This is a genomic window from Nonomuraea sp. NPDC003214 (assembly GCF_053590035.1).
Genome location: NZ_JBSFSX010000007.1, coordinates 1 through 113667, shown reverse-complemented (window position 1 = coordinate 113667; position 113667 = coordinate 1). Strand labels below are relative to the sequence as shown.

General features: G+C 72.9%; 100 protein-coding genes, 2 pseudogenes and 1 riboswitch (1 of these 103 only partly in view). Of the genes and pseudogenes, 45 read left to right on the top strand and 57 right to left on the bottom strand.

The features are described from left to right. The 3 genes from ACWDXC_RS22500 to ACWDXC_RS22490 form a co-directional block, all read left to right on the top strand. Positions 1 to 1777 carry the 3' portion of a hypothetical protein gene (locus ACWDXC_RS22500; protein ID WP_449984976.1) on the top strand. Its footprint begins 239 nt before the window's first position, so the window shows 1777 of its 2016 coding nt (coding positions 240–2016); its start codon lies off the left edge, out of view; the stop codon is at positions 1775 to 1777. Between the two features lie 69 nt (positions 1778 to 1846). After that, positions 1847 to 3343 carry an alkaline phosphatase D family protein gene (locus ACWDXC_RS22495; protein ID WP_449984973.1) on the top strand — a complete coding sequence of 499 codons (1497 nt, stop codon included), beginning with the start codon at positions 1847 to 1849 and terminating at the stop codon, positions 3341 to 3343. A gap of 129 nt (positions 3344 to 3472) precedes the next feature. After that, positions 3473 to 4954, top strand: coding sequence for a sensor histidine kinase (locus ACWDXC_RS22490; protein ID WP_449984971.1), 1482 nt, complete (start codon positions 3473 to 3475; stop codon positions 4952 to 4954). Here the strand turns inward: ACWDXC_RS22490 and ACWDXC_RS22485 are convergent. After that, positions 4939 to 6303: an FG-GAP and VCBS repeat-containing protein gene (locus ACWDXC_RS22485; protein WP_449984968.1), complete on the bottom strand. Its 1365-nt coding sequence runs from the start codon at positions 6301 to 6303 to the stop codon at positions 4939 to 4941. The genes ACWDXC_RS22490 and ACWDXC_RS22485 overlap by 16 nt on opposite strands. 67 nt (positions 6304 to 6370) lie before the next feature. Here ACWDXC_RS22485 and ACWDXC_RS22480 point away from each other — a divergent pair, with 67 nt between their 5' ends. Beyond that, the gene (locus ACWDXC_RS22480; RefSeq protein WP_308126103.1) at positions 6371 to 7600 is read left to right on the top strand and encodes a cytochrome P450; all 1230 of its coding nucleotides are present in this window, start codon (positions 6371 to 6373) and stop codon (positions 7598 to 7600) included. Here ACWDXC_RS22480 and ACWDXC_RS22475 read toward each other — a convergent pair. The 5 genes and pseudogenes from ACWDXC_RS22475 to ACWDXC_RS22455 all read right to left on the bottom strand — a co-directional run bounded on the left by ACWDXC_RS22475 (position 7590) and on the right by ACWDXC_RS22455 (position 12961). Then, positions 7590 to 8966 (bottom strand): MFS transporter, encoded by a 1377-nt coding sequence (locus ACWDXC_RS22475; RefSeq protein ID WP_449984965.1) that lies wholly within the window; start codon positions 8964 to 8966, stop codon positions 7590 to 7592. The two genes, ACWDXC_RS22480 and ACWDXC_RS22475, sit on opposite strands and share 11 nt — an antisense overlap. Continuing rightward, a complete protein-coding gene (locus ACWDXC_RS22470; RefSeq protein ID WP_449984963.1) occupies positions 8963 to 9562 on the bottom strand; it encodes a TetR/AcrR family transcriptional regulator in 600 nt (199 codons plus the stop codon). The genes ACWDXC_RS22475 and ACWDXC_RS22470 overlap by 4 nt, the downstream gene beginning before the upstream one ends. A 21-nt stretch (positions 9563 to 9583) precedes the next feature. Continuing rightward, positions 9584 to 10228, bottom strand: a complete 645-nt coding sequence (locus ACWDXC_RS22465) for a biliverdin-producing heme oxygenase (protein ID WP_449984960.1) — start codon at positions 10226 to 10228, stop codon at positions 9584 to 9586. 829 nt (positions 10229 to 11057) lie between these two features. Next, positions 11058 to 11711: pseudogene (locus tag ACWDXC_RS22460) on the bottom strand (response regulator); the annotation flags it as partial. Further along, positions 11708 to 12961 (bottom strand): sensor histidine kinase, encoded by a 1254-nt coding sequence (locus ACWDXC_RS22455; RefSeq protein ID WP_449984957.1) that lies wholly within the window; start codon positions 12959 to 12961, stop codon positions 11708 to 11710. The pseudogene ACWDXC_RS22460 and the gene ACWDXC_RS22455, both read right to left, overlap by 4 nt. 175 nt (positions 12962 to 13136) lie before the next feature. Between ACWDXC_RS22455 and lon the strand changes: the two genes are divergently transcribed. The 7 genes from lon to ACWDXC_RS22420 all read left to right on the top strand — a co-directional run bounded on the left by lon (position 13137) and on the right by ACWDXC_RS22420 (position 21895). Continuing rightward, positions 13137 to 15497: an endopeptidase La gene (gene lon, locus ACWDXC_RS22450; RefSeq protein WP_449984954.1), complete on the top strand. Its 2361-nt coding sequence runs from the start codon at positions 13137 to 13139 to the stop codon at positions 15495 to 15497. 134 nt (positions 15498 to 15631) lie between these two features. Next, complete coding sequence (locus tag ACWDXC_RS22445) at positions 15632 to 16759, top strand: Fic family protein (RefSeq protein ID WP_449984951.1); 1128 nt, start codon at positions 15632 to 15634, stop codon at positions 16757 to 16759. Positions 16760 to 17060: 301 nt separating this feature from the next. Then, positions 17061 to 18011 (top strand): methionine ABC transporter ATP-binding protein, encoded by a 951-nt coding sequence (locus ACWDXC_RS22440; protein ID WP_219519041.1) that lies wholly within the window; start codon positions 17061 to 17063, stop codon positions 18009 to 18011. Between the two features lie 79 nt (positions 18012 to 18090). Next, complete coding sequence (locus tag ACWDXC_RS22435; RefSeq protein WP_219519039.1) at positions 18091 to 18747, top strand: methionine ABC transporter permease; 657 nt, start codon at positions 18091 to 18093, stop codon at positions 18745 to 18747. 11 nt (positions 18748 to 18758) lie between these two features. After that, positions 18759 to 19598 carry a MetQ/NlpA family ABC transporter substrate-binding protein gene (locus ACWDXC_RS22430; protein WP_219519036.1) on the top strand — a complete coding sequence of 280 codons (840 nt, stop codon included), beginning with the start codon at positions 18759 to 18761 and terminating at the stop codon, positions 19596 to 19598. Between the two features lie 104 nt (positions 19599 to 19702). Further along, entirely contained in the window at positions 19703 to 20266 is a 564-nt protein-coding gene (locus ACWDXC_RS22425; RefSeq protein ID WP_449984946.1) for a hypothetical protein, read from the top strand. Positions 20267 to 20359: 93 nt separating this feature from the next. After that, entirely contained in the window at positions 20360 to 21895 is a 1536-nt protein-coding gene (locus ACWDXC_RS22420; RefSeq protein ID WP_375073417.1) for an AMP-binding protein, read from the top strand. A gap of 39 nt (positions 21896 to 21934) precedes the next feature. On the opposite strand, the gene ACWDXC_RS22415 is transcribed toward ACWDXC_RS22420, so the two are convergent. Further along, positions 21935 to 22411 (bottom strand): VOC family protein, encoded by a 477-nt coding sequence (locus ACWDXC_RS22415; protein ID WP_449984944.1) that lies wholly within the window; start codon positions 22409 to 22411, stop codon positions 21935 to 21937. Between the two features lie 244 nt (positions 22412 to 22655). Here ACWDXC_RS22415 and ACWDXC_RS22410 point away from each other — a divergent pair, with 244 nt between their 5' ends. Continuing rightward, positions 22656 to 23897: a S1C family serine protease gene (locus ACWDXC_RS22410; protein ID WP_219509385.1), complete on the top strand. Its 1242-nt coding sequence runs from the start codon at positions 22656 to 22658 to the stop codon at positions 23895 to 23897. Positions 23898 to 23978: 81 nt separating this feature from the next. On the opposite strand, the gene ACWDXC_RS22405 is transcribed toward ACWDXC_RS22410, so the two are convergent. From ACWDXC_RS22405 to ACWDXC_RS22370, 8 genes are all read right to left on the bottom strand, one after another. Continuing rightward, complete coding sequence (locus tag ACWDXC_RS22405) at positions 23979 to 24719, bottom strand: ABC transporter permease (RefSeq protein ID WP_449984941.1); 741 nt, start codon at positions 24717 to 24719, stop codon at positions 23979 to 23981. Next, positions 24712 to 25593 carry an ABC transporter ATP-binding protein gene (locus ACWDXC_RS22400; protein WP_219509387.1) on the bottom strand — a complete coding sequence of 294 codons (882 nt, stop codon included), beginning with the start codon at positions 25591 to 25593 and terminating at the stop codon, positions 24712 to 24714. The genes ACWDXC_RS22405 and ACWDXC_RS22400 overlap by 8 nt, the downstream gene beginning before the upstream one ends. Beyond that, a complete protein-coding gene (locus ACWDXC_RS22395; protein WP_364181988.1) occupies positions 25590 to 25919 on the bottom strand; it encodes a transcriptional regulator in 330 nt (109 codons plus the stop codon). The genes ACWDXC_RS22400 and ACWDXC_RS22395 overlap by 4 nt, the downstream gene beginning before the upstream one ends. Beyond that, positions 25904 to 26527, bottom strand: a complete 624-nt coding sequence (locus ACWDXC_RS22390) for a hypothetical protein (RefSeq protein WP_449984938.1) — start codon at positions 26525 to 26527, stop codon at positions 25904 to 25906. Before ACWDXC_RS22390 ends, ACWDXC_RS22395 begins: the two co-directional genes overlap by 16 nt. An 81-nt stretch (positions 26528 to 26608) precedes the next feature. Further along, positions 26609 to 28288, bottom strand: a complete 1680-nt coding sequence (cydC, locus tag ACWDXC_RS22385) for a thiol reductant ABC exporter subunit CydC (RefSeq protein WP_449984935.1) — start codon at positions 28286 to 28288, stop codon at positions 26609 to 26611. Continuing rightward, positions 28285 to 30324, bottom strand: a complete 2040-nt coding sequence (gene cydD / locus ACWDXC_RS22380; RefSeq protein ID WP_449984933.1) for a thiol reductant ABC exporter subunit CydD — start codon at positions 30322 to 30324, stop codon at positions 28285 to 28287. The genes cydC and cydD overlap by 4 nt, the downstream gene beginning before the upstream one ends. A gap of 15 nt (positions 30325 to 30339) precedes the next feature. After that, positions 30340 to 31104 carry a cytochrome d ubiquinol oxidase subunit II gene (locus ACWDXC_RS22375; RefSeq protein WP_449984930.1) on the bottom strand — a complete coding sequence of 255 codons (765 nt, stop codon included), beginning with the start codon at positions 31102 to 31104 and terminating at the stop codon, positions 30340 to 30342. Positions 31105 to 31114: 10 nt separating this feature from the next. Further along, positions 31115 to 32284, bottom strand: coding sequence for a cytochrome ubiquinol oxidase subunit I (locus ACWDXC_RS22370; RefSeq protein ID WP_449984927.1), 1170 nt, complete (start codon positions 32282 to 32284; stop codon positions 31115 to 31117). A gap of 88 nt (positions 32285 to 32372) precedes the next feature. On the opposite strand from ACWDXC_RS22370, the gene ACWDXC_RS22365 reads away from it, so the two are divergent. After that, positions 32373 to 32708 (top strand): PadR family transcriptional regulator, encoded by a 336-nt coding sequence (locus ACWDXC_RS22365; protein ID WP_449984924.1) that lies wholly within the window; start codon positions 32373 to 32375, stop codon positions 32706 to 32708. Here ACWDXC_RS22365 and ACWDXC_RS22360 read toward each other — a convergent pair. Further along, entirely contained in the window at positions 32680 to 33336 is a 657-nt protein-coding gene (locus ACWDXC_RS22360; RefSeq protein ID WP_449984921.1) for a permease prefix domain 1-containing protein, read from the bottom strand. The genes ACWDXC_RS22365 and ACWDXC_RS22360 overlap by 29 nt on opposite strands. A 95-nt stretch (positions 33337 to 33431) precedes the next feature. On the opposite strand from ACWDXC_RS22360, the gene ACWDXC_RS22355 reads away from it, so the two are divergent. From ACWDXC_RS22355 to ACWDXC_RS22345, 3 genes are read left to right on the top strand one after another with little or no spacing between them, the layout of a single operon-like run. Further along, complete coding sequence (locus ACWDXC_RS22355; protein ID WP_449984918.1) at positions 33432 to 33785, top strand: VOC family protein; 354 nt, start codon at positions 33432 to 33434, stop codon at positions 33783 to 33785. Beyond that, the gene (locus tag ACWDXC_RS22350; protein ID WP_219509394.1) at positions 33782 to 34108 is read left to right on the top strand and encodes an ArsR/SmtB family transcription factor; all 327 of its coding nucleotides are present in this window, start codon (positions 33782 to 33784) and stop codon (positions 34106 to 34108) included. The genes ACWDXC_RS22355 and ACWDXC_RS22350 overlap by 4 nt, the downstream gene beginning before the upstream one ends. Next, entirely contained in the window at positions 34101 to 34523 is a 423-nt protein-coding gene (locus ACWDXC_RS22345; protein WP_219509395.1) for an SRPBCC family protein, read from the top strand. The genes ACWDXC_RS22350 and ACWDXC_RS22345 overlap by 8 nt, the downstream gene beginning before the upstream one ends. On the opposite strand, the gene ACWDXC_RS22340 is transcribed toward ACWDXC_RS22345, so the two are convergent. Then, positions 34489 to 35526 carry a pentapeptide repeat-containing protein gene (locus ACWDXC_RS22340; protein WP_449984915.1) on the bottom strand — a complete coding sequence of 346 codons (1038 nt, stop codon included), beginning with the start codon at positions 35524 to 35526 and terminating at the stop codon, positions 34489 to 34491. The two genes, ACWDXC_RS22345 and ACWDXC_RS22340, sit on opposite strands and share 35 nt — an antisense overlap. A gap of 106 nt (positions 35527 to 35632) precedes the next feature. On the opposite strand from ACWDXC_RS22340, the gene ACWDXC_RS22335 reads away from it, so the two are divergent. Beyond that, positions 35633 to 37342 carry an ExeM/NucH family extracellular endonuclease gene (locus ACWDXC_RS22335; protein WP_449984913.1) on the top strand — a complete coding sequence of 570 codons (1710 nt, stop codon included), beginning with the start codon at positions 35633 to 35635 and terminating at the stop codon, positions 37340 to 37342. Between the two features lie 89 nt (positions 37343 to 37431). Further along, positions 37432 to 37809 (top strand): thioredoxin, encoded by a 378-nt coding sequence (gene trxA / locus ACWDXC_RS22330; RefSeq protein WP_219509398.1) that lies wholly within the window; start codon positions 37432 to 37434, stop codon positions 37807 to 37809. 93 nt (positions 37810 to 37902) lie between these two features. On the opposite strand, the gene ACWDXC_RS22325 is transcribed toward trxA, so the two are convergent. From ACWDXC_RS22325 to ACWDXC_RS22315, 3 genes are all read right to left on the bottom strand, one after another. After that, on the bottom strand, positions 37903 to 38676 hold the full coding sequence (locus tag ACWDXC_RS22325) for an SAM-dependent methyltransferase (RefSeq protein ID WP_449984910.1): 774 nt from the start codon (positions 38674 to 38676) through the stop codon (positions 37903 to 37905). 91 nt (positions 38677 to 38767) lie between these two features. Then, positions 38768 to 40111 (bottom strand): class II 3-deoxy-7-phosphoheptulonate synthase, encoded by a 1344-nt coding sequence (locus ACWDXC_RS22320; RefSeq protein WP_449984907.1) that lies wholly within the window; start codon positions 40109 to 40111, stop codon positions 38768 to 38770. Further along, entirely contained in the window at positions 40108 to 41382 is a 1275-nt protein-coding gene (locus ACWDXC_RS22315; protein WP_449984905.1) for an FAD-dependent oxidoreductase, read from the bottom strand. The genes ACWDXC_RS22320 and ACWDXC_RS22315 overlap by 4 nt, the downstream gene beginning before the upstream one ends. A 112-nt stretch (positions 41383 to 41494) precedes the next feature. Here ACWDXC_RS22315 and ACWDXC_RS22310 point away from each other — a divergent pair, with 112 nt between their 5' ends. After that, positions 41495 to 41830, top strand: a complete 336-nt coding sequence (locus ACWDXC_RS22310) for an RskA family anti-sigma factor (RefSeq protein WP_449984902.1) — start codon at positions 41495 to 41497, stop codon at positions 41828 to 41830. Positions 41831 to 41883: 53 nt separating this feature from the next. Here the strand turns inward: ACWDXC_RS22310 and ACWDXC_RS22305 are convergent, their stop codons facing one another. Continuing rightward, positions 41884 to 42813, bottom strand: coding sequence for a LysR family transcriptional regulator (locus ACWDXC_RS22305; protein WP_364181954.1), 930 nt, complete (start codon positions 42811 to 42813; stop codon positions 41884 to 41886). Positions 42814 to 42890: 77 nt separating this feature from the next. Here ACWDXC_RS22305 and ACWDXC_RS22300 point away from each other — a divergent pair, with 77 nt between their 5' ends. Further along, positions 42891 to 45161 carry a M64 family metallopeptidase gene (locus ACWDXC_RS22300; protein WP_449984898.1) on the top strand — a complete coding sequence of 757 codons (2271 nt, stop codon included), beginning with the start codon at positions 42891 to 42893 and terminating at the stop codon, positions 45159 to 45161. On the opposite strand, the gene ACWDXC_RS22295 is transcribed toward ACWDXC_RS22300, so the two are convergent. The 12 genes from ACWDXC_RS22295 to ACWDXC_RS22240 form a co-directional block, all read right to left on the bottom strand. Then, on the bottom strand, positions 45105 to 46100 hold the full coding sequence (locus ACWDXC_RS22295) for a phosphotransferase family protein (protein ID WP_219509404.1): 996 nt from the start codon (positions 46098 to 46100) through the stop codon (positions 45105 to 45107). The genes ACWDXC_RS22300 and ACWDXC_RS22295 overlap by 57 nt on opposite strands. 16 nt (positions 46101 to 46116) lie before the next feature. Continuing rightward, the gene (locus tag ACWDXC_RS22290; protein WP_219509405.1) at positions 46117 to 46944 is read right to left on the bottom strand and encodes an aldose 1-epimerase family protein; all 828 of its coding nucleotides are present in this window, start codon (positions 46942 to 46944) and stop codon (positions 46117 to 46119) included. Between the two features lie 52 nt (positions 46945 to 46996). Then, positions 46997 to 47998 carry a LacI family DNA-binding transcriptional regulator gene (locus tag ACWDXC_RS22285; RefSeq protein ID WP_357590598.1) on the bottom strand — a complete coding sequence of 334 codons (1002 nt, stop codon included), beginning with the start codon at positions 47996 to 47998 and terminating at the stop codon, positions 46997 to 46999. Next, a complete protein-coding gene (locus tag ACWDXC_RS22280) occupies positions 47979 to 49388 on the bottom strand; it encodes a GH1 family beta-glucosidase (RefSeq protein WP_219509407.1) in 1410 nt (469 codons plus the stop codon). The genes ACWDXC_RS22285 and ACWDXC_RS22280 overlap by 20 nt, the downstream gene beginning before the upstream one ends. Then, positions 49385 to 50236 carry a carbohydrate ABC transporter permease gene (locus tag ACWDXC_RS22275; RefSeq protein WP_219509408.1) on the bottom strand — a complete coding sequence of 284 codons (852 nt, stop codon included), beginning with the start codon at positions 50234 to 50236 and terminating at the stop codon, positions 49385 to 49387. Before ACWDXC_RS22275 ends, ACWDXC_RS22280 begins: the two co-directional genes overlap by 4 nt. After that, on the bottom strand, positions 50233 to 51186 hold the full coding sequence (locus ACWDXC_RS22270) for a carbohydrate ABC transporter permease (RefSeq protein WP_364181942.1): 954 nt from the start codon (positions 51184 to 51186) through the stop codon (positions 50233 to 50235). The genes ACWDXC_RS22275 and ACWDXC_RS22270 overlap by 4 nt, the downstream gene beginning before the upstream one ends. Before the next feature lie 81 nt (positions 51187 to 51267). Beyond that, positions 51268 to 52602: an ABC transporter substrate-binding protein gene (locus ACWDXC_RS22265; protein WP_449984892.1), complete on the bottom strand. Its 1335-nt coding sequence runs from the start codon at positions 52600 to 52602 to the stop codon at positions 51268 to 51270. A gap of 268 nt (positions 52603 to 52870) precedes the next feature. After that, positions 52871 to 54181 carry an RNA polymerase sigma factor gene (locus ACWDXC_RS22260; RefSeq protein ID WP_449984889.1) on the bottom strand — a complete coding sequence of 437 codons (1311 nt, stop codon included), beginning with the start codon at positions 54179 to 54181 and terminating at the stop codon, positions 52871 to 52873. A gap of 785 nt (positions 54182 to 54966) precedes the next feature. Next, a complete protein-coding gene (locus tag ACWDXC_RS22255) occupies positions 54967 to 55404 on the bottom strand; it encodes a YciI family protein (protein WP_364181933.1) in 438 nt (145 codons plus the stop codon). A gap of 153 nt (positions 55405 to 55557) precedes the next feature. Continuing rightward, positions 55558 to 56265 (bottom strand): CHAP domain-containing protein, encoded by a 708-nt coding sequence (locus ACWDXC_RS22250; RefSeq protein WP_449984886.1) that lies wholly within the window; start codon positions 56263 to 56265, stop codon positions 55558 to 55560. Between the two features lie 12 nt (positions 56266 to 56277). Next, positions 56278 to 56415: riboswitch (cyclic di-AMP (ydaO/yuaA leader) on the bottom strand. A 114-nt stretch (positions 56416 to 56529) separates the two neighbouring features. Further along, positions 56530 to 57483 (bottom strand): Gfo/Idh/MocA family protein, encoded by a 954-nt coding sequence (locus ACWDXC_RS22245; RefSeq protein WP_449984884.1) that lies wholly within the window; start codon positions 57481 to 57483, stop codon positions 56530 to 56532. Between the two features lie 52 nt (positions 57484 to 57535). Further along, positions 57536 to 58351, bottom strand: a complete 816-nt coding sequence (locus ACWDXC_RS22240) for an aldo/keto reductase (protein ID WP_449984882.1) — start codon at positions 58349 to 58351, stop codon at positions 57536 to 57538. Between the two features lie 97 nt (positions 58352 to 58448). Here ACWDXC_RS22240 and ACWDXC_RS22235 point away from each other — a divergent pair, with 97 nt between their 5' ends. Further along, positions 58449 to 59402 (top strand): hypothetical protein, encoded by a 954-nt coding sequence (locus tag ACWDXC_RS22235; protein WP_449984879.1) that lies wholly within the window; start codon positions 58449 to 58451, stop codon positions 59400 to 59402. After that, positions 59399 to 60565, top strand: coding sequence for a DUF6716 putative glycosyltransferase (locus ACWDXC_RS22230; RefSeq protein WP_449984877.1), 1167 nt, complete (start codon positions 59399 to 59401; stop codon positions 60563 to 60565). Before ACWDXC_RS22235 ends, ACWDXC_RS22230 begins: the two co-directional genes overlap by 4 nt. On the opposite strand, the gene ACWDXC_RS22225 is transcribed toward ACWDXC_RS22230, so the two are convergent. The 5 genes from ACWDXC_RS22225 to ACWDXC_RS22205 form a co-directional block, all read right to left on the bottom strand. Further along, complete coding sequence (locus ACWDXC_RS22225) at positions 60544 to 61791, bottom strand: alpha-2,8-polysialyltransferase family protein (protein WP_449984874.1); 1248 nt, start codon at positions 61789 to 61791, stop codon at positions 60544 to 60546. The genes ACWDXC_RS22230 and ACWDXC_RS22225 overlap by 22 nt on opposite strands. Further along, positions 61788 to 62762, bottom strand: a complete 975-nt coding sequence (locus tag ACWDXC_RS22220) for a glycosyltransferase family 2 protein (RefSeq protein WP_449984871.1) — start codon at positions 62760 to 62762, stop codon at positions 61788 to 61790. The genes ACWDXC_RS22225 and ACWDXC_RS22220 overlap by 4 nt, the downstream gene beginning before the upstream one ends. Before the next feature lie 45 nt (positions 62763 to 62807). Beyond that, the gene (locus ACWDXC_RS22215; protein WP_219509419.1) at positions 62808 to 64847 is read right to left on the bottom strand and encodes an N-acetylneuraminate synthase family protein; all 2040 of its coding nucleotides are present in this window, start codon (positions 64845 to 64847) and stop codon (positions 62808 to 62810) included. An 89-nt stretch (positions 64848 to 64936) separates the two neighbouring features. Further along, complete coding sequence (locus ACWDXC_RS22210) at positions 64937 to 66277, bottom strand: HAMP domain-containing sensor histidine kinase (RefSeq protein ID WP_449984869.1); 1341 nt, start codon at positions 66275 to 66277, stop codon at positions 64937 to 64939. 56 nt (positions 66278 to 66333) lie between these two features. Next, positions 66334 to 67839 (bottom strand): glycoside hydrolase family 13 protein, encoded by a 1506-nt coding sequence (locus ACWDXC_RS22205; RefSeq protein WP_449984867.1) that lies wholly within the window; start codon positions 67837 to 67839, stop codon positions 66334 to 66336. A 285-nt stretch (positions 67840 to 68124) separates the two neighbouring features. Here ACWDXC_RS22205 and ACWDXC_RS22200 point away from each other — a divergent pair, with 285 nt between their 5' ends. Genes ACWDXC_RS22200 through ACWDXC_RS22180 form a run of 5 tightly spaced genes read left to right on the top strand, consistent with a single transcriptional unit; the run spans position 68125 to position 74906 of the window. Beyond that, positions 68125 to 69405 carry a sugar ABC transporter substrate-binding protein gene (locus ACWDXC_RS22200; RefSeq protein ID WP_449984864.1) on the top strand — a complete coding sequence of 427 codons (1281 nt, stop codon included), beginning with the start codon at positions 68125 to 68127 and terminating at the stop codon, positions 69403 to 69405. A gap of 4 nt (positions 69406 to 69409) precedes the next feature. After that, positions 69410 to 70972 (top strand): ABC transporter permease subunit, encoded by a 1563-nt coding sequence (locus ACWDXC_RS22195; RefSeq protein ID WP_449984861.1) that lies wholly within the window; start codon positions 69410 to 69412, stop codon positions 70970 to 70972. Positions 70973 to 70974: 2 nt separating this feature from the next. Next, positions 70975 to 71808: a sugar ABC transporter permease gene (locus tag ACWDXC_RS22190; RefSeq protein WP_219509438.1), complete on the top strand. Its 834-nt coding sequence runs from the start codon at positions 70975 to 70977 to the stop codon at positions 71806 to 71808. Positions 71809 to 71815: 7 nt separating this feature from the next. Beyond that, entirely contained in the window at positions 71816 to 73609 is a 1794-nt protein-coding gene (locus ACWDXC_RS22185) for a glycoside hydrolase family 13 protein (protein ID WP_449984859.1), read from the top strand. Positions 73610 to 73655: 46 nt separating this feature from the next. Continuing rightward, positions 73656 to 74906, top strand: coding sequence for a right-handed parallel beta-helix repeat-containing protein (locus tag ACWDXC_RS22180; RefSeq protein WP_364181910.1), 1251 nt, complete (start codon positions 73656 to 73658; stop codon positions 74904 to 74906). Positions 74907 to 74922: 16 nt separating this feature from the next. Here ACWDXC_RS22180 and ACWDXC_RS22175 read toward each other — a convergent pair whose 3' ends face one another. Then, a complete protein-coding gene (locus ACWDXC_RS22175) occupies positions 74923 to 75453 on the bottom strand; it encodes a hypothetical protein (RefSeq protein ID WP_219509425.1) in 531 nt (176 codons plus the stop codon). A 245-nt stretch (positions 75454 to 75698) separates the two neighbouring features. After that, positions 75699 to 76250 carry a TetR/AcrR family transcriptional regulator gene (locus ACWDXC_RS22170; RefSeq protein WP_449984855.1) on the bottom strand — a complete coding sequence of 184 codons (552 nt, stop codon included), beginning with the start codon at positions 76248 to 76250 and terminating at the stop codon, positions 75699 to 75701. 53 nt (positions 76251 to 76303) lie between these two features. On the opposite strand from ACWDXC_RS22170, the gene ACWDXC_RS22165 reads away from it, so the two are divergent. The 5 genes from ACWDXC_RS22165 to ACWDXC_RS22145 all read left to right on the top strand — a co-directional run bounded on the left by ACWDXC_RS22165 (position 76304) and on the right by ACWDXC_RS22145 (position 83194). Then, the gene (locus ACWDXC_RS22165) at positions 76304 to 79438 is read left to right on the top strand and encodes a bifunctional cytochrome P450/NADPH--P450 reductase (protein WP_449984853.1); all 3135 of its coding nucleotides are present in this window, start codon (positions 76304 to 76306) and stop codon (positions 79436 to 79438) included. A 132-nt stretch (positions 79439 to 79570) separates the two neighbouring features. Beyond that, positions 79571 to 80173: an ACT domain-containing protein gene (locus tag ACWDXC_RS22160; RefSeq protein WP_449984851.1), complete on the top strand. Its 603-nt coding sequence runs from the start codon at positions 79571 to 79573 to the stop codon at positions 80171 to 80173. A gap of 39 nt (positions 80174 to 80212) precedes the next feature. Continuing rightward, the gene (locus tag ACWDXC_RS22155) at positions 80213 to 80731 is read left to right on the top strand and encodes a MaoC family dehydratase (RefSeq protein WP_219509429.1); all 519 of its coding nucleotides are present in this window, start codon (positions 80213 to 80215) and stop codon (positions 80729 to 80731) included. Between the two features lie 3 nt (positions 80732 to 80734). Next, the gene (locus ACWDXC_RS22150) at positions 80735 to 81895 is read left to right on the top strand and encodes an acyl-CoA dehydrogenase family protein (protein WP_364181900.1); all 1161 of its coding nucleotides are present in this window, start codon (positions 80735 to 80737) and stop codon (positions 81893 to 81895) included. 99 nt (positions 81896 to 81994) lie between these two features. Beyond that, entirely contained in the window at positions 81995 to 83194 is a 1200-nt protein-coding gene (locus ACWDXC_RS22145; protein ID WP_219509431.1) for an acyltransferase family protein, read from the top strand. Here the strand turns inward: ACWDXC_RS22145 and ACWDXC_RS22140 are convergent. Further along, on the bottom strand, positions 83109 to 83606 hold the full coding sequence (locus ACWDXC_RS22140) for a hypothetical protein (protein WP_449984848.1): 498 nt from the start codon (positions 83604 to 83606) through the stop codon (positions 83109 to 83111). The genes ACWDXC_RS22145 and ACWDXC_RS22140 overlap by 86 nt on opposite strands. Positions 83607 to 83726: 120 nt before the next feature. Between ACWDXC_RS22140 and ACWDXC_RS22135 the strand changes: the two genes are divergently transcribed. Next, complete coding sequence (locus ACWDXC_RS22135; RefSeq protein ID WP_449984845.1) at positions 83727 to 85001, top strand: hypothetical protein; 1275 nt, start codon at positions 83727 to 83729, stop codon at positions 84999 to 85001. A 13-nt stretch (positions 85002 to 85014) separates the two neighbouring features. On the opposite strand, the gene ACWDXC_RS22130 is transcribed toward ACWDXC_RS22135, so the two are convergent. Continuing rightward, positions 85015 to 86301: an ABC transporter ATP-binding protein gene (locus ACWDXC_RS22130; protein WP_219517397.1), complete on the bottom strand. Its 1287-nt coding sequence runs from the start codon at positions 86299 to 86301 to the stop codon at positions 85015 to 85017. A gap of 230 nt (positions 86302 to 86531) precedes the next feature. Between ACWDXC_RS22130 and ACWDXC_RS22125 the strand changes: the two genes are divergently transcribed. From ACWDXC_RS22125 to ACWDXC_RS22110, 4 genes are read left to right on the top strand one after another with little or no spacing between them, the layout of a single operon-like run. Beyond that, a complete protein-coding gene (locus ACWDXC_RS22125; RefSeq protein ID WP_449984842.1) occupies positions 86532 to 87992 on the top strand; it encodes a glycoside hydrolase family 13 protein in 1461 nt (486 codons plus the stop codon). A gap of 5 nt (positions 87993 to 87997) precedes the next feature. Beyond that, positions 87998 to 89023, top strand: coding sequence for a LacI family DNA-binding transcriptional regulator (locus ACWDXC_RS22120; RefSeq protein WP_219517393.1), 1026 nt, complete (start codon positions 87998 to 88000; stop codon positions 89021 to 89023). Continuing rightward, the gene (locus tag ACWDXC_RS22115; RefSeq protein ID WP_449984839.1) at positions 89020 to 89889 is read left to right on the top strand and encodes a carbohydrate kinase family protein; all 870 of its coding nucleotides are present in this window, start codon (positions 89020 to 89022) and stop codon (positions 89887 to 89889) included. Before ACWDXC_RS22120 ends, ACWDXC_RS22115 begins: the two co-directional genes overlap by 4 nt. Before the next feature lie 44 nt (positions 89890 to 89933). Beyond that, positions 89934 to 91268 carry a hypothetical protein gene (locus ACWDXC_RS22110; RefSeq protein ID WP_449984837.1) on the top strand — a complete coding sequence of 445 codons (1335 nt, stop codon included), beginning with the start codon at positions 89934 to 89936 and terminating at the stop codon, positions 91266 to 91268. On the opposite strand, the gene ACWDXC_RS22105 is transcribed toward ACWDXC_RS22110, so the two are convergent. The 7 genes from ACWDXC_RS22105 to zwf form a co-directional block, all read right to left on the bottom strand. Next, complete coding sequence (locus ACWDXC_RS22105; protein ID WP_449984834.1) at positions 91265 to 93208, bottom strand: protein kinase domain-containing protein; 1944 nt, start codon at positions 93206 to 93208, stop codon at positions 91265 to 91267. The two genes, ACWDXC_RS22110 and ACWDXC_RS22105, sit on opposite strands and share 4 nt — an antisense overlap. Before the next feature lie 576 nt (positions 93209 to 93784). Further along, positions 93785 to 94138 (bottom strand): NACHT N-terminal Helical domain 1-containing protein, encoded by a 354-nt coding sequence (locus ACWDXC_RS22100; RefSeq protein WP_449984831.1) that lies wholly within the window; start codon positions 94136 to 94138, stop codon positions 93785 to 93787. Between the two features lie 27 nt (positions 94139 to 94165). Continuing rightward, positions 94166 to 94843 (bottom strand): class I SAM-dependent methyltransferase, encoded by a 678-nt coding sequence (locus tag ACWDXC_RS22095; RefSeq protein WP_449984828.1) that lies wholly within the window; start codon positions 94841 to 94843, stop codon positions 94166 to 94168. Between the two features lie 43 nt (positions 94844 to 94886). Next, positions 94887 to 95498, bottom strand: a complete 612-nt coding sequence (gene eda, locus ACWDXC_RS22090) for a bifunctional 4-hydroxy-2-oxoglutarate aldolase/2-dehydro-3-deoxy-phosphogluconate aldolase (RefSeq protein WP_375073448.1) — start codon at positions 95496 to 95498, stop codon at positions 94887 to 94889. Positions 95499 to 95562: 64 nt separating this feature from the next. Further along, a complete protein-coding gene (gene glk, locus ACWDXC_RS22085; protein ID WP_449984824.1) occupies positions 95563 to 96528 on the bottom strand; it encodes a glucokinase in 966 nt (321 codons plus the stop codon). Continuing rightward, the gene (gene edd, locus ACWDXC_RS22080; RefSeq protein WP_449984821.1) at positions 96525 to 98459 is read right to left on the bottom strand and encodes a phosphogluconate dehydratase; all 1935 of its coding nucleotides are present in this window, start codon (positions 98457 to 98459) and stop codon (positions 96525 to 96527) included. Before edd ends, glk begins: the two co-directional genes overlap by 4 nt. Beyond that, positions 98456 to 99940 carry a glucose-6-phosphate dehydrogenase gene (gene zwf, locus ACWDXC_RS22075; protein ID WP_449984819.1) on the bottom strand — a complete coding sequence of 495 codons (1485 nt, stop codon included), beginning with the start codon at positions 99938 to 99940 and terminating at the stop codon, positions 98456 to 98458. Before zwf ends, edd begins: the two co-directional genes overlap by 4 nt. A 142-nt stretch (positions 99941 to 100082) precedes the next feature. Here zwf and ACWDXC_RS22070 point away from each other — a divergent pair, with 142 nt between their 5' ends. Next, positions 100083 to 101258, top strand: coding sequence for an ROK family transcriptional regulator (locus ACWDXC_RS22070; protein ID WP_364179816.1), 1176 nt, complete (start codon positions 100083 to 100085; stop codon positions 101256 to 101258). Positions 101259 to 101294: 36 nt separating this feature from the next. Here ACWDXC_RS22070 and ACWDXC_RS22065 read toward each other — a convergent pair whose 3' ends face one another. After that, complete coding sequence (locus tag ACWDXC_RS22065; RefSeq protein ID WP_449984816.1) at positions 101295 to 101834, bottom strand: hypothetical protein; 540 nt, start codon at positions 101832 to 101834, stop codon at positions 101295 to 101297. A 73-nt stretch (positions 101835 to 101907) separates the two neighbouring features. Beyond that, a complete protein-coding gene (locus ACWDXC_RS22060; RefSeq protein WP_364179812.1) occupies positions 101908 to 102609 on the bottom strand; it encodes a DUF2470 domain-containing protein in 702 nt (233 codons plus the stop codon). Between the two features lie 77 nt (positions 102610 to 102686). On the opposite strand from ACWDXC_RS22060, the gene rpsD reads away from it, so the two are divergent. Beyond that, entirely contained in the window at positions 102687 to 103301 is a 615-nt protein-coding gene (gene rpsD, locus ACWDXC_RS22055; protein WP_449985801.1) for a 30S ribosomal protein S4, read from the top strand. A 23-nt stretch (positions 103302 to 103324) separates the two neighbouring features. Here rpsD and ACWDXC_RS22050 read toward each other — a convergent pair whose 3' ends face one another. Both ACWDXC_RS22050 and ACWDXC_RS22045 read right to left on the bottom strand, forming a co-directional pair. After that, positions 103325 to 104122 carry an ion transporter gene (locus tag ACWDXC_RS22050; protein WP_219517303.1) on the bottom strand — a complete coding sequence of 266 codons (798 nt, stop codon included), beginning with the start codon at positions 104120 to 104122 and terminating at the stop codon, positions 103325 to 103327. Between the two features lie 55 nt (positions 104123 to 104177). Then, positions 104178 to 104642: a nitroreductase family deazaflavin-dependent oxidoreductase gene (locus ACWDXC_RS22045; RefSeq protein ID WP_449984813.1), complete on the bottom strand. Its 465-nt coding sequence runs from the start codon at positions 104640 to 104642 to the stop codon at positions 104178 to 104180. An 86-nt stretch (positions 104643 to 104728) separates the two neighbouring features. Between ACWDXC_RS22045 and ACWDXC_RS22040 the strand changes: the two genes are divergently transcribed. After that, on the top strand, positions 104729 to 105052 hold the full coding sequence (locus ACWDXC_RS22040; RefSeq protein WP_219517301.1) for a DUF4190 domain-containing protein: 324 nt from the start codon (positions 104729 to 104731) through the stop codon (positions 105050 to 105052). On the opposite strand, the gene ACWDXC_RS22035 is transcribed toward ACWDXC_RS22040, so the two are convergent. Continuing rightward, complete coding sequence (locus ACWDXC_RS22035) at positions 105049 to 105651, bottom strand: TetR/AcrR family transcriptional regulator (protein WP_219517300.1); 603 nt, start codon at positions 105649 to 105651, stop codon at positions 105049 to 105051. The two genes, ACWDXC_RS22040 and ACWDXC_RS22035, sit on opposite strands and share 4 nt — an antisense overlap. Before the next feature lie 66 nt (positions 105652 to 105717). On the opposite strand from ACWDXC_RS22035, the gene ACWDXC_RS22030 reads away from it, so the two are divergent. Together ACWDXC_RS22030 and ACWDXC_RS22025 are read left to right on the top strand one after the other, a co-directional pair. Continuing rightward, positions 105718 to 106458 carry an ABC transporter ATP-binding protein gene (locus ACWDXC_RS22030; RefSeq protein ID WP_449984810.1) on the top strand — a complete coding sequence of 247 codons (741 nt, stop codon included), beginning with the start codon at positions 105718 to 105720 and terminating at the stop codon, positions 106456 to 106458. Beyond that, a complete protein-coding gene (locus ACWDXC_RS22025; RefSeq protein ID WP_219517298.1) occupies positions 106458 to 107180 on the top strand; it encodes an ABC transporter permease in 723 nt (240 codons plus the stop codon). Before ACWDXC_RS22030 ends, ACWDXC_RS22025 begins: the two co-directional genes overlap by 1 nt. Positions 107181 to 107187: 7 nt before the next feature. On the opposite strand, the gene ACWDXC_RS22020 is transcribed toward ACWDXC_RS22025, so the two are convergent. Continuing rightward, positions 107188 to 108546, bottom strand: coding sequence for a S8 family serine peptidase (locus tag ACWDXC_RS22020; RefSeq protein ID WP_364179800.1), 1359 nt, complete (start codon positions 108544 to 108546; stop codon positions 107188 to 107190). 176 nt (positions 108547 to 108722) lie between these two features. On the opposite strand from ACWDXC_RS22020, the gene ACWDXC_RS22015 reads away from it, so the two are divergent. After that, positions 108723 to 110759, top strand: coding sequence for a spermidine synthase (locus ACWDXC_RS22015; RefSeq protein WP_449984805.1), 2037 nt, complete (start codon positions 108723 to 108725; stop codon positions 110757 to 110759). 267 nt (positions 110760 to 111026) lie between these two features. Beyond that, a complete protein-coding gene (locus ACWDXC_RS22010) occupies positions 111027 to 111719 on the top strand; it encodes a glycoside hydrolase family 25 protein (protein WP_449984803.1) in 693 nt (230 codons plus the stop codon). 120 nt (positions 111720 to 111839) lie between these two features. On the opposite strand, the gene ACWDXC_RS22005 is transcribed toward ACWDXC_RS22010, so the two are convergent. After that, positions 111840 to 112415 (bottom strand): TetR/AcrR family transcriptional regulator, encoded by a 576-nt coding sequence (locus ACWDXC_RS22005; protein WP_449984800.1) that lies wholly within the window; start codon positions 112413 to 112415, stop codon positions 111840 to 111842. A gap of 55 nt (positions 112416 to 112470) precedes the next feature. Here ACWDXC_RS22005 and ACWDXC_RS22000 point away from each other — a divergent pair, with 55 nt between their 5' ends. Then, on the top strand, positions 112471 to 113394 hold the full coding sequence (locus ACWDXC_RS22000) for an alpha/beta fold hydrolase (RefSeq protein ID WP_449984798.1): 924 nt from the start codon (positions 112471 to 112473) through the stop codon (positions 113392 to 113394). Between the two features lie 145 nt (positions 113395 to 113539). Here ACWDXC_RS22000 and ACWDXC_RS21995 read toward each other — a convergent pair. Then, positions 113540 to 113667: pseudogene (locus tag ACWDXC_RS21995) on the bottom strand (IS630 family transposase); the annotation flags it as partial.

Below are 113667 nucleotides of genomic sequence, written 5' to 3'. Positions count from 1 at the left end.
CCACTGGGAGACCCGCGAACTGCTCTGGCACTTCAAATGGATCATCGCCGACATGCGGCGCTTCCCCGAGATCCCGCTGCGCCGCGCCCTCGACGCCATCGACGACATGGAACGCCGCTACCGCCAGGCCGGCGACCTGCTGCACGCCGTGCACGCCAAGCGCTGCTTCATCGCCCTGCACCTCGGCGACGACGACGCCACCCGCGAATGGTTCCACCGCTGGCGCACCACGCCCCGCGACAGCCTGTCCGACTGCGAGGCGTGCGACACCGACTCCACCGCCGCCGCCCTCGTCCACCTCGGCCGCGACGAGGACGCCATCGCCGCCGCCCAGCCCATCCTTCAGGGCGAGACCACCTGCGAGGTGCAGCCCCAGGGCATCCTCACCACGCTGATGCTGCCCTACGTGCGCACCGGCCGCCACCGCGAGGCCGTCCAGGCGCACCGGCGCGCCTACAGGCTCGTCCAGGGCAACATCGCCTACCTGGACGACTTCGGCGACCACATGGAGTTCTGCGCGCTCACCGGCAACGAGGCGCGCGGGCTGGAGATCCTGCAACGCGAACTCCCGCTGCTGGAGCGGCCGCCGTCCCCCTCCGACGCGCGGCGCTTCATGGGCTGCGCCGCGCTGCTGCTGCGCCGCCTGGAGGAGACCGGCCACGGCCACCTCACCGTCCACCGCGCCGGCCGCGACGTCCCCGTCCCCGAACTGCGCGCCACGATGGAGGCCGGGGCCCGCGAGATCGCCGCCCGCTTCGACGCCCGCAACGGCAACGACACCTCCACCCGGCGCCTGGAGGCCCTGCTCGCCGCCACCCCGCTGGTCGGCCACCTCCCCCTCGTCCCCCACCACCGCCCCGCCACCACGGGCTCCCCGCACACCCACTGGCGCCGCGGCGCCGCCCTCCTCCCCACCCCCACCGCCTTCTCCACCTCCACCCCACCCCCAGCGGAAACCGCACCCCTGGAGGAGGCACCCACTCCGGCGGGTGAGCCGTCCCCGGAGAGCGGCGCGGGTGGCCCCTCTTCGGGGGAGGGGGCCGGCGGTGTGGTCTCCGTACCGGATGCCGCCCCTGAGGGCAGCTCGGCTTCGGGGGTGGAGGCGGCCGTGGGGGAGCTGGCGGAGGCGGTCGCGGGGTTCGCGGGGCTGGGGGACCGGGGGCGGGCGGCGCTGGCCAGGGTGGACCTGGCGCGGGCGTACCTGCTCACGGGCCGGGCGCTGGACGCGGCGGAGACGGCCGAGGAGGCCGTGGCGGCGCTCCCGGACGGCGAGCAGCGGGACGCGGCCCGCAGGACGCTGGCCGCGGCGCTGCGCGAGCTGGGGGAGGCCGAGCGGGAGCTGGAGACGCTGAAGCTGCTGCACGACCCGGCGTCGCTGACGGAGCTGGCCGACCGCCTGGCCGAGCGGGACGACGACCGGGAGGCGGCCCGCGCCTACGCCGAGGCGGCGGCGCTGCACCGGGCGGCGGGCGATCCGCTGGCGGCGGGCCGGTCGCTGGCGAGGGCCGCGAGGTGCGTCTACTACTCGACCAGCGACCTCGCGACCTCGCTGCGCGCGTACGCGGAGGCCCGGGAGGCGCTGTCGGCCGCCGATCCGGCGGAGGCGGCCCGCGACCTGGCCGAGCTGGCGTACGACGAGGCGACGGTCCTGGACTGGTACGAGGAGGCGGCCCGAGCCGCGGAGCTGTGCGAGGAGGCCGTCCGGCGTTTCGCCGAGCTGGAGGACGAGGACGGCGTGGAGCGGGCCCGCGACCTGCTCGCATCGCTGTCCGACTGACCGGCGCTGTTCACCTGCCCGTGACGCCGCTGTCACGGCGGGGTCAGCGTTGCCGGACATACCTGGATCGTGGACCGCAGATCCTTCCTCGCGGCGGTGCCCGCGACCTTCCTCGCATCTCCCTCCAGAACTCTCAAAGCCGACCCGTTCACGCTCGGCGTCGCGTCCGGTGACCCGGGCGCGGACGGGTTCGTGCTGTGGACCCGCCTGGCTCTCGACCCGCTCGGCGGCGCGGGGCTGGGCGGCATGCCCGCGCGGGACGTGGACGTCGACTGGCAGGTGGCCGCCGACGAGCGGTTCACCCGGATCGTCCGCTCCGGCACCGCCACGGCCCGCCGGTCGGCCGCCCACAGCGTGCACGTCGAGCTGACCGGCCTGGAACCGGGGCGCGAGTACTTCTACCGGTTCCGCAGCGAGGGCAGGCTGTCGCCCGAGGGCCGCACCAGGACCACGCCCGCCGAGGGCGCGGAGACGCCGCTCGCGTTCGCGGTGGCGGCGTGCGCCCACTACGAGCACGGCTACTACACCGCCTACCGCCGCCTGGCCGAGCAGGAGCCCGACCTGGTGCTGTTCCTCGGCGACTACCTGTACGAGTACGGTCCCAGCGGCTACACCGCGCTGGCCGGGCGGGTCCGCTCGCACACGCCGGGCAAGTGCGCCACGCTCGCCGACTACCGGCTGCGGCACGCCCAGTACAAGAGCGACCGCGACCTCCAAGCCGCCCACGCGGCCGCGCCGTGGCTGGTGGCCTTCGACGACCACGAGGTGGAGAACAACTGGGCGGGGCCGGTCTCCAGCACCGGCGCCCCGGCCTTCGCCCGCCGCCGCGCCGACGCCTTCCGCGCCTACTACGAGAACATGCCGCTGCGCCGCGCCAGCCTCGACGGCGCCCGCCTGCGCGTCAACCGCCGCGTCTCCTGGGGGCGCCTGGCCCGCTTCCACCTGCTCGACACCCGGCAGTTCCGCGACGACCAGGCGTGCCAGGACGGCGTACGGGCCGGCTGCGACGAGCGGCTGTCGCCGGAGCGCACCCTGCTCGGCGACGGCCAGTGGCGCTGGCTGGAGGAGGGCCTGCGCGGCTCGCCCGCCCGCTGGAACCTGCTCGGCCAGCAGATCCTCATGACCCACCGCGACTACCGGACGGGCCCCGGCCGCGAGGTCAACCTGGACTCCTGGGACGGCTACGCCCCCGAGCGCACCCGCCTGCTGACCTCGCTCGCCCGCACCTCCAACCCGGTCGTGCTGACCGGCGACGCCCACATGCACCACCTGGCCGACCTCAAGGCCGACTTCGACGACCCCGACTCGCCCGTCGTCGCCCGCGAGCTCGTCACGACCTCGATCGCCAGCGACGGAGACGGCTACCGCGACTCCGCGTGGATCGCCGAGTCGCTGGCCGAGAACCCGCACATCGCCTACATCGACCAGCGGCGCGGCTACATCATGGCCCGCCTCACCCGCGACGGCCTCGACGCCGACTTCCGCACGCTCGACCGGGTCTCGCGCCGGGGGGCCCGCGCCCGTACCTCTCACCAGGTCACGATCCCGGCGGACCCCGGCGCCTGAACGTCCGCTGTCAACGCCCCGAACCGTGGGAAAGCGGGAGAAATGGACGGTATACCTGGGTGACATGGACGGTCCCCCAGCCACGGTCACCCCCACCCCCAGGACCGGCGTCGCGCGCCCGCCGCGGGGATGAGGCGGCACCTGGCCCGCGCCCCGCTGTGGCTGCGGCTCGTCTCCGTCACGCTGCTCCTGGTCACGGTGGCCGTCACGGCGACAGGACTGTTCGCGGTGCGGCTGCTGCGCGGCTACCTGGTCGAGCGGGTGGACCACCAGCTGCGCGCGGCCGGAGGCGCGTGGCGGGCGCTGCCGCCCGCGCCCGACCCGCAGCCGCAGGCCCGGCCGCAGCGCTTCTACGGCCTGTTCCACCAGGTGCTCGTCGACCCCGGCGGCACGGTCACGCGCACGCTGGCCGAGTCGACCGAGAGCCACCTGCCCGACCTGCCGCCGCTCACCACGGCCGAGGTCGCCCGCCGGGCGGGCCGCCCGTTCACCGTCCCGTCGCGCGGCGCGGACGGCCCCGGCTGGCGGGTGGTGGCCGTGCCCCGGCGCGACGGCGGCAGCCGGGTGATCGCGATCAGCCTGGGCGACGTGGACGCCACCGTCTCGCAGCTCGGCGTCATCGTCGCGGCGGGCGGCGGCGGGACGCTGCTGGTGCTCGGGTTCGCCTGCCACTGGCTGGTGCGCCGCAGCCTGCGCCCGCTCGGCGAGATCGAGCGTACGGCCGGCGACATCGCGGGCGGCGACCTGTCGCGCCGGGTGCCGCAGTGGGCCGGCACCACCGAGGTCGGCAAGCTCGGCCGGGCGCTCAACGGCATGCTCGGCCAGATCGAGCGCGCCGCCCGCGAGCGCGAGGCCGCCGCCGAGTCGGCCCGCGAGTCGGCCACCGCCGCGCGCCGCTCGGAGGAGCTGATGCGCCGCTTCATGGCCGACGCCTCGCACGAGCTGCGCACGCCGCTCACCTCCATCAGGGGGTTCGCCGAGCTGTACCGCCTGGGCGAGGACAAGGACCTGGGGGAGGCGGTGCGGCTGCTGGAGCGGATCGAGGGGCAGGCCGCCCGGATGGGGCTGCTGCTGGAGGACATGCTGCTGCTGGCCCGGCTCGACCAGCGGCGCGCGCTCGCCCGGCGGCCGGTCGACCTGCTCAGTCTGGCCGCCACGGCGGTGATCGACGCGCGGACGCTGACGCCGGACCGCGACGTCGAGCTGGTCCGGCTGGACGACGGCGACGGCCCGGTGCTCGTCACCGGCGACGAGTCACGGCTCGGCCAGGTGGCCGGCAACCTCGTGGGGAACGTGCTCGCGCACACCCCGGACGGGACGCCGTTCCGGATCGGGGTGGGCGTCCGCGACGGCCTGGCGGTGCTGGAGGTCGCCGACGAGGGGCCCGGGTTCGCGCCGGAGGTGGCCGAGCGGGTGTTCGAGCGCTTCTACCGCGCCGACCCGGCGCGCAGCAGCGGCGGCTCCGGGCTGGGCCTGGCGATCGCGGCCACGCTCGTGGAGGCGCACGGCGGCACGATCGCGGCGGCGGGGGAGCCGGGCAAGGGCGCCGTCTTCACGGTCACGCTGCCCCACCGGCCGGACCGGCAGCCCGGGCCTCAGCCGATCGCGTAACCGTACAGGCCCTCGCCGGAGCCCAGCTCGCGCGCCCGGCCCGGGCGCAGGCCGCGCTCGCGCGCGCCCGGCACGTACGTCACCACGCCCCGGTCGGGCGCGGCCACCACCAGCCCGTCCAGCGGCGGGCGATCGGCCAGGGCGCGCAGCCCGCCGGTGGCCGGCAGCGCCGACACCGACCAGCCCTTCCCCTTGATCAGCACGTCGCCGTGCCGGGCGAGGCCCCCGCGCGGCCCCCCGGCCAGCACCTGCACCGCGTTCTCGCCCGGCACGCCGACGGCCAGCTCGTCGTCGCCGTCACCGTCGAAGTCCCCGGCCGCCAGCGACGCGCCGAACCGGTCGAAGTAGCGCGGCGTGCCCTTGAGCAGCGTCTGCGTCCACATCTCCGACCGGGCGCCCCGCAGCCCGGCGCGCGTCCCGTACAGCACATGCAGCGCGCCGTCGCCGTAGTCCATCGCCCGCTGGTTCGCCGTCAGCCCCTCGCCCGGCACGCCCACCGCCAGGTCGGCGCGGCCGTCGGCGTCGAAGTCGCCGGTCGCCAGCGCCGCCCCGAACCCGTCCCACTTCTCCGCGCTCCCCTTGATCCCCGGCGAGCTCTGCGTGATCCGCAGCGCCCGCTGCCGCCGCACGTCCAGCACCGTCACCGACCCCTGCCCGTCCCGGGTCACGCTGTCGGACGGCGCGCCGGCCACCAGCTCGTCGCGGCCGTCGCCGTCGAAGTCGCCCGTCGCCAGCGACTCGCCCCACTGGTCGGTCGCGCGCGCCGCCTGCCGCACCCACCCCGTCCGCTGACTGATCAGGTACGGCTTGCGGCCCTTCATCCAGTAGACGGTGACGCCGCCCCCGCCACGCAGGCCAGGAGCGCCCACCGCCAGCTCGTCGCGCCCGTCCCCGTCCAAATCCCCGGCGGCCAGCGACGCCCCGAACCGGTCGCTCGACGGCCGGGCCGGGGCCAGCTCCTCGCCGGGCCGCAGCCCGCCGGGGGAGCCGTGATAGAGCTGCACGACGCCGTTGCCGTCGGCGCCGGGCACCCGCTCGCCCGCGAACTCCTCCGACACCCCCACCGCCAGGTCCGCGCACCCGTCGCCGTCGAAGTCGCCCGTCGCCAGCGCCGACCCGAACGCGTCACCCGGCTCCGCGCCGTCCTGGACGAGCTTCACCCGCTCGCCCGACCCGTACAGGATCGTCACGGATCCGGCCCTGCGGTCGTCGTACGGGGCCGCCACCGCCACGTCCGGGCGGCCGTCGGCGTCGAAGTCCGACGGCGTCCCGGAACACCGCGCCACCTGGGCGGGGGCCGTACCGGCGGCGAGGGGGAGGAGCAGGCAGGCGGCCAGCAGAGCGTTCATACCTCTAGGAATGTCCGCACCAGCCGAACCCGGTCTTAACTCCACGGGAACGTGCCAGGATAGGCATGTGGACATCGACCTCGCCGATCTCGACTTCTGGCGCAAGCCACTCAAAGAACGACACGAGGCGTTCGCCCGGCTCCGCGATCTGGACCGGCCGGTGTTCTTCCCGGAGAAGAAGGTGCCGTTCCTGCGGTCCGGCAAGGGTTTCTACGCCCTGGTCCGCCACGCCGACGTGGTCGAGGCCAGCCGCAACGCCAAGCTGTTCTCCAGCGAGCCGGCCGTGACCAACCCCGAGCCGCCCGGCTGGGTCAAGCAGGTGTTCGGCGAGTCCATGGTCAACATGGACGACCCCCGGCACGCCCGGCTGCGCCGCATCGTCACCCGGTCGTTCAGCCCGCGCATGCTCGCCGGGCTGCAGTCCGGCATCGAGGCCGCGTGCGCCCGCATCGTCGACGACGCCGTCAAGGAGGGGCCGCGCGACTTCGTCTCCCAGATCGCCGCCCGGCTCCCCATCCACGTCATCTGCGACATGCTCGACATCCCCGCCGAGCTGCGGGCCAAGGTCCACCAGCACGTCGACGTCTCCACCGCCTACACCGGCGTCCGGCCCAGCCTGGCCCGCAGCGTCCAGCTCGCCGGGCAGAACATGCTGGCCCTGCTCGCCCTCCAGCGCATGGTGATCAAGCTCGGGCACGAGCGCGCCGCCGACCCCAAGGGCGACCTGATCTCCCTGCTCGTCACCGCCAACCCCGACGGCGAGAAGCTCACCGACCGCGAGCTCGGCTCGTTCTTCGCGCTGCTGCTCGTGGCCGGCAACGAGACCGCACGCAACACCATGGCCCACGGCATCAAGCTCCTCACCGACAACCCGGCCCAGCGCGAGCTGCTGATGAGCGACTTCGACGCGCACATCGCCGGCGCCGTCGAGGAGATGGTCCGCTACGTCTCACCGATCATGCAGTTCCGCCGCACCGTCACCGAGGACTGCGCGCTGCGCGACCTGGAGCTGAAGAAGGGCGACAAGGTCGTGCTCTTCTACGGCTCCGCCAACCGGGACGAGTCGGTCTTCCCGGATGCCGACCGGTTCGACATCACCCGCGACACCAAGCCGCACGTCGGCTTCGGCGGCCCCGGCCCGCACTTCTGCCTCGGCGCCAACCTGGCCCGCCAGGAGATGCGCACGATGTTCCGCGAGCTGCTGACCCGGCTGCCGGAGATCCGCTCCGTCGGCGAGCCCGAGCTGCTGGTGTCCAACTTCGACAACAGCGTCCGCAGGCAGGCGTTCACGTTCTGAGCACGTTCTCCCGGATCGAGACCGCGGTGATCAGCGCGGCCACCGCCATCATCCCCGCGCTGATCAGCATCGCCTGCCGGAACCCGGCGTCGAACACCGGCGCGTTCTGGAACGCGTCGCCGACCAGGCCCACCAGCGGCGGCACCGCCGCCACCGCGAGCAGCCCGCCGGTGCGCGCCACCGCGTTGTTGATCCCGCTCGCCGTGCCCGCGTAGCGGTCGTCGACCGTGGCCAGCACGGTCGCCGTCAGCGGCGCCACCGCCGCCGACAGGCCGAGCCCGAACACGGTGACCGCCGGCAGCACCTGGAGCACGTACGAGGCCCCGGGACCGATCGTGCTCATCCACACGAACCCCACGCCCGCCAGCGCGATGCCGCACGTCATCGGCAGCCGCGGCCCGACGCGCTTGGCCAGGTCGCCCGCCCGCGGCGACAGCACCAGCATCAGCGCCGTGACCGGCAGCAGCGCCGAGGCCGCCGCCACCGGCGTGAACCCCGACACCACGATGAGCTGCACCGCCAGCAGGAAGAACACCACGCCCATCGCGCCGTACATGATCAGCGTCACGACGTTCACCGCGCTGAACACCCGGCTGCGGAACAGCCCCACCGGCACCAGCGCGTCAGGCGACCGGCGCCGCTCCAGCCACACGAACGCCACGCCCAGCGCCACGCCCGCGCCCAGCACCGCCGGCGCGCCCAGCTCGATCAGCCCGTACGTGATCCCCGCCAGCGCGAGCGCGGCCAGCGCCGCCCCCAGCACGTCGAAACGGCCCGTGGCGGACTCGTCGCGGCTCTCGGGCACGTGCCGCGCCGTCACCAGCACCACCAGCGCCGCGAACGGCAGATTGATCAGGAACGCCCACCGCCAGCCCACGGTCTGCACCATCAGCCCGCCCAGCAGCGGCCCCACCGCGCTCGCCACCCCGCCGAGCCCCGACCAGACGCCGATCGCGCGCGGCCGGTCGGCGCGGTCGAACGACGCCTGGATGATCGCCAGCGAGCCCGGCGTGAGCAGCGCCCCGCCCACCCCCTGCAACGCACGGGCCGCCACCAGGAACTCGATGTTCGGCGCCAGCCCGCACAGCGCCGACGCCAGCGCGAACCAGACCGTGCCGACGAGGAACACCCGCCGCCGGCCGTAACGGTCGCCCAGCGAGCCGCCCAGCAAAATCAGCCCCGCCAGCGTCAGCGTGTAGGCGTTGACCGTCCACTGCAGCCCCGCCATGCCCGTGCGCAGCTCCGCGCCCAGATACGGCAGCGCCACGTTGACCACCGTGCTGTCGAGCATCGCCAGGCCCGAGCCGAGCACCGTGGCGGCGAGCACCCAGCGGCCCTGCGCCGACCTGATCGCCAGATGGCTCATCGCCGCGCCGCCAGCGCACGCAGCACGAACCCGGAGACCACCTCGGCCGCCTGGTCCACCGTGACCGTGCCGCTGATCAGCGGAACCCGCTCGGCGCCGACCACCGCGAGGATCATGCGGCTCGTCGCCGCCCGGTCGGCCACCTGGAAGTCACCCGAGGCGACGCCGCCGTCGAGGATGTCCAGCAGCACCCGCTGCATCGGCGCCACGTGCTCGGCCAGCCGCTGGTAGGCGTCCGGCCCCAGCGCCGCGCCCAGATCGGCCGCCCCCGGATGCGGGTGCGCCAGCAGCCCTTCGAGCTGCAGCCGCACGAACGCCCGCAGCCGGTCGGCCGGCGAGGCGTCCTCCGGCAGGCCGCGCTCGTAGCTGTCGATGAAGTAACTCGTCACCCGCTCGGCGAACGCCAGCAGCAGCGCCGCCTTGTCCGGGTAGTAGTTGTAGAGCACGGTGCGGGTGATGCCGGCCTCGCCCGCCACGTCCGTCATCGAGATGGCGTCGATGCCCTGCACCCTCGACAGGCGCGAGACGGCCTGCAGGATCCGGTCGCGCGTCTGGGCACGGTGCTCGCCGATGGTGGCGGCGGAGATGCGGGGCATAGGGCCATCGTAGGCTTTCGCTCAGGCGGCGGCCCGTAGCGCGTGCATGAGTTCGGCCAGGACCTCGGTGTTGAGCTGGTACGCCAGCCGCACCTCGCGGATGATCCGCTGCCGCTCCCGCTCGTCGAGCTCCAGCGCGTCCAGCCGCGCCCGATACTCGTCCTTGAACCGGGGCAGGCTGCCCACCTCGTCGAACACGTAGAAGTCGGCGCCCCCGCCGCCCCTGCGGTAGCCGTAGATCTTCTCCAGCTCCATCCGGATGAACTGCCCGCCGGACAGGTCGCCGAGATAGCGGGTGTAGTGGTGGGCGATGTAGCCGCCCGGCCAGTCGGCCACCTGCTCGATCCGCGCGACCAGCGTGCGCGTCGCCTTCGACGGCGCGATCCGCTCCCGCCAGCCCGGCCCGTACACCGTCGCCAGGTCCCGCTCCAGCGCCGCCTCCCGGTAGAGCTCCGGGAAGACGAACCGGCCCGCCACCGGGTGCCCGCTCAGCCCGCGTGACACCGAGTCGAGGGCGACGTAGGCGAAGTAGTGCTGGGCGACCATCTCGCCGTACTCGGGCTCGCTCAGGCGGCCGCCCATCAGCTCCTTGAGATAGCTCTCCCCCTCGGCCGACTCGTGGTCGCCCCAGGTGGCGGCTCTCAGGGTCTCGGAGAACGAGGTCACGGCTCACCCCAACATGTGCACGGCTCTTTCATGACACAGTGTCACAAACCCTGGGTGTGGCGGTCAAGTGGATGACGACACCATGTCACCAACCTTACGTACCCACCGTCACCACCTCCGACCCCCACCCAATACCCCACCACCCCGACCCCCCACCTACACCAGCCCCGACCTCGAACTCCGACCCGCCCCAGCCCCCAGCCCCCCAGGCCCCTGGCGCCGCCCCGAGGCCCCCGGCCTCGGCCCTGCGACCCCCGCCCCTCGGCCCTCTGACCCGGCCCCCGACCGTCTGGACTCGGCCCCGGACCTCGAGGTGCCCGCCCCCTGGCACCCGGGCCCCGCCTCCTGGCTTGCGACCCAGGCCCAAGGCCCCAGGCCCCGGCCCCAGGCCTCCGGGCCTCCGGGGCTCCGGGCCCCGGGCCCCGGGCCTCTGGACCCGGCCGCCCCGGACACCGAGGTGCCCGGCCCCCTGGCACTCGGCCCCGGCCCCGGACCGGGACCCGGACCCATTGGCTCCTGCCCGCCGGGCACCCGGACCCCGCCTCCTGGCTCGCGACCCCGGCCCCCAGGCCTCGGGCCCCGGCCCTGGCCAGGGCCGTTTGTGCTGGGGCCGGGCGCTCGTGTGGTCGCCCGCCACTCCCTACGGTGGTGGGGTGGGCACGGCTGCGCGGGCGCATCGGCGGGCCGGAGGGGCCCCCGGCGTTTCGGCGGCCCTGCAGAGCGCACCCGGGCGTGTCGGCAGGGTGGGCAGGCTGCGCCGTACATCGGCCCTCCGGCGGGCCAGGCGCCCCAGGTGTGGCGATGCCGTGCGGTGTGCGGCTACTCGCCTGGGGCGTACGAGGCCGGTTTCGTAGGCGTAGACGATGGCCTGGGCGCGGTCGCGGAGGCCGAGCTTCATCAGGACGCGCCCCACGTGGGTCTTGACCGTCTGCTCCGCCAGCACGAGCTTGTCGGCGATCTCCTGGTTGGACAGTGCCTGGGCGATGAGCGTGAGGACTTCGGTCTCGCGGTCGGTGAGCTCGCCGAGGCGGCTGTCGGCGGGGGAGGAGGCGCGGGGGCGGGGCAGTTTGGCGAACTCGTGGATGAGCCGCCTGGTGATCGCCGGGGCGATGAGGGCGTCACCGGCGGCGACGACGCGCACGGCTTCGGCGAGCTGGGCGGCGGAGGCGTCCTTGAGGAGGAATCCGCTGGCCCCGGCCCGCAGCGCCTCGTAGACGTAGTCGTCGAGGTCGAACGTCGTCAGGATGAGCACCTTGGACCGCGCGCCGGAGGCCAGCAGGCGGCGGGTGGCCTCCAGGCCGTCCATGACGGGCATGCGCACGTCCATGAGCACCACGTCGGGGGCCAGCTCGGCGGCGCGCTCGATCGCCTCCCGGCCGTCGGCGGCCTCGCCCACGACCTGGATGTCCGGTTGCGCGCTCAGGAACACGGTGAACCCCGTGCGCACCATGCCCTGGTCGTCGGCGATCAGCACCCGGATCACCCGGCCCCCCGTTCGTCGATCGGCAGTGTCGCGGTCACCTGGAAACCTCCCACGGGCACCGGGCCGGCGTCGAGCGTGCCGCCGAGCAACGCGGCCCGTTCGCGCATGCCGACGAGGCCCTGCCCGGCGCCGGGCTCGCCGGCGGGGGAGGAGCCGGGCCCGTTGGTGACGTGCAGCCGCAGCCCGCTGTCGTCGCGGCCGATGTCGAGCATGACGGTGGCGCCGGGGGCGTGGCGCATGGCGTTGCTGAGCGACTCCTGGATGATCCGGTAGGCCGACAGGCCCACCGCCGGCGGCAGCCCGTCGACCGATTCGGGCCGTTTGACCAGCACGGACAGCCCGGTGGCGCGGGCGTTGGCGATGAGCTCGTCGATGCGGTCGAGGCCGGGCTGGGGCGCGGTGTCGGTGCGGCCCTCCTGGTCGCGCAGCACGCCGAGCACCTGGCGCAGCTGGGCGATCGCCTCCAGGGACAGGCCGCGGATCTCGGCCAGGCCGGCTTCCAGCTGGGCCGGATCGCCCGCCGCCCGCAGCGGCACGGCCTCGGCCTGGATGGCGATCACCGACATGTGGTGCGCGACGACGTCGTGCAGCTCGCGGGCGATGCGGGCGCGCTCCTCCAGCACGGCCTGGGCGCCCTCGGCCTCCTGGGTGCGCCGCTCCTCGGCGAGCAGCCGGGCGGTGGCGTTGCGCCGCACCCGCACGTTGTAGCCGAACAGGACGGCGATCGTCACCATGGTGAGCGCGATGGCCACCGAGTTGGGATGGAAGAGCCAGGCCGCCAGCGCGGTCAGCGCCCAGACCGCGACCGTGATCCGCCGGTCGCAGCGCACCGCGACCGCGTAGGTCACCAGCAGGTAGCAGATGATCGCCGGCGCCGTGTAGGGCAGCGCGTCGTCGGAGGGACGCTCGCGCATCCAGATCGTGAGGGGGATCAGCCCGGCGGCGATCCGCCAGGCGACCAGCGGGTGGCGTCCGCGCAGCGCCAGGGGCAGGGAGAAGGCGAAGGCCGCCACGTACGGCAGGAACTGGCCCAGGGCGCCGCCCCCGCGCAGGCCCGCCCGCTCGGAGGCCGTGGTGACGAAGAAGAGGGCGGCCAGCGCCAGATCGCCGGCCTGCACGAGGTCGATCCGGCGGAACGGCAGCAGGCCGAGCCAGCGCGGCACGCGCACGGTGAGGCGGCGGGGCGGCGGCGGGTCGGCGTCGCCCCGATAGAGCGCGAGCCTGAGCGGCTCCAGCACTGCCGAGAACACCCCCGAAGCCTACGAGCCACAAGGTCCTGGCCGCGTCGGACCAAGGGTTGATCCGCCCTCACCCTCAGGTATGGCTTACAACATTACGATCGCTGTGAGCGAACATCGGCAGAGAAGGGAACAACGATGGGCTCCAATGAATTGAGTCGATGTAACTCAACCCTTTGGAGTTCGCATGAGTGAGAGCTTGATCCTCCCGGTCCTGCCGCTGGACGACGAGGTCGTCCTGCCGGGCATGGTGGTTCCGCTGGACCTGTCCGACTCCGAGGTGCGCTCCGCCATAGACGCGGCACAGGCATCCGGTGGCAACAAGCCACGGGTCCTCCTCGTTCCCCGGATCGACGGCCGTTACGGCGCCGTGGGCGTACAGGCCGTGGTCGAGCAGGTCGGGAGGCTGCCGGGCGGCGAGCCCGCCGCCGTCGTCCGCGGTGTCAACCGGGTGCGGGTGGGCACCGGCACGACCGGCCCCGGCGCCGCGCTGTGGGTCGAGGCCATCACGATCGACAAGGTCGCCGCCGGGGAGCGCGCCCAGGAGCTGGCCAAGGAGTACAAGGCCCTGGCCACCACGATCCTGCAGAAGCGCGGCGCCTGGCAGGTCGTCGACCAGGTCAACCAGATCGACGACCCGTCGGTGCTGGCCGACAGCTCCGGCTACACGCCCTGGCTGACCACCGCCCAGAAGGTCGAGCTGCTGGAGGCGGCCGACCCCGCCGACCGGCTGGCCAAGCTCGTCGAGTGGTCCCGCGAGCACCTCGCCGAGCTGGACGTGGCCGAGACGATCCGCAAGGACGTCCAGGAGGGCATGGAGAAGCAGCAGCGCGAGTTCCTGCTGCGCCAGCAGCTCGCCGCCGTCCGCAAGGAGCTCAAGGAGCTCAACGGCGACTCGGCCGAGACCGAGGAGGAGGACTACCGCGCCCGCGTCGAGGCCGCCGACCTGCCGCAGAAGGTGCGCGAGGCCGCGCTCAAGGAGGTCGACAAGCTGGAGCGGACCTCCGAGCAGTCCCCGGAGACCGGCTGGATCCGCACCTGGCTCGACACCGTCCTCGACATCCCGTGGAACGAGCGCACCGAGGACAACTACGACATCACCGGCGCCCGCGCCGTGCTGGACGCCGACCACACCGGCCTGGCCGACGTCAAGGACCGCATCATCGAGCACCTGGCCGTGCGCAAGCGCCGCCAGGACAAGGGGCTCGGCGTCGTGAGCGGCCGCCGCAGCGGCGCCGTCCTCGCCCTGTCGGGCCCGCCCGGGGTCGGCAAGACCTCGCTCGGCGAGTCCGTGGCCCGCGCGATGGGCCGCAAGTTCGTCCGCGTGGCGCTCGGCGGCGTCCGCGACGAGGCGGAGATCCGCGGCCACCGGCGCACGTACGTCGGCGCGCTGCCCGGCCGCATCGTCCGCGCGATCCGCGAGGCCGGCTCGATGAACCCGGTCGTCCTGCTCGACGAGATCGACAAGGTCGGCGCCGACTACCGGGGCGACCCCACGGCCGCGCTGCTGGAGGTGCTCGACCCGGCGCAGAACCACACGTTCCGCGACCACTACCTGGAGGTCGAGCTCGACCTGAGCGACGTGCTGTTCCTGGCGACGGCCAACGTCCTGGAGGCGATCCCCGGGCCGCTGCTCGACCGCATGGAGGTCGTCACGCTCGACGGCTACACCGAGGACGAGAAGGTCGCGATCGCCCGCGACCACCTGCTGCCCCGCCAGCTCGACCTGGCCGGCCTGACCGCCGACGAGGTCACCGTCCAGGACGACGCGCTGCGCAGGCTCGCCGCCGAGTACACCCGCGAGGCCGGCGTCCGCTCCCTGGAGCGCTCGGTCGCCCGCATCCTGCGCAAGGTCGCGGCCAACGACGAGCTGCCCGTCACGGTCGGCGCCGACGACCTGGTCGGCTACCTGGGACGGCCCAAGTTCGTGCCGGAGTCGTCGCTGCCGGAGGCCACCCAGCGCACCTCGGTGCCCGGCGTCGCCACGGGCCTGGCCGTCACCGGCGCGGGCGGCGACGTCCTGTACGTGGAGGCGTCGCTGGCCGACCCCGAGACCGGCGAGACCGGCCTCACGCTGACCGGCCAGCTCGGCGACGTGATGAAGGAGTCGGCCCGCATCGCGATGTCCTACCTGCGCTCCCACGGCGCGGAGCTGGAGCTGCCGGTCACCGCGCTGAAGGACCGTTCGGTGCACGTCCACTTCCCGGCGGGCGCCGTGCCCAAGGACGGCCCCTCCGCGGGCGTGACGCTGACGACCGCGCTGGCCTCGCTGCTGTCGGGCCGCCTGGTCCGCGGCGACGTGGCCATGACCGGCGAGATCTCGCTGACCGGGCGGGTCCTGCCGATCGGCGGCGTCAAGCAGAAGCTGCTCGCGGCGCACCGGGCGGGCATCACGACCGTCCTGATCCCGGCCCGCAACGAGCCGGACCTGGACGACGTGCCCCAGGAGGTCCGCGACGAGCTCACCATCCACGCGGTGAGCGACGTGCGCGAGGTCCTCGACATCGCCCTCGCCCCGGCCCAGGTCGCCACCACGGTCGCGGCCTGACGCCCGTCCGCTGACGCCCCGCCGTGTCCCCACACGGCGGGGCGTCGGCATTCCGTACGGCGGGGCGTCGGGAATAGATGGATAAATCATCCCGCCGTTTGACTGAATGTTTCGTGCCTGCTTGCCTGCCTCCCATGCTGTACGGCACCCCCGCGCTCGACCCCGCAGACAAGGCCGTCCTCGTGGAGATCGAGGAGATGCGGCGCGATCTCAGGCACCGCCTCGCCGAGCCGCACCGCTGGGACGGGCAGCTCCGCCGCCAGCTCCAGGCCAGGGCCATCCAGGGGTCCAACTCCATCGAGGGCTACCGGGCCAGCGTGGAGGACGTGGAGTCCATCATGGCGGGGGAGGAGCCGCTGGAGGCGTCGCCCGTGGTGAGCCGGGAGATCGCCGGCTACCAGCAGGCGCTCACCTACGTCCGGCACCTGTCGCGCGCCACGTCGTTCCGCTACGACGTGGGCACGCTGCACGCGCTCAACTTCATGATGATCGGGCATCACCGTCACAAGGACCCGGGGGTGGTGCGGCCAGGCGGCGTCTACATCCGCGACGGGGAGACCCGCGAGGTCGTCTACGAGGGACCGGACGCCGAGCTGGTGCCTGGCCTGCTCGACGAGCTCGTCCAGTGGCTCAACGAGGGCGATCTCGACGTGCCGAGCTACGTGCGGGCGGCCATGGCGCACCTCAACCTCGTCAAGATCCATCCCTGGCGGGACGGCAACGGGCGCATGTCCAGGGCGCTGCAGACGCTCGTCCTCGGCCGCGACCGCATCACCACGCCCGAGTTCTGCTCCATCGAGGAGTGGCTGGGGCGGCCCAGCGTGACGCTCGGCTACTACGACGCGCTCAACGGCGCGGGCGGGCGCCGGTGGGATCCGCCCGGTGACACCTCGGCCTGGGTGCGGTTCTGCCTGCGGGCCCACCACCTGCAGGCGCAGCGGGTCGCGCAGCGCCTGGCGCAGGCGTCGGAGATCTGGGTGCTGCTGGAGGAGGAGGCGCGCGGCGACGGGATCAACGGCCGCTGCGTATCGGCGCTCTACGAGGCGTTCGTGAGCAGGCGGCTGCGCCGCAGCCGTTATCAGGCGGATGAGGGGCTGAGTCAGGGGCAGGCGGCGCGGGATCTGCGGGATCTGGCCGCGCGCAAGTGGTTGCAGCCGTACGGGGAGACGAAGGGGCGCTTCTACGAGCCGGGCCCTCGGATGCTGGCGATCAGGGCGGAGTTCGCGGGGCGGGTGCGGCCGTTGCGGGACCCGTACCGGTAAGTGATGCAGATCACCCGGCAAGTCCGGAATATCGGGCGGCACGCAGGCCGTTGACCACGGCGTGAACGAGGCATACGCGGACCGCCGGAGCGCCATGGGCCCCCGGTGTTGTCGCATGTGCACGGGGCGAATGCCTACCCCCCGCACCCGCTGACGATCCGCCGTCTCCTCGAAGGTCACCATGATCACTCCGCACTTCGTGCTGCGCAGGCTGAGCCACCTGCCGTACCACCCCGGGACCGCGTAGCCCCCACCTTTCGCGTACCGACGTTTGTTCGTTCCAGATCTGTGGGGAATTGTTGTGATCCAGGCTTCCGGCCTGCGCAAGTCGTACGGCGGCACCGTCGCGCTGGACGGCGTCGACCTGCACGTGCGCCAGGGTGAGATCTACGGCGTGGTGGGCCAGAGCGGCGCGGGCAAGAGCACGCTGCTGCGCTGCGTCAACCTGCTCGAACGCCCTGACGCGGGCACCGTCACGGTCGACGGGCAGGAGCTGACCGCGCTGAGCGGCAAGGAGCTGAACCTGGCCCGCCGCCGCATCGGCATGATCCACCAGCATTTCGCGCTGCTGTCCTCGCGCACCGTCGCGGGGAACGTGGCCTTCCCCCTGGAGGTCATGGGCGTCCCGGCGGCCGAGCGCCGCCGCCGCGTCGGCGAGCTGCTGGAGCTGGTCGGGCTCGGCGGGCGCGGCGGCGACCGGCCGAACCAGCTCTCCGGCGGGCAGAAGCAGCGCGTGGGCATCGCCCGCGCGCTGGCCGGCAACCCGTCGGTGCTGCTGTCGGACGAGGCCACGTCCGCGCTGGACCCGGCCACCACGCAGTCGATCCTGGCCCTGCTCAAGCGGCTCAACACCGAGCTCGGCCTGACGATCCTGCTCATCACCCACGAGATGGACGTGATCAAGAGCGTCTGCGACTCTGCCGCCATCATGGCCGGCGGCCGGGTCGAGGAGTCCGGCGCCATCGCGGACCTGATCAGGACGCCCGGGTCGCGGCTGACCCGGGAGATCTTCCCGCTGCCCGAGCCCGCGCCCGCGGGGTCGGTCACGCTCACCTTCACCGGCGACCCGCGCCAGCCGGTGGTGTCGGAGGTCGTGCGGAAGTTCGACGTGGACCTGAGCATCCTGGGCGGCTCCATCGAGGAGCTGACGGCCGGCCCGGTCGGCCGCCTGCGCGTCGCCCTCACGGGCGACGAGGCCGCCCCCGCGCTGGACTACCTGCGCGAGCGCGGCCTGCTGGTGGAGACGGCGTGAGCACGGGCGTCAGTACGCGTGCGAGCGCGCGTGTGAGTGCACGTGTGAGCGCGCGTGTGAGTGCACGGAGGGGGAAGCGATGACCTGGGACGAGATGGTTCCGCTGCTGGGCGAGGCCACCTGGCAGACGGCGCTGATGGTGGCCTGGTCGACGCTGTTCACGGTGCTGCTCGGGCTGCCGCTCGGGGTGGCGCTGGTGGTGTTCGACCGGGGCGGGCTGCGGCCGATGCCGGTGCTCAAGTCGGCGCTCGGCATGGTCGTGAACGTCGGACGGTCGCTGCCGTTCATCGTGCTGATGATCGCCATCATCCCGTTCACCCGGCTGGTCGTGGGCACCACGATCGGCACGGCGGCGGTGGTCGTGCCGCTCACGGTGGGCGCGGTGCCGTTCTTCGCCCGGCTGGTCGAGACGGCGCTGCGCGAGGTCGACCGGGACGTGGTGCAGGCCGCGCAGGCGATGGGCGCCGGGCGGACCACGATCGTGCGCAAGGTGCTGCTGCCGGAGGCGCTGCCGGGGATCGTCGCGGGCGTGACCGTGACCGTGGTGGCGCTCATCGGCTACACGGCCATGGCGGGCACGATCGGCGGCGGCGGCCTGGGCGACCTGGCGGTGCGCTACGGATACATGCGCTTCGAGACCGAAATCATGATCGCGACGGTGGTGGTGCTCGTCGTGATCGTGCAGATCATGCAAAGCCTGGGCGATCTCGTCGCTCGGCGTCTTTCACATAAATAAAAGGAAAAATCATGAAAATTCGTAGCATCGTAGGCGCGGCCGCCCTCTCCCTGTTGCTCACCGCATGCGGCTCGACACAGTCCGCCACCACGGACGCCGGCGCGGCCAGCCCGGCCGAGTCGGCCGACACCGTGCTGAAGGTGGGCGCCAGCCCCGTCCCGCACGGCGAGATCCTCGCCTACGTGAAGGACAACCTGGCCCCGGCCGCCGGGCTGAAGCTGGAGATCGTCGAGTTCACCGACTACGTCCAGCCGAACATCCAGCTCAGCGAGGGCCAGCTGGCCGCCAACTTCTTCCAGCACAAGCCGTACCTGGACGACTTCAACGCCTCCAAGGGCACCGAGCTGAGCTTCGTCACCCCGGTGCACCTGGAGCCGCTCGGCCTGTACTCGAAGAAGGCGACGGACCTGGCCGCGCTGCCCTCCGGCGCCACGGTCGCCGTGCCGAACGACGCCACCAACCTGGGCCGCGCGCTCAAGCTGCTGGCCGACAACGGCACGATCACCCTCAAGGAGGGCGCCGGCACCGCCGCCACCGAGCGCGACGTCACCGGCAACCCGAAGAATCTGCAGTTCAAGCCGCTGGAGGCGGCGCAGCTCCCGCGCTCGCTCGACGACGTGGACGCGGCGGTCATCAACGGCAACTACGCGATCGAGGCCGGGCTCAAGCCCGCCACCGAGGCCCTGGTGCTGGAGAAGACCGAGGGGAACCCGTACGTGAACGGCCTGGTCGTGGCCAAGGGCCACGAGAAGGACGCGAGCATCGTCACGCTCGGCAAGCTCCTCCAGGACCAGAAGGTCAAGGACTTCATCGCGCAGAAGTACCAGGGCTCGGTCATCGCGGCCGGCTGAAACGGAATTGCTGGACCATTTCAAGCCGGATGAAAGCCGCGGGCAATGGGGGCGGCGTACGAATACGGGGACAGAAGAACTCACCTCTCCCGAGGAGTCCCCGAATGCGATTCGTCAGCCGGATCCTGATCGGCGTCGCCGCCGCCACCGCGGTCGCGATCGCCGCCCCCGCCGCGGCCTCGGCCACCACGCCGGCCTCCTACGAGGCCGGCTGGGGAGCCTATTTCTCCACCGACCACGACGCCAAGGCCCAGGGCCACGTGAGCGTGGACCAGAAGAAGTACAAGGACTGGTACTGGAAGACGTACTGGGTGAAGAAGCGCGTCTGCTGGAAGGACGCCGACGGCCACAAGAAGTGCAAGTGGGTCACCCAGAAGGTCAAGAAGCACAAGTGGGAATGGAAGTACGAGGACGTCTTCACCGTGCGCAGCAAGCTCACCAACGACAAGTGGTGGGGCAGGAACAGGTGCGCGTGGGAGGTCTTCAAGGTCGTGACCGTCGAGGGCGACACGTACGTCAAGCGGTTCAAGAACTGCGGCGAGTCCCCGAAGCACTTCTCCTTCTCCGGTGCGGACGCCGCCCACATCTACGTGGACGTCAGCCGGGGCCGCGCCTGGGGCCCCACCGGCAAGCACTCGGGCTGGAAGGACGTCTACCACGCCGCGTGACCCACGCCGAGCCGCGGTTCCCGGGAGGGGGGCCGCGGCTCCGCCGTGTCCGGGTCCTGGCGCGGGGCGAATCGGCAGAATAGTGTTCGGTTCATGCACCCGGGAGCCATCGCAGCCGTCACCCCCGACAAGCCCGCTGTGATCATGGCGGGCTCCGGGGAGGTCGTCACCTACCGCCGGCTCGACGAGGAGTCGAACCGCCTGGCCCACCTGTTCCGCGCCGCCGGCCTCCAGCCGGGGGACCACGTCGCCTTCATGCTCTCCAACCATCCGCTCTTCCTGGCCGTCGCCTGGGCGGCGCACCGCTCCGGCCTCTACTACACGGCGATCAGCTCGCGGCTGCAGAGCGACGAGCTCGCCTACATCGTCGGCAACTGCGGCGCCCGGGTGTTCATCGCGAGCGCCGACCTGGCCGCCGTCGCCACCTCCGTCACCGACGCCACCCCCGGGGTGGAGCTGCGCCTGATGCTCGACGGCGTCGCCGAGGGCTTCACCTCGTACGAGGAGGCCGTGGCGGCGCACCCGGCCACCCCGATCCCCGACGAGTGCCAGGGCGCCGACATGCTCTACTCCTCGGGCACCACCGGCAGGCCCAAGGGCGTCAAGCCCGCCCTGTCCAAGGCGCCGCTGGCCGAGCCGAACGTGCTGCTCAAGCTCATCGAGGGCCTGTTCGCGCCCACGGCCGACAGCGTCTACCTGTCGCCGGCGCCGCTCTACCACGCCGCGCCGCTGCGCTACTGCATGTCGTTCCAGCGGCTCGGCGCGACCGTCGTCGTCATGGAGCGCTTCGACCCCGAGCAGTACCTGGCCCTGGTGGAGAAGCACCGGGTCACGCACTCGCAGCTCGTGCCGACGATGTTCGTCAAGATGCTCAAGCTGCCCGAGGAGACGCGCAACCGCTACGACCTGTCGTCGCTGACGTGCGCCGTCCACGCCGCCGCGCCCTGCCCGGTCCCGGTCAAGGAGCGGATGATCGAGTGGTGGGGGCCCATCGTGCACGAGTACTACGCGGGCACCGAGGGCAACGGCTTCCTGTACGCGAACGCGCACGACTGGCTGGAGCACCGGGGCACGGTGGGGCGTTCGCTGCTCGGCCCCGTGCACGTGTGCGACGAGGAGGGCGAGGAGCTGCCGCCGGGCGAGCACGGCACGGTCTACTTCGAGAGCGCCGCGTTCGAGTATCACGGCGACCCGGACAAGACCCGTTCCGTGCAGGATCCGAAGGGCAGGGGCTGGACGACCCTCGGCGACATCGGCTACCTGGACGACGACGGGTTTCTCTATCTCACCGACCGCCGCTCGTACATGATCATCTCTGGCGGGGTGAACATCTACCCGCAGGAGGCCGAGAACGTGCTGTGCCTGCACCCGCGCGTCGCCGACGTGGCCGTGCTCGGCGTGCCGGACGAGGAGATGGGCGAGCAGGTCAAGGCCGTGGTCGAGCCGGTGTCGATGGACGAGGCCGGGCCGGAGCTGGAGGCGGAGCTGATCGCGTACTGCCGCGAGCGGCTGGCGCACTACAAGTGCCCCAAGTCGGTCGACTTCCGCGCGGAGCTGCCGAGGCATCCGACGGGGAAGCTGTACAAACGCCTGCTGAAGGACGAGTACCGGGCCCGCTACCAGCAGTGACAGGCGCCTCCCGGGCTCCGGCCGAACCGCGGACTGCTCCTAGTCGCCCGAGCGGCCGGCGTCCGTGCCGAAGCCGTCGTGCGACGCGCGCTCCTCAAGGGTGCTCAGCTCCTGGAAGACCGTGATGTGCAGGCCGCCGGGCGCGTCGAGCCGGGCGTTCAGCGACTCCCACGGGGTGACCGTGGGCGGCGCCACCTCCTCCGCGCCCGCGGCGACCAGCCGCCCGGTGGTCTCGCGAGCGTCGTCCACCTCGAACGCCACCCGGAACTTGGGCGCCACCTGCCGTCCGACCTCGACCTCGTCGATCATCTTCTTCTGCGCCGGGTTGGCGATCTCGAGCGTGGCCCGTCCGGCGTCCAGGATCGCCACCCGCGCCCCGTCGCCGCCGCTGAAGGCCGCCTGTTCGGGCAGGCCGAGAACGTCGCGGTAGAAGGCCACGGCGGCCTCGTAGTCCTCCGCCTCCACCACCAGCCTGAGCTGGCGGACGGCCGGGCTGCTCTCCTGGGGGGCGCTCATGGGAGACTCCTTCGGGTACGCGGGGTTCTGTGTCCCTGTGCCCAACCCCCGGCCGCATCCGTTCATTCCGATCGCGTGGAACGGCGCGGCATCGATTTCCGCGCGATCCGAGCTGCGTAACCGGGCCCCCACCAGCAGTGATAAGCGCCACGTCAGCGCTCTCAGGCTTCTCTGATCAATGCCTTAACCGGCGCTTACGCTGCTCTTGGCACCCTTGAGTCATCGGGACTTGAGGAGATGTGAGATGAACGCGAACGAGCCTCACGAGCAGGGCGCCGGAGGGTGGAGCCAGTTCGGTGACACGCCGCCCTCCGCCGGGGGCTTCCCCCGGCGCGACGACACCCGGGCGATGGCCCAGCCGGTGCCGCCGCCCCCGCCGCCACCGGCGGGGAAGCCGGGCTTCTCCGCCCGGCAGAAGGCGGTCGCCGGGCTGGCGATGGCGGCCATGGCCATCGTCGGCGGCGTCGTGGGCGGCGCGGTCGTCACCTCCTTCCAGCAGCCGTCCGTCGCCGCGGTGAGCGCGCCGAGCCCGACGTTCAAGCAGGCCTCCAACCCGCTCTCCGTGGCCGAGGTCGCCCGGCGCACGCAGCCGTCCGTGGTGATGATCCAGGGCGCCTCCGGCGAGGGCTCGGGTGTCGTGCTGTCGGCCGACGGGCTGATCCTCACCAACAACCACGTCGTGGTCGGCGCCGCGCAGGGCGGCCAGATGTCGGTCAAGTTCAGCGACGGCAAGACGGCCAAGGCCACCGTGGTCGGCACCGACCCGGCCACCGATCTGGCCGTCATCAGGGCCGAGGGCGTCTCCGGGCTCACCGCGGCGCAGCTCGGCGACAGCGGCCGGCTCCAGGTCGGCGACTCGGTGCTGGCGATGGGCAGCCCGCTCGGCCTCGACGGCTCGGTCACCATGGGCATCATCAGCGCCCTGGACCGCACGCTGACGGTCGGCGGCGGCGGGCAGGAGCAGCTTCCCCCGGGCTGGGGGCGCGAGCAGGGCCAGTCGGGCCAGCCGACGACGATCGGCGGCGCCATCCAGACCGACGCCGCCATCAACCCCGGCAACTCCGGCGGCGCGCTCGTCAACGCCTCCGGCCAGGTCGTCGGCATCAACACCGCGATCGCCACGGCCGGCAGCAACGGCAGCATCGGCGTCGGCTTCGCCATCCCGATCAACACCGCCAAGCACGTGTCCGAGCAGCTCATCAGCACCGGCAAGGTCAGGCACGCGTTCCTCGGCGTGAGCGTCACCGACGCCACCGGCGACGTGGCCGGCGCCCTGGTCAGCCAGGTGAACGCCGGAAGCCCGGCGGAGAAGGCCGGGCTGAAGCAGGGAGACCTGATCACCAAGATCGGCGACAAGCCGGTCGACGGCTCCGAGAACGTTGTCGGGCAGGTCAGAGGTTTCAAACCGGGCCAACAGGTTCAGATCACTTATATGAGGGACGGTCGCCAGAGCACCGCCACCGTGACCCTCGAAGAGAAGAAATAACAGAAGCCCCCTCCCGGACGGGTGTGCCGTTGAGATCGCTGCGGACTCGGCGGCACACCCCCCGTACGCGGGGCCCGTACGTCAGGAGTAGCGGCGGCCCTCGTCGCGCCGGTACGCCCACGCCGCGACCGCCCCGGCCACGACCGTCCACACGGCCATCGCCACCAGCGGCAGCACGTCCGGCGCCACGCCCGTGGTCGCCCACCACACCAGCTCGCCCGCGCCCCGGCTGGGCACGAACTGCGAGATCGTCTTGACCAGTTCCGGCATGATGTCCAGCGGCATGAACAGCCCGCCCAGGATGGCGAACGGGAAGAACAGCAGCTGCGACACGCCGATCGCCGCCTTCGACGGCAGCAGGAAGCCCAGCACCAGGCCGATCAGCATGAACGGCAGCGACGAGACGATCACCGCGCCCACCCCGAGCAGCAGCCGCGGCGGCGTCACCGTCGCCGCGGTGAACAGCGCCGCGATCAGCAGCACCGGGATCATCGAGACCAGCATCACCGCCGTCGTGGTGATGATGCGGCCCGCGAAGCGGGGCAGCGGCCCGGCGGGCAGCGTGCGCAGGTAGGGATCCCAGGGCTGCTCCCGGTCCTGCGCCACCGTGATCGACAGCCCCATCAGCGCCGCCGACATGGCGCCGACCAGCGTCATCGACCCGGTCGACACCGTGGAGGCCAGCGGGTCGTCGCCGACGAACGGCACCGCGAACGCCAGCATCGCGATGGCCGGGAACAGGCTGCTGGCCAGCAGGCCGATCGGCACCCGGATCTGCTCCAGCATCTGGTGCCGGGTGTGGGCCAGGACGAGGCTAGACATGCGCGCTCTCCTTCTCGGTGATGGCGAGGAAGGCCTCCTCGAGCGAACTGGGCCGGATCTCCAGGCCGGAGAACGGCACCCCGCTGCGCACCAGCTCGACGACCAGCTCGTCGGAGTCGGACGTCAGCAGGTGGAAGCGGCCGTCCTCACGGTCGCTGGAGATGAGCCCGGGCAGCTCGGGCAGCCGGTCGGCGACGAGCGAGACCCGTCGCACGCCCACCATGTCGCGCACGGCGCGGACCGTGTCGTCGGCGAGCACCCGGCCCCGGCCGACGACCACGACCCGCTCCGCCAGGGCCTCGATCTCCTCCAGGTAGTGGCTGGTCAGCAGGACGGTGCCGCCGGACTCGTGGTAGGCCTTGACGCCGTCCCACAGCGCGCGCCTGGCCTCGACGTCGAGCCCGGTGGTCGGCTCGTCCAGGAACACCATCCGCGGGTTGCCCGCGAACGCCAGCGCCACGGCCAGCCGCCGCTTCTGCCCGCCGGACAGCCCGCCGATCTGCCGCTTGGCCAGGTCCTCCAGCCCGAACCTGGCCAGCAGCTCCGCCTTGCCCGCCGCGTCGGGGAAGTGCGCCGACACCAGGTCCACGATCTCGCCCACCCGCAGCGCCTCGGGCAGGCCGGTCTCCTGCGGCGTGACGCCGATGCCGCGCCGCACCAGCGGGTCGGCGGGGGAGCCGCCGAGCAGCTCCACCAGCCCCGACGACGGGCGGCGCAGCCCCACGAACAGGTTGATCAGCGTCGACTTGCCGGCCCCGTTGGGACCCAGGAGGCCGACGATCTCGCCCGCGCGGATCTCCAGCGACACCCGGTCGAGCGCCACCACCTCGCCGTAGCGGCGGGTGGCCTCGACGGCTCTGGCCAGGACGGTCATGCGGTGCCTCCCGCGGTGTCGAGCAGGGCGCGGATCGCCCTGGTGTAGTCCTCCAGGGCCGCCCGGCCCCGTTTCGTCATGGCGACGTACGTGACGGGCGTGCGGCCCTTGTGGGTCTTGACGATGCGCACGTACTCCGCCTCCTCCAGCTTGGACAGGTGCACGGACAGGTTCCCGGCGGTCATGCCGAGCAGGTCCTTGAGGGACGGGAAGGCCATCTCGTCGCCTTCCGGCAGCGTGTTGAGCGTGACCATCACCCGCAGCCGGGCCTGGGCGTGGATGACCGGGTCGAGCTCCGGGGCGGCGTCGGTCACGAGCGCCGCCACAGCCACAGCCCCACGGCGATCTGGCCGCCGCCGAGCAGGACCGCCGTCAGCAGCGCGTGCCAGCCCGCCCCGAGCACCACGCCGACCCCGTTGACGGCGGCGATCCAGACGCCGAGGAAGAACATCGGCCACTGCAGCCAGAGCGCGCCGCCCGCCATGTAGAGGATCGCCACCACGGTCAGCGTGCCGCCCGCCCACAGCAGGCCGGACAGGTCCGGAGGCAACAGCGGGGAGACGCGCAACGCGATCAGGACCATCAGCACCATGCCGGCGAACCACGTGTAGCCGTACATGGTGCCCCTGGCCTGGTTGTCGCCGCGGGTGTGGCCGCTCATCCGGACGATCTCGTACGCCGCCACCGACCCGGCCACGATCTGGGCGACCATCAGCACGGTCAGCGCCTGCATCTGGCCGATCGGCGCGTACGACTCGCCGTGCAGGCCGTAGTGCAGGAAGAACGCGGTGAAGCCGACGAGCCAGGCCACGCCCCACGGCACGTACATCCGCAGCGGGTTGGGCTGCAGCGCCCGCGCCGTGGCGGCGCGCTGCTGCTCGATGACCCGCAGCGTCTCCTCGGGGCTCGGGATCCGCTCGCCGTCTTCTGTCATCCCAACTCCTCTTGGCCTCAAACTGGTTTGTACTTTAAACTAGCTTGCCATGCCAACGCAAGGTGAGGGGATTCCGGCGCCTCACCGCCGGGTCAGGACCTCCGACTCCCACAGGTCGCGGTAGTAGCCGGGCGAGCGCACCAGCTCGTCATGGCGGCCGCGCTGCGTCACGCGGCCCTCCTCCAGCACCACGATCTCGTCGACCGACTCCAGGCCCCGCAGCCGGTGCGTGACCAGCAGCGTCGTACGGCCGCGCGTCACGTCCAGCAGATCCGCCATCAGCGCGTCGGCCGTCTCCTCGTCCAGCGCCTCAGCGGGCTCGTCCAGCAGCATCACCGGCGGGTCGTGCAGCAGCGCCCGGGCCAGGGCCAGCCGCTGCAACTGGCCGCCCGACACCGTCCGGCCGTCCTCGCCCAGCTCGGCGTCCCACCCCGTGCGATCGGCCCACTCCTCCAGCCGCGCGTCCCGTACGGCCCGCCGCAGCTCCTCCTCGCCCGCCTCCGGCCCCGCCAGCCGCAGGTTGTCGCGGAACGTCGTCTGGAAGATGTACGGGTCCTGCGTCAGGCCCGTCATCATCGCCCGCACGTCATCGGAGTCCATCGCGCGGATGTCGGTCCCGTTCACCGTCACGCCGCCCGACTCCGGCTCCACCAGCCGCATCAACGCCGACAGCACCGTGCTCTTCCCGGCGCCGCTCGGCCCCACCAGCGCCACCCGCCTGCCCGGCGTCAGCGTCAGCGACACCCCGGCCACGGCCGGACGGTCCGCGCCCGGATGGCGTACCACCAGATCGGCGACCTCCACCGTCAGCGGCGCCGACGGCGGCGCCACCGGAGCGGCCGGGTCCGTCACGGCCGGGGGAGCGTCACGCACGGCGCGCAGCCGGCGCAGCGCCGCCAGCACGCCCGCCAGCCGCTCACCCGCCGCCGCCAGCGGCAGCACCGGCTCGAACGACACCAGCGCCGTCAGCGCCAGCACCGCCGTCGCCACCGTGCCCGCGCCCGCCCCCTGCGCGATCAGCACGATCGCCGCCACCGTCAGCCCCTGCACCAGCGTGCCCCCGGCCAGCGCAGCCGCGTGCACCCGCGCCTGACGCCGCTCCAGCGACGCCAGCGCCTCGTCCGCCGCCCGCGCGTCGCCCAGCGCCCGCCCCGCCGCGCCGTACGCGGCCAGGTCCGCCGAACCGTGCACCAGATCCGCCACCCGGCCCGCCAGCTCCGCCCGGGCCGGCGCGATCCTGGCCGCCCAGCGCCGCGCCGCCGCCGCCGTGCCCGCCGGCAGCAGCACCCCCGCCACCACCAGGCCCGCCACCAGTACCAGCGCCGTCACCGGCAGCACGAACAGGCCCACCGTCACCGCCGCCAGCCCCGCCAGCGCCGCCGCCGCGGCCGGCAGCAGGCAGCGCACCAGCAGATCCTGCACCGCCTCCGTGTCGTCCACCATCCGGCTCAGCAGATCCGCGCCGCCCAGCCCGTCACGGCGCGGCGGGATCAGCGACTCGTACAGCCGCTCCCGCGTCCCCGCCTGCGCGCGCAACGCCACGTCGTGACCCGTCAGCCGCTCGGCGTAACGGAACACGCCCCGGCTCGTCGCGAACGCCCGCGTCGCCACGATCGCCACGCTCAACGCCGCCAGCGGCGGCTGCTCGGCCGCCCTCGTGATCAGCCACGCGGCGGCCGCGATCAGGCCCACGCCGGCCAGATCGGCCGCCCCGCCGGCCAGCACCGCCCCGGCCAGCCGCCATCCCATGCGCCGCCTCACAACGCCCCCTCGACCCGAGCCGCGAACCCCTGACCAGAACCCGCTCCACCAGCGGCACTACCGTGAGACGCCGCACCGGTGGGCACCCCACCGGCGGGAGGACCCTCCCCGGAAGGCGCGCCGCTGCGGGGCACGCCACCGCGCGGTGCGCCGCTGCTGGGGGGCGTCCCGCCGTCGGCAGAAGGCGCGCCTGCGGTGGGGGCCGCGTCATCGGGAGCGCCCGCGCCGCCCACGGCGGGTTCCGCGCCGTCGGGGCGTGCCGCGCCACGGTGAGGCGTCGCGCCGTCGGCGGTCGTCTCGCCGCCCGAGCGGGCGTCGCCGTCCCCGGAGGGCGCGCCACTGCGGGGTGGCTCGCCGCCGTACGGGGCGTCGCCGTCCACGGGAGGGGAGTCGGGGAGGAGGCGGCCGTCGTGCAGGCGGATGACGCGGTCGGCGAGGTCGATCATGGCGGGCCGGTGGGCGACGACGATGGCGGTGCGGTCCTGGCAGAGGGCGGCGGTGGCGGCCACGACGGCGGCCTCGCTGCGCCCGTCGAGGCGGGCCGTGGGCTCGTCCAGCAGGAGCACCGACGCCGAGGGGCGGCAGAAGGCGCGGGCGAGGGCGACGCGCTGGCGCTGCCCGGCCGACAGGTTGGCGCCCCGCTCGCCGACCGGCGTCTCGTAGCCCTGGGGGAGCGCGTCGATGAACGCGTCGGCCTGGGCGGCCCGGGCGGCGCGGCGTACGTCGTCGAGGGACGCGGTGGGGTCCCCGAGGCGGATGTTGCCCGCGACGGACGTGGTGAACAGGTGGGGCCGCTGCGGGACGAACGCCAGCCGGGCCCGCCACGCCTCCAGGTCGAGCTCACGCAGGTCGGTGCCGTCGACGAGCACCCGGCCGGCGGCCGGCTGGACGAAGCCGAGCACGAGCCCGAGCACGGTGCTCTTGCCGCCTCCGCTCTCGCCGACGAGGGCGACCCGTTCGCCGGGTTCGATGGTGAGGGTGACGTCGCGCAGGGCGGGGTCGTCTCGGCCGGGGTAGCGGACGGTGACGTTCTCGAGCTGGATCCGCGGGGCGGCGCCGCCGCCGGGGGGCGCGGTGCGGGCGCCGGGGGCGGGCCGTTCGCCGGGCTCCTGGTCGAGGACGGCGAAGGCGGCGTCGGCTGCGGCGACGCCCTCCATCGAGGCGTGGAAGCGGGTGCCCATGGCGCGCAGCGGCAGGTACGCCTCGGGCGCGAGCAGCAGCACCAGCAGCGCGGTCGTCAGGTCGAGGCTGCCGCCGAGCAGGCGCAGCCCGATGGGCACGGCCACGAGGGCCAGCGAGAGCGACGCGCACAGCTCCAGCACGAGCGACGACAGGAAGGCCACGCGCAGCGTGCGCATGGTGGCGGCGCGGTGGGCGTCGGCGACCTGCCGGATGACGGTGGCCTGGTAGCGGGCGCGGCCGAAGGCGCGCAGGGTGGGCAGGCCGCGCACCACGTCGAGGAAGTGGCCGCCGAGCCGCGACAGCGCGTGGAACTGCTTCTCGGTGACCGCCTTGGTGGTCAGCCCGACGAGGGCCCCGAAGATCGGGATGAGCGGCAGCGTGACGAGGACGATGACGGCGCTGGCCAGGTCGGCGGCGAGCAGCCGGACGAGCACGGCGACGGGCACGACGGCGGCGACGGCGATGGAGGGCAGGTAGCCGGTCAGGTAGGCGTCGAGGCCGTCGAGCCCGCGCCCGGTGAGGGTGACGAGCTCGCCGGAGCGGTGGCCGGTGAGGCGGGCGGGCCCGAGCTCCTGCAGCCGGGCCAGCAGCCGGTGGCGCAGCGCCGACTTGACGCCGGTGGCGGTGCGCCCGGCGAACACGCCCTGCGTCCAGCCGAGCAGCGCCCGCAGGGCGACCACGCCCGCCACCCCGGCCAGCGCCACGGCGGTGAACCGGCCGGACAGCACGCCGGCCAGCAGCTCGGCCTGGACCAGGACGAGCAGCCCGGCGACCGTGGCCGCGGCGAAGGTGACGGCGAGGTGGCGGCGGACGGCCCGCTCGGCCCGCATGAGCCGCAGAAGATCTTTGTGCACGGTGCCTCGGGTGCCTCAGAAGAACGATGGGATCCGGTCGGCGCCCTTGCCCGGTCGGAAAGTGCGCCATACCCATACTTGCGCGGCGACCATGAGGGGTGCGAACGGGAGCACCATGAGACTGAGCACATTCAGCGTGGCCGGGGGCGCGCTGTGGTCGAGCAGGTAGCCCATGGCGCCCGCGAGCAGGCCGAGCGCGGGCAGCGCGGCGACGGCTCCGGTGAGGGCGAGCACGCGTCCGGACCGGGCGGCGCCGGTGAGCGCGGGGTCGCGCCAGCCGAGGAACGTCCAGCCGTGGAAGGCGAACAGCAGCGTGACCACGACGCCCAGCAGCAGCCCCACGGGGTGCATGGGGGACGCGGTGAACCCGGTGGCGGCCCCGTACAGGGCCATGCCCCAGCCGGCCGACAGCCACAGCGAGCCGAGGGCGATGAGGGCGTCCCAGAAGCGGCGCCAGCCGGGGCCGCCCACGCGGCGGCGGAACCACAGCCCGGCGTCGCGCACGACCCACGCCAGCAGCATGGCCACGACCAGCGGGTAGAGACCGAACAGCACCTCGCCTTCGAGCATCGGGTAGACGCCGAACAGCGTCCCGGCGACGGCGACCAGCCACACCTCGTTGGCGAGCACGAACGGCGCGATGGCGGCGACCATCCGGTCGCGGCGTTCGACGGTCCGGCCGAGGACGGGCAGCAGCAGCCCCACGCCCAGGTCGAACCCTTCAAGGGCGAAATATCCGGCAAGCAGCACGGCGAAGAGGGCGAACCACAGCAGTTCCATGTGCGACTCCCTAGTACGTCAGCGCGGGGGCACGCCGCTCGCCGGCGGCGCCGAGGGACAGGTCGTTGCCGGGCCCGCGCCGGATGATCCGCGCGATGAGCACGTAGTCGACGACCGCGAGCAGCCCGAGCACCGCGGTGAACCCGGCGAGCGAGGCGGTGACCATGCCCGAGGTGAGCCCGGGCGTCAGGGCGTCGGCGACGGTGAGCCGCTCCCAGATCATCCACGGCTGCCGCCCGATCTCCCTGGCCAGCCAGCCGAGAACGGCCAGCACGAACGGCAGCGGCGTCAGCGCGATCAGCAGCGGGTGCGCCCACCGCCAGCGGGGCAGCAGGCGGATGCACGGCAGCATGAAGAACAGCACGATCAGCGAGAACAGGTGCCCGCCCTCGACCATGAAGCCGAGCGGCACGGCGGCGGCCGCGTTGCCGGAGAACTTCCCGGGCTGGACGCCGGTGGCGAACTGCGCGTAGCCGAACATCACGGTCACCGTGATGCCGATCGCGGCGGTGATCACCCCGGTCTTCATCGACCGGGTGAAGAACTCCACCTCGGCGGTGCGGCGCCGCAACTGGTAGGCGCTGGCGCCGACGAGCACCATCCCTCCGGTGAACAGCCCGGCGCCCAGCACGTGCGGGAACGCGTACACCAGGGCGTCGTTGGTGAGCAGCGCGCCGAAGTCGGTCAGCTCCAGCCGCCCGCCGGACAGCACCGCGCCCGCCGGGTTCTGCAGGAACGCGTTCGCGGTCAGGATGAAGAACGCGCTGCCGTACGCGGTGGCGGTGACCATCCAGATGCACGCCACGTGCGCCCACTTGGGCAGCCGCCCCCAGCCGAAGATCCACAGCCCGAGGAAGGTGGATTCGAGGAAGAACGCCACCAGGGTCTCCATGGCCAGCGGCGCGCCGAACACGTCGCCCGCGTAGTGCGACAGCCCGCTCCACGCCAGCCCGAACTGGAACTCCATCACCAGGCCGGTCACGATGCCGAGGGCGTAGTTGATCAGGTAGATCTGCCCCCAGAAACGCGTCATCCGCTCGTGCAGCGGCAGGCCGGTGCGCGCCCAGCGGGTGTGCATGATCGCCACCAGCGGCGCGAGACCCAGGGTGAGCAGCACGAACAGGAAGTGCAGGCTTCCCGTCACGGCGAACTGGGTGCGCGCCAGGTCGAGTACGTCCAAGGTTCCGCTCCGTCGTTGTGTCTGTCTACATATAGAGAGCCTACATGTAGGCTGCCTACATGAAGAACGGATGCCTAGGATCGATGACATGAATCCAGACGCGCTCCGCGGCCACATGGACGCGCTGCTGCTGTCCGTGCTGGAGCGCGAGCCCCTGCACGGCTACGCCATCATCGAGGCCCTGCAGGAGCGCAGCGAGGGCGCGCTCTCCGTGCCGACCGGCACGGTCTACCCGGCGCTGCGCCGGCTGGAGCGCACCGGCTGCCTGGCCAGCGAGTGGGCCACGGTCGGCGGGCGCAGGCGGCGCACCTACCGGCTGACCGACGCGGGGCGCAAGCAGCTCGCCGCCGAGCGGTCGGCCTGGCGGGAGTTCGCCGGCGTGATCGGCAGCGTGCTCAGGCCCGAGCCCGGACCGGCCGGCTGACCCGCAGGCACCGGGTGGCGCAGTAGAGCTGCATGCCCCAGAACGCCCAGGTCACCAGGTTGGCCAGCACCGCCGGCAGGAAGAGCGCGACCCCGGCGGGGGAGGTCTGCGCGAGCACCAGGCTCAGCACCCCGGTGACCGGCAGCATCACCCACACGATCACGCCCAGCGACCGGGTGACCAGGCCGGGCCGCACCAGGCCCCGGGCCAGCGCCAGCAGCGCGGCCCCGCCGTACAGGCCGGTGCCGAGCTGGAGCACGTCGAGCAGCCGCGAGGCGAACACGTGCCAGTCGGCGCGCGGCCCGTAGCCCGCGAAGGAGCCCGGGTGGAAGCGCCAGACCACCGACCACATGACCACGGTCACCGGCACGCTGACGAACAGCAGCAGCCCCAGCCGCCGCCCCGCGACCGCGGTGAGCTCCGCCTGGAAGCCGGGCGCGATGTCGCGGACCGGGCCGAACTCCTCGATCGCCAGCCGCTCGGCCTCCTCCCGCCCGGCCCCGCCCGCCTCGTAGGCGTCGGCGGCGTCGACCAGGCTGTCGCGGGCCTCGACGACCATGTCCCGCTTCGGCCCGGACGGCCCGGACAGGGCGCGGCCGAGGTCGGTGACGTAGTCGTCGATGCGCATGCGCACCAGTGTACGAACGGTCCCGCCGGGAGCCCATCAGGGTTTTCCCTGATTCGGGTTGTTATGTAGGAAAAAACCTACGTATAGTGGCCGACATGCTCATCTCACACATCGTGACCGTGACCGTGCCCGTCTCCGACCAGGGCGGGGCGCACGCCTTCTACACCGGCGTCCTCGGCTTCGAGGTCCGCACCGACAACCCGTTCCCGATGGGCCGCTGGCTCACCGTCGCGCCCAAGGGGGCCGAGAGCACGCTGCTGCTCGCCTCCTGGTTCCCGTCGATGGCGCCGATCGGCGGCCTGGTCCTCTCCTCGCCCGACGTCGACGCCCTCGCCGAGCGGCTGCGCGAGCACGGCGTGGCCGCCGAAGGGCCCACCGACGAGCCGTGGGGCAAGCAGCTGCTGTTCTCCGACCCGTTCGGCAACGGCTTCGTGGTCAGCCAGGAATGACCGCCGACCACGTCTTCACCGCGCTGGCCAGCCCGGCCAGGCGCGAGCTGCTGAGGCTGCTGCGCGAGGAGGGCTCGCAGCCCGCCGGCCGGCTGGCCGACCGCTTCGACATGAGCCGGCCCAGCGTCTCCGAGCATCTCAAGGTGCTCAGGGACGCCGGGCTGGTGGCCGAGACCCGCAAGGGCCGCGAGAGGCACTACCGGCTGGAGGCGGCGCCGCTCATGGAGATCCGCGACTGGCTGACCCCGTACGAGCGCTTCTGGCGCCAGAAGCTGACCGATCTCACCGACCTGCTGGACGACCTGGAGGACGACGATGCCTGACGACAGGAGGGCGATCCGGCTGGACCAGTTCATCGGCCACCCGCCCGCCAAGGTGTGGCGGGCGCTCACCGATCCCGGCCTGGTGACCCGCTGGCTCATGCCCGGCGACTACCGGGCCGAGGTGGGGCACCGGTTCACCTTCACCACGACGCCCAGGCCCGACGTCGGCTTCGACGGCGTGGTGCCCTGCGAGGTGCTGGAGGTCGAGCCGGAGAAGCTGGTCAAGCTGGCCTGGGGCCGCGAGGGCTGGATCGTCACCTGGCGGCTCGAACCGGAGGGCCACGGCACCCGGTTCTTCCTCGACCACGAGGGCTTCGACCCGGACGACCCGGCCCAGCAGCTCTCGCGCCGGATCATGGGCGGCGGCTGGCCGCGCATCGTCACCCTGATCGGGCGGATCGCCGGCGAGCTGTGAGCCAGCGCAGCATCGGCCAGAGCGTCCCGCGCCGGCCGAGCGCCAGCGTGCACTCCGTGAGCCGCAGCCCCGACGGGTGGGCCAGCCCGGCGAACCGGCAGGACGACAGGTCCAGCCCGGCCAGCGCCAGGCTGGCCGCGTCCACCTGGCGCAGCGACGTCAGCGTGGCCCGGCCGCGCCCGGTCACCGTCGCCGGGCCGCGCAGCACCGCGCCCTCCAGGTCGGCCTGCGAATCGGTCAGCCGCAGCGTGGTCGCGCCCGCCACCCGCACCTGGCGCAGGTCCACCCCGCAGCCGCGCACGGCCACGTCCAGCGTCGCGTCGGCCCGCGCGCGGGCGGCCGACAGCCGGCCGGTCGCCGACAGGTAGGCGTCGGCGGCGAAGTGCGCGGCGTCGAACCAGGCGCTGCCGGCCACCTTGCGGAACGACAGCGTGCGCCCGAACCGCGCGCCCCGGAAGCACGCCGCCTCGCCCAGCCGGGCGCCGTCGAACGTCGCGTACCCGTCGAACCTGGCGCTCTCGCACGACAGCCCGTGCTCGAAGACGGCCTGGCTGAACAGCGCGTCGCGCGACATCACCGCCCGGTCCAGCGACACGTGCCCGCGCGCCCGCACCCCGTGGAAGGACAGCTCCCTGGCGAACCAGGCCCCGGCCAGCGACACGTTGCCGTCGAAGCGGGCGCCGAAGAACGACGCCAGCCGCTCGAACCTGGCCCCGTCGAGCGACACGTCCCCCTGGAAGGCCACGCCCGACAGCCGCACGTCGCCGGTGAACCTGGCCCGGTCCAGCCGCGCCCGGCCCGGCCGGTCGCCCGCCGCCGCCAGCACCCGGCGCAGCAGGTCGCCGCCCACGGTGGTGCCGCGCAGGTCCAGCAGGCGGCCCGGGGCCAGGGCGGCGAGGGCGGCCGACAGCTCCTCGTGAGGCAGATGGGCCAGGCAGCGCCCGGACGGTGGGCGGGCGACTCCGGTGCAGGCGGCCGAGTGCGCGCAGGTGACCCAGTCCATGCAGGGGTCATACCCGGGGCGGGTGCATGTCAAGGTTCGGAGATTTCATGTTCCAGCCTTGTCTACGGAGGAAGACGCGGCGGGGAGTGCCTCTAAAGTGCGGATTATGCGTGCTTTACCGCTTGCCGCGCTCACCGTGGCAGCCACCCTCACCGCCACTCTCACCGCCACCCTCACTGCCGGGGCCGTACCCGCCTCCGCGGCCCCGGCCGGGCCCTGTGACATCCCGGCGGACCGGCAGATCGCCGAGGTCCAGGGCCCCGGCGCCGCCACCCCGCTCGCCGGGCGGAGCGTCCGGGTGGAGGGCGTCGTCACCGGCGACTTCCAGCGCGGCGACCAGCTCAGCGGCTTCTTCCTCCAGGACCCGACGCCGGACGGCGACCCGGCCACCTCCGACGGCCTGTTCGCCTTCGCCCGCGACACCTTCAAGGACGTCAAGGTCGGCGACCGCGTCCTGGTCACGGGCCGGGCGATCGAGTACAACGGCTGGACCGAGCTGTCACCGGTCACCGCCGTCGACGTGTGCGGCACCGGCTCCGTCGCGCCCCTGCGCCAGAGCCTGCCCGCCGACGGGCTGGAGTCCGTGGAGAACGTGCTGCTCACCTTCCCGCAGCCGCTGACCGTCAGCGACCACTACGACCTGGGCCGCTTCGGCGAGGTGACGCTCTCCTCCGGCGGCCGGCTGTTCCAGCCGACCGACCGGCCCGGCGTCGACCCGGCACTCAACCAGCGGCGCTCCCTGCTGCTCGACGACGGCTCCTCCCGCCAGAACCCCGCCACCCTCCCGCCCCTGGCCCGCGCCGGCGACACCGTCACCGGCCTCACCGGCGTCCTCGGGTACGGGTTCGGCGCCTACCGCCTGCAGCCCACCGAGCCCGTCGCCTACCGTGCGGCCAACCCGCGCCCGGCCAGGCCCGCCCGGGTGGGCGGCAACGTCAAGGTGGCCTCGTTCAACACGCTCAACTGGTTCACCACGCTCGGCTCGCGCGGCGCCACCGACGCCGCCGAGCAGCAGCGGCAGCTCGCCAAGCTGGTGGCCGCGCTCAAGGGCCTCGACGCCGACGCCGTCGGCCTCATGGAGGTCGAGAACAACGGCCGGACCGCACTCCAGGCGCTGGTCGACGCCGTCAACGCCGAGGTGGGCGCGGGCACGTACGCCGCCCTGACCCACCCGTACCCGGGCACCGACGCCATCCAGGTCGGCCTCATCTACAAGCCCGCCAAGCTCAAGCCGGTCGGCGAGCCCGCGGCGTCGCGCGACCCGGTCTTCAGCCGGCCGCCGCTCGTCCAGACCTTCCGCCGCACCGGCGGCGGCCAGCCGTTCACCATGATCGTCAACCATCTCAAGTCCAAGGGCTCCTGCCCCGACGACGGCCCCGACGCCGACCAGGGCGACGGCCAGGGCTGCTGGAACGCCACCCGGGTCAAGCAGGCGCAGGCGCTGCTCGGCCTGACCGCGGACCTGCCCAACCCGATCGTGCTCGGCGACCTCAACGCCTACGGCGAGGAGGACCCCATAGACACGCTCGAAGCGGGTGGCCTCACCAGCGTCACCAAGAAGCACGTGCCCGCCGCCCAGCGCTACAGCTACGTCTTCGAGGGCCTGGCCGGGGAGCTCGACCACATGCTGGTCGGCAGGCAGCTCCTCAAGCGCGTCACCGGCGCCGCCATCTGGCACGTGAACGCCGACGAGCCCCGCATCCTCGACTACAACACCGAGTTCAACCCGCCCGGCCTCTACCGGCCGGACGCCTACCGCTCCTCCGACCACGACCCGCTCGTCGTCGGGCTCGCCCTGCCGGGAGGCCGCGGCTGAGGGCTGGAATGCCCGCGCGAGGGTAGGGGTTCTTCCTGTGTAGAGATGTTGACCTACACACGCTGACGGACGAATGCGAGGAGCCACTTGTGGCGACCATCGAAGTAACCGAGAAGAACTTCAACGACATCGCCGACAAGGGGATCGTCCTGCTCGACTTCTGGGCGGACTGGTGCGGCCCCTGCAAGATGTTCGGGCCGATCTTCGAGAAGGCTTCCGAGGAGCACCAGGACATCACGTTCGGCAAGATCGACACCGATCAGGAGCAGGCGCTCTCGCAGGGCTTCGAGATCCGGTCCATCCCGACGCTGATGGCGATCCGCGACGGCATCGTGGTGTTCTCGCAGCCGGGCGCCATCCCGGCCCCGGCCCTGGCCGACCTCATCCGCCAGGTCCGCGCCCTGGACATGGACGAGATCCGCGCCGAGCTCGACAAGGAGCTCAAGGACGCGCAGCGGCAGCAGTGAGACGACAGGGCAGCCCCGCTCGCGGCGGGGCTGCCGTGCTCGTCAGTGACGCGTGGTTCAGTGACGCCCGGTTTCAGTGACGCCCGGTGAGGCTCAGGGGGCGGTCTTGCGGCCCACGCCCGCGTAGCCGATGGCGGTGCCGCCGCCGTAGGTCTCCCCGCCGTCGGGCCGCCAGTCCTTCGGGAAGACCAGGCCCGGCTCCAGCAGCTCGTAGCCGTCGAAGAAGCGGACGATCTCCTCGTGGGTGCGCAGGTTCAGCCCGGCCGTGGCCTGGTTGTAGACCTCGATCGCCTGCGGCGTGGTGTCCGGCTTGGCGTCGATCGCGTGGCTGATCACCAGATGGCTGCCGGGCACGCTCACCTCACGCAGCTTGCCGACGATCCCGTACGCGTCGTCGTCCGGGATGAAGTGCAGGATGGCCAGCATCATGAACGCCACCGGCTGCCCGAAGTCCACCATCCCGTCGAGGCGTTCGAGCAGCTCGTCCGGCTTCCTCGCGTCGGCCTGCAAGAAGTCCACCTTGTCGCCCCTGGCCAGCAGGGCACGCCCGTGCGTGCACACCACGGGGTCGTAGTCCACGTACACCACGCGCGCCTCGGGCGCGATCTCGTGCGTGTTGCCCTGGGTGGGCAGGCCCGCCCCCAGGTCGATGATCTGCCGGACGCCGCCCGCGACCACTTCGCGCACGGCCCGGCGCAGGAACGCCCGGTTCTCCCTGGCCGCGTCCTTGGTGACCGGGAAGATCTTCATGATCCGCTCGGCCGCTTCACGGTCGGCCGCGAAGTTGTCCTTGCCGTCGAGGTAGTAGTCGTACATCCTCGCGACGTTGGGCACGTTGGGGTCGACGCCCTCCGGAGCACTGTCCACCAAAACTCCTGATATTTCGCCCTTTACAGCGCGATCCTAGGAGATCGCGGGGGTCACCGTGTCCGATGACCCCCGGTGTGAGGTGGATCACTCAGCCGCGGTAGAGCTCGGCCACCCGGAACGCCAGATCCAGCGACTGACCACGGTTGAGCCGCGGGTCGCAGGCCGTCTCGTAGCGCGTGGCCAGGTCGCCCTCGGCGATCTCGTGGCCGCCGCCCACGCACTCCGTCACGTCGTCGCCGGTGAACTCGATGTGGATGCCGCCCGGGTGCGTGCCGAGCGAACGGTGCACCTCGAAGAAGCCCGCCACCTCGTTGAGCACGTCGTCGAGCCGCCGCGTCTTGTGGCCGCTCGGCGCCTCGAACGTGTTGCCGTGCATCGGGTCGCAGATCCAGGCGATCTGCGCGCCCGAGGCGGTGACCTCCTTGACCAGCCGCGGCAGGTGCTCGCGGATCTTGGAGGCGCCCATCCGGGTGATGAACGACAGCCGGCCCGGCACGTTGTCCGGGTTGAGCTTGTCGATCAGCGCCAGCGCCTCGTCCGGCGTGGTCGTCGGGCCCAGCTTGACGCCGATCGGGTTGCGGATGCGGGAGAAGAACTCCACGTGCGCCCCGTCGAGCTGCCGGGTCCGCTCGCCGATCCAGACCATGTGCGCCGACACGTCGTAGGGCAGCCCCGTACGCGAGTCGATGCGGGTGAGCGCCTGGTCGTAGTCGAGGATCAGCGCCTCGTGCGAGGAGTAGAACTCCACCGAGTGGAACTCCTCCGGGTCGGCCCCGCACGCCCGCATGAACGCCAGCGCCTGGTCGATCTCCCGGGCGAGCTGGTCGTAGCGGCGCCCGGCGGGCGACTCGGCCACGAAGTCCTGGTTCCACGCGTGGACCTGCCGCAGGTCGGCGTAGCCGCCCTTGGTGAACGCCCGCGCCAGGTTGAGCGTCACGGCCGAGGAGTGGTAGGCCTTCAGCAGCCGCCACGGGTCGGGGCGGCGCGACTCGGCGGTGAAGTCGAAGCCGTTGACCATGTCGCCCCTGTAGGCGGGCAGCTCGACGCCCTCACGGGTCTCGGTGCCCTTCGAGCGCGGCTTGGCGAACTGCCCCGCCAGCCGCCCGATCTTCACGACCGGCACCTTGCCCGCGTAGGTGAGCACGATCGCCATCTGCAGCAGCGTCTTGAGCTTGTTGCGGACGTTGTCGGCGGTCGCCGCCGCGAACGTCTCGGCGCAGTCACCGCCCTGCAGCACGAAGGCCTCGCCCCGCGCCACGGCGGCGAGCTCGTCCTTGAGCTGGTCGCACTCTCCGGCGAAGACCAGCGGGGGGAGGCCGCCGAGCTCGGCGACGACCTTCTTGAGCTCGCCGTGATCGGGCCAGTCGGGTTGCTGGGCCGCGGGGAGGGCTCGCCACGAATCGAGATTCAGCGAATTGGTCAGTGCGCTCACGACATACGAGGGTATTCCACCGGGTCCTCCCCACCGACCGCCGTGTCCACGTTGTGAGAAGACGGTGTCAAAATAGGGGTCGCCCGCACGTGCTCGGGGCGCACCCCGAGGCCGACGAAGCGGCGGACCAGCCGGTTGAGCACCGGCACCCGCGCCAGGTCCGGGCGCACCCGCGGCGGCCCGAACCTCCTGGTCAGCGCCGGTTTGATGAGCTGGTTCTGCACCAGCCGCTGCACCGCCTGCGTCACCAGGGTCGGCGGCATGCGCCGCCGCTGCACCCGGCGCAGCGCCGCCTCCGGGACCGGCCCGCGCCCGGGGGAGCGCAGCGCGCCCGCCAGCAGACCGGCCGTGGCGACCGCGTCCTGCACCGCCAGGTTGATGCCGACGCCGAACACCGGCGACATCGCGTGCGCCGCGTCGCCGATGCACAGGAACCCCGGCCGGTGCCAGCGGCGCAGCCGGTTGAGCCGCACCGTCAGCATGCTCACGTCGTCGAAGCCGCCGATCACGCCCAGCCGCCCGGCCGCGAACGGCAGCATCCGCCCGACCGGCTCGCGCAGCGCCTCGATGCCCCGGCCTGCCAGCTCCTCGTAGCCGCCCTTGCGGATCACGTACGCGAGCTGCCAGTAGGTCTCGCGGTTGATCGCGACAACCACGTGGCCGCTGGAGACGCGCAGGAACGGCTGGTCCGGGTCGGACTCCTCGCGCGGCACCCGGAACCACAGCACGTCCATCGGCGCGCCCAGCTCCTGCGGCGTCAGCCCGGCCCGCTCGCGCAGCACCGAGCCGCGCCCGTCGGCCGCGACCGTCAGCGCCGCCCGGACCTCGTGCTCGCCCGACGGGTCGCGGTAGCGCAGCCCGCGCACCGCCCCGCCCTCGCGGATCAGGTCGTACGCCTCGGCCCGCATCAGCAGCCGGAAGTTCGGGTAGCGGGCCGCCTCGGACGTGAGGAGGTCCAGGAAGTCCCACTGCGGGACGAACGCGATGTAGTCGTAGCGGCCGGGCAGCCCCCGCAGGCTCGCCAGCCGGATCGGCCCGCTGTCGGTCACGACGCTCAGCTCGTGGGCCTTGCGGTGCGGCAGCGCGAGGAACCGGCCGGCCAGTCCCAGCTCGTCGAGCACCTGCAGCGTGGACGGATGGATGGTGTCGCCGCGGAAGTCGCGCAGGAAGTCGGCGTGCTTCTCCAGCAGCGTCACCTCGACGCCGGTCCGGGCGAGCAGCAGGGCGAGCATCGCGCCCGCCGGGCCGCCGCCCGCGATCACACAGCTCATAATTCATCACCTGATGAGATTGTCTCACGGGCCGGGAAAGGGAGCAATACCCGCATCCGGAAAGGCGGAAAGACCGAATCAGGTGATGCCGCCGCCTCTCCCGGGAGTGGACATGAACGACGACCTCCACCTCCTCACCGGCGCCTACGCCGTGCACGCGCTGCCCGCCGCCGACCTGGCCCCCTTCGAACGCCACCTGACCCGCTGCCCCTCCTGCCGGGCCGAGGTCCGCCGCCTGCGCGAGACCGCCGCCCGCCTGGCCGCCCCCGTCCCGCCGCCTCCCGCCCTGCGCACCCGCCTGCTCGGCTCCCTCCACCCCCACGGCGGAGCCCTCCGGGAGCAGGAGGAGCCCCCCGACGAGCCGGCCCCGCCCCCCGCCCGCCGAGGCCGCGGCCCCCCACCCCTGCTGCGGGGCCCGCCGCCCTCTCGGGGAAGGCCCCCGCCGTGACGGCGCGCCCGTCCAGCGCGGACGGGCCCGGCGCCCGCGGGCCGGGTGGCGGGTCAGGGCTGGCGGGTGAGCCAGGTGGTGTACGGGGGACGGCGGGCGGCGACGGCGGCGTGGGCGGCGCGGGCGCTGTCCAGCAGGGCCGGTACGTGGGCGGCGAACCCCGGGCGCCACACGAGCACCTGCCGCATCCACAGCGGGTTGCCCGCCAGCGGCCGCACGACGACGCCGGGCCCGGGGTCGTGCAGCGCCTGGCAGGCGGAGACCGCGTGCCCGGCGCCGATGAGCTCGCCGCGTACCCCGGCCCCGATGAGCTGGTAGCGGGCGCGGGGGGTGAAGCCGGCGCGCCCGCACGCGTCCAGCAGGTGCTCGGGCCACCCGAGCCCGTCCGGCGGCGGCAGCACCCACGGCTCGCCGGCCAGGTCGGCGAGCTCGACCTCCTCCCGCGAGGCGAGCGGGTGAGCGGCGGGCAGGGCGACGAACACCGGCTCGACGGCCACGGCCTCCAGCCCGAGAGAGGGCTGGGGGCGCAGTTCGTGCCCCGGGTAGTCGGCGACGAGGGCGACGTCGAGCCGCCCGTTGGCGACCATGTCGACCAGGACGCGGACGAAGTGCTCGGTCTGCAGGGTGATGCGCGCCTCGGGGAAGGCCCGCATCAAATTGGCGACGAGCGGCACGACGACGGGGTGCTCGAAGCTGCCGACGCGCACGGCCTGCCCGGCGAGCTCGTACGGCCCGGCGGCGAGCAGGTCGTCCACGCCGGCGAGCACCACCCGGGCCCTGGCCAGCACGAACTCGCCGAACGGGGTGGCGGTGACGCCGCGGTGGTCGCGGGCGAAGACGGGCCCGCCGAGCACCCGCTCGATGCGGCGGAGCTGGGCGGTGAGCGCGGGCTGGGAGACGCCGAGCGCGGCGGCGGCCCTGGTGACGCTGCCTTGGTCGGCGATGGTCCGGAGCGTCTCCAGATGCCGCAGCTCCAGCTTCATCCGGCAGAAGGTATCACGCCGGGGTTATGCCCTTATGGGATGAGACGTCCGGCCTGGCCGGGCCGATAGTGCTGGGCATGCGCACAATCGCGGCCCTCGTGCTGGCCGCCGCAGTCGTGTACGTCCCCTCCCAGGCTGTCGCCACCACCGCCACGGTGGCGGCCACGGTGGCCGCCGCCGAGCCCGGCGCCGCCACCGTCGTGCCCGTGCAGGTCACCGGCGCGCCGGAGAAGCGGTTCAACCTGATCGTCATGGGCGACGGCTACACCGAGTCAGAGCAGGCGAAGTTCGGCCAGGACGTCGACCGTCACCTCAACGTGATGTGGTCGATCGAGCCGTTCAAGTCCTACCGCAACTACATCAACGTCTACCGGGTCGACATCGTGTCCGGCGAATCGGGCATCAGCTGTGACCCCGACCTGACCTCGCCGCGCAGGACGACCCCGCTGAGCATGGGCTTCTGGGGCCGCTGCAACCCGGGCAGCGTGCAGCGGCTCATCACCATGGACAACGGCGCCGCCAACCGCTACGCCAACCTGGTCGCCGGCACCACGTCCGGCAACCGGCAGATCCTCGCCCTGGGCAACAGCGGCACGTACGGCGGCGCGGGCGGCTCGTACGCCACCGCGTCGGGCAGCAACGCCATGTCCGCCCTGATCAGCCCGCACGAGCTGGGCCACTCGCTGGGCGGGCTGCAGGACGAGTACGACTACTACCAGCGCGGCGAACCCGGCGGCGCCTACAGCGGCGGCGAGCCGTCGTCGGCGCACCACACGCTGCTGACCGAGCAGCAGATGCGCGAGCAGCAGCGCAAGTGGTGGCGCTGGCTGGGCGAGCCCAGCGAGTCGGGCGGCCCGATCGCCCGCTACGAGGGCGGCCTGTACGCCACGACCGGCGTGTGGCGGCCGAGTCAGCACTCGATGATGAAGACCCTCGGCTACTACTTCGACCAGGTCAGCCGCGAGGTCATGGTCCGGCGCATCACCGCGAAGACCGCGGTCGTGCAGGACGCCACCCCGTCCGGGCAGCCGGTCGGCGCGGACCGCGTGCTGTGGGTCGAGCCGATGCGCCCGGTCAGCCACAGCCTGACCACCACCTGGAACGTCGACGGCAAGGACCTGCCGGGTGACGCCGACACGCTCGACCTGCGCACGCTCGGCCTCAGCCCCGGCACCCACACGGTCAAGGCCACGGTGACCGACCCGACGGAGTTCGTCCGCGACCCGGCCGTGCGCGCCGCGCTGACGGCGAGCAGGACGTGGACCGTCGACACGACGCTCACCACCCCGCCCGACGGCGTCGAGCCGGGCTTCACCTCCTCCACCCCGACCGACCGCCCGGCGGGCGCCGAGGACGTCATATACGTCGAGACCACGCACCCGGCGCACACCGTGCCGAAGGTCGCCTGGGAGCTCGACGGCGAGCGCGTCGGCGACGGCGGCACCGACCTCGACCTGGGCGAGCTGGACCTGAGCCCCGGCACGCACCGGCTCACCGCGAGCCTCGGCGGCGACACGCTGACCTGGACGGTCGACGCCGTCGCCCCCGCGACCGGCTACGAGCTGTCGGAGCCGCTGGTCAGATCCGGCGACACCTACGTCTACAACGGCCCGTTCTCGATGCGGCTGACCGGCGACGACGACCGCGACGGGTACGTGGTCTCGGAGTCGCGGGTCGACGGCGACGGCTGGTTCAACTACTTCGGCTGGCCGACCTCCTCGGAGCTGCCGTGGACGTTCACCGAGGAGGGCACGGTCATCGACCACCTCGTGTACGGCAAGCTGCCCCGGGGCCGCCACACGGTCGAGTACCGCTCGATCGACGCGGCGGGCAACGCGGGCAAGGCGAAGTCGTTCACCGTCACGACGATCGCGCCGCCGCCCGCGTGCACCCGCACGGTCACCGGCGCCCACCGCGGCCCGCTCACCGTGACCGGCGGCGTGACCTGCCTCGACGGCGCCACCGTCACCGGGCCGGTCCAGGTGCGGGCCGGGGCGTCGCTGGTGGCCGACGGCGGCCGGATCTCCGGCACGCTCACCGCCTCCGGCGCCGCCGAGCTGCACCTGCTGGGCACCCGCGTGGACGGCGCGCTGACCGCCGACCGGACCGGGACGCTCACCGTCGTGGGCGCCGAGCTGCGCGGCGCGGCCTCGCTGACCCGCAACACGGCCCCGGCCGTGTCCGGCACCACGGTCAAGGGCGCGCTCTCCTGCACCGGCAACACCCCCGCCCCGGCGGACCTGGGCGTGCCGAACCGGGTCACCGGCGCGGGCGGCGGCCAGTGCCGCGACCTACGCGAGGGCCCCAGGGGCGGGAGCTACGAGGCGATCCAGCAGCTCGCCCAGTGAGCTGAACGCCGCGTCGCGGATCCGGGCGTACTCCTCCTCGGGGTACTGCCTGGGTCCGTTCTCCACCAGCAGGATCAGCGACAGGTAGGCGCGGTAGAGGTCGAGCCGGGTACGCGCGGACGCGGTGAGCTCCAGCGGGCGCACCTCGCGGTACCCGGCCAGCATCGGATCGTCCTCGCGCAGCTCCCCGAAGATCGTCGGCGTGACGAACTCGGCCAGCGGATCGCCCCAGAACGCCCGCTCGTGGTCGATGATCGCCTGGATGCGCGGCGTGCCCGACACGTCGAGGAACACGTTCCCCTTCCAGATGTCGAAGTGCACCAGCCGCGGCGTCGTCACCTCGTCCAGCACCGGCGAGGCCGCCTCCAGCACCTCCATGATCCGGCCGGGCGGCGCGGGCAGCGGCGTCGGGTAGCGCCCGGTGTCGCCGAGCAGCGCCCCCGCCATCGCCAGGAACGCCTCCCGCCAGGTCGCGCCGGTGATCCCGGCGTGCGGGTAGCCGAACACCTCGCCGGTCACCGAGTTGAAGCGGGCCATCAGCCGGCCCAGCTCGCGCCGCAGCTCGTCCTCGTTGCCCGGCCGCGCGTCGTTCCACGACACGCCGTCGAGCGCGGACAGCATCAGGTAGTCGCCGCCCAGCACCGGATCGTCGAACCCGGCCCGCAGCAGCGCCGCCACCGGCACCCCGGCCGCCGCCACCAGCTCGTACGCGGCCGCCTCCATGCGCAGCAGGTTGCGTTCGTAGCTGAGCTGGTCGAGCTCGGGCGGCGGCGCCAGCTTGCACACCACCTCGCGGCCGTCGTCCAGCCGCAGCCGCCACACGGCGTTGGCGTAGCCGTCGGTCAGCTCGGTGTGCCCCACGACCCCGGCGCCCAGCGCGCGGCGGGCCAGGGCGTCGAGCTCGGCGGGGGATAAGCGGCGTTTCGTCCTGCTGTCCACGCGAGCAAGTGTGGCCTCAGGCGGCGCCGATCGTCCAGCGCGCCTCGTGCTCGCCGCCCGGCTTCAGCACCACCAGGTCGGTGCCCGAGTTGAACGCGTCGGGCGGGCACGTCATCGGCTCCACCGCCACGCCCTCGTAGCCGAGCTGACGGCTGGTGCACACCTGCACCCACGGCAGCACCGCCGGGTCCCACGTCAGCCGCACCCCGCCGACCCGCACCTCGCCCCGCGCCAGGCCGGTGAACGCGTGGTCGACCACCGCGCCGTCCACCGCCCGGACGCGCGTGAAGTCGTACGGGGTGCCGGAGACGTCCGCCAGCTCGCGGGGGAGCAGCGCGTCGTCGGGCAGCAGCACCTTGGCCGCCGGCACCTCCAGCTCGTCGCCGAGCAGCCACGGGTGCGGCCCGCACCCGTAGGGCGCGTCGTGCTCGCCCGCGTTGCGGGCCAGCACCGTCGTGGTCAGCCCCCGCTCGCCCAGCTCGTGCGTCACCGCCAGCTCCAGCGTGAACGGATAGCCGGGCGCGCCGTCGATCCGGTACGTGAGCCGCACCCGGGAGCCGCCCGCCTCGGCGATCTCCCAGTCGTCACGCGCCACCAGCCCGTGGATGGCGTGGCCGCGCTCCGGCTCGGTCACCGCCAGCTCGTGCGTGCGGCCCTCGAAGGTGTAGCGGGCGCCGCCCACCCGGTTGGGCCACGGCGCCAGGATCGTGCCCGCGAAGTAGGGCACCGGCCCGCCCTCGGGCCAGGAGGTGACCAGGTCGCGCTCGCCGTGCCTGAGTGTCCTGAGCGCGGCTCCGCGGCGGCTCACCTGAGCGGTGTAGCCCCCGCCGACAAGCTGAGGCACGACAGACGTCCTCTCGACTGGTGTAAACGGTTTCGGAAATGATATCGGCAGGTCAGGCGGATTCGCGGCGCACCAGGTGAGTGTCGAGGATGACGACCGGCTGGCGCAGCTCCTCGCCGTTGATGCGGGCCACCAGCAGCAGCGCCATCTGCCGGCCCATCGCCTCCATCGGCTGGTGCACGGTGGTCAGCGGCGGGTCGGCGTGCAGCGCGGCCTTGGAGTCGTCGAACCCGATCACCGCCACGTCCTCCGGGATCGCCCGGCCCGCCGCCTTGAGCACCCGCATCGCGCCCAGCGCCATCGGGTCGGAGGCGGCGAACACCGCGTCGACGTCGGGGTGGGCGGCCAGCAGCTCGGCCATGGCCGACTCGCCGCTCTCCTCGGAGAAGTCGCCGTAGGCCACCAGCTCCGGCAGGCCCGTCGGCAGCACCGCGTCGCGGTAGCCCGACAGACGGTCGACGCCCACGCCCATGTCCTGCGGCCCGGCGATGGTGGCGATCCGGGCGCGGCCGAGGCCCAGCAGGTGCTTGACCGCCTGCCGGGCCCCCGCCCTGTTGTCCATGTCGACGTAGCTGTAGGGGGTCGCCGGACCGACCGGCCGGCCGCCCAGCACGGTCGGCACGCCCATCGCCTCCAGCCGGCCCGGCAGCGGGTCGTCGCCGTGCAGCGACAGCAGCAGCACGCCGTCGACGTGCTGGCCGGTCAGGTAGTGCTCCAGCCGGGCGTGCTCCTGCCGCGAGCGGGCCATCGCCAGGATGAGCTGCAGCCCCGTCTCGGTCAGCGCCGAGCCGATGCCCCGGATGGTGCCGGCGAAGTAGGGCTCGTCGAACACCCGGAACTCCGACTCCGACACCACCAGGGCCACCGTGTCGGTGCGCCGCGTCACCAGCGCGCGGGCCGCCCGGTTGGGCACGTAACCCAGCTCCTGGATGGCCTGCTGGACCGCCTCGCGGGCCTTCTCGCTGACGTTGGGTGAGCCGTTGATGACTCTCGACACGGTGCCCCGGCCGACGCCGGCCCGAGCTGCGACTGCCTCAAGAGTCGGTCGGTTCATGGGCCCTATTCTGCCGGATGATCTCGGCATACCAGATCGCGCTGTCCTTCAGCACCCGCTGCTGCGTCTCGTAGTCGACGCGGACCAGCCCGAACCGCTTGCCGTACCCCCAGGCCCACTCGAAGTTGTCCATCAGCGACCAGGCGAAGTAGCCCTCGAGCGGCACGCCGGAGTCGATCGCCGTGCGGCAGGCGCGCAGGTGCGCCTCGATGTAGTCACGGCGCTCGGTGTCGCGCACCCGGCCGTCCTCCAGCACGTCGTCGAAGGCCGCGCCGTTCTCCGAGACCACCAGCGGGACCGGCGGATAGTCGCGAGCCACCCGCTGCAGCACCTCGACCAGGCCGTCCTCGTCGATCTCCCAGCCCATCGAGGTGACGGGCCGGCCGCCGTTGACGAACGACACGTGCTCGCTGCCGATCCACGGCGAGCCCGTCTCGGTCGGCGCGGCCGAGGCCGACGCCTTCCCGCCGGCCTCACCGGAGACGGTGAAGCGGCTGTAGTAGTTGACCAGCAGCACGTCGATCGGCGCGTTGATGGTCTTGAGGTCGCCGTCCTCGATGAAGGACAGGTCCATCCCCAGGTCGTCCAGGACGTCCTGGGGATAGCGGCCCGTCAGCAGCGCGTCGAGGAAGAACCGGTTCTGCAGCCCGTCGATGCGGCGGGCGGCGTCCTGGTCAGCCTCACTGGCCGTGGCCGGGGTGATCGCGTACAGGTTGACGCAACCCCCCACCCGCCTGGCGCCCATGGCCTGGACCCCTAGTCCATGGGCGAGGTTGAGGTGGTGCGCGGCCCGGATCGCGTTCTCGGGCTCGCGGCGTCCCGGAGCGTGCTCGCCCGAGGCGTAACCCAGGAAGGCCGCGCACCACGGCTCGTTGACGGTGCTCCACGTGTGCACGTGATCCTTCAGCGCGTCGTGCACCGCCGCCGCGTACTCGGCGAAGCGCAGCGCGGTGTCGCGCTCCGGCCAGCCGCCCTTGTCCTCCAGGGCCTGAGGCAGGTCCCAGTGGTAGAGCGTCAGCCAGGGATCGATGCCGTGCGAGCGGAGCTCGTCCGTCAGTCGCTTGTAGAAGTCGAGACCCTTGTGGTTGACGGGTCCCGAACCGTACGGCTGGACGCGCGGCCACGACACGGAGAACCTGTAGGAGCTCAGCCCCAGGTCCGCCATGATCCGCACGTCGTCGCGGTAACGGTGGTAATGGTCGATGGCCACGTCCGCGTGCTGGCCGCCGACCACCCTGCCCGGCGTTCTGGTGAACGTGTCCCAGATGGAGACGCCGCGGCCGTCGGCCGTCACCGCGCCCTCGATCTGGTAGGCAGAGGTGGCCGCACCCCACGCGAACCCGGTGGGGAATCGCAGCTCGGAGCGGGTCTGCTCCTCCTGAGTCGTCACGCCTTGACCGCACCTTCCATCAGGCCGCCGACGATCTGCCGGCCGAACAGCACGAAAACCACGAAGAGAGGGAGGACCGAGGCCGCGGTGCCGGCGAACAGCATCACGTAGTCGGTGCCGTGCGCCTGGTTGAGCGCCGCGATCGAGGTCTGCACCACCGGGTTCTCCGGCAGCAGCACGATGAGCGGCCACATGAACTCGTTCCACGTCTGCATGAAGACCAGCAGCGCGAGCACCGCCATGCCCGGCCGCAGCGCCGGCAGGATGACCTTGCGGTAGATGCCCATCGTGGACGCCCCGTCGACCCGGGCCGCCTCGACCAGCTCGTCGGGCACCGCCTGGGAGGCGTACTGCGTCATCATGAACACGCCGAACCCGTTCACCAGGAACGGCAGGATCACCGCCTGGAGCTTGCCGGTCCAGCCGAGCGTCACCATGAGCTCGTAGAGCGGGACGATGCCCATCTGCTGCAGCGGCACCATCATCGTCACCAGGATCACGCCGAGCAGCACCTTCGAGCCGCGGAAGCGCAGCTTGGAGAAGGCGAACCCGGCCAGCGTCGAGATGAGCACCACCGACACCGTGACGGTCGTGGCCACGATCGCCGAGTTGACCAGGCCGGTGATGAAGTACGCGTCCTCGGTGGTGAGCAGGCGTTCGACGTTCTCGCCCAGGTGCCCGCCGGGCAGGAGCGGCGGCGGCACGTCGAGGGCGTCGTCGTTCGTCCGCGTCGCCATGATGAACATGTAGTAGATGGGGAAGGCGGACAGCAGCAGGGCCACGGCCAGCACGACCTTGGTGAGAGCCCCCGCTTCCCACAGGCGGCCGGTCGGTTGTCCGGCGGTCATCGCGCACCCCCGATGCGGCGAGTGAAGAAGTAGTTGATCATCGTGCCGATGAGGATCAGCACGAACAGCAGCCAGGCCGCCGCGGAGGCGTAGCCGATCTCGAAGCTGCCCCGGAAGGCCTGCTCCACGATGAACATCGCCACCGTCTGGTACTGGCCTGTGGTGCCGCCGGTCATCATCTGCTCGCCCTCGAACGTCACCGGCTCGGTGAACAGCGTCAGGCCGCCGATGGTGGAGATGAAGACCACGAACACGATCGTCGGGCGCAGCATCGGCAGCGTGATCTGCCAGAACTGCCGCCGGGCCGACGCGCCGTCGATGGCGGCGGCCTCGTACAGGTCCTTGGGGATCGTCTGCATCGCGGCGAGCAGGATGATCGCGTTGTAGCCGGTCCAGCGCCAGTCGACCATCGTGGCGATGGCGATCCAGGACGACCACTTCTCGTTCTGCCAGGCGATCGGCTCGATGCCCACCAGGCCGAGGGCCCAGTTGAACAGGCCGTAGTCACGGCTGTAGAGCTGGCTGAAGATGACGGCCACCGCGACCACCGAGGTGATCATCGGCAGCAGCACGCCGAGGCGCAGCAGCAGCCGGCCGCGCAGCCTCTTGTTCAGCGCGTTGGCCAGCACCAGCGACAGGATCAGCTGCGGGACGGTGGCCAGCACGAACATGCCGACCGTGTTGAACACCGCGTTCCAGAACTCGGCGTCGGCGATCAGCTCGGCGTAGTTGCCGAGGCCGGCGAAGGTCCGGTCCCCGGCCAGCTCGGCGTCGTGCAGCGACAGCCAGAGCGTGTAGACCAGGGGGAAGATCCCGAAGACGGCGAAGAGCAGGAAGTAAGGGGACACCAGGAGATACGGCATCCCCTTGATGTCGAAGCGGGCCAGACGCCGCCTGGGCGCCGCCCGCCTGCCGGACGCGTGCCGCGGCGGCGCGAGTTGGAGAGTCATGAAGGGCCTTTCGAGCCGGTGCGGGAGTGAGGTGGCGTCCGCCGCGGGGGAGGACGCCACCCGTTTCCTTCAGGCGAGCCGTCAGCCGGCTGCCTTGACGCCCGCTTCGACGAACTTGGTCCAGGCCTCGTCGTAGCCGATGGCGCCCTGGTCCATGCCCTCGAGCACCTTCTCCACCGAGGTCTTGACCTGGGCGTGCTTCTCGCCGAGGAACACCGGCTGCAGGTCCTTGACCGAGGCCGCGAAGATCTCGCCCGTCGGCACGTCGTTGAAGTACTCGTTCTTCAGGCCCGCCACCTCAGGGTCCTGCTGGGCCGGGATGGAGCTCGGGAACGCGCCCGCCTCCTTGAAGGCCGCCACGTGGCCCTCCTTGCCCGTCAGGTAGTTGAGCACCTGCGCGGCTTCCTTCGGGTGCTTGGTCTGCTTGGGGATGGCCAGCCAGGAGCCGCCCCAGTTGCCCGACCCGCCCGGCACGGCCGCGACGTCCCAGTTTCCCTTGTTCTCGTCACCGGCCGCGCCGGAGATCACACCGAGCATCCACGACGGGCAGCCCATGGTGGCGAAGTCGCCGCCCTTGATGGCCTTGTTCCACGGCGGGCTGAACGCCTGCAGCTTGGCCGTCAGGCCCTGCTGGCTGAACTTCTGCACCCAGTCGAAGGACGTCTTGACCGCCGGGTTCGTCTCCAGCACGAGCTGGTTGCTCTTGTCGAAGTAGGAGACGTTGCCGTTCTTCGGCGCCTCCTGCGAAAGGATCACGTTGTAGATGGTGTTCGGGCCGTCCATCCACTTGGCGTCCTTGTTGGCGGCCTGGAACTTCTTGCCGGCCTCCAGGTACGCGTCCCAGGTCGGCCAGAGCTTGGCGACCTCCTCGCGGTCGGTCGGCAGCCCCGCCTTCTCGAACAGGTCCTTGCGGTAGCACATGGTCATGCCGCCGATGTCGGTGCCGAGCGCGAACAGCTTGCCGTCGGCGTTGATGCCCGCCTCCCACTTGGCCGCCGGGAAGTCGGCCTTGCGGTCCTGCAGCCCGTGCTCGCCCAGGTCGGTAAAGAACTGCGGCCGGGCGGCCATCAGGCCCATCGCGCCCTCGTCGATGCCGACGATGTCGCCGGCGCCGCTGCCCGCCTGCAGGCGCTGCAGCAGCTGCGGCAGGTAGACGTCCTCGAACCGGTCGGTCAGGTTCGTGTACTTGATCTGGATGTTCGGGTGCTCGGCGTTCCACTTCTCGACGGCGGCGTCGTAACCGAAGTTCTCGCCACCGCCGAAGGTGTGCACATTGATCGTGACAGGCTCTGCCGCCGCCGTCGTCTCACCGGCCCCGGCCGGCGTCGTCGTGCCGCCGCCGCCACACGCGGCCGTCGCGACGGCCAGCGCCGCGACCATGACACCGGAAACAGCAAAGCGCTTGTGGTTCGTCATTCCGTACCCCTTTTGGGTGTGGATCGTGGGAGGTGCATCGCGGGGTGAGCCGCGAGAGGAAGGTCTTTGGGAGCGCTCCCACAAAGAGTGCCCGTATGGCGTGCGGACGTCAACGTCCCGAAACTCAACCGTTACCTCTGGGGTGTTTCAGGGCACTAGAAGCGGATTTTTCACCTTAAAGGGCTCATATAGCCCTTTGGGAGCGCTCCCATCTCATGCGCACCTATTCCACACCACTCCGGGCAGCCCACCCCGGCGGCGGTGGGGATCAGCCGCAGGCCAGGGCGCGCTCCTCCAGCAGCCGCCGCTCCCGCCCGTTGCGCGTCAGCCCCGCCGCCCGCACGAACTCCGCCCGCGCCTCCGCCAGCCGGCCCAGCCGGAACAGCAGATCCCCGCGCACGCTCGGCAGCAGATGGTAGCCGCGCATCGCGGGCTCCCCGGCGATCTGGTCCACCAGCTCCAGCCCCACCGCCGGGCCGTACGCCATCGCCAGCGCCACCGCCCGGTTCAGCTCCACCACCGGCGAGCGCGACAGGCGCGCCAGCTCCTCGTACAGCGCCGCGATCCGCGCCCAGTCGGTCTCCTCCGCCGTCAGCGCGCGCGCGTGACAGGCGGCGATCGCCGCCTGCAACGTGTACGGCCCCATCCCCCCGCCCGCGGCCCCGCCCACAGCCTCGCCCGGAGCCCCACCCACAGCCTCGCCCAGGTTCCCGCCCCGGTCCCCGCTCAGTTCCTCGGCCCGCGCCAGCGCCGCTAGGCCGCGGCCGATGAGCAGCCGGTCCCAGCGCGCCCGGTTCTGCTCCAGCAGCAGCACCGGCTCGCCCGACGGCCCCACCCGCGCCGCCGCCCGCGACGCCTGGATCTCCATCAGCGCCACCAGCCCGTGGACCTCCGCCTCCTTCGGCATCAGCCCGGCCAGCACCCGCCCCAGCCGAAGCGCGTCCTCGCACAGCCCCGGCCGCATCCAGTCGTCACCCGCCGTCGCCGAATAGCCCTCGTTGAAGATCAGGTAGATGACCTCCAGCACCGACGACAGCCGATCCGCCAGCTCCGCGCCCTCCGGCACCTCGAACGGCACCCCGCGCTCCGCCAGCGTCCGCTTGGCTCGCACCACCCGCTGCGCCATCGTCGACTCCGGCACCAGGAACGCCCGCGCGATCTCGTCCGTCGACAACCCGCCCAGCACCCGCAACGTCAGCGCCACCCGCGCCTCCGTCGACAGCACCGGATGGCACGCCGTGAAAACCAGCCGCAGCAGGTCGTCCTCGATCTCCTCGACGCCCGGCAGCTCCGTCTCGTCGTCCAGCTCCCGGCCCAGCTCGACCAGCTTGCGCTCGAACCGCTCCCGCCGCCGGATCATGTCCACCGCCCGGCGCTTGCCCACGGTCATCAGCCAGGCGCCCGGATTGCGCGGCACCCCCTCCCGCGGCCACTGCTCCAGCGCCGCCACCAGCGCGTCCTGCGCCAGCTCCTCCGCGAGGCCGACGTCACGCACCATCCCGGCCAGCCCGGCGATCACCCGGGCCGCCTCGATGCGCCACACCGCCTCAATGGCCCGATGAGTCTCCGACGCTGTCACCCGCCCATGACAACAGCCCCGCCCACCCCCTCGCAACCCGAGCGCCCTCCCGTGGGACGCACCCCTCCCACCACGCGGCCCCGCCGCTTCGTGGGGGCACGCCTCCCTGAGGCGGCGGCTTCCCATGAGGCGGCGGCTGCGCCGCGCAACGCGGCCCACAACCCACCGACGCCGCCCAGCCCACCAGCGGGGTCGGACCGTCCGGGGTCCGGGCGGCCGGTGGGGCCGCGCCCCCGGACCGGGGCACCGGAGGGGATGGGTCCGGACCGCCGATGGGGCCGGGCCATCCGGGGTGCGCGCCGCCGTTGGGGCCGCGCCCCTGGGGCCGGGCCCAACTGAGGGGGCGGGCCCGGGGGACCGGTGGGGGTGGGCCGTCCGGGGCGTGGGCCGCCGGTGGGGTGGGGCCGCCTCGGCGGAGGCCGCCAGAGGGCCGGATTGCCTGGGGGCCGGTGGGTTGGGCCGTCCGGGGCGTGGGCCGCCGGTGCGGTCGGGGCCGCTCCGCCGGGGGTCGCCGGTGGGGTGGGGCCGCCCCGGCGGGGCCACCAGAGGGCCGGACTGCCCGAGGCGCCCCTTCCGGGGGCCCGCCCCCTCCCGGGGTTGCCGCCATCCTGGGGCTTCCGCCTGCCCGGCGGGGTGCGGCCTTCGGGGAGGGGGCGCCGCTTCCGGGAGTCACCCTTCCGGGGTTGCCGCCACCTGGGGCTTCCCGCCTGCCCGGCGGGGGCGCGGCCTTCCGGGAGGGGCCGCCGCAGCGCGCCGCCTCCCACTGGGGCGCCGCTCTCGGACGGTCAGGGCTCAGGTGGGGAGTCGAGGGTGGCGCGGAGGGTGGCGTGGCGTTGGGCGGTTTCGGGGGTCAGGGAGGTCTCGGGCATGTCCGAGGGGTCGAAGACCTGCCAGACGTCCAGGCCGATGCCGTCGTGGCCGGGCGGGACGGGGACGCGCAGGGCCCATTCGAGCGCCTCCTCCCGCGACTTGACCTGGATCAGCCAGAAGCCGGCGATGAGCTCCTTGGCCTCGGCGAACGGCCCGTCGATGACGCGGGCCTTGCCGCCGCTGTAGGCGATCCGGGCGCCGCGCGAGCTGGGGTGGAGCCCTTCGGCGGCCAGCAGGACGCCGGCTTTCACGAGCGACTCGTTGAAGGCCGTCATGTTGTCGACGAGCTCCTGGCTCGGCAGGGCGCCGGCCTCGGTCTCCTCGCTGGCCTTGCCGACGATCAGGAATTTCACGGTGCGTTCTCCTCGTCCAGGCGGTGAAGCGGGCTCCCGGCGAGCCTGCCACACCTGTGCGTCGTCCCGGAGGGGGCCGGATCGACACGGGGAGGGGAGGAAACGCGGAAGCGCGCGCCCGGGGGAGGGGCGCGCGCTTCGCCAGGGGGAGGGTCAGGCGGCGTACGAGGGGTAGCCGTAGCCGACGACCTGGGACTTGGGCCGGACGCGCTCCTCGACCTTGCCGTTGCCGGTGTTGCCCTCGATCGTGGAGATCGTGCCGTCGCCGTTGTCCTTGACGACGAAGCCGACGTGCTGGATGGCGCTGATGCTCTTGCTGCCGTTCCAGGCGAAGAAGACGACGGCGCCGGGCTTGGCCTCGGTGCCCCAGCGGTCGTTGGCGGCGAACCACTTGGCGTGGGTCACGGTGTAGGCGTCCCAGCCGACCTGCGGGCGGGCGCCGGTCTGCTCGCCGACCCAGGAGACGAACATGGAGCACCAGGGGGCGTTCAGGTAGGCGCTGGGGTTGCCGCCGTCGCGGGCGACGGTCTCGAGGGCGCGCTTGGAGCTGGCGTACCACTGCTGGAACTTGGTGCCGCCGCCGTAGGCGTTCTCGGAGGTGCCGACCTGGGCCTTGGCCAGGGCCAGGACCTGGGAGGCGGTGACGTTGACCTGGTTGGCGCCGGCCCTGGTCTGCGTGGACTCGGACATGGTCTGGGTCTCGACCTGGTGGCCGGGCTCGGCGGCCTGGGCGGGGAGTGCGGTGGTCATCCCGGCGCCGAGTCCGGCGGCCAGGACGGTTGCGCCGAGGGTGGCGCGGAGGGAGGCGCCGGCGCGGGGGTGAAGCTTCTTCGGGGCACGGGTAAGACGGTGCTTCGCCATCGAGGGGATTACTCCTTGCTTCCATGCCGCTTACCGGGTTAGCTGACGGGTTCGGGCGTGGAAGCTGCCCTACGGCACACAAGGTGCCGATTCACCCCAAAGGACATGGGTCCCCGGTTCCGCGCAAGGCGGATTCAGCGGTCACAGGACGATCCTGTGAGTGTCGTGCGATGGTTGGCAACGACCGGACAAACCGGACGTAAGCCGCGAATGCGCCATAAGGTAATACATCCGCCAAGGCATTACAAGTCGATAAAGTCGCAGCTAGGCGAGTTGCCCGCGCGCGTCGGCCAGGAGCCCCATCATGGCAAGGGATTCGTCAAGGGGCATGATCGCGCTCTCGGTCCGGTTCTCGGCGAGCGCGTCCCGCACCTCGCGCAGCTCCCCGGCGTAGCCGTTGTCGGCCGGGTCGAGCTCGTGCTCCTCGGTCTCCATCGACGGCCCGCTGAGCACCACCCGCCGGGGCGCCCAGAACGGCGCGTCCAGGTCGGCGCGCATCCCGGTGCCCACGATGCTGGCCGAGTTGGGGAAGTGCGCGAGCAGCGAGGTGTCGACCAGCGCCCGCCGGCCGCCCGGGTAGACGAGCACCCCGCCCGCCTCCGCGTCGACCCCGTTGGGCGCCAGCGCGCCCGTCAGGTGCATGGACTCGGGCATGCCGAGGAAGAGCTGGGCCAGCCCCAGGGGATAGATGCCCAGGTCGAGCAGCGCGCCCCCGCCCAGCTCGGGCGCCCACAGCCGGTGCGCGGGATCGTACGGCAGCGCGAACCCGAACGAGGCCCGCACCGAGCGGATCTCGCCGAAGCGCGGGTCGTCCTTGAGCATGCGCACCAGCGGGTTGAACCGCATCCACATGGCCTCCATCAGGAAGACCCCGGCCTCGCGGGCCAGGCGGACCATGCGCTCGGCGTCGGCCAGGCTCGCCGCCAGCGGCTTCTCGCACAGCACCGCCTTGCCCGCCGCGATCGCGGCCTCGGCCACCTCCAGGTGCTGGGCGTGCGGGGTCGCCACGTAGACGGCGTCGACGGCCGGGTCGGCGCACAGCTCGGCGTAGGAGCCGTAGGCGGACTCGGCGCCCAGCGTCGCCGCCAGCGCCTTGGCCCGGCCCAGGTCGCGGGAGCCGACGGCGGCCACCCGCATGCCCGGCTCCGCCGCGATGACCGCCCCCACGGTCCTGGCGATGCCGCCCGTCGCCGCGATGCCCCACGCTAGATCTCGCACGCGGAAGATCGTACTGATTCATCCGCGGACGCGAAACCTGCCCGGTTTCACCTCACGGGAACACGTCCGGGTCCGGGCCCAGCCGGCGGCCCGCGTTCAGGGCGCCGATGGCGGCCATGTCCTCCTGGTCGAGCGTGAAGTCGAAGACCGCGATGTTCTCCTTGATCCGCGACGGCGTGACGGACTTGGGGATGACGATGTTGCCGAGCTGGATGTGCCAGCGCAGCACGATCTGCGCGGGCGTGCGGCCGTGCTTGTCGGCCAGCACCGCCAGCGCGGGCTCCGACAGCAGCCCCTTGCCCTGCCCGAGCGGGCTCCAGGCCTGCGTGAGGATGCCGTTCTTGTCGTGGAACTCGCGCAGCTCGCGCTGCTGGAAGTACGGGTGCAGCTCGATCTGGTTGATGCACGGCGGCACGTCGGCCTCGTCGAGCAGCCGCTGCAGCGTCTCGACGGTGAAGTTGGACACGCCGATGGCCTTGGCCCGGCCGTCGCGGTAGACCTTCTCCAGCGCGCGCCACGCCTGGACGTACTTGTCCTGCCGCTGCGCCGGCCAGTGGATCAGGTAGAGGTCGACGTAGTCGAGGCCGAGCCTGCCCAGGCTCTCCTCGAAGGCCTGCTCGGCGCGGTCGTGGTCGTTGTTCCACAGCTTCGTGGTGATGAACAGCTTCTCCCGCGGGATGCCGGAGGCGCGCACCGCCCGCCCCACACCGGCCTCGTTGCGGTAGAGCTTGGCGGTGTCGATGTGGCGGTAGCCGCATGCGAGCGCGGTCGTGACCGCCTGCTCCGCCTCGTCGTCGGGCACCTGCCAGACGCCGAGCCCCAGCTGCGGGATCTCCACGCCGTCTCTGTATAGCCGTAGCGAGTTCATACCCTCCATTGTTCACGTGCCGTTCCGAGCGGCTTAAGCCGCCCGGGCTAGCTTGAAGCGGTCGTGAACGGGCCATCACCTGGCTGGGAGAACATCAGTGGTCAAACGGGCGTCGGCCTGGGTGGAGTCGCCGCTCCAGATGCTGTGCGCCGTCGAGGCCCACCATGCCGGGCTGCTGGGGCCGTCGGCCGAGGTCGTGCCGCGCGCGGGGCTGCGCGCGCTGCGGGTGACGCGGCGCGAGCTGCGCCGCCTGCCGCTGCCCGGCGGCCTGGAGCTGGCCGAGCCGCGCGAGCGCATGCCGCGCCGGCCGTCGGCCGTCGGTGACGCGTTCTCCGGCAAGGTGCAGCTGCGCTGGCTGACGGCCCATCCGGGCCGCGTCGTCGTGGTCGACGACGGGCTGGCCACGATCCGGCTGCTGGAGCTGCTGGCGGCGGGCCCGTACCGGCCCCTGCTGCGGGCGCGCGCGCACCCCGGGCTGCTGCGCACGGCGCTCGGGCTGGCCGCGGCCCTCAGGCTGCGCGCCGGCCGGGTGACGGTGTTCACCGCGCTGCCGGTCTCCCGCGAGCTGGACAAGGCGGTCACCGAGGCGGGCGTCGACCTGGTGCGCCACGACTTCGCCTGGCTGCGCGGCCAGCCGCCGAGCGACCCCGGCCCGGCGGAGCGCACCGTGGTGCTCGGCACCTCGCTGGTGCGCAACGGGCTGGTGCGCCGCGACCGCTACCTGACCTGGCTGACCGAGCTGGCCGCGCGCGAGCCGCTCGCCTACTACCCGCACCGCCGCGAGGACCCGGTGGACGTGGCGCTGATCCGGGAGCGTCCCGGCATCACCGTGCACGAGGCCGGGCTGCCCGCCGAGCTGCGGCTGCGCGGCCTCGACCCGGGGCAGCGGGTGCTCAGCCTGCCGTCCACCGCGATCTCCTCGCTGCGCGTGCTGCTGAGCCCGCGCGGGGTGGCGGTGGAGCCCGTCGAGGTGCCCGACGACTGGTGGACCAGCAGAGCGGCCCCCGCTCTGCGCTCGCATCTGACGGAAGTGACAGGAGTGACCGGGTGAGGGTGCTGGCGATAGCCGACTCCGACTCGTATCTGAAATGGGCGGCCTGCCTGCTCGGCGACCTGCCGGCGGGCTGCGCGAGCGACCTTGTCGTGGTGCGCACGCCGATCGCGCCGTCGGCCGACCAGATCGCCGCGGCGGTGGGCGAGCTGCCCGCGCCGCCGGTGCTGACGGCCAGGGCGGTGCGCCGGCTGGCGGAACGGTCCAGGCCGGACGCGATCCTCGTGGCGTGCACCGGGCCGGTGGTGGACGTGCTCGTCTCGGGCGTGCTCGACGGGCTGCGGCCCCGGCCGGTGTTCGTCACCGGGCTGCCGGGCATCTCGGTGCCGGCCACGGACAAGGCGTGGATCTACCGCAGCGGCTGCGACCTGTTCGTGGTGCACAGCGAGCGGGAGGTGGCCGAGTTCGCCGCCGTGGCCGCCCGGCTGGGCGGGGGAGGGGCGGTCGGGCTGGCCAGGCTGCCGTTCCTGCGTCCGGCCCCCGGGCGCGGCGGCGGCGACCGGGTGGTGTTCGCCACCCAGGCCAAGGTGCCGCGCGCCCGCGAGGAGCGTGAGCGGGTGCTGCGCGGGCTGGCCGAGCTGGCCGCGGCGCGGCCCGACCTGGACGTGGTGGTGAAGCTGCGCGCCCTGGAGGACGAGCAGCAGACGCACCGTGAGCGCCACCACTACCAGCGGCTCTGGCGGGAGCTGGGCGAGCCGGGCCGGCTGCGGTTCGAGGCGGGCTCGATGCGCGAGCACCTGGCGCACGCGGCCGGGTTCGTCACCGTCAGCTCGACGGCCGCGCTGGAGGCGATCGCGCAGGACGTGCCGCTCATCGTGCTCAGCGACTTCGGCGTGAACGCCGAGATGATCAACCTGGTGTTCGAGGGCAGCGGCCTGCTCGGCACCCTGGACGACCTGGCGCGCGGCGACTTCCGGCGGGCCGAGCCGCGCTGGACGGCCGCCAACTACTTCCACCCGGCCGGGCGCGACGACTGGACGGGCCTGCTGACCGGGCTGGTCGTCGCGAGACCGAGGGTGCCGGCCAGGTCGCTGCTCGACGGGCCGGAGCACGCCGCGGCCCGCCGCCGCGCCCGGCTGCGGGTCGAGGTGCCGCCGAACATGCTGCGCGCGGGCCGGCGGGCCGAGCGGCGGGTGCGCCGCTACCTGAAGGCTCTCACCTGAGACAGCTTCCTGCGGAAGCGGCCCATCGCGCTGGGCCGCTCGGCCAGGCCGAGGCTCTCCAGCCGCTTCCTCTTGAAGTAGCGCGGATCGAACTCCAGCGTCTCCGGCCGCAGCTCCGGGTAGGCGTCGGCCTGCATGCAGTAGCCCACCGCGCGCACCAGCGCGGTCACGTCCAGCCGGGGCGGCGCTTCCACGCTCCCGTCGGCCGACAGCCGGGGCAGCAGCGCGTCGGCGATCGTCGCCGGGATCCGGTTGCTGTTCTCGTACGGGGCCAGCCGCTCCAGCACCAGGCCGGTGCCGTACGTGGCCACCGGCAGGCTGAAGTAGCGCCGCGCGGTCATCAGCGCGGTGGAGAAGCAGCCGACGACCAGCTCCGGCCGCAGCGCGGCGAAGCACACCTCGGCCGGCACGCTCTCCCCGGCCACGATCAGCCGCACGCCGAGCGGCTCGGCGGCGGCCCGCAGGAGCTGGGCGTGCCGGCGGCCCGCCGCCGGGTGCGGCTTGAACGCGACCGTGGTGTGGCCGCGCGCCGCCAGGCCCCGCAGCATCGCCTCGTGCAGCTCCGCCTCCTCCTGCGGGGTGACGATGTCCAGCGCCGACAGGTACTGGCCGAGGATCAGCGCCCCGGCCGCCATCATGTCCGGCGCCGTCGCCGCCACCTCCCTCACCACCGCCAGGAACGCCTCCTGCGGCAGCGTCTCGGCGGGCACGCCGTACTCGCTGAGCAGCAGCGGCTCCAGACCGGGCACCAGGTCCAGGTGGAGCAGCCGGGTGACGCGGCGGAAGATCTCGGCGGGCAGCGGGTCGCGGGTCGGGCCGTAGCTCATCAGCCCGTCGGAGTAGACGGTGATGGGGCAGTCGCGCACCAGCCCGGCGATCGTGCGGGCCGGCGGCACCGCGATCGACTCCAGCACCAGCTCGTCGACCCGCTCCAGCCCGAGCTGGGCGCCGATGAGCCGCTCCAGCATGGGCACCTCGATCACCCGGGCCCGCCAGTCCGACGGGTGCAGCGGCGCGATCAGCTCGTTCCACGAGTGCACCTCGTCGAAGCGGGAGCGCAGCGCGGCGAAGCCGGGCGTGGCGTCGAGCGGGGTGGCCGCTTCCGGCACGGCGCCGTTCGACGACACCAGCAGGACGGCGCGCCCGCCGCCGAACCGGCCGTCGTCGATCGCCGCCGCCAGCGACATCGCGCCGAACAGGGTCGAGGCGTAGAACACCGTGGTCATGGGTCCTCCCGATCGCGGCGATGGCGGGAACCGGCGGGCAGGCCGGGCAGCAGGGTCCGCAGCGTGGCCTCGCGCGAGGCGGACATGCCGGAGGCGGCCTCGGCCACCAGCTCGACCGGCAGCGAGCCGGCGAGCTGCGCGCCGCGCTCCTCGAAGCGGGCCCGCAGCGCGGGGGTGAACCGGTCGGCGATCTCCAGATGGTGGGCGAGCAGGGCGCAGAAGTTCCGCACCGCCTTGGGCAGGAACTCCTCCTCCAGGTCCTTGAACACCAGTTCGAAGGCGTCGAAGAAGTGCAGTTGCCGCTCGTCGCCGACCTGGGTGAGCGATCCGGCCACCTGCCGCCGGTAGAACACCCCGGCCAGCGACACCACGGCGAACGTCGCCGCCTCCCGGTGCAGCCGCCAGATCCACGGCCGGTCCTCGGCCGTGTGCAGCGATCCGGGGAAGTGCAGCAGGTCGCGCAGCGAGCGGCGGTAGACGCCCGCCCACGCGTACGGGTAGTCCACCATGGTGCGCACCCCGGCGGGCAGGATCGCGTCGCGAGGGTCGAGCACCGCGCCGCGCCGCGCCAGCGGGGCGCGGTGCACGACCCGCTTGCGGCCCTCCACCTGGACGTGGTCGGCGCGCACGAAGTCGCAGCCGAGCCCCTCGATGGCCTCGACGAGCCGTGCCAGGTAGCCGGGGGCCAGCCAGTCGTCGCCGTCCATGAACGTGACGTACCGGCCGGAGGCGGCCGACAGCCCGGCGTTGCGCGCGTCCGCGAGCCCGAGCGGAGCCGGGTTGCGGATCACGGACAGGCCGGGCAGGTCGGCGCGGAAGTCGTCGACGATCGCGCCGGTGGCGTCCACCGACCCGTCGTCGACCACGATGAACTCGAAGTCGCGCCGGGCGTTGCGGCACAGCGAGGCGAGCGCGTCGGCGATGAAGCGCTCGCCGTCGCGGATCGGCACGACGACCGAGAGTGTGATCAATGCGGTCTCCAGGTACGGCCCGCGCGGCCGTACGGGCCAGAAGGGTCAGACGGTGACGCGGCGCAGCCGGGCCTTGGGGGCCTCCTCGCCGGGGAAGACGCGCTTGACGCCGTCGCCCAGGGCCTGCTCGATGACGCGGATGTCGCGCACCAGGTGCTCCAGCCCGGCCGGCTCCAGGGAGGCGGCGTGGTCGGAGCCCCACATGGTGCGGTCGAGCGTGATGTGGCGCTCCACGCAGACCGCGCCGAGCGTGACCGCGGCCAGCGAGATCTGCAGGCCGCGCTCGTGCCCCGAGTAGCCGACCGGCACGCCGTAGCGCTCCTTGAGCGTGGTGATCGTGCGCAGGTTGGCCTCCTCCGGCGGCAGCGGGTAGGTGGAGGTGGCGTGCATCATGATCAGCCGGTCGGTGCCGAGGATCTCCACGGCCCGGTCGATCTCCTGGAGGGTGGACATGCCGGTCGACAGGATGACGGGCTTGCCGGTGGCGGCCAGGGCGCGCAGCAGCTCGTGGTCGGCGACGCCGGCCGAGGCCACCTTGTGCACCAGGACGTCCATCTCCTCCAGGAACTCCACCGACGGCACGTCCCACGGGGAGGCGAACCAGTGCAGGCCCCGCTCGTCGCAGTACTTGGCGATCTGCCGGTACTCGTCGCGGCCGAACTCGGTGCGCTCCTTGTACTCCAGGTACGTCATCTCGCCCCACGGAGTCTGCCTGATCTGCCCTTTCTGCTCCTCGGGCACGCAGATCGCCGGGGTGCGCTTCTGGAACTTGACCGCCTGGCAGCCGGCGTCGGCGGCCACGTCGATGAGGCGGCGGGCCACGTCCAGGTCGCCGTTGTGGTTGATGCCGATCTCGCCGATCACGTACACCGGCTCGCCGTCGCCGACCAGCACGTCGCCGATCGCGACCGGGCCGAACGTGCGGCGGGGCGCGGGGGAGGGGGCGGGCTCGGGCTCCGGCCGGGCGGCCACCACCCGGTCGCACAGCTCGCGCACCGCGCCGTCGCCGCCGACCTTGGTGAGCACGACGCGGGCGGCGGCGCGCACGCGCGGGTGCGCGTCCGGCACCGCGACCGGCCAGCCCACCTCGGCCATCGGGCCCAGGTCGTTGACGTCGTTGCCGACGTAGGCGACGCGGGCCGGGTCGAGCCCCTCGATCGCCAGCCAGTCGCGCAGCACCGTGCGCTTGTCGGCCAGGCCCTGCAGCACCGGCACGCCGAGCTTGCGCGCCCGCGCGGCCACCACCGGGTTGTGCTCGGTCGACATGACGAGCACCTTGACCCCGGCGCGGCGCAGCAGCGACACGCCCATCCCGTCGGAGCGGCTGACCAGCACCATCTCGCGCCCGTCGGAGTCGACGTAGGCGCGGTCGTCGGTGTGCACGCCGTCGAAGTCGGTGATGACGGCGTCGACGTCGATCGGCTCGGGCGCGTCGACGAACGGCGCGAGCGCCCGGACGAGCTCCAGGTCCTCGGGGTTGTCGACCTCGATCGCGTGCTGCGGCGGCACCGGCTGGACGGCGATCGCGCCGAAGAAGCGGTGCCCGTGCTCGCGCAGCCCCTCGGTGCGCATCGCGTAGAAGGCGCCGTTCTCGCGGTACTGCGGCTCCAGGTCCTGGCGGCGGCGGCGCACGGCCGGGTCGTGGTTGATGCCCGAACCGTTGCCGGTCCACAGGAACTCGTGCGTCGGCAGCCCCGACACGACGGAGTCGGCCTCGCCGTCGAGGACCCGCCGCACCGCGGCCGACAGGTCCTCGGGGTCGATGAACGCGCTGGTGCACTGGACGAGCACGACCACCTCGGGGTCCTCGCCGAGCGTGTCGAGCGCGTGCAGCACCGCCGACTCGCTGGAGGCGGTCGCGCCGCTCAGCTCCTCGGGCCGGTCGACGACGCGCGCGCCGGCCCGGCGGGCGGCCTCCGCGATCCCGGCATGGTCGGTGGACACCACGACCTCGTCCACGAGCTCGGCCCGCAGGCAGGCGCGCACCGCGCGGGCCACCAGCGGGACCCCGCCGACCGGCGCGAGGTTCTTCAGGGGTACGCCCGCCGAACCTCCGCGGGCGGGAACTACGGCCAGGACTCGCAACGTGACTCCTCCATGCTTACGGGTTGCACCCAGAAGCTAGAGGGACCGATTGAACTGGCAGCGTCCCCGTCCTGAACTTTCCGTGTGCCTCAGACGGCGGGCAGCCGGAGCACGAAACGGGCTCCGTCGGGGTGGTCCTCGACCCGGATCTCGCCGCTGTGCGCCATGGCCACGTCGCGGGCGATGGCCAGGCCGAGGCCGGTGCCGCCGGCGTCGCGGCTGCGGGCGGCGTCCAGGCGGGTGAAGCGCTCGAAGATGCGCTCGCGGTCCTCCTCGGCGATCTGCGCGCCGTCGTTCTCCACGGCCAGCACCGCCTGGCCGTTCTCCCGCGAGACCGTGACGCGCACCCGGCTCTCGGCGTGCCGCTGGGCGTTGTCCAGCAGGTTCGTCAGCACCCTGACCAGTTGCAGGCGCACGCCCTGGACGGCGACGCCCTCCTCCAGCTCGGCCCGTACCGGGATCTTGTCCTTGCGGGTGGCGAGCTCCTGGCGGACCAGTTCGGCCAGGTCGGTGCGCTCCTTGGCGACGTCGACGCGGGAGCCGATCCTGGCCAGCAGGAGCAGGTCGGTGATGATGGCCTCCAGCCGGTCGGTGTCGCGCAGGCAGCTCTTGACCAGCGCCTGCACGTCGGTCTCCTCCGGGTAGAGCTCGGCGCTCTCGAGCTGGGCGCGCAGCCCGGCGATGGGGGTGCGCAGCTCGTGGGAGGCGTCGGAGGCGAACTGCCGCTGCTGCAGCGCCGAGCGCTCCAGCCGGGCCAGGGTGCCGTTGACGGCCCGGGCGAGCTGCGCCACCTCGTCCTCGCCGCGCGGCTGCGTCACCCTGCTGCTCAGGTCGCCGACGTTGACCTCGTCCAGCTCGGCCCGCATCGCCGCCACCGGGCGCAGCGCCCAGCCGGTGACGGCCCAGGTGGCCCAGGAGGCGAGCGCGACCAGCGCGCCGAGCTGGGCGGCCACGGTGACCTCCAGCGTCCGGGTGGCCAGCACCGACGGGGTGCGGCGGCCGGCGTAGACGACGGCCGCGCCGGGGTCGTGGGAGACCCGCATGGCCGTCAGGTGCAGGCACTCGCCGGAGCGGCAGCTCGTCGTGTCGATGGCGCCCGCGTCGGGCGGCGGGCGCACGCCGCTGATCGGCGGCCGGTTGCGGGCGGCGTCGCTGGCCGCCACGACGGTCCCGTCGGGGGCGACGACCTGGATGAGGTCGATGGACGGGTCCGGCGCCGGCACCGTCGCCCCGGGCCTGAGCGCGCCGGTGCGGACCTCGGTGACGGTGCGGCCCGCGCTGTCGCGGGTGTCGGACCACACGGCGTCGGCCACCAGCGCCCTGGCGATGATCACGCTGCCGACGGCCACGGGCGTGAGCACCAGGGCGGCGACCGCCGTGGCGACGAGGGTGACGCGTCCGCGCAGAGAGCGGGCCCACAGGCGTGACACCCACCGAGGCTACAAACCGCAGTCACTCGCGCACGCCGCCTGCGGGCAAAGTATGGTCAATGCTGCAGCCAAACGGCGGTGTCCGGCGGGATCGCGCCGCCGGCGGGCAGCGGGCCGCTCGCCAGCAGCACCCGCCCGCCCAGCCCCGCGTCGACCGGCTCCTCGCCGGTGTTGAGCACCACGGTCAGGCCGGGCTCGCGCCTGATCGCCAGCACGTCCCTGGGGGAGTCGAGCCAGGTCAGCGTGCCGCCGCCGAGTGCCGGGTGCTCCCTGCGCAGCCGCAGCGCCGCCCTGTAGAGGTTGAGCGTGGAGGCGGGGTCGTCCTCCTGCGCCTCGGCCGACAGCGCCGTCCACTCCGCCGGGATCGGCAGCCACGGGTCGCGCCAGCCGCAGCCGGGCCCGGCCGTCCACGGCAGCGGCACCCGGCAGCCGTCGCGGCTCTCGCCGGTGCGCCGGAAGGCCGGGTCCTGCCGCAGCTCGTCGGGCAGGTCCAGCACCTCGGGCAGGCCCAGCTCCTCGCCGTTGTAGAGGTAGGCCGAGCCGGGCAGCGCCAGCATGAGCAGGGTGGCCGCGCGGGCGCGGGCCAGGCCGCCGTGCCGGGTGACGTGGCGGGGCTTGTCGTGGTTCGACAGCACCCAGGTGGTCGGCGCGCCCACCAGCTCCGCCTCCGCCAGCGACTTCTCGATCACCGTACGGAACGACTTGGCGTGGAAGTCGGCCATCATGAACTCGAAGTTGAACGCCTGGTGCAGCTCGTCCGGCCCGATGTAGCGGGCCAGCCGCTCCGGCGACGACACCCACGCCTCGGCCACCGCCATCCGGCCGCCGGGGTAGGAGTCGAGGATCGGCCGCCACTCGCGGTAGATGTCGTGCACGCCGTCCTGGTCGAAGTACGGCACCCGCTCGTCGCCCAGCATCTCGGCCTGGCGGCCCTCCTTGGGGCCGACGTCGGGCAGCCCCTCGGCCTTGATCATGCCGTGCGCCACGTCGACCCGGAAGCCGTCGACGCCCCGGTCCAGCCAGAACCGCAGGATGTCGCGGAACTCGGCGCGCACCTCCGGGTTCTCCCAGTTGAGGTCCGGCTGCTCGGGGGCGAACAGGTGCAGGTACCACTGCCCGTCGTCCACCTGGGTCCAGGCCGGGCCGCCGAAGATCGACTCCCAGTCGTTGGGCGCGTCGCGGAAGATGTAGCGGTCGCGGTTGTGGCCGCGCAGCCCTGCCTGGAACCACGGGTGGCGGTCGGAGGAGTGGTTGGGCACCAGGTCCACGACGACCCGCAGGCCCAGCTCGTGCGCGTCGCCGATCAGCGCGTCGAAGTCGGCCAGCGTGCCGAACATCGGGTCGACGTCGCGGTAGTCGGCCACGTCGTAGCCGCCGTCGGCCATCGGGGAGGTGTAGAACGGGCTCAGCCAGATCGCGTCCACGCCGAGCCTCTTGAGGTAGCCCAGCCGCAGGCGCACCCCTTCCAGGTCGCCGACGCCGTCCCCGTTCGCGTCGGCGAAGCTGCGGGGGTAGACCTGGTACACGACGGCGTCGCGCCACCAGTCGTCGTTGTCGGGCATGGCTGTCCTCCCCGGGGGTGTCCGTGATGTCTGGTGCAGGATGGCGTGCGCGATCGGCTGAGCGCAAGTTGCCGAAAGTTGCAGATCGCCTCTGCGCTGGGCCGGGCGCGTTTCCCTCGGCCCGTACGGTGTGGATCGGGTAACGCTCGATTGCAAGTTCTTCCAATTCTTGCAAAGAGCCGCTAACGTCCCGGTCACATAAGCCGCGAAAGCGGTCCTGTTAACGATCTTCGGTGGCGGCGCACGCTCAGGTGTCGCCCATCCTCCGTGACCTCAGGAGGTCTCATGAGCAAGCGAGCTCTGGGTGTGGCCGCTTTCGCGTCCCTGGCCTTCGCCACCGCGGCGTGCGGCGGCTCCGACCCGGCCGCGCCGTCGGCCGCGCCCACGGCCGGGGCGAGCGGATCGGCGTCGGCCCCCGCCGCGGCGGGGGGCACGCTCGTCATCTGGGCCGACCCCAACCGCGTCAAGGCGCTCAAGCCGTTCGCCGACCAGTTCGGCACCGAGAACGGCGTGACCGTCGAGGTCAAGGAGATCAGCAAGGACAACCAGACCGTCTTCCTGACCGCCTCGCAGCAGGGCAGCGGCCCCGACGTGATGGTCGGCGCGCACGACTGGATCGGCAACCTGGTGCAGAACGGCGCCATCGACCCGGTCAACCTGACCGAGGAGCAGAAGAGCGCGTTCTCCCCGATCGCGATGAAGGCCGTCACCTTCGACGGCCAGGTGTACGGCGCCCCGTACGCGGTCGAGAACATCGCGCTGATCCGCAACACCGACCTGGCCCCCGACGCGCCCGCCAGCATCGAGGAGATGGTGAAGACGGGCAAGAAGCTGAAGGACGACGGCAAGGTCGAGGAGATCCTCTGCCTGCCGGTCGCGCAGAAGGGCGACGCCTTCCACGCCTACCCGATCTTCGCCTCCGGCGGCGGCGCGCTGTTCGGCACCACCGCCTCCGGCGACCCCGACCCCAAGAAGGTGCTGCTCGGCTCCGAGGGCTCGGTCAAGGCGTTCGGCAAGTTCAAGGAGCTCGGCGAGAAGGGCGACGGCGCGCTCAAGACGTCGATCACCAACGAGAACTACATCACCAGCTTCGCCGGCAAGAAGTGCGCCTACCTCGTCTCCGGCCCGTGGGCGATGACCGACGTGAAGAAGGGCGGCTTCGGCTACGACATCACGCCCGTCCCGTCGTTCGAGGACGGCGAGCCGGCCACCCCGTTCGTCGGCGTGCAGAGCTTCTTCGTCGCCTCCAAGGGCAAGAGCAAGACCCTCGCCCAGGAGTTCGTCACCAACTACGTCACCAACAAGGACGTGGCCAAGGCGCTGTACGAGGCCGACCCGCGGCCCCCGGCGCTGGCCGAGACCCTCGAAGAGGTCAAGGCCGCCGACCCCGACGCCGGCAAGTTCATGGACGCCGGCAAGGACGGCATGCCGATGCCCGCCATCCCCGAGATGGCCGCGATCTGGGAGCCGTTCGGCATCGCCGAGGCGGCGGTCGTCAAGGGCGGCGACCCGGCCAAGGCGGCCGCGGCCGCGCAGAAGGCCATCGACGGCGCGCTCAAGAACTGACGTCATGGCTCCGGACGTGCCCGGGGCCGCGGAGCGCGCTCCGCGGCCCCGCCGCAACATCACCACCGCCTTCGTGGTGAGCCGGATCGCGGTGCTCGCCGTGGCGGCCGCGATCCTGCTCTACGCCGTGCCGCCGCTCGTCGCCGCCGAGTCCTGGCTCGGGCTCGGCGTGCTCGGCGCGGCCACGGCGCTGATCGGCTACCTCTACCTGACGCCCCGCCTCGTCCCGGCCAAGTACCTGGTCCCGGGCACCGTCTTCCTCATCGCGTTCCAGGTCGTGCCCGTCGTCTACACGGTGACGACCGCGTTCACGAACTTCGGCGACGGCCACCGGGGCAGCAAGCAGGACGCGGTCGTGGCCATCGAGACCGGCTCGGTCCGCCAGGCGACGGGCTCGCCGGAGTACGCGCTGACCGCCGCGCTGCGTGACGGCGAGCTGGTGTTCCTGCTCGTCGACCCCGACACCAAGCAGGCCGGGCTGGGCACCGCCGAAGGGCTGGAGCCGCTGGCCGGAGCCCGGGTCGGCGTCACCGGCAAGGTGCTGAGCGCCCCCGGGCTCACCGTGCTGAAGGCGCCCGAGGCCGCCGCCCGCGCCAAGGAGATCTCCGCGCTGTCCGTGCCCACCCCCGGCGGGGCGATCAAGGCCAACGGGCTCAGCCGCGCCGTCGAGGGCCGGGCCGCGCTCGTGTACGACGCCGCCTGCGACTGCGTGCGCGGCGAGGGCGGGCCGTGGACCGCCGACGAGAGCCAGGGCTACTTCGTCAACGCCGCCGGCGACCACCTGGCGCAGGGCTGGCAGGTCGGCGTCGGCCTCGACAACTTCGCCCGGGTGCTGACCAACCCCACCATCTCCGGCTACTTCGCCGGGGTGTTCGGCTGGAACGTGGTCTTCGCGCTGGCCTCCGTCGCCGGCACGTTCGCCCTCGGCATGTCGGTCGCGCTGGCGCTGCACCATCCCCGGATGCGCGGCACCAGGATCTACCGGATCGCGATCGTCCTGCCGTACGCCATGCCCGCCTTCGCCATGCTGATGGTCTGGCGCGACATGTTCAACCGCGACTTCGGCCTGATCAACCAGCTGTTCGGGCTGGACGTCGACTGGCTGGGCGAACCGCTCACCGCCAGGCTCGCGGTGATCCTGGTCAACCTGTGGCTCGGCTTCCCGTACATGTTCCTGGTCACCACCGGCGCGCTCCAGGCCATCCCGCGCGAGCTGACCGAGGCCGCCTCCATCGACGGCGCGACGCCGTGGAAGGGCTTCCGCAAGGTCACGCTGCCGCTGCTGCTGGTGGCGCTGACGCCGCTGCTCATCTCGTCGTTCGCGTTCAACTTCAACAACTTCAACGCCATCGCGCTCACCACCGACGGCGGGCCGTTCCCGGCGGAGAACCCGCAGGTCGGAGCCACCGACCTGCTCATCACCTACACCTTCCGGCTGGCGTTCGGCGCGGGCGGGGCGCAGTTCGGCTTCGCCGCCGCGGTGTCGGTGTTCATCTTCGCCATCGTGGCGATCATCTCGGCGACGGCGTTCCGGCGCACCCGCAAGCAGGAGGAGGTGTACGCGTGAAGATGGCGCTCAGGCACGCGTTCGCGCTGGCGGTGTGCGCGTTCGCGCTGTTCCCGATCGTGTTCGTGCTCTCGGCCGCGATCAACCCGCTGGGCACGCTGGCCTCCACCGACCTGCTGCCGACCGGGTTCGGGCTCGGCAACTTCGCCGACCTGTTCGGCTCGGACGTCTACCCGTTCGGCCGGTGGTTCTTCAACTCGGTGTTCATCGCGCTGACCGCCTCGTTCGCCAGCCTGCTGCTGTCGATGTTCGCCGCCTACGCCTTCAGCCGGATGCGCTTCGCCGGCCGCCGGGCCGGGCTGCTGGCGTTGCTGCTCATCCAGATGTTCCCGCAGTTCCTGGCCATCGTGACGATCTTCATGATCTTCACCAGGGTGACCGAGCTCTACCCGGCGTTCGGCTTCGACACCGTGTGGGGGCTGCTGCTGCTCTACCTCGGCGGCGCGCTCGGCGTGAACACCTGGCTGATGAAGGGCTTCCTCGACACCATCCCCAAGGAGCTCGACGAGGCCGCCACGGTAGACGGCGCCACGCACGCGCAGATCTTCTGGCGCGTCATCATGCCGCTGGTCACGCCGATCCTCGCGGTCACCGCGCTGCTGGCGTTCATCGGCACGATGAGCGAGTTCCTCATGGCCAGCGTCTTCCTGCGCGACCCGGAGAGCAAGACGCTCGCCGTGGGCATGTTCGGGATGATCGCGGGCGACAACCGCAACGCCAACTTCGGCATGTTCGCCGCCGGCACGCTGCTCACCGCGATCCCCACCGTGGGGGTGTTCCTCTGGCTGCAGAAGTACATCGTCTCCGGCCTGACCGCCGGAGCCGTCAAGGGATAGGAATCACGTGCGCCTGATCGACGAGCCGCATCACGACGGCTCCGCACTCTACGTCTCCGCCCAGGCGCCCGAGCTCGGCTCCACGGTGACCCTGTGGCTGCGCGCCCCGCGCGCCGCGGGCGTCACCGGCGTCCACGTACGCGCCGTGCACGACGGCGAGCCGCGCTACGCGCCCGCGTCCGTCGACGCCGCCAGGACCGCCCGCGCGGTCGGCGGCTACGGCGCGGGCGACGTGTGGTGGCGGGCCGAGGTCACCGCGGTCAACCCGGTGACCCGCTACCGCTTCCTGCTGGAGACCGCGCGCGGGCAGCGCTGGCTGACCGCCGCCGGGCTCGTCCGGCACGACCTGCCCGACTCGGGTGACTTCCGGCTGGTCTGCCACGCGCCGCCGCCCGCCTGGATGGCCGGCTCGATCGTCTACCAGATCTTCCCCGACCGCTTCGCCGCCTCCCGGCCGATGCGCGAGCTGCCCGGCTGGGCGCTGCCGCGCGACTGGGACCGCGACCCCGTCATCCCGCACGGCCCCGGCACCGCCGAGCAGTTCTACGGCGGCGACCTCGACGGCATCACCGAGCGCCTGGACCACATCGAGGCGCTGGGCGCCGACACCGTCTACCTGACGCCGATCTTCCCGGCCCGCTCCAACCACCGCTACGACGCGGCCACGTTCGACCGGGTCGACCCGCTGCTCGGCGGCGACGAGGCGCTGCACCGGCTGTCGGACGCCCTGCACGCGCGGGGCATGCGGCTGCTCGGCGACATCACCACCAACCACACCGGCGACTCCCACGAGTGGTTCACCGCCGCCGTGTCCGACGTGCGCGCGCCCGAGCGCGAGATGTACTTCTTCGACCCGGACACCGGCGACTACGCGTCGTGGTGGGGCTTCAAGTCGCTGCCCAAGCTCGACTGGAGCAGCGAGCTGGTCCGCGCCCGCATGCGCGAGGTGCTCACCCGCTGGATCGGGCCGTTCGACGGCTGGCGCGTCGACGTGGCCAACATGACCGGCCGGCTCGGCGCCGCCGACCACGCCCACGAGGTGGCCGCGATGCTGCGCCGCGCCCTGCCGCCGCAGGCCGCGTTCATCGCCGAGCACAACCACGACGCCTCCGCCGACCTGGACCGCGACGGCTGGCACGGCACCATGAACTACGGCGGCTTCACCCGGCCCGTGTGGGCCTGGCTGCGCGGCGACGACCCCGGTCTGGAGCACTTCCTGGGCGTGCCCGGCGGCGTGCCCCGCCGCGACGGGACCGACGCGCTCGCCACGTTCCGGGCGTTCGCCTCGCACCTGTCGTGGCGCTCGCTCGTGCACTCCTGGCAGCTCCTCGACTCCCACGACTCGCCGCGCATCCGCACCGTGACCGGCTCGCGCGAGCGTCACCTGGTGGCGCTCGGCCTGCAGGCCACGCTGCCGGGCACGCCCATGGTCTTCGCCGGCAGCGAGTACGGGCTCACCGGCGTCAACGGCGAGCACGCGCGCACCCCCATGCCCTGGAACCGCCCGGCCGACCAGGATCTCGTCACCCTGGCCGGCTACCGCAGCCTGCTGGGCCTGCGCCGCGCCGAGCCCGCCCTGCGCCACGGCGGCCTGCGCTGGCTGCACGCCGACGCCGACTGCCTGGTGTTCGCACGGGAGACGTACGAGGAGACGCTGGTGGTGTGCGCGCGCCGCGCGCCCGGCCCGGAGCTGCGGCTGGGCTCGCACGCCGAGGGGGTGCACGACGCGCCCGACGGCGACGTGCTGCCCGGGGACGGGCCGTCGTTCCGCGTCTGGCGCCTCGCCCCGCGATCACGCTAAGTTGGCACATCTCCGTGCAACGTTCAATTAGATAGTGGTGTCACGTATGAGGTTACTGTCCGTGGCGGTCCTGGCCACGCTCCTGCCCGCCGTCCCCTTGCAGGCCGCGGCCCAGGCCGGCACGACCTACTACGTCGACTCCAAGGCGGGCGACGACTCGGCCGCGGGCACGTCCGAGTCGGCCGCCTGGAAGTCGCTGGACGCGGTCAACGCCACCTCGCTCCAGCCGGGCGACACCGTCGCGATCAGGCGCGGCAGCACGTTCAGCGGCTCGCTCACCCTCACCGCCAGCGGCACCGCGGCCGGTCCCATCACCGTCAAGGCGTACGGCAAGGGGCCGCTGGCCAGGATCAGCGGCCGCGACGCCGACTGCGTCGTCATCTCCGGCAACCACTGGAAGGTCAGCGGCCTGCGCGCCTCCGGCTGCCGCTGGGCCGGCTTCCGCGTCGAGGGCGACCACAACACGCTGTCCGGCGTCGAGGCCGACCGCAACATCGCCGGCGCCGTCATCGCGCCCACCGGCGCCCGCAACACCGTCCGCGACAGCACCTTCACCGCCAACAACCGGATGAGCATCGCCGACAAGGGCGGCGACAACGACTCCGGCGCGTTCGGCATCCTGCTCAACGGCGACGACAACCTCGTCACCGGCAACACCATCACCGGCAGCTACGCCAAGAGCCCCGACTACGGCTACGACGGCGCCGCCATCGAGGTGTTCGGCGGCAACCGCAACCGCGTCACCCACAACCGGGCGCACGACAACAACACCTTCAGCGAGCTCGGCGCCAAGAAGGGCGACACCGCCACCGGCAACGTGATCGCCTTCAACGTCGTCACCTCCACGCTCAAGAGCGGCTCGTTCCTGGTCACGCGCGGCCCCCGGCACATCGTCGGCCCGGTCAAGGGCACGATCGCGGTGCACAACTCGGTCTACATGCCGGCCAGGAAGACCATCGGCTGGTCCTGCCACGACGGCTGCTCCCCGTCGATCCTCAAGCTCCGCAACAACGTCGTGGTCGTCGGCGGCCAGGCGGGCTTCGAGGACGGCTCCGGCGCCGACGAGGCGGGCAGCGTCTACCGGGCGCGCAGCGCCCGCTTCAAGCTCGGCGCCGGCTCGGTCATGGCCGACCCGAGATTCGTCTCCGCGACGAACCTGCGGCTGCGGCCCGGCTCCCCGGCGCGCGGCCGGGCCGTCCGCCTGCCTGCCGCCTGGTACGGGGGCGCCGAGCTGGCCAGGGACTTCACCGGCAGGTCCATCCCGGCCGACCCGCACGCCGGCGCCTACCAGCGCTGACCCCGCCCCGGGCGGCTCAGCCGATCCCGTAGCGATCGGCCATCCACGCGTAGACCTGCCGGGCGGCCCGCTCGTCGCCCAGCAGGTGGATCAGCCGCGACGTGCGGCGGGTCAGCACGCAGGCGAAGCTCTCGGCGAACAGCTCCGAGACGTCCTCCCGGTACGGCGGGGCCAGGTGGGCGCGGCGCAGCGCGTGCAGCACCACCCACCACGGCTCGGCCGACGGGCGCCCGTCGGAGTCGTCCAGCGCGTGACCGAGCTCGTGGCCGCACACGTTCACCGAGGGCGAGGGGACGCTGCCGACCGCGATGCGGCGCAGCGCCGGGTCGTAGACGCCGGCGCTGCGCTCCCACGTGCCCTCCTGCTGGGGGAGCGGCAGCGCGCGCAGCTTCTCGAAGGCCGGCAGGTCGGGAACGGCTCCCGGGCCGACGACCAGGCCGCCGCTCAGGTGCTCGGCCAGCCGCCCCGCCAGCCGCCGGGGGACCGCCGCCAGCGTCATGACGGCCAGCAGCGACTCGGCCGGCGGGAAGGCGCCGGGCACCCACATCCGGGTCAGGCGGTGTTCCAGGACACCGACATGGAGCCACCCGGGCCATGCTCTGCTGGGCCTCACCACACCGCGCTCTCTCCGCGCTCTCAGCACGTCTTTCCGGTGGCCGCCCTCCGCGGCCGGATTCCATGATTGCCTATTTACCGGTGAGGAGCGGCTGATCGCGCCAACGACATGCTTGGCCCGAAAAATGACCTCATCTTTCAGCGGCCCCGGGCCCGCCCGGGCGAGGGGGCCGACGGTCAGGCCGGGCGGTGGGCCAGCCCGTGGACGATCAGGTCGAGGACGGTGTCGAGCGCCGGGCCCGGCTCGGCGATCAGGCCCTTCGTCTCGGCCAGCACGAACCCCGACATGAAGGCGTGCAGCACGTCACCGGTGCGCTCGACGTCGGGCCCCGGCACGCCGGCCGCGCGCAGGATGCGGTGCAGCACGCCCCAGATGCCGCCCTCGTGGGCGATGCCCGGCTGCTGGTGGGCGTAGGCGTAGGCGAACAGGGCCGGGTAGGCGCGGGCGAGCGCGTGGTAGGCCAGCGCCAGCGCGCGCAGCTGCTCCTGCCACGGGGTGCCGTCGTCGGGCGGCAGCTCCAGCCGGTTGGCCATGCCGACGCAGATCTGCTGGATGAGCGCTTCCTTGCTCGGCACGTGGTGGTAGAGCGACATCGGGTTCACGTCGAGCTCGGCGGCCAGCTTGCGCATCGACAGGGCGTCGACGCCGCCCTCGTCCACCATGCGCAGGGCGGCGGCGTGGATCTCGCCGAGAGTCAGAGGAGCGCCCCTTCGCGCACTGGTAGCCATACGGTGTATGGTAGCAGCCATACGGTGTATGGCAACAAGCATTGGGAGTGCTCATGACGGAGATCCCGGGCCCCAAGGGCCTGCCGATCCTCGGCAACGCGCTGCAGATCCCCTCACACTCGCCGTCGGCCTACTTCGAGGAGCTGGCCGGCCGCTACGACCAGGGGCTCTACCAGGTGGACCTGGCCGGCCGGAAGGTCCTGTTCGTCTACGACCCCGACCTGGTGGCCGAGGCGTGCGACGAGAGCAGGTTCGTCAAGCGGATCGACCCGCCGCTGTCGATCGTGCGCGACTTCGGCGGCGACGGCCTGTTCACCGCCGAGCAGGACGAGCCCCTGTGGGGCCAGGCGCACCGCATCCTCATGCCGGCCTTCAGCCAGCGCTCGATGAAGGCGTACTTCCCGCAGATGCTGGAGGTCGCCGAGCAGCTCGTCGCCTCGTGGGCCCGCCGCCAGGGCGAGGACCTGCCCGTCGCCGACGACATGACCCGGCTCACGCTCGACACGATCTCGCTGACCGGCTTCGGCTACCGGTTCGGCTCCTTCGACACCCCGGAGCTGCACCCCTTCCTGCGGGCGATGGGCGGCGCGCTGACCGAGGCCATGCACCGCAACCAGCAGCTCCCGCTCCTGACGCGGCTCAAGTGGCGCGAGGAGGAGGCCTACCGGCGCGACATCGCCGTCATGCGCGAGCTCGTCGACGAGGTGATCAAGCAGCGCCGGGGCGGCACGGAGAAGTCGCAGGACCTGCTCGGCCTCATGCTGGAGGCCGCCGACCCGCGCACCGGCGAGCGCCTGCCCGACGACAACATCCGCGACCAGGTGCTCACCTTCCTCATCGCCGGCCACGAGACCACCAGCGGCCTGCTCTCCTTCGCGCTGTACAACCTGCTGCGCGAGCCGCACGTGCTCGCCCGCGCCTACGACGAGGTCGACAGGCTGCTGCCGGGCGACGAGCCGCCCACGTACGAGACGATCATGAAGCTGGACGTGATCCCGCGCATCCTCGACGAGACGCTGCGGCTGTGGTCGCCCATCCCGGCCTTCGGCGTCAACGCCATCGCCGACACCACGATCGGCGGCCACCCCATCCCGGCGGGCACCCGGATCGGCGTCCTGCTGGGCCCGCTGCACCGCAGCCCCAAGGCGTGGGAGCGGCCCGAGGAGTTCGACATCGACCGCTGGCTGCCCGAGGGCAGGAAGAGCCACCACCCGGCCGCCTACAAGCCGTTCGGCAACGGCGAGCGGGCCTGCATCGGCCGCCAGTTCGCGCTCACCGAGGCCCGGCTCGCGCTGGCCATGATCCTGCGCCGCTTCGCCGTGTCCGACCCGGCCGTCTACCGGATGCGGATCAAGCAGACGCTCACCGTCAAGCCCGACGGCTTCACCGTGCGGGTGCGCGAGCGCCGGCCGCACGAGCGCAGCGTCGCCGTGCCCGACCAGCAGGCCGAGCACGGAGACGTGCGCGGCGAGGAGCGGCAGGACGTCACGGTGAGCGGCGTCCCCCTCACCGTCGCCTACGGCTCGAACCTCGGCACCTGCGCCGACATCGCCGAGCGGCTGGCCGAGCGGGCCGGCCGGGCCGGCTTCGCCACCACGCTCGTCACGCTCGACGAGCTGGAGCCGCCCGAGGGCGGGCTGCTCGTCGTGGTCGCCTCCTCCTACAACGGCAAGGCGCCCGACAACGCCCAGCGCTTCGACGCGCTGGAGAGCCTGCCGCCGCTGACCGGCGTGCGGCTCGCGGTGCTCGGCGTCGGCAACACCCAGTGGCCCACCTACCAGGACTTCCCGCGCCGCGCGTACGCCAAGCTCACGGCGGCGGGCGCGGAGCCGCTGGTCGAGCGGGGCGAGGCGGACGCCGACGGCGACCTCGACGGCGACGTCACCGCCTGGACCGGCAAGCTGTGGGCGGCCGTCGCCGACGTCTACAGCGCCTCGGCCGCCGAGGCCGGCCCCCGCTACGAGCTGGAGGTGCTGAGCGAGGCCGAGGTCAGGCCCGCCGTCGTCTCCGCCCGCGCCGTCCCGCTGACCGTCGTGTCCAACGAGGAGCTGACGGGCGACCCGGCCGGGCTGTGGGACTTCTCCCGGGAGGCGCCGCGCCCCGGCGTCCGCTCGATCGTCGCCCGGCTGCCCGAGGGCGTCACCTACACCGCGGGCGACCACCTGGCCGTCTTCGCCAAGAACGACCCCGAGCTGGTGGAGTGGGCGCTGCGGCTGCTGCGCGTGCCCCGCGAGCAGGTCGTCCGGCTGCGCGCCCGCACCTCCAGCCACCTGCCGCTGGACACGCCGGTGACCGCCGGGCTGCTGCTGACCGAGTTCGCCGAGCTGCAGGAGGTCGCCACCCGCGCCGACCTGGAGGCGCTGGCCGCCCACACCGGCTGCCCGTGGACCAAGGGCCAGCTCGCCGCCCTGACCGACGCGTACGCCGACGAGATCCTGGCCAAGCGGGTCTCGCCGCTGGCGCTGCTGGAGCGGTTCCCGGCGATCGAGCTGCCGCTGCCCGCCTTCCTGGAGATGGCCGGGCCGATCAAGCCGCGCTACTACTCGATCTCCTCCTCGCCGCTGGCCGCCCCCGGCCTGGTCCGGATCACCGTCGGCCTGGTGGAGGGCCCGGCCTGGTCCGGCAGCGGCGAGTACCGGGGCATGTGCTCGGCCTACCTGGCCGGCCTCGGCGAGGGCGAGGTCTTTTACGGCTACGTGCGCGAGCCCGCGCCGCCGTTCCGGCTGCCGGAGGACCCCGCGACCCCGGTGATCATGGTGGGCCCCGGCACCGGGTTCGCCCCGCTGCGCGGCTTCCTGGAGCACCGGGCGCTGACCGGCGCCACCGGCCCGGCCGAGGTGTTCACCGGCTGCCGCCACCCCGAGCACGACTGGCTCTACCGCGACGAGGTGGAGGCGTGGGCCCGGCAGGGCGGCGTGCGCGTGCACACCGCGTTCTCGGCCATGCCCGGCCACCCGCACCGCTACGTCCAGGACGCGCTCGCCGCCGCGGGCGACGCCGTGTGGGACCTGCTCGAACGGGGCGCGTACGTGTACGTGTGCGGCGACGGCCTGCGGATGGCGCCCGCCGTCCGGGCCGCCCTGTCAGCCCTGTACCGCGAGCGCACCGGCGGCGGCGCGGGCGAGGCGGAGACCTGGCTGGCCGGGCTGGAGGAATCCGGCCGCTACCAGCAGGACGTCTTCGCCTGACGCCGGTATGAGGTGCCTCCCGCGCGGGAAGAGGGCAGAGGGGCGATTCGCGCATCATGTGCGACATATCCGTGGAACCTTCCGGAAACCTGTCCACGGCACTGTGAGAAGCCTCGGGAAGGGAGGGCGGCAATGCTGCTGAGACTGAGGGTGTCGCTGCCGGACCGGCCCGGTGGCCTCGGGCAGGTCGCCAAGGTGCTCGGGACGCTCGGCGCCGACATCCTGCAGGTCACCGTGCTGGAACGGGAGAAGGGCCGGGCCGTGGACGACTTCACCGTCTCCTGGCCCGGCGCGGCGAGCCCGCAGGAGGTGCGCCAGCGGTTCACCGACGTGCCGGGCGTGCGGATCGAGGGCGTGTGGCCGACGCGCGAGGCGCCCGGCTCCGCGCCCGACTACGACCTGCTCATGCACGTCGCCGCCGAGCCGGGCCGCGGGCTGGCGACGCTCGTCGACGCGCTGCCGGGGCTGTGCGGCGCGGAGTGGTCGGTCGCCTACGCCGACGGCGCGGTGCGGCACGCCTCGCTGGCCGCGCCCGACTACGTCGACCTGCCGGAACCGCCGCCGCGGGCCGCCTGCCTCGACACCGAGAAGCTGCGGCTGATGCTGCTGCCGGTGACCACGCAGAACCTGCACCTGATGGTGGCGCGCGCCGACGGGCCGGTGTTCCACCGCGCCGAGCTGGAGCGGGCCGTGCGGATCGTGGACGTGGTGTCGGCGCTGGCCGCGCGTAAGTGATCGTTGACCGGCGAAACGGACGATGACTAACGTGGCCGGATGACCGTCCACGAAGCGCGCATCGGCCGTCACTACGAGGACTTCGTGATCGGCGACGTCTACCAGCACCCGCTGGGCCGCACCATCAGCGAGGCCGACAACACCTGGTTCACGCTGCTCACGATGAACACCAACCAGAACCACTTCAACGCGCACTTCGCCGCGAAGGCCCCGGCCGGGAAGATCATCGTGAACTCGGGGCTGACCGTCGCCATCGTGCTCGGCCTGTCGGTCATGGACGTCAGCCAGACCGCGCTGATGAACCTCGGCTGGGAGGAGATCCGCCTCACCCACCCGGTGTTCATCGGTGACACCCTCTACGCCGAGTCCCTGGTCACGGCCAAGCGCGAGTCGAAGTCGCGGCCGTACGCCGGGATCGTCACCTGCCGCACCCGCGGCCTCAACCAGGACGGCGACGAGATCATGTCGTGGACCCGCACGGTCATGGTCTACAAACGCGACGCCCCGCACGACAAGGGCTATTTCCCCCAGGCCAAGACCGGCCCTCTGGAAGGCTGAGCGATGGACTTCGAGCTGACCGACGAACAGCGGGCCTTCCGCGAGACGCTGCGCGCCTTCGTCGACAAGGAGATCGTGCCGGTCGCCACCGAATGGGAGCACTCCGGCCGCTACCCCACCGAGATCGTCGAGAAGATGAAGACGATGGGCCTGTTCGGCCTGTCGGTGCCCGAGGAGCACGGCGGGCTCGGCGCCGACATGGTCACCTTCGCGCTCGTCTTCGAGGAGATCGCGCGCGGCTGGATGGGCGTGGCCGGCACCATCGGCTCCCACTCCATGGCCTGCTCGATGATCGCCCGCCACGGCACTGACGAGCAGAAGCGCCTGCTGCCCGAGCTGGCCACCGGCGCCCGCCGCACCGGCATCGCGCTCACCGAGCCCGGCGCCGGCACCGACCTGCAGGGCATCCGCACCCGCGCGGTCCGTGACGGCGACCACTACGTCGTCACCGGCACCAAGACGTGGATCACCAACGCCCGTCACGCCGACCCGCTGCCCGTGCTCGTCAAGACCTCGATCACCGAGCCCGCCCACAAGGGCATGTCCGTGCTGCTCGTCGACCCGTCGGCCGAGGGCTTCGCCGTCAGCCGCGACCTGCCCAAGCTCGGCTACAAGGGCACCGAGACGTGCGAGGTGGCGCTCGACGGCGTCCGCGTCCCGGTGGGCGCGCTGCTCGGCGGCGTCGAGGGGCGCGGCATGCAGCAGGTCCTCGGCGCGCTGGAGATCGGCCGCGTCAACATCGCCGCCCGCGCCGTCGGCGTCGCCCAGGCCGCCTACGACGCCGCCCTCGGCTACGCCCGCGAGCGCACCGCGTTCGGGCAGCCGATCGCCGACTTCCAGGCCATCCAGCTCAAGCTCGCCGACCTGGCCACCGAGATCCAGGCCGCCCGGCTGCTCACCTACTGGGCCGCCTCCCGCGCCGACAGCGGGCAGCGGATCGACATGGAGGCGGGCATGGCCAAGTACTTCGCCTCCGAGGTCGCGCTCAAGGCGTCGCTGGAGTCGATGCGCATCCACGGCGGCTACGGCTACTCCCAGGAGTACGTGGTCGAGCGGCTCTACCGGGACGCGCCGCTGATGGCGATCGGCGAGGGCACCAACGACGTGCAGCGTCTGGTCATCGCCCGGGCGCTCGTCTCCGGGAAGGGGCGCATCGGCTGGTAGCCGGAGCTCAGATCGGGCGCACGACTACCATTACCGTCCTTTGTCCGCACATAGGGAACAAGCGGCATCGACCGGGCAAGTCAGGGTAGGTTTGGCCGGGTGTCGATCGCCCCAGCCGCATCCAGCGGCACCGCGTCCGATTCCGCCGGCTCCCACTCCAGGCTCGCCTGGCTCGACGCGCTCCGCGGAATCGGCGCCCTGGCCGTCGTGGCCGAGCACATGCTGCCGTGGTACCTGCCGTCGGCACGGCCCTACTGGTTCAGCTTCGGGGTCTTCGGCATCTTCGTGTTCTTCCTGGTCAGCGGCTACATCATCCCGGCCTCCCTGGAGCGGCACGGCGACGTGCGGGCCTTCTGGCTGAGCCGCGTCTTCCGCCTCTACCCGCTCTACCTGGCCGTCTCCGTCCTGGTGCTCGCCCTGGCCTGGTGGGTGCCGGTCCGCGAGGCAGTGCCGCGCGACGGCGGGTCCGTCGCCGGGCACGCCACCATGCTGCTCGACGTCGTGGGCGTGGGCGGGCTCGCCGACACCATGTGGACGCTCTCGTACGAGATGGTCTTCTACCTGCTCGTCACCGCGCTGTTCCTGCTGAGGCTGCACGAGCGCAGCGCGCTGCTGTCGGTCCTGTTCGCCGCCACCGGCGTGGTGACCGGGCTGGTGATGAGCCGCGCCCTGTTCGGCGGCGCCTGGGTGGCGTACGCGTCCTGCGCGGTGTTCGTCGCCGGGCTCGCCTGCGTGATCGGCGGCCGGTTCCGCAGGGCGGCGGCGCTGAGCATGGGCGTGATGGCGCTCGTCCTGCTGGTCCTCAACAGCCGGGTGCCGTGGCTCGGCGCGGCCATCGTGGCGCTCATGTTCGCCGGCACCGCCGTCCACCGGTGGGAACGCGGCCAGGGCAGCCTCTGGCCCGTCGCCCTCACCACCGCGCTCGTCGCCGTCTCGCCCTTCTGGGCCGTCCAGAACGGCTGGTGGTGGGTCCAGCCCGACGTGTGGGTGACCACGATCGCGCTGTCGGCCGCGGTGTTCGGCGGCGCCATGGCGCTGCGCGGCAGGCGGCTGCCGAAGGCGCTCACCTGGCTCGGCCTGATCAGCTACTCGCTCTACCTCGTGCACCATCCGGTGCTCAAGTACGTCAGCGCGGTCGCCGGTGACCTGCGCGCCGCGTCGCTGCCGGTCCAGCTCACCGCGACCGTGCTGGTCACGGCGCTGATCGTGGCTGTCAGCGCGCTGACGTACCGCTGGGTGGAACGGCCCATGCAGGAGCTCGGCCGCCGCCTGTCCCGGCGCTGGGCGACAGCGCGATAGCGACCTCCGGGTGGCGGGCCAGCGCCTCGCGCACCACCGGGTCCTCCGCCATGAGGAACGCCAGGTGCCGGATCGCGTGCGCCGCCACCTGCGCCACCTCCACCCGCTCCGGCGACGGCGTCGCGGGCGCCGCGCCCCGGGCCGGCTCCGCCGCCGGCCGCCCGTCGGCGGGCAGCCACGGCTCCGGATCGGGACACACCGCGTAGGTCAGCACGATCTCGCCCGGCCGGTGGCGCCAGCTCGTCGAGTGCACCACCACCTCGTCCGTGCCCGGCTCCACCCCGGCCGCCCGGCGGGCCGCCTCGTCGGGGCTCTCACCAGCACCGGGGGAGACCACCACGCGCCGATAGGACCAGCCGTCGCCCGCCCGCAGCAGGAGCGTCTCGACCGAGACCACGTGTCTTGCCGTCACCGCCAGCAGCCTACTGCCACCCCTGTGCAGGAACGCCCATCTCGCATGTGTGTCCCGCTCTTGCGCGAGCGGGCCCGCCCGTGGCACTAGTCGAGGACGGGACAGAGAGAGGCGGGGGCCATGCCGGGGACGCTGGTGCTGATGGGATCGGGCGAGACGAGCCCGACCATGGTGGAGGTCCACCGGGCCGCCGCCCGCGCGCTGCCGCCCGGCGCGCGGGCCGTGCTGCTCGACACCCCGTACGCCTTCCAGGAGAACCGCGCCGACATCTCCGCCCGCGCGCGCGGCTACTTCGCCCGCAGCGTCGGCCTGGACGTCGAGGTGTCCGGCGACGTGACCGGCGCCGCCTGGGTCTTCTCCGGGCCCGGCAGCCCCACCTACGCGCTCGACCGGTGGACCGGCTCCGGCGTGGCCGCCGACCTGCGCGCCCGCGTCCGCGCCCGCACCGGCGTCACCGTGCTCGCCTCCGCCGCCGCCTGCACCGCCGGGCTCGCCACCGTGCCCGTGTACGAGATCTACAAGGTCGGCGCCGACCCGCACTGGCGCGACGGACTCGACCTGCTGGCGGCGCTCGGGCTGCGGGCCGTGGTGATCCCGCACTTCGACAACGCCGAGGGCGGCACCCACGACACCCGCTACTGCTACCTGGGCGAGCGGCGGCTGTCGCGCATGGAGCGCGAGCTGCCGCCCGGCTCGGCCGTGCTGGGCGTCGACGAGCACACCGCGCTCGTCATCGACCTGGAGAGCGAGTCGGCCGAGGTGGCGGGCCGGGGCGTCGTCACCGTCCGCCGCCCGGCGGGGGCCGGAGCGGCGGTGACCGAGCTGCCTTCGGGGACGCGTACCGATCTGGAGGAGCTGCGGCGGCTCGCGGAGGGGCGGCGGGGCGCCGCCGCCGCGGCCCGCGCCGCGCGGCCGGCCGCCGGGCGGGCGGCGCCCGAGGTGACGCTGGAGGAGAGCGCCCGCGCGTGCGAGCGGGACTTCGAGCGGGCCGCCGCCGAGGGTGACGCGCCCGCGGCGGCCCGCGCGGTGCTCGCGCTGGAGGCGGAGATCGTCAGGTGGGCGGCCGACACGGAGGAGGACGCGGGCGGCGTCGAGCAGGCGAGGGAGCTGATGCGGCTGCTCATCGCCCGGCTCGGCGAGCTGGCCGCCACGGCCGGCGTCCGCGCGCTCGTGGAGCCGCTGCTGGCGCTGCGCACCACGCTGCGCGGCCAGGGCGGGCAGGGCGGCTTGGGTGGCCAGGGCGGGCAGGGTGGCCTGGGCGGGCAGGGTGGCCTGGGCGGGCAGGGTGGCTTGGGCAGCTACGAGGTGGCGGACGCGCTGCGCGCCGCTCTGCTGGCGGGTGGCGTCCAGGTCGAGGACACCCCCGACGGCCCCCGCTGGACCCCGGCCTCCTGAGCGGAGGGACGGGTCAGCGGCGCGGCTTGTCGATGCGGGCGCCGTCGGTCGTGAAGAGCATCAGGCGGTTGGGGTCCACGCCGACCTTCGCGGCGTCGCCCGCGCGCCAGACGGGCCGGTTGCCGAGGCGGACGATGAGGTCGGCGCGGCGGTGGATGCCGCTGCCCGGGTGCTGCCCGACCTGCTCCTGCTCCTGCTGCTCCGGCTCGCCGCGGTTGGGCAGCAGGCGGCGGACGAGCCCGGCGATGCCGCCGGAGCCGCTGCGCTGGCCGTTGCGCAGCGCGGTCCGGTCCGGGGGCTCGGGCACGGGCACCGCGGGCACGCCGCACTCGATGTAGGCGAGCCATTCGTGCCCGTGATACTCCAGCGCCCGCACCCGCCCGAAGAACGACGGCCCGTCGTACGACTCGGGCACCGGCGCGAGCCCGTCGGGCCGCATGCCGACCAGCACCTGCCCGCCGGTGTACTGCGAGATGGCGTACGCGCGCGGATCGCTCCACGGGATCGTCAGCCGGTGCGGCCCGAAGTCGAGCAGCACGTACTGGTTCTGCGGCGTGCGCACCGTCGCTGCCAGCAGGTTCAGCTGCTGCGAGTTGAGGAACGCCGCCACGAACGCCGTTGCTGGATCGTTGTAAATCTGGGCCGGAGTGCCGACGTCCTGGAGGACGCCGCGGTTCAGGATGGCGATCCGGTCGGCCAGGGTGAGGGCCTCGACCTGGTCGTGCGTCACGTAGATGGTGGTGACGCCGAGCGACCTGACCAGGGCGGAGATCTCCATGCGCAGTTCGGTGCGCATGCCGGCGTCCAGGTTGGACAGCGGCTCGTCCATGAGGAACAGCTTGGGCTGGCGGACGATCGCCCGGCCCATGGCGACGCGCTGGCGCTGGCCGCCGGACAGCGTGCCGGGGCGGCGCTCCAGGGTCTCGTCGATGTGCAGCGCTTTGGACAGCTCGGTGACGCGCTCGCGGACCATCGCGGGGTCCGACTTGGCGATCTCCAGGGGGAAGGCGATGTTCCCGCGCACGGTGCGGTGCGGGTAGAGGGCGCCGTTCTGGAACACCATGGCGACGTCGCGGTCGCGCGGCGCCAGGTGGTTGGCCATCTGTCCGTCGAGCCACAGCTCGCCGTCGGTGATCTCCTCCAGTCCTGCGATCATGCGGAGCAGGGTGGACTTGCCACAGCCTGACGGGCCGAGGAGGACGAGGAACTCGCCGTCCTCAGCCTTGAGGCTCAGGCGATCGACCGCGAGGTGGTCACCCGGATACACCTTGGTCACTTTGTCGAGAACGACCGAGCTCATGGGCCCACACCTTGCGCACGTGTCACCTGTGACGGGGCTGATTGAAGAGGTAGTACATCGTGCCTTAACGCCGCGTGTCCACCCTTGACATAAAAGATCTCGCTCGCGGGGGTTTCGGACGGGGGTTTTGTGCATCCGAACACCTATATTTCCGGATGCGCGGCCCTGGAAGGGCTTGCGAAAACTTGCCGCAAGCCTTTCAATGGTCGAGAACTTACGGGGGGTAAACCATGACCGCGTGGTGGCGTGACGCCGTGATCTACCAGGTGTACGTGCGCAGCTTCGCCGATGGCGACGGAGACGGCGTCGGCGACCTGATAGGCGTACGCGATCGCCTGCCCTACCTCGCAGGGCTCGGCGTCGACGCGATCTGGCTGACCCCTTTCTACACCTCGCCCATGGCCGATTTCGGCTACGACGTCGCCGACTACCGCGACGTCGACCCGCTGTTCGGGACACTGGCCGACGCCAAGGCGCTCATCGACGAGGCGCACGGGCACGGCCTGCGGATCATCGTGGACATCGTGCCGAACCACACCTCCTCGGCCCACCCCTGGTTCCAGGAGGCGCTGCGCGGCCACAACCGCGACCGCTACATCTTCCGCGACGCCCCCAACGACTGGGAGTCGATCTTCGGCGGCCCCGCCTGGACCCAGGTGGACGACGGGCAGTGGTACCTGCACCTGTTCGACTCCTCCCAGCCCGACCTCAACTGGGAGCACCCCGAGGTGCGCGCCGAGTTCGAGTCGATCCTGCGCTTCTGGCTCGACCTGGGCGTCGACGGCTTCCGCGTCGACGTGGCGCACGGCATGGTCAAGCCCGCCGGCCTGCCCGACATCGGCCACACCGGGCAGACCCGGCTCATCGGCAACGACGTCGTCCCGTACTTCGACAACGACGGCGTGCACGAGATCCACCGCGCCTGGCGGCGCATCCTCGACTCCTACCCGGGCGAGCGCATCGGCGTCGCCGAGGCGTGGGCGCCGACGCCGGAACGGCTCGCCCTGTACGTGCGGCCGGACGAGCTGCACCAGGCGTTCAACTTCCACTTCCTGTTCGCGCCCTGGGACGCCGCCGCGCTGCGCGAGGTGATCGACTCCTCGCTCGCCACCGCCGGCTCCGTCGGCGCGCCCTCCACTTGGGTGCTGTCCAACCACGACGTCAAACGGCACGTCACCCGCTACGGCAGCCTCGCCCGGGCCCGCGCCGCCGCCCTGCTCACGCTCGCGCTGCCCGGCTCCGCCTACGTCTACCAGGGCGACGAGCTCGGCCTGCCCGAAGTGCTCGACCTGCCCGCGGAGCTGCAGCGCGACCCGCAGCGGCTGCGCGACCCCGACAGCGGCCGCGACGGCTGCCGCGTGCCCCTGCCGTGGACGCGCGATTCCGGCTGGCGCGACCCGTGGCTGCCCGTCCCGCCCGCCTGGTCGGAGCTCAGCGTCGAGGCCCAGGACGGCGACCACCGCTCCACGCTGGAGCTCTACCGGCAGGCGCTCCGGCTGCGCCGCACCTTCTCCGGCGACCTCGTCTGGCACGACTCGCCCGAGGGCACGCTCGTCTTCTCCCGCGGCGACCTGCTGTGCACGGTCAACCTGACCGGCGAACCCGCCGACCCCGCGCCCGGCGCCGAGCTGCTGCTCTCCTCGGACGTCCCCGGAGCCGCCGATTCGGCCGCCTGGTGGAAAGTAAAGTAGCGGCCATGAACGGTCACGCTCGCCTAGCCGACATCGCCGCCCAGGCCGGGGTGAGCGAGGCCACGGTCAGCCGTGTGCTCAACGGCAAGCCCGGCGTCTCCGCGGCCACCCGGCAGGCCGTCATGACCGCGCTCGACCTCATGGGCTACGAACGCCCGCCCCGCCTGCGCCAGCGCAGCAACGGGCTGATCGGCCTGGTCACCCCCGAGCTGGACAACCCGATCTTCCCCGCGTTCGCGCAGGCGATCGAGAAGGCCCTCACCCAGCACGGTTACACGCCGGTGCTGTGCACCCAGCTGCCCGGCGGCGCGCCCGAGGACGAGTTCACCGAGCTGCTGGTCGACCGGGGCGTCAGCGGCATCGTGTTCGTCTCCGGCCTGCACGCCGACACCACCGCCCGGATGGACCGCTACACCCGGCTCACCGACCGGGGGCTGCCGATCGTGCTCGTCGACGGCTACAGCGAGCACATCGCCGCGCCGTTCATCTCGCCCGACGACCGCATGGCCGCCCGGCTGGCCGTCCAGCACCTGGTCGACCTCGGCCACGAGCGGATCGGCCTCGCGCTCGGGCCGCGCCGGTTCGTGCCGGTGATCCGCAAGATCGAGGGCTACCGGCAGGCGATGGCCCAGCTCCTCGGCGCCTCCGCCGCCGACGAGCTCATCACGCACTCGTTGTTCTCCGTCGAAGGCGGCCAGGCCGCCGGCGCCCAGCTCCTCACGCTCGGCTGCACCGGCATCGTCTGCGCCAGCGACCTCATGGCGCTCGGCGCGATCCGCGCCTGCCGCGAGAGAGGGCTGTCGGTGCCGGGGGAGGTGTCGGTCGTCGGCTTCGACGACTCGCCGCTGATCGCCTTCACCGACCCGCCGCTCACCACCGTGCGCAAGCCCATCATGGCGATGGCCCAGGCCGCCGTGCAGACCCTGCTCGAAGAGGTCAACGGCGCCCCGGCCAAGCACGTCGAGCTGATGTTCCAGCCCGAGCTCGTCGTACGCGGCTCCACCGGCTCCGGCCCCCTGGTCAACCGGTGAAGGACGTCCTCGTCCTCGGCGGCGCCGGCGTCGACTCCACCGTCTACGTGCCCGAGCTGCCGCTGCCCTACCGCGACACCTACCACGTGCCGCCCGTCGTCGACCGGATCGGCAACACCGGCGCCGGCGTGACGCTCGGCTGCGCCGCGCTCGGCCTCGACGTCGCCTTCGCCGACCTGATCGGCGACGACCCGCAGGGCGCGCTCGTCCGCGACGCGCTGCGCGGCGTCGACTGCGCCTGGGGCCGCGCCGAGGCCGGCACCCGGCGCAGCGTCCTGCTCGTCGGCCCCGACGGCCGCCGCACCTCCCTGTTCGACCCCAAGGCCACCCCCGGCGAACGGCTGCCGCGCCACCTCTACACCGGCGTCCGCGCCCGCCACGCCCACGTGTCCATCACCGACTTCTGCCGCCACGTCTACCCCGACCTCGCCGGCACCCCCACCTCCACCGACCTGCACGACTGGGACGGCGTCAACCCGTACCACGAGGACTTCGCCCACCGCTCCGACCTGGTCTTCCTCTCAGCCACCGCGCTGCCCGACCCGCCCGCCACCATGCGCGCCATCCTCGCCAGGGGCCGCGCCCACACCGTCGTGTGCACCCGCGGAGCCGACGGCTGCCTCGTCCTCACCCGCGACGGCGACCTGCGCGCCTTCCCCGCCGCCCCGCTGCCCGGCCCGGTCGCCGACACCAACGGCGCCGGCGACGCCTTCGTCTCCGGCTTCCTGTACGGCACCCTGCGCGGCCTCCCCGCCGACACCTGCGCCCGGCTCGGCGCCATCGCCGGAGCCCACGCCTGCACCACCCCGGGCACCCACGAATCCCCCATCACCGAAGCCACCCTCCTCGAACGCTCTCGAACATAGGAGCCCGTACGGCCGCGCCGAAGACCGGCCAGGAGGGGAACGACATGTACCTGATCTACCGCTCGTGGGGCGAAGGCGTCCTCGGCAAGTCGGTGCGGCGCTTCCCTGAGCCGACGGTGCTCGACTGGTTCCGCTCCACCTGGGCCACCCCGGACGCCGTCCACGACCTGGGCGTGCACGGGCTCGGCCACATCCCCGGCGAGGGCGGCCCGCCCCCGGCGGACATGGCCGGGTTACGCACGCTCGCCAGGTCCCGGCTGTCCGACTCCCACCAGTGCAACGTCGACGACCACAGCCTGCGCGGCCTGGCCAACGGCCTCGACCACGAGGTGGCCTACTACCTGCTGGACGACGCCGTGGCCGAGGCCGATCCACGCCGCTGGGCGTACGCCGTGCACGACGGGCCGCTGCCCGACGGTTCCGGTGACGCGCCGTTCGACCCGCCCTGCCCGGTCACCCACCTGGGGCCGCTGTCTCCCGGCGACGGCACCGTGTACGCGATCTTCATGGAGTGCGTCGCCAAGCACGACAGCATCGGCCGGCATCGCCCCTATGCCCTGACCGGCGTGCGGCTTCCCGAGCTGGGCGCCGCGCTGCGCGAGGCCGTCCCCGACGGCGACACGTGGCCGCGAGAGCTGGAGGTGCTGCGCGCCATGGTCGCGCCGGGGGAGACCGGCATCGGCCCGGCGCTGCGGCGCTGCAACGACTGGCCCGACTTCCTCGACTCGGAGACCGACGGCCACACCGGCTCCCACGAGGCCGCGCTCCGGCTGACGGCCGCCCGCCCGCCGGTGCCCTCCCTGCATCGGGAGCGCACCGTCGTCCACGTGGGCGAGCACCTGGCGCAGCTGTTCCTGTCCGGCTGGAACGGCACGTACGGGCAGTGGTTCCTGTTCGACGACCGGTGGGCCGGAGCGCACCCCGACCTGGCCGCCTCGCTGACGTGGTTCGCCGCCCACTGGGACCCGGCCTGCGCGCGCCCGCACAGCAGGCTCACGACCTGCGCCGACAACCGCGTCCGCTACGTCGCCGTCGCCGGGCCCGACGGCCGCCCGGTCGTGCGCCTCGCCGGCCCTCAGGACGAGGACGGCCTCGGGGACCTCAGCTCGTCCGATCGTCCCGCGCCAGCCCAGCGCATCCTCGCCACCGTCGAGCTGCAGCTCCGGCAACCGGCGCCGGACACCTGGAAGCTCACCCACTACTCCGTCGACCCGCACCGCCAGGGACGGCTCACCGCCGGGCTGCTCGCCCAGCGCATCGCCGCCGACCTGCGAGCCGAGGGAATCACCCAGGCGACCGGCCCGCTGCCCGACGACCACGCGCACGGCAAGCTCTTCCTCCGGGTCCTCGGCGACCTGGGCCGGCGGCGCCCGGACTAACCGAGGCTGATGCGGACGCCGCCGCTCAGGGCGGAGTCGTGCAGCTCCAGGCCCGCGGGCTCGGCGTCGCGTGGCAGCTCGAACACGAGGGTGCCGGTGAACGACTTGCCCGGGCCGATGCTGACCGGGGAGATCTCGGCGCCCTCCTTGTCGAGCAGGCCGGAGCCGTCGTGGGCGCCGTCGTCGGCGTCGAGGAGCTTCTGCTGCGCCGGGTAGAGGACGCGGGCGTCCTGGCCGACGTTGCTCACCTTCAGCGCGATCCGGCAGGTGCGCCGCTTGGCGGACCTGGCCGGCTCGGGGCACTTGGCGGCGGTGACGGCGAAGCTCAGCTTGCCGTCGCGCACCGGCTCGCCGTCCTCGCCGACGGCGGGGCCGCGTGACATCCAGATGAGCACCGTGATCAGCACCGCGATGAGCACCAGCGTGATCACCAGGGCGGTCATGCAGCCGGTGAACACGTTCCGGCCCGTCCGCGCGGCCTTGGGGAAGGGGCGCGGCGGGAGCGGGCCCTGGCCCGTACGGTGCGGCGCCATCGGCACCGGGCCGGTCCGCTCCGGGTGCGGCAGGGACGACGGCACGGGGCCGGTGCGCTCGGCGTGGGGCATCGGCCCCTGCCGCGTCCGGTCGCCACGCGGCTGCCCTCCCGGGACCGGGCCCGTACGGTCGGCGTGCGGCATGGCCGTGGGGCCGGTGCGCTCGGCGTGGGGCATGGGCGTGGGCCCGCTGCGCTCGGCAGGGGGCACGGGTGCCGGGCCCGTACGCTCCGGATGGGACGCCGGGACGGGGCCGGTGCGCTCCGGGTGGGGCGCGTGCCCCCGCGCGGACCCGTGCCCGGGCGGCGGTGGCGGCGGGGCGGCCCCGTGCCGCGACGACGACTGCCCCCCAGGCGGGCGCCCCTGCGGGCCGTGCGGCGCCTGCGACGACCCCTGGGCACCCTGCGGGCCCGGTGGGCGGTGCGGGGCGGCGGAGGGCTGCGGGCCGCGGGACGGCTGCGGCCCCGGAGGCGCGGGGCGGGGGCCCGGACGGCGTGATCCGGCGGCCAGCGGGGGGAACTCGGCCGGGTTCCACGAGTCGGTGAGGTGGCGGGTGGCGGCGAGCTGCGCGGCCGGCTCGTCCGTCGCGCTCACCAGCTCCAGCAGCAGCTGCTTGGCCGTGGGCCGGCGCGCCGGGTCGGGGTGGATGGCCGCGGCGACCAGCCGGTCGAGCGGCGCGGGCAGCCCGCGCAGGTCAGGCGGCGCGGTGCGGGCACGGGCCGCCATCACGTACGCGTCGCCCTCGCCGAACGGATGCCCGCCGAGCCCCGCGTAAGCGATCAGCGACCCCCACGCGAACACGTCGCCCGCAGGGCTGGTGCGGCCCTCGAAGACCTGCTCGGGCGCGATCCAGCCGGGCGTGCCCATCACCATGCCGGCGTTGGTGTGCCGGGAGCCGACGTGCGTCGAGCGGGCCAGGCCGAAGTCGATGACCCGCGGCCCGGCCAGCGTCAGCATCACGTTGGCGGGCTTGAGGTCGCGGTGCACCAGCCCGGCGGCGTGGATGGCGGTGAGCGCGGCGGCGACCCCGACGGCGGCCGAGTGGAGCATCGACGACGACAGGCTGCCGTGCTCGATGAGGTGATCCTCCAGCGAGACGCCGTCGATGTACTCGGTCACGAGGTAGAGGACGCCGTCGTGCTCGCCGTGGTCGAGCACGCGGGCGGTGCAGAACGAGGCGACCTTGCGGGCGTTGGACACCTCTTCGTGGAAGCGCGCCCGGTAGACCGCGTCGGCGGTGAAGTCACGGCGGATCGCCTTGAGCGCCACCTGCTCGCCGTCGCCGCCACGGGCCAGGTAGACGGTGCCCATGCCGCCCGAGCCGAGCCGGCTGAGCAACTCGTACGGGCCGATCGCCGGCGGATCCTCCGGCGTCAGCGGAGTGCCGGAGCGACCCTGCTGCCCCAACGTCGCTGTCCTCTCGCCGTCGTCATCCCTGCCGACCAACCGACCATGTCACCCCAGACTCTAACGGAGGAAGCGACCGCTCGGTGGCGGTGCGGCGGCCTCGGTATCACCGGCTGCCGGGCGGGCGCGGCACCCCCAGCTCGATGATCTGCGCGTACACGGAAACGCCCACCTCGCCGGGGCTGCGGCCTCCTCCGCCAGGCTCGGGCCCTTCCCCGCGCCGAAGTGCCTCACCGCCGCCCGGCCGTTCCCCCTCAGCGGGCCCCGCCCGACCCCGCAAAGGCCCTCGCTCCGCTCTCTCTGGGCGCGGCTCCGCAGCGCGCCGCCCTGTTGGCCGGCTGCCCGCGGAACGGCCTTGCCGGATCGGGGAGAGGGAGAGGCGGTCGGATCAGGTCGGGGAGGGAAGCCGCCCGCAGTAGTGAGATGGAGCCATGGCCGGGTCGTACGACGGCGACGTGGCCGCATCAGTGAGGCAAGGAAGGACCCCCGGTCCGATCGGTGATCGTAGCCAGGTCGCGTGGCACGGCACAGCAGAAGCCCCCGACGCATCGGGGGCTTCTCTCGCAGGCAGCGGACCTACGGCTGGGGACGCTGGATGCCGTAGTGGTCGAGCAGACGTAGACGGTCAGGCGCCCGAGTACGGGCCAGGGTGGCGGTGGCCTCGGCGAGCACGACCACGCGGTCGTCGTCGCCCAGCCCCGCGAACTCGTGCGCGCACACCTTGAGCACCCGGGCGGTCACCGCGTCGGCGACGTCCTCGATCTGGCGCTCGGCCTTGCGGCGGACGAGCTGGTCGGGGAAGCGCGACCGCATGAGCTCGACCAGGTCCTTGCCCCGGCTCTCGGCGCCGGCCCGGGAGGTGAGCCAGGTGTGCAGAGCGCGGGTGCCGACCGCCTTGCCCAGCCCGAGGGCGGCTGTTTCCAGGGCCACCCGGACATTATGACCCGCCCGGCCCTCTCACACGCCGTCTCCGTCGTCGCCCCGGATGTCGGCGACGAGGGCATAGCGCTCGTCGTCCACCGGTCCGCCCCACAGGTCGGGGTCACCGCTGAGCGGCTCCACGTGCACGTCGCCGGCCAGCGGTCGTACGGCGGCGGCCAGGTCGGCGGCGGTGACCCCGCCGTTCCACGGGAGTGCCTCGGCGCCGCCCACGTAATCGCCACCGCCACCCCAGCGGCCCTCGATCAGGAGCAGCCGCCCGCCCGGCCGCAGCCGGCCGGCCCAGGCGCGCAGCGCCGCGTGCGGGTCGGGCAGCGTCCACACCAGATGGCGGCAGAGCACCAGGTCGAAGCGCTCGTCGCCGGTCGGCGGCGACGCCGCGTCGCCCACCAGGAACCGGCCGGTGAGCCCGGCGGCGGCCAGCTTGGCGCGGGCCAGCTCGACCATCCGCGGCGCCACGTCCACGCCGGTCACCCGGTGCCCGGCCGCCGCCAGCAGGGCCGACAGCGAGCCGGTTCCGCAGCCCACGTCCAGCACGCCGAGGACGCCTCCCGGCGCGGCGGGCGTCCAGGCGCGCAGCAGCCGGTCCCAGGCCGCCCGCGTGCGGCCGGCGCGCAGGCCGTGGTCGGGCTCGTCGTCGAACGCCCCGGCGGCGGCGTCCCAGTAGCCGGTGATCGCGGTCATGAGTCGGGTCATGACCGCGATACTCCCAGCCGCCACCGACAGGAAACGGGGCCCGTTATCGCAGGGCCGCGGCCTCGGAGGCGAGCTTCTCGATGCGCGCCCAGTCACCCGAGGCGAGGGCGTCGGCCGGGGTGAGCCAGCTGCCGCCGACGCAGCCGACGTTCGGCAGCGCCAGGTAGGCGGCGGCGGTCGACGGCTGGATGCCGCCCGTCGGGCAGAACCGGACGTCCGGCAGCGGCCCGGCCAGCGACTTCAGGTACGGCACGCCGCCCGCGGCCTCGGCCGGGAAGAACTTCAGCTCCTTGAGGCCGCGCTCGGCCAGCGCCATCGCCTCGGTGGCGGTGGCCGCGCCAGGCAGGTACGGCAGGCCGCTGGCGTCCAGGGCCTCCACCAGAGTGAGCGTCGTGCCGGGCGAGACCAGGAACTTCGCCCCGGCCTCCAGCGACGCCGCGATGTCGTCGGACGTGCGGATCGTGCCGGCGCCGACGCGGGCCTCGGGCACCTCGGCGGCGATCCGGGCGATGGCCTCCAGCGCGGGAGCCGTACGCAGCGTCACCTCGATGACCGGCAGGCCGCCGGCGACGAGCGCCCGGGCCATCGGCACGGCCGTGTCCGCGTCGTCGATCACCACGACGGGGATCACGGGGGCGAGATCGAGCAGGCTCATTGGATTGGTTTCCCCTCCCCGGGGCGGCGGCCCCGGGCTCACGGCCCGCACGCGGGCCTGTCGTTCACGCGGCCAGGTCGACGGCGGCGCGCTGGGCGAGCCAGGCGGCCGCGCCGGTCAGCGCCGGTTGCGGCGCGACGATGAGCGTGGTCGCGATGGCTTCCAGATATGTGGACATGTCGGGATTCGTCGTGAACCGGGCGCGGAAGCTGCTGGCGCACACCCGTTCCACGATACGGGGCAGCACTCCGCCGCCCAGATAGACCCCGCCCCGGGCGCCGAGCGTCAGCGCCGTGTTGGCGGCGAAGCTGCCCAGCATCCCGCAGAACACCTCGACCGTCTCCGCGCACAGCGGGTCGTCGAGCCGCGCCACGATCCCGGACGCCGTCGCCTCCACGGCGGGCACCCCGTTCACCCGGGCCAGCGCCCGGTGCAGCCGGACCAGGCCGGGCCCCGACAGCACGTGCTCGGCGACCACCTGCTCCAGCCCCTCGGCGCGCAGCACGCGGACGATCTCCAGCTCCCGCTCGCCGGACACCGGCACCGTCACGTGCCCGCCCTCGCCCGGCAGCGGGATCCACCGGTCGCCGGACGGCACGAGGGCGCCGACGCCCAGGCCCGTCCCCGGGCCGAGCACCGCCTTGACCCCGTGCGCCGGCTCCGGCCCGCCGAGCGGCACCAGGTCGGCGCCGCCCAGGTGGGGCAGCGACACGGCCAGCGCCTCGAAGTCGTTGAGCAGCGCCGCGAACGGCACCCCCAGATCGCGTACGGAACCGGCCCACGGCGAGTTCGTCAGCCGGTAGCGGTCCCCGTCGATCGGGCCCGCCACGGCCAGGCACGCCGCCCCCGGCCGCAGGCCCTCGCCGTGCCCGGCGAGATAGGCGTCCACGGCCTCGGGCAGCGTGGCGTACGCGGACCCGGGCAGCACGGCGACCCGCGACGGCGGCGCGCCCACCTCGGTCACCAGGCCGAACCTGGCGTTGGTCCCGCCGATGTCGGCGACCAGCCAGGGCAGGTCGAACGCCTTCACCGGCCGGCCACCGCGGGCCACGTCGCCACGCCGGACTCCAGGTGCGAGTTGCCGGACCCGGCCGGGAAGCCCAGGCCGGGGCCGTGGTCGGGGGACTCGGCGCCGCTGACGCCGAAGATGCCCGCGCCCTGCTCGGCGTGCCCGGCCATGCGCCGGAACGCGGCGAACAGCTCGCGGCCGGTGCCGACCCACTGCGCGTCGCTCAGCGGGCGTCCGCCGGGCGTCCGCCGCGCCAGCTCCTCGGCCGGGACCAGCAGCTCCAGCGTGCCCGCAGCCGAGTCGAGCCGGATGACGTCGCCGTCGCGCACCAGCGCGATCGGCCCGCCGTCCGCCGCCTCCGGCGACAGGTGGATCGCCGCCGGCACCTTGCCGGACGCGCCCGACATGCGGCCGTCGGTGACGATCGCCACCCGCTGCCCCCGGTCCAGCAGCACCGCCATCGGCGGCGTCAGCTTGTGCAGCTCCGGCATGCCGTTGGCGCTCGGCCCCTGGTAGCGGATGACGGCGACGAAGTCCTGCCCGTCCAGCTCGCCCGCCTCGAAGGCGCGCAGCAGGTCGAGCTGGTCGTCGAAGACCTTGGCGGGCGCCTCGATCACCAGGTGCTCGAGCTTGACCGCCGACACCTTGCTCACGGCCCTGCCCAGGTTGCCGCAGACCATGTGGATGCCGCCGTCGGAGGAGAACGGCGCCGACACCGGCCGCAGCACGTCCAGGTCGGTGCTCTCGGTCAGCTCCGACCAGACCAGCTCGCCGTCCTCCAGCGCGGGCGCCGAGCGGTAGCGGTCCAGGCCGGGCCCGGCCACGGTCAGCACGTCGGCGTGCAGCAGGCCCGCGTCCAGCAGCTCGCCGATGAGCACCTGCATGCCGCCCGCGTCGCGGAAGTGGTTCACGTCCGCCTGGCCGTTGGGGTAGACCTTGGTCAGCGACGGCACCACCTTCGACAGGTCGGCCAGGTCGTCCCAGGTCAGCACGATGCCCGCGGCGGCGGCCATGGCCACCAGGTGCATCGTGTGGTTGGTGGAGCCGCCGGTGGCCAGCAGCGCGACGCAGGCGTTCACCACGGCCTTCTCGTCGACGAGCTCGCCGATCGGCGTGTACTCCGAGCCGTGCGCGGTGATTTCCACGGCGCGGCGGCCCGCCGCCTCCGTCAGCGCGTGGCGCAGCTCGGTGTGCGGGTTGACGAACGTCGAGCCGGGCAGGTGCAGGCCCATGACCTCCATCAGCGCCTGGTTGGAGTTCGCGGTGCCGTAGAAGGTGCAGGTGCCGGGGGAGTGGTAGGACTTCGACTCCGACTCCAGCAGCTCCACCCGGCCCACCTTGCCCTCGGCGAACAGCTGGCGGGTGCGCGCCTTGGCCTTGTTCGGCAGCCCGGAGGTCATCGGCCCGGCCGGCACGAAGATCGCCGGCAGGTGGCCGAAGTGCAGCGCGCCGATGAACAGGCCCGGCACGATCTTGTCGCAGACGCCCAGCAGCAGCGTCGAGTCGAACATGTCGTGCGACAGCGCGATCGCCGTCGACATGGCGATCACGTCACGGCTGTAGAGCGACAGCTCCATGCCGGCGCGGCCCTGCGTGATGCCGTCGCACATGGCCGGCACGCCGCCCGCCACCTGCGCCACGCCGCCCGCCCGGCGCACCGCCGCCTTCAGCTCCTGCGGGTACGTCTCGTACGGCTGGTGAGCCGACAGCATGTCGTTGTAGCTCGTCACGATCGCGACGCCGGGCTTGGCCGAGCCCATCAGGGCGGGCTTGTCCTCGGCGGGCGCGGCGGCGAAGCCGTGCGCCAGGTTCGCGCATCCCAGGTGGGCGCGGGCCGGGCCCTTGGCGCGGGCGGCCTCGCCGTCGCGGCGGATGCGCTCGAGGTACGTGGCGCGGCTGCGGGCGCTCCGCGCCGCTATCCGGTCGGTGATCTCCTGGATGACGGTGTTCACGCTTCCTCCTCGTGCCAGGCGCGACCGCTGCGGCCGAGCAGTTCGTGGGCGCCCGCGGGTCCGGTGGACCCGGCGGGGTAGGGCTCGGGCAGGGCGGCGGACGCCTCCCACGCCTGCAGGATCGGGTCGATGAAGCGCCAGGCGGCCTCCACCTCGTCCCGGCGCATGAACAGCGTCGGGTTGCCGGCCAGCACGTCGGTGAGCAGCCGCTCGTACGCCTCGGGCACGCGCGCGGTGAACGTCTTGCCGAAGCTGAGGCTGAGCGGCACCGGCTTCAGCATGACCTCGCCCGCGCCGGGCTCCTTGGCCATGATGTGCAGCTCGATGCCCTCCTCCGGCTGCAGCCGCAGCACCAGCCGGTTCGGCGTGCCGCCGGGGAAGATGGAGTGCGGCACGTCCTTGAACTGCACCACGATCTCCGAGCGCCGCTGCGGCATCCGCTTGCCGGTGCGCAGGTAGAACGGCACCCCGGCCCAGCGCCAGTTCTTCACCTCGGCGCGGATCGCGGTGAACGTCTCGACCCGGGCCGACGCCTCGGTGGGCGGGGTGGAGCCGGGCTCGTCCAGGTAGCCGGGCATGCCGGCGGCCTCGGTGTACTGGCCGCGCACGGTGAAGCGGTCGACCTCGGTGCCCGCGATCGGGCGCAGCGACTGCAGCACCTTGACCTTCTCGTCGCGGATCGCCTCGCGGTCGTTGCGGGCGGGCGGCTCCATCGCGGTCAGCGTCAGGAGCTGCAGCAGGTGGTTCTGCACCATGTCACGCAGCGCGCCGGCCTGGTCGTAGTAGCCGCGCCGGCCCGGCGTGCCGACGGTCTCGGCGGCCGTGATCTGGACGTGGTCGATCCACAGCGAGTTCCAGATCGGCTCCAGGAAGGCGTTGGCGAAGCGGAGCACGAGCAGGTTCTGCACGGTCTCCTTGCCCAGGTAGTGGTCGATGCGGTAGATCTGCCGCTCGTCGAAGATCGCGCCGACCTCGTCGTTGATCCGCTGCGCGCTCGGCAGGTCGCGGCCCAGCGGCTTCTCCAGCACCACCCGCGACTGCGGCGTGACCAGGCCCTCGCGCTCCAGCGCCCGGCAGAAGGGGCCGAACGTCATCGGCGGGCTGGCCAGGTAGAACACCCGGTCACGGCCCTCGAACCCGGCCAGCATGGCGCCCAGCGCGGCCCAGCCGGACCGGTCGTCACCGCCCACGTCGACCGTCAGGTGGTGCAAGCGGCCGAGAAAGCGCTGCCATCCGGCGTCGTCGTCGGCCGGCACCTGGTCACGTACCTCGGCGTCCACCTTGCCGCGGAAGTCGGCGTCGGTCAGCCCGCCCCGGGACAGGGCGATGATGCGGGTCTCGGGGGAGAGCCGGCCGTCCCGGTCGCTGTGGTAGAGCGCGGGCAGCAGCTTGCGCGTGGACAGGTCGCCGGTGCCGCCGAACACGACGAGATCGGCCGTGTGGGAGGCAGAAGAGGCCGGGGAGGACGCAAGGGGGGACACGAGGAGAACTCCGATGATCTACCAAGCAATGGACAGAACGGACACTAGCCAGAGTTTGGGTCGTGCACAACCGTAGTTTTGGTATTCGAGATGAAAAAGTCGTGACTTTTCATGACACAAGGCTCTGTGGTTCACTTGGCCGATGGCACGACGTACCGCCGCTAGCCTCGCCACGAGTGGCGAGGTGCTGCGCCTCATCCGCACCGGTGAGGCCGTCACCCGGGCCGACCTCGGCCGGGTGACCGGCCTGTCCCGGCCCGCGGTGCAGCTCCGCGTCGGCGAGCTGCTCGAACGCGGCCTGGTCGTCGAGCGCACCGACGCCCCCTCCACCGGCGGGCGGCCGCCCGTGCGGCTGGAGTTCAACGCCTCCGGCGGCGTCGTGCTGGCGGCCGCGCTCGGCGCGAGCCGCACCCGCGTCGCCGTCTGCGACCTGGCCGGCCGCGAGCTGGCCGGGCAGGACTTCGCCATCGACGTCGAGCAGGGCCCCGACGTGGTCCTGCCGCTGGTCATGGACACCTGGGACGACCTGCTCGGCGACCGGCCGCGCGAGTGCGTCCGGGGCGTCGGCATGGGCATGCCCGCCACCGTCGAGTTCGCCCAGGGCCGCACCGAGAGCGCGCGGGTCATGGCGTCGTGGACGGGCGTGGTCATCCCGCCCCTGGTACGGGCCCGCTTCCCGGTCCCGGTGCTGGTCGACAACGACGTGAACGTGCTGGCCATCGGCGAGCACCGGGGCGTCTACCCCGAGCTCGGCGATCTCATGTTCGTCAAGATCTCCACCCGTATCGGCGCCGGCGTCATCGCGGGCGGCGGCATCCTGCGCGGCGCGCTCGGCGCCGCCGGCGAGATCGGCCACATCCCGGTCCGCGACGGCGGCGGCGTGCTGTGCCGGTGCGGCAACATCGACTGCGTCGACTCGGTCGCCAGCGGCACCGCGCTGCTGCGCGAGCTGCGCGAGGCGGGGAAGGACGTCAAGGCCATCGCCGACGTCACGGCCCTGGTCCGGGCCGGGGACGCCGAGACGATGGCCATCGTGCGCGAGGCCGGGCGGCGCATCGGCGAGGTGCTCGCCGGGGCGGTCAACATCCTCAACCCGTCGGTCGTGGTGCTCGGCGGCGACATGGCCGAGGCGTTCGGGCCGCTCGTGTCGAGCATCCGCGAGGTCGTCTACCGCCGCTCCACCGCGCTGGCCACCCGGCGGCTGCGCATCGAGCCCAGCCGCCTCGGCGCGAGCGCCGGCATCAGCGGCTGCGCGGTGATGGTCCTCGACCACGTCCTGTCGCCGGAAGCGGTCGACGAGAGCCTCGCGGTCCGCTGACGGCGCGACCCCGGCCGGCGTGTCCTGGGCGGCACGCTAGCGGTGACCGCGCAACCGCATGTCGCCGCGGTCCTGGGGCGGCTGCGGGGCAGCGGGCGTGCGGGTGCGGCGGCCGGGCCGCGGGGTCGTGACGCCGGTCGGCGGCTGGGCCGCCGGGAAGCCGGAGCGGTCGGCCTCGGTGACCGGCCCGGAGCGGTCCGGCGCCGGGGCCACGGCCGTGGGGCGGGCGGACGGCCGCCGGGTCGGCTCGCCGGAGCGGCGCACCCGCGCCGGGACCCGCTCGGTGGGGCCGGCGTCGGGCGAGGCGGGCGTGGCCGCCACGCGGGCGTGGGGCGGCGTGCTGCCGGCCGGGGCGCGCCGCGTCGGCTGCGCCGCCGGGACCCGCGTGGGCACCGACACGAGCATCCCGCTCCGGTGCGCCGGGACGTCGCCGCCGAGGTCGGGCATGCCCGCCTGGGTGAGCGAGGCGCCGGTCAGCCCGCCGCCCGCCAGGACGCCCGCGAGCGCGACCATGACCGTCCCGGTCAGCGCCGCGGCGATCTGCAGGGCTCGCCCGCGCCGTTCCGTCTGTCCCACAGGGGCAGATGATAGTCACGCCTGGGGGCCGGCAGTGCCCGTACGTGACAATCGTGATCAAGTACGCACTCGATCAGCAGGCGCACAGCAGCCCGTTCAGCGCCGTCTCCAGGGCGCGGACGCCGGACGCCGGGGCGGGCCAGGGGAAGCGGATGAGCGCCCCGTCGGCCCGTACGGTGGCGCCGAAGGCGTCGAGCTCCCACAGCCACACATCGCCGGCCGGCTCGCCGAGCTGCCGTGACACGCCACTGGCGAGCTGCGGCCGGTGGCAGGCGTTGACGTGCGCGAGCACCCGCTCGGCCGTCTCCGCCAGCGGGTCCGGCCGGGCGTCCAGGTACTCGTCGGCGTCGAGCACGCCCGACTCCTGGCCCGTCAGGTAGACGACCTGTCCCACGTCCAGCCGCAGCAGCCGGGGCGCGCCGGGCCTGCCGTACTGCTCAAGGGCGTCGAACAGGGCCTCGTCCGGGTCGGCGGCCGCCACCGCGACCGCCGCCGCGCGGGCCTCGCGCTCGGGCACCGGCTGCGCCCATCCCTGCACCTCCAGCAGGCCGCGCGGGTGCTCGACGTCGCCCAGGCGGCGCATCGAGGTCAGGTTCACGGCCACCACGGCGTCGTCGCGCAGCCCGTGCAGCGCCTCGCCGGGGCGGACCAGGAGCACCGGGCGGCCACGCTCGTCCACGCCGCCGCGGGCGGGGGAGGGGGCGCCGTCGACGGACAGCCGGGCGACGCTGGCGGTCGCGGCGAGGGTGCGGATCCGCTCCGGGATCGGGAGCATGACGCCTCCTTGAGATCACACTGAATAGTAGGTTAGGCTCACCTAAGTAAGGACTACCTAACCACATTGAGGTGAACGTGCGCTACACCGGTCCCAAGGTGCGACTGTCACGTCGTGCGGGCGTGCCGCTGACCAGGAAAGCCGTCCGCTACTTCGAGCAGCGCCCCTACCCGCCGGGCGAGCACGGCCGCAAGACCAACCGCCGCGGCAGCGGCGACTACGGGCTGCGGCTGATGGAGAAGCAGAAGCTGCGCTGGTACTACGACGTGTCGGAGCGGCAGCTGCGCCGCTACTGGGATCTGGCCGTCCGCAAGCCGGGCGCCTCGGGCGCCGAGCTGGTCACGATCCTGGAGACCCGGCTGGCCTCGCTCGTGCTGCGGTCCGGGCTCGCGCCGTCGATCTACGCCGCCCGCCAGTACATCGCGCACGGCCACATCGCCGTCGACGGCCGCAAGGTCGACATCCCCAGCTACCTGGTCAAGCCGGGCCAGGTCGTCTCGGTGCGCGAGCGCTCGCGCCGGATGCAGCCGTTCGTCGCCGCCGCCGAGGGCGTGCACGCCGACGAGCGGACCGCCGCCTACCTGTCGGCGGACCTGGCGAACCTCACGTTCACGCTGGTCTCCCGCCCCGAACGCGAGCAGATCGCCGTCCCGGTCGACGAGCAGCTCGTCGTCGAGTTCTACTCCCGCTGACGCGCCTGCCGCGCCGGGCCGGCCTAGCCGCGGTCCGGCGTGAGCCGGCCGCGCAGCTCGGCCACCTCCTGGCGCAGCGCCGTCAGCTCGTCCAGGATGCGCTGCGTGGAGGCCGCCGAGACGTCCTCCAGCTCGGCCAGCTCGGCGGCCGACTCCTCGTCCATGGCGCTCACCACGACCGCCATGAACAGGTTGAGCACCACGAACGTGCAGACCAGGATGAAGATGGTGAAGAAGATCCACGCCGTGGGGTGACGGGTCATCACCTCCCGGGCGATGTTGCCCCAGTCGTCGCCCGTCATCGTCTGGAAGAGCGTGAACAGCGACGTGGGCAGCGTGCCGAACCGTTCCGGCGCGGTGTTCCCGTACAGCTTGGTGGCCAGGACGGCGGCCACGTACAGGACGAGGGAGAGCAGCAGCACGATCGAGCTCATCCCGGGCATGGCGCGCAGCAGGGCCGAGACGACCCGCCGCAGGCTGGGCACGACCGACAGCAGGCGCAGCGCGCGCAGGATGCGCAGCGAGCGCAGCACCGACAGGCCGCCGGTGGCGGGCGCGAGCGCGATGGCGACGATCACGGTGTCGAAGATGTTCCACGGGTCGCGCGGGAAGTCCGCGCGCTCGACGTACACCTTGGCCGCGAGCTCCGCCACGAAGATGTAGAGCGCCACGTGGTCGACGGCGGTGAGCAGGCCGCCGTACCCCGCCACGACGGACGGCACCGTCTCCAGACCGAGCGTGGCCGCGTTGATCAGGATGACGGCGACGATGAAGCGCTGGAAACGCCGGTGCGCCAGGACGGCGCGGGTGCGTTCACGCACGGGGTGCTGCTCCTCGGGGGACGGCGGCGGTCCCGCCCATCTTCCCGCAAAACGATCAATGCGTAGGAATCAACCGGAACACCCGCAACTCCCGCCCCGACCGCTCGGTGTAGCGCGCGTACACGGCCTGGTGGGCGACCAGCCGCGGCCACGCCTCCGCCCGCTCCGCGCCGGTCAGCAGCGACGCGGTGACCGGGAACTCGCGCCCGCCGAAGCGGACCGTGGCCTGCGGCCGGGCCAGCAGGTTGGCCGTCCACGCCGGATGGCGGGGGCCGCCGAAGTTGCTGCCGACGACCAGCAGCGCGCCGCCGGGCTCCGGCAGGCAGGCCAGCGGGACGGCGCGCGGCAGCCCCGACTTGGCCCCGGTCGTGGTCAGCAGCAGGGCGGGGATGCGCCCGCGCTCGGTCATGCGGCTGCCCGCGAGCCTGCGCGCCACCGGGTCGAACGCGCGCATCAGCCGCGGCCCGGCCTGGGAGAACCAGGCGGAGCCCGCAAGCTTCTGGGAGAGGGCCTTGATCATGCGCGGAGTCTAGCTTGATCACCTGCGGCGCCGTCTCGCTCTGTGGTATAAATCCTGCCTATTCGCCAGCCGACGGGGGAGCGCCGATGTCCTATCCCAACTACGGCCCTTCCTATTACGGCCCGCCCCCGCAGACCCATCCCAACGGCACCACGATCCTGGTGCTCGGCATCCTGAGCCTGGTGGTCTGCGCGATCCTCGGCCCGTTCGCCTGGAACATGGGCACCAAGGCGCTGCGTGAGATCGACTCCAGCGGCTACGTCTACGAGAACCGCGGCATGATCCAGGCGGGCCGCATCTGCGGGATCGTCAGCACCTGCCTCATGCTGGCGGTCGTCGGCCTCTACGCCATCATGTTCGTCTTCTTCGGCGGCATGGCGCTGCTCGGCGGCGTCTCCAGCTCCCTCTAACCGCCCAGGCCCCGCTCCAGCAGGTCGAACGCCCGCTCGGTCTGCTCCTTCAGCGCGGGCTCGATCACGCTCCACGGCTCACCGGCGGCCATCCGCCGCACCGCGTAGCCGGACAGCGCGCGGGTCGCGCCGAGGATCTGCGCGGCGACCACCCGCGGCGTGACGTCGTCCCCGTCGCGATCGAGCGCCGCCGCCAGCGCCTCCTCGCGCTCGTCCTGGATCTCGCGGATGCGGGCCAGCAGCGACGGGCTGGCGCGCACCAGCGCGTCGAACACCTCGGCCCCCTCGTTGAAGCCGTAGCGCCAGCTCCGCGTGGCGATCGCGTCGAGCACGTCGCGCCGGAACGCCCGCACCACGCTCTCGCCCGGCTCGCGCCGCCGCGCGACCTCCTCCGGCCTGCCCTCGGTCCAGTCGCGCCGGTCGAGGAACAGGTCCTCCTTGGCCGGGAAGTAGTTGAACACCGTGTTGACCGACACGTCGGCGGCCCGCGCCACCTCGGCCACGGTCACGCTGTCGAACCCGCGCGCCGCGAACAGCCCCATCGCCACGTCCGCGATGCGCTGCCGGGTCTCGCGCTTCTTCCGCTCCCGCAACCCCATGCCGCCATCGTACCCAAATTGCAGTGACTCTAAATTTGTGGTTACTCTAATTTTGGAGGCGATGAAGTGATCAACACGACCGGTCTGACGAAGACCTTCGACGGCGGCGCGACAGCCGTCGCCGACCTGACCATGTCCGTGGAACCCGGCGAGATCGTCGGCTTCCTCGGCCCCAACGGCGCCGGCAAGACCACGGCCATGCGCATGCTCACCACTCTGCTCAGGCCCACCTCGGGCACCGCCGTCGTGGCCGGCCACGACCTGCTGGCCGACCCGCGCGAGGTGCGCCGCCGCGTCGGCTACGTCTCGCAGACCGGCGGCGTCGACCCCGCCGCCCCCCTGCGCGAGGAGCTGCTGCTCCAGGCCATGCTGTACGGGCTCAGCCGGGCCGAGGCGGCGGCCGGCACCGCCGAGTCGCTGGCGCTGCTCGGCCTGACCGGGCTGGAGGACAGGCCGGGCGGCGCGCTGTCCGGCGGGCAGCGGCGCCGCTTCGACATCGCGTTCGCGCTGGCGCACCGGCCCGTGCTGCTGTTCCTGGACGAGCCGACGACCGGGCTCGACCCGCGCAGCCGGGCCGCGCTGTGGGACCACGTCCGCACGCTGCGCGCCGAGCGCGGCGTCACGGTCTTCCTCACCACCCACTACCTCGACGAGGCCGACGCCCTCTGCGACCGGCTGCTGATCATGGACCACGGCCGCGTCGTCGCCGAGGGCGCCCCGGCCGCGCTCAAGACCGGCGGGCGCACGCTGGACGAGGTGTTCCTGGACGTCACCGGCAGGCCGCTGACCGAGGAGGCGGGCGTCTGATGCGCGACACCTGGATCCTGTTCCGCCACAGCGTGCGGGCGAGCCTGCGGCAGAAGGCCGGGGTGCTGTTCGGCGCCGTCCAGCCGCTGCTGTTCCTCCTGCTGTTCGGGCCGATCTTCGTCACGATCGGCACCTGGGAGACGCTCGTCCCCGGGCTGATCGTGCAGCTCGGGCTGACGAGCACCGGCCTGGCCGGCTTCGGCGTGGTCTTCGACAGGCGCTCGGGCGTGCTGGAGCGGCTGCGCGTCACCCCGGCGAGCCGGCTGTCGCTGCTGCTCGGCCGGGTGCTCGGCAACGCGGTCACGCTCGTCGCGCAGACGCTGCTGCTGGTCGCCGCCGGCTACGCCTTCGGCATGCGCGCCCCGCTCGCCGGGCTGGCGGCGGGCCTCGCGCTCGTCGTCGTGCTCGGGACGGGGCTGGCCGCGCTGTCGTACGCGATCGCGCTCACGATGGACGAGCACCTGTTCGCGCCCGTGATGAGCACGGCCGTGGTGCCGCTCGTGCTGCTGTCGGGCTCGTTCCTGCCCATGTCGATGGCGCCGGGCTGGCTGGACGCCCTGTCGCACGCCAGCCCGTTCCGTTACGTGCTGGAGGCCCTGCGCGAGCTGTTCGCCGGCCGCTACGCCTCCGCCACGGTGGTCACCGGCGTGGCCGTGGCGGTCGCGTTCGCCGCGATCGGCCTGCTGGTGGGCACCCGGGTCTTCGGCGAACGGGCCGCCTGACGGGGGATCAGGCCGCGCTCCTGGCCCGGCGGCGCAGCGAGGCGAGCACGCCCGCCGGGTCGACGATCCCGTAGCCGTAGCCGTAGTCGAACCCCACCTCGCTGCGGTCCTCGGCGGTGCGCCGCAGCAGCGCGCGCAGCTGCGACGGCGACAGCCGGGTGGCGGGCCACAGGGTGCGCACCGCCGCGACCAGGCCCGCGGCCACCGGCGCCGCCGCCGACGTGCCCGAGTCGGGGGTGCCGTCGCCGAACGCGCCGGACCCGTCGAAGTGCGTGTAGGCGCACACGTCGGGCTTGCGCGCGGTCAGCCGCCCCGGCCCCTGGGAGGAGTAGCCGACCCGGACGCCGTTGACGTCGACGCCGCCGACCGACAGCGCCTTCGGGTGGGAGTTGCCGCCCGAGATCGGCCGCTCGGTGTAGGCGCAGCGGCTGTCGGGGCACTCGCGCCCGCAGTTGCCCGCCGCGAACACCACGTCGGCGCCCGCCGCGTCGAGGCTCGCGATCATCAGGTTGAACGGATGCGCCCCGTTGTCGGAGTAGTTGCCCGGATGCCCCACGGGGAAGTCCCACTCGGGGGAGAACGACCCCCACGAGTTGTTCACCACCAGCGCCTTGGACCCGGCGGGCTGCGCGTCGATCACCGTGCGCAGGTGCGCGAACGCCGCCACCGCGTCGGACAGCAGCCCGTCGAGCGCCGAGCCGCCCGGCCGGGTGGAGCGCAGCAGCGGGAGGTCGAGCAGCCGCGCCTGGGGCGCCCCGAGGAGCGCGTCGAACGCGCACATGGTGCCGTGGTCGACCTCCGACTCGCCCGGCCTGTCGGGCACCCCGGCCGGGCGCCAGCTCCGCTCGGCGTCGAGCGCGACCGGGCGGCCGAGCCGCCGGGTGAGGTGGGCGAGGTTGATGCCCGTGTCGAGAACGGCCAGGGGCACGTTCGAGCCGTCGAGGCCCTCGGCGTGCAGGCTCGGCACGTTGAGCAGCCGCTCCACGTCGTGCCAGGTGCCGGAGGGGCGGTCGCCGCCGCACAGCGGCGAGGACTCGATGACCGGGTCGGCGAACACCCCGACGACGTCGGGCCGCAGCGTGGGCAGCAGCGCCATCCGGGTGGCGCGCTCGTCGTCGGAGATCGTGCCGCGCACCAGCACCGAGGCGTCCTCGGCGGCCAGCGAGAAGCGCAGCGGCTGGTTGAGCGAGAGCGGGTCGCCGCCCGTGGCGGGCACGGGCCGGGGCAGCGCCACAGGGGTGAACTCGGTGTCGAGCTCGACACCGGGCAGGCCGTCGGCGACGTCGGCGGTCGTGGCGCGCCGGCCGGGATCGGCGACGGCCGCGACCAGATCGGGTGAGGGGCGAAGCTGGATGAGCACACGCATGAGAGTCACCACCGGGGGGTCTGACGAAGCGAACCTTTCCACATTCCTGCATCCGCCGCGCCACGTCCACCGTGACTTGACCTGCTAAAACGCCGTAAAAGCCGCTTAGTACACGAAGATTGTTCTCGGCCTTTCAGGCTTCCGTCCGGGACGATCGTTCACTACCGTGAGTCAGCATGACGCTCCAGGCGCAGAAGGCGGTCGACGGCGGCGGCACCAGCGACCACTGGCTGGCGGTGCGCCCGAGGCTCGTCCTCGCCAGCGCCTTCATGCTCTTCCTGGAGCTGGCCCTGATCCGGTGGACCGGCTCCAACATCGTCCACCTGAGCTACTTCACCAACTTCGTGCTGCTCGGCTCGTTCCTCGGCATCGGCCTGGGCTTCCTGCGCGTCGGCCGCTCCCGCCGCCAGCCCTACTACTCGCCGCTCGTGCTGTTCGGCCTGGTGCTCGTCGTCCTCACCTTCCCGGTCACCGTCGACCGGCAGACCGAGGGCGTCCTCTACTGGACCAGCCTCGGCACCACCGGCCCGCCCGCCTGGGCCATCCTCCCGGTCATCTTCTGCGCCGCCGCCGTCATCCTCATGGGCCCCGCCGAGCTGGTCGGCCGCTGCTTCCCCGAGCTGCCCCGGCTGGAGGCCTACCGCTACGACCTGATCGGCAGCCTCACCGGCATCGCCGCGTTCACCGCGCTGTCGTTCCTCAGCGCGCCGCCGGTGTTCTGGGGCCTGATCGCCGCCGTCTGCTACGCGATCCTGCTCGTGCCCCGCCCCCGCCTGACCTACACGGCCCTCGTCGTCGTCCCCGCGCTGGCCGTCGTCGGCCTGCTGCTCGCCGAGACGCTCACCGCCGGCGCCATCTGGTCGCCCTACTACAAGGTCACCACCCGGGCGATGCAGGTGCTCGGCGTCCCCGCCACCGACATCGCCGTCAACGGCATCCCGCACCAGCTCGCCTCGCCCGCCGCCGCCCGCCTGCAGTGGGAGGGCCAGTACGGGCTGCCCTACCAGCGGGCCGCCGCCGCGCCCGACGACGTGCTCATCGTGGGCGCGGGCAGCGGCACCGACGTCGCCATCGCGCTGCTCAAGGGCGCCAAGCACGTCGACGCCGTCGAGATCGACCCCAAGCTGCGCGAGCTCGGCGGCTCCGTGCACCCCGACCGCCCCTACTCCGACCCGCGCGTCACCACCCACGTCACCGACGGGCGCGCCTTCCTGGAGCACACGAGCAAGAAGTACGACCTCATCCTGTTCGCGCTGCCCGACTCCCTCACGCTCGTGTCGGGGGCCAGCTCGCTGCGGCTGGAGAGCTACCTGTTCACCGTGGAGGCCATGCGGGCCGCCCGCGAGCACCTCAAGCCCGGCGGCGCCTTCTCCATGTACAACTTCTACCGTGAGACCTGGCTCGTCGACCGGCTCGCCAGCACCGTGCAGAGCGCCTTCGGCCACAAGCCCTGCGTCGACGTGGTCAGCATCCGCGGCCAGCAGGCCGTCATCACCGCCGGCGACACCCCCGCCGCCCAGCGCTGCGGCGTCGAATGGCCCGGCGCCGCCGCCACCAGCCCGCCGCCCGCCGACGACGACCGGCCCTTCCTCTACCTGAAGGACCGGACGATCCCGCCGATCTACATCATCACCCTCTGCCTCATCCTCATCGTCAGCCTGCTCGCCGTCCGCCTCGTCGCCGGCCCCTACCGCCGGATGCGCCCGTACGCCGACCTGTTCCTGCTCGGCGTGGCGTTCCTGCTGCTGGAGACCAAGAGCGTGACCGGGTTCGCGCTGCTGTTCGGCACCACCTGGGTGGTCAACGCCATCGTCTTCGCCGGCGTGCTCGTCGCCGTGCTCGCCGCCGTCGAGGTGACCCGCCGCTTCCGCACCCCGCCCCTGCCGGTCATGTACGCGGTGCTGCTCGGCGGGCTCGTGCTCGCCTGGCTCGTGCCCAACCAGTGGCTGCTGTCGCTCCCGCTGCCGCTGCGCGCCGTCGTCGCCGTGACCGTCGCGTTCCTGCCGATCTTCGCGGCCAACGTGGTGTTCGCCAAGCGGTTCGCCGACTCCGCCGACGCCACCACCTCCTTCGGCGCCAACCTCCTGGGCGCCATGGTGGGCGGCTGCCTGGAATACCTCGCGCTCGTCATCGGTTATCAGGGGCTGCTCATCGTGGCCGCCGTCCTTTACCTCGGCGCGTTCGCCCTGTTGCCCCGCCGGGCACTGGCCTGAAACCCCCACGGGGCCGGGTTTGCCGGGGCACTTATGGCTTGACCTGGGCTTTTGGGAATGTTTGGGGTAGCCTCGTGGTTGTAACCACCTGAGCGCCCATGAGTCCGGCTCCGCGCGGCGATGTCCCCGGTGACCGAGCGACCCCGGCGGCTCGATCATCCAGCACCTCTTCTTCCGCAGTGGCCCACGCGCCCCGTCGAGGTGTCCCGCAGTAGCTCCGCGTGTCCACGCGGACGCATGCTGTCCACATCCAGGAGGAAATACCGCATGACCATCACCAGCAACCTGCGCAAGTTCCGCAAGAGCGCGCTGCTGGCCATGGCCACCGCCGTGACGGCCGTGGGCATCGCCGGCCCCGCCATGGCCGTCCCCGCCGACCTCCCCTACGGGCAGGACGTCTCCAACTACCAGCCCGCGCACGACTGGGCCGCCAGCGGCGCCGACTTCGGCATCGTGAAGGCCACCGAGGGCGTCGACTTCAAGGACCCGACCTTCGCCCGCCACTGGAAGGAAATGGACAAGAACAAGCTTGTCCGCGGCGCCTACCACTTCGGGCACCCCGCCAACGACCCCATCGCCGAGGCGGACTTCTTCCTCGCGGCGGTCGACAGCCAGCCCGCGAAGGCCGGCGACCTGCTCGCCCTCGACCTCGAGGTCACCGACGACATGCCGTCCGCGCACGTCAACGCCTGGGCCAAGAAGTGGCTGGCGCACGTGAAGGCCAAGACCGGCGTCACGCCGCTGTTCTACAGCAGCCAGTCCTTCGCCGAGGAGCACGGCGCCGGGCTGGGCGCGTACCCGCTCTGGGTCGCCAACTACGGCAAGGCCAAGGGCACCGTCACGCCGCCCGCCGACTGGAAGTCCTGGGCCATCCACCAGTACTCCGACGACCCGGTGGACCAGAACGTCTCGGCGCTGACCGTCGACGAGCTCCGCGCCCTGGGCCGCCCGGCGAAGTGACCCCCGGGCCGGGACCCGTACCACCCGCCCCCTGAGAGAGCGGCCGCGCGACGCGCGGCCGCTCTTCGGCGTCCGCGGCCTTCCGGCCGGCCCCGCCGAACCGGCGGGTGAGTTCCCGGCTCAGCTCGCCGGGCCGGCGGTGAGGCGGCTGAGCTGCAGGTCGAGTACGGCGGCAGCCTCGCCGGGGGTGAGCTCGCCGAGCATGCGCGCGTCGGCGAGCGTGCCCGCCACGCCGAGCAGGATGCGCGCCTCGGCCTCGGCCGCGACGGCCGGGCCGCAGCTCTCGGCGACGAGCCGCGCCACGGCGGCGGTCAGCTCGGCCGCCCCCTGCCGGTAGAGCCGGTGGATCTCCGGGTCCGCGGCGGCGGACGACAGGAACGCGTGGCCCGCCAGGATCTGCTCGGCGCCGAGGTTCACCACCGCCACCAAGACCTGGCGCAGCGTCTCGCGGGGCGGGCCGCCGGGGCGTACGGCCGCCGCGACGGCGCTCCCGACGTCACGCCGCTGCACGGCCGCGGCCAGCCGCACCAGCGCCTCCTTGGTGGCGAAGTAGTGCTGCACCAGCCCCTTGGAGATCCCGGCTTCCGCCGCGACGCGTCCGACGGTCACCGAGGCCAGGCCCTCACGCACGCACAGCCGGAGCGCGGCCCTGGCGATCTCCTCACGCCGCGCGTCGTGATCCACCTGCTTGGGCATCGGCTCCTCCTCGAAACTTTACGATACGATCGTACAATAAACGAGAGGGGTCACCATGCAGACCGTCGCGCCGAACATCGGGCCGTCGTTCAAGGCGGGCAGGCTCGGCCACTTCCGCGACGCCGCCGCCTACGCCCGCTACCGGCGGGCCTACGACCGGGCGATGGCGGCCCTGCCCGCGCCGAGCGTGACACTGGACGTGCCGACCGGCTTCGGCACCGTCCGCGCCTACCGGTTCGGGCCCGACGGCGGGGTGCCGCTGTTGCTGCTCCCCGGCCGCACGGCGGCCACGCCCATGTGGGCGTCCAACCTCGCCGGCCTGGCGAGAGACCGCCCGGTGTACGCGATCGACCTCATCGGGGAGCCGGGCCTGTCGGTGCAGACCCGCCCGCTGACCTCCTCCGACGACCAGGCGGCCTGGCTCGCGTCGCTCGTCGACGCCCTGCCCGAGAAGGAGCTGCACGTGCTGGGCCTGTCGATCGGCGGCTGGGCGGCGGTCAACCTCGCCGCGCGCCGGCCCGCCGGGATCCGCTCGCTCACGCTGCTCGAACCGGCCGCCACGTTCGGCGCCATCACCTGGAAGGTCGTCGTCGTGTCACTCGGATCGGTGCTCCCCATGCCCCAGGCCGCCCGGCGGCGCCTGCTGAGCTGGATCTCCGGCGGCGCCGACGCCTCCGAGGACGAGCCCGTCGCCGCGCTGATCACCTCCGGCATGCGCGACTTCACCAGCGCCCTGCCGCGGCCCGGCTACCCGGCCGACGAGCAGCTCGCCGGGATCGGCCTGCCGACCCTGGTGATCATCGGGGGGCGCAGCATCATCCACGACCCAGGCGAGGCCGCCACGCGGGCCCGCCGCCTGCTCCGGCACGGCACGGTCGAGCTCTGGCCGGAGGCGTCGCACGCCGTCAACGGCGAGTTCCCCGAGCGCGTCGAGACCACGGTCGCCGCCTTCCTGGCCAAGGCCGAGGCGACGCCCTAGCCCCCATGCCGGCCCGGGCTCCGCCGTCAGGTGGCGAGCCTGAGGCCGGGCCCGGTGGCGAGCCGCGCGGCCCCCGGTGTCAGGCCGGGGGCCGGTTCGGCGCTAGTGCTGTGACCGGAAACGATCACCGGGTTGGGCGCGGGGTTCAGGCTGCCGGTGTGAGTGGTCGGCCGCCCCAGCGGATGCCTTTCTCGCTGCGGATGCGGGCGCGTTCGCGGCGTTGGGCGGCCAGTACGTCGGGGTGGCGGGCGTGAGTGTTGCGCCAGCGTAGGT

Excerpts from the sequence above, each read along its gene's own strand:
- ACWDXC_RS22490 (WP_449984971.1), top strand. The coding sequence starts at position 3,473 with ATGAGGCGGCACCTGGCCCGCGCCCCGCTGTGGCTGCGGCTCGTCTCC.
- ACWDXC_RS22485 (WP_449984968.1), bottom strand. The coding sequence starts at position 6,303 with ATGAACGCTCTGCTGGCCGCCTGCCTGCTCCTCCCCCTCGCCGCCGGT.
- ACWDXC_RS22475 (WP_449984965.1), bottom strand. The coding sequence starts at position 8,966 with ATGAGCCATCTGGCGATCAGGTCGGCGCAGGGCCGCTGGGTGCTCGCC.
- ACWDXC_RS22470 (WP_449984963.1), bottom strand. The coding sequence starts at position 9,562 with ATGCCCCGCATCTCCGCCGCCACCATCGGCGAGCACCGTGCCCAGACG.
- lon (WP_449984954.1), top strand. The coding sequence starts at position 13,137 with ATGAGTGAGAGCTTGATCCTCCCGGTCCTGCCGCTGGACGACGAGGTC.
- ACWDXC_RS22445 (WP_449984951.1), top strand. The coding sequence starts at position 15,632 with ATGCTGTACGGCACCCCCGCGCTCGACCCCGCAGACAAGGCCGTCCTC.
- ACWDXC_RS22435 (WP_219519039.1), top strand. The coding sequence starts at position 18,091 with ATGACCTGGGACGAGATGGTTCCGCTGCTGGGCGAGGCCACCTGGCAG.
- ACWDXC_RS22430 (WP_219519036.1), top strand. The coding sequence starts at position 18,759 with ATGAAAATTCGTAGCATCGTAGGCGCGGCCGCCCTCTCCCTGTTGCTC.
- ACWDXC_RS22425 (WP_449984946.1), top strand. The coding sequence starts at position 19,703 with ATGCGATTCGTCAGCCGGATCCTGATCGGCGTCGCCGCCGCCACCGCG.
- ACWDXC_RS22420 (WP_375073417.1), top strand. The coding sequence starts at position 20,360 with ATGCACCCGGGAGCCATCGCAGCCGTCACCCCCGACAAGCCCGCTGTG.
- ACWDXC_RS22415 (WP_449984944.1), bottom strand. The coding sequence starts at position 22,411 with ATGAGCGCCCCCCAGGAGAGCAGCCCGGCCGTCCGCCAGCTCAGGCTG.
- ACWDXC_RS22410 (WP_219509385.1), top strand. The coding sequence starts at position 22,656 with ATGAACGCGAACGAGCCTCACGAGCAGGGCGCCGGAGGGTGGAGCCAG.
- ACWDXC_RS22405 (WP_449984941.1), bottom strand. The coding sequence starts at position 24,719 with ATGTCTAGCCTCGTCCTGGCCCACACCCGGCACCAGATGCTGGAGCAG.
- ACWDXC_RS22400 (WP_219509387.1), bottom strand. The coding sequence starts at position 25,593 with ATGACCGTCCTGGCCAGAGCCGTCGAGGCCACCCGCCGCTACGGCGAG.
- ACWDXC_RS22390 (WP_449984938.1), bottom strand. The coding sequence starts at position 26,527 with ATGACAGAAGACGGCGAGCGGATCCCGAGCCCCGAGGAGACGCTGCGG.
- ACWDXC_RS22375 (WP_449984930.1), bottom strand. The coding sequence starts at position 31,104 with ATGGAACTGCTGTGGTTCGCCCTCTTCGCCGTGCTGCTTGCCGGATAT.
- ACWDXC_RS22365 (WP_449984924.1), top strand. The coding sequence starts at position 32,373 with ATGAATCCAGACGCGCTCCGCGGCCACATGGACGCGCTGCTGCTGTCC.
- ACWDXC_RS22360 (WP_449984921.1), bottom strand. The coding sequence starts at position 33,336 with ATGCGCATCGACGACTACGTCACCGACCTCGGCCGCGCCCTGTCCGGG.
- ACWDXC_RS22355 (WP_449984918.1), top strand. The coding sequence starts at position 33,432 with ATGCTCATCTCACACATCGTGACCGTGACCGTGCCCGTCTCCGACCAG.
- ACWDXC_RS22350 (WP_219509394.1), top strand. The coding sequence starts at position 33,782 with ATGACCGCCGACCACGTCTTCACCGCGCTGGCCAGCCCGGCCAGGCGC.
- ACWDXC_RS22345 (WP_219509395.1), top strand. The coding sequence starts at position 34,101 with ATGCCTGACGACAGGAGGGCGATCCGGCTGGACCAGTTCATCGGCCAC.
- ACWDXC_RS22340 (WP_449984915.1), bottom strand. The coding sequence starts at position 35,526 with ATGGACTGGGTCACCTGCGCGCACTCGGCCGCCTGCACCGGAGTCGCC.
- ACWDXC_RS22335 (WP_449984913.1), top strand. The coding sequence starts at position 35,633 with ATGCGTGCTTTACCGCTTGCCGCGCTCACCGTGGCAGCCACCCTCACC.
- ACWDXC_RS22315 (WP_449984905.1), bottom strand. The coding sequence starts at position 41,382 with ATGAGCTGTGTGATCGCGGGCGGCGGCCCGGCGGGCGCGATGCTCGCC.
- ACWDXC_RS22310 (WP_449984902.1), top strand. The coding sequence starts at position 41,495 with ATGAACGACGACCTCCACCTCCTCACCGGCGCCTACGCCGTGCACGCG.
- ACWDXC_RS22305 (WP_364181954.1), bottom strand. The coding sequence starts at position 42,813 with ATGAAGCTGGAGCTGCGGCATCTGGAGACGCTCCGGACCATCGCCGAC.
- ACWDXC_RS22300 (WP_449984898.1), top strand. The coding sequence starts at position 42,891 with ATGCGCACAATCGCGGCCCTCGTGCTGGCCGCCGCAGTCGTGTACGTC.
- ACWDXC_RS22285 (WP_357590598.1), bottom strand. The coding sequence starts at position 47,998 with ATGAACCGACCGACTCTTGAGGCAGTCGCAGCTCGGGCCGGCGTCGGC.
- ACWDXC_RS22275 (WP_219509408.1), bottom strand. The coding sequence starts at position 50,236 with ATGACCGCCGGACAACCGACCGGCCGCCTGTGGGAAGCGGGGGCTCTC.
- ACWDXC_RS22270 (WP_364181942.1), bottom strand. The coding sequence starts at position 51,186 with ATGACTCTCCAACTCGCGCCGCCGCGGCACGCGTCCGGCAGGCGGGCG.
- ACWDXC_RS22265 (WP_449984892.1), bottom strand. The coding sequence starts at position 52,602 with ATGACGAACCACAAGCGCTTTGCTGTTTCCGGTGTCATGGTCGCGGCG.
- ACWDXC_RS22250 (WP_449984886.1), bottom strand. The coding sequence starts at position 56,265 with ATGGCGAAGCACCGTCTTACCCGTGCCCCGAAGAAGCTTCACCCCCGC.
- ACWDXC_RS22240 (WP_449984882.1), bottom strand. The coding sequence starts at position 58,351 with ATGAACTCGCTACGGCTATACAGAGACGGCGTGGAGATCCCGCAGCTG.
- ACWDXC_RS22225 (WP_449984874.1), bottom strand. The coding sequence starts at position 61,791 with ATGACCACGGTGTTCTACGCCTCGACCCTGTTCGGCGCGATGTCGCTG.
- ACWDXC_RS22205 (WP_449984867.1), bottom strand. The coding sequence starts at position 67,839 with ATGCCCGACAACGACGACTGGTGGCGCGACGCCGTCGTGTACCAGGTC.
- ACWDXC_RS22200 (WP_449984864.1), top strand. The coding sequence starts at position 68,125 with ATGAGCAAGCGAGCTCTGGGTGTGGCCGCTTTCGCGTCCCTGGCCTTC.
- ACWDXC_RS22195 (WP_449984861.1), top strand. The coding sequence starts at position 69,410 with ATGGCTCCGGACGTGCCCGGGGCCGCGGAGCGCGCTCCGCGGCCCCGC.
- ACWDXC_RS22190 (WP_219509438.1), top strand. The coding sequence starts at position 70,975 with ATGGCGCTCAGGCACGCGTTCGCGCTGGCGGTGTGCGCGTTCGCGCTG.
- ACWDXC_RS22180 (WP_364181910.1), top strand. The coding sequence starts at position 73,656 with ATGAGGTTACTGTCCGTGGCGGTCCTGGCCACGCTCCTGCCCGCCGTC.
- ACWDXC_RS22175 (WP_219509425.1), bottom strand. The coding sequence starts at position 75,453 with ATGTGGGTGCCCGGCGCCTTCCCGCCGGCCGAGTCGCTGCTGGCCGTC.
- ACWDXC_RS22170 (WP_449984855.1), bottom strand. The coding sequence starts at position 76,250 with ATGGCTACCAGTGCGCGAAGGGGCGCTCCTCTGACTCTCGGCGAGATC.
- ACWDXC_RS22165 (WP_449984853.1), top strand. The coding sequence starts at position 76,304 with ATGACGGAGATCCCGGGCCCCAAGGGCCTGCCGATCCTCGGCAACGCG.
- ACWDXC_RS22160 (WP_449984851.1), top strand. The coding sequence starts at position 79,571 with ATGCTGCTGAGACTGAGGGTGTCGCTGCCGGACCGGCCCGGTGGCCTC.
- ACWDXC_RS22155 (WP_219509429.1), top strand. The coding sequence starts at position 80,213 with ATGACCGTCCACGAAGCGCGCATCGGCCGTCACTACGAGGACTTCGTG.
- ACWDXC_RS22150 (WP_364181900.1), top strand. The coding sequence starts at position 80,735 with ATGGACTTCGAGCTGACCGACGAACAGCGGGCCTTCCGCGAGACGCTG.
- ACWDXC_RS22135 (WP_449984845.1), top strand. The coding sequence starts at position 83,727 with ATGCCGGGGACGCTGGTGCTGATGGGATCGGGCGAGACGAGCCCGACC.
- ACWDXC_RS22130 (WP_219517397.1), bottom strand. The coding sequence starts at position 86,301 with ATGAGCTCGGTCGTTCTCGACAAAGTGACCAAGGTGTATCCGGGTGAC.
- ACWDXC_RS22125 (WP_449984842.1), top strand. The coding sequence starts at position 86,532 with ATGACCGCGTGGTGGCGTGACGCCGTGATCTACCAGGTGTACGTGCGC.
- ACWDXC_RS22120 (WP_219517393.1), top strand. The coding sequence starts at position 87,998 with ATGAACGGTCACGCTCGCCTAGCCGACATCGCCGCCCAGGCCGGGGTG.
- ACWDXC_RS22110 (WP_449984837.1), top strand. The coding sequence starts at position 89,934 with ATGTACCTGATCTACCGCTCGTGGGGCGAAGGCGTCCTCGGCAAGTCG.
- ACWDXC_RS22095 (WP_449984828.1), bottom strand. The coding sequence starts at position 94,843 with ATGACCCGACTCATGACCGCGATCACCGGCTACTGGGACGCCGCCGCC.
- eda (WP_375073448.1), bottom strand. The coding sequence starts at position 95,498 with ATGAGCCTGCTCGATCTCGCCCCCGTGATCCCCGTCGTGGTGATCGAC.
- ACWDXC_RS22070 (WP_364179816.1), top strand. The coding sequence starts at position 100,083 with ATGGCACGACGTACCGCCGCTAGCCTCGCCACGAGTGGCGAGGTGCTG.
- ACWDXC_RS22060 (WP_364179812.1), bottom strand. The coding sequence starts at position 102,609 with ATGCTCCCGATCCCGGAGCGGATCCGCACCCTCGCCGCGACCGCCAGC.
- ACWDXC_RS22045 (WP_449984813.1), bottom strand. The coding sequence starts at position 104,642 with ATGATCAAGGCCCTCTCCCAGAAGCTTGCGGGCTCCGCCTGGTTCTCC.
- ACWDXC_RS22040 (WP_219517301.1), top strand. The coding sequence starts at position 104,729 with ATGTCCTATCCCAACTACGGCCCTTCCTATTACGGCCCGCCCCCGCAG.
- ACWDXC_RS22035 (WP_219517300.1), bottom strand. The coding sequence starts at position 105,651 with ATGGGGTTGCGGGAGCGGAAGAAGCGCGAGACCCGGCAGCGCATCGCG.
- ACWDXC_RS22025 (WP_219517298.1), top strand. The coding sequence starts at position 106,458 with ATGCGCGACACCTGGATCCTGTTCCGCCACAGCGTGCGGGCGAGCCTG.
- ACWDXC_RS22020 (WP_364179800.1), bottom strand. The coding sequence starts at position 108,546 with ATGCGTGTGCTCATCCAGCTTCGCCCCTCACCCGATCTGGTCGCGGCC.
- ACWDXC_RS22015 (WP_449984805.1), top strand. The coding sequence starts at position 108,723 with ATGACGCTCCAGGCGCAGAAGGCGGTCGACGGCGGCGGCACCAGCGAC.
- ACWDXC_RS22010 (WP_449984803.1), top strand. The coding sequence starts at position 111,027 with ATGACCATCACCAGCAACCTGCGCAAGTTCCGCAAGAGCGCGCTGCTG.
- ACWDXC_RS22005 (WP_449984800.1), bottom strand. The coding sequence starts at position 112,415 with ATGCCCAAGCAGGTGGATCACGACGCGCGGCGTGAGGAGATCGCCAGG.
- ACWDXC_RS22000 (WP_449984798.1), top strand. The coding sequence starts at position 112,471 with ATGCAGACCGTCGCGCCGAACATCGGGCCGTCGTTCAAGGCGGGCAGG.